Source organism: Spiroplasma endosymbiont of Nomada ruficornis (genome assembly GCF_964030795.1).
Taxonomy (GTDB): domain Bacteria; phylum Bacillota_I; class Bacilli_A; order Mycoplasmatales; family VBWQ01; genus Spiroplasma_E; species Spiroplasma_E ixodetis_A.
The window spans coordinates 57672-173014 of sequence record NZ_OZ034962.1 but is presented as its reverse complement, the minus strand read 5'-3'; the positions used below and the strand labels follow the sequence as shown (position 1 = coordinate 173014).

The 115343-nt window shown below is 23.7% G+C and carries 139 protein-coding genes and 2 pseudogenes (2 of these 141 cut by a window edge); 80 read left to right on the top strand and 61 right to left on the bottom strand.

Going from position 1 to position 115343, the window contains the following annotated elements; genetic code table 4:
* The 3 genes from AAHM79_RS00985 to AAHM79_RS00975 all read left to right on the top strand — a co-directional run.
* On the top strand, positions 1 to 163 hold the final stretch of the coding sequence (locus tag AAHM79_RS00985; protein WP_338978532.1) for a hypothetical protein. It extends 176 nt beyond the left edge of the window; the window shows 163 of its 339 coding nt (coding positions 177-339); its start codon lies off the left edge, out of view; its stop codon occupies positions 161 to 163.
* Between the two features lie 442 nt (positions 164 to 605).
* Entirely contained in the window at positions 606 to 746 is a 141-nt protein-coding gene (locus tag AAHM79_RS00980; RefSeq protein WP_342257870.1) for a hypothetical protein, read from the top strand.
* A gap of 575 nt (positions 747 to 1321) precedes the next feature.
* Positions 1322 to 2272 (top strand): IS30 family transposase, encoded by a 951-nt coding sequence (locus AAHM79_RS00975; protein WP_342257869.1) that lies wholly within the window; start codon positions 1322 to 1324, stop codon positions 2270 to 2272.
* Between the two features lie 27 nt (positions 2273 to 2299).
* Here AAHM79_RS00975 and AAHM79_RS00970 read toward each other — a convergent pair whose 3' ends face one another.
* The 36 genes and pseudogenes from AAHM79_RS00970 to AAHM79_RS00795 all read right to left on the bottom strand — a co-directional run bounded on the left by AAHM79_RS00970 (position 2300) and on the right by AAHM79_RS00795 (position 24520).
* Positions 2300 to 3148, bottom strand: a complete 849-nt coding sequence (locus AAHM79_RS00970; RefSeq protein ID WP_281748540.1) for an energy-coupling factor transporter transmembrane component T family protein — start codon at positions 3146 to 3148, stop codon at positions 2300 to 2302.
* Positions 3149 to 3161: 13 nt separating this feature from the next.
* Entirely contained in the window at positions 3162 to 4040 is an 879-nt protein-coding gene (locus AAHM79_RS00965; RefSeq protein ID WP_281748539.1) for an energy-coupling factor transporter ATPase, read from the bottom strand.
* Entirely contained in the window at positions 4016 to 4858 is an 843-nt protein-coding gene (locus tag AAHM79_RS00960) for an energy-coupling factor transporter ATPase (RefSeq protein WP_252320168.1), read from the bottom strand. The genes AAHM79_RS00965 and AAHM79_RS00960 overlap by 25 nt, the downstream gene beginning before the upstream one ends.
* Before the next feature lie 200 nt (positions 4859 to 5058).
* Complete coding sequence (locus tag AAHM79_RS00955; RefSeq protein ID WP_342257868.1) at positions 5059 to 6483, bottom strand: hypothetical protein; 1425 nt, start codon at positions 6481 to 6483, stop codon at positions 5059 to 5061.
* A gap of 187 nt (positions 6484 to 6670) precedes the next feature.
* Positions 6671 to 7033 (bottom strand): hypothetical protein, encoded by a 363-nt coding sequence (locus tag AAHM79_RS00950; protein WP_342257867.1) that lies wholly within the window; start codon positions 7031 to 7033, stop codon positions 6671 to 6673.
* Entirely contained in the window at positions 7034 to 7984 is a 951-nt protein-coding gene (locus AAHM79_RS00945; RefSeq protein ID WP_342257866.1) for an IS30 family transposase, read from the bottom strand.
* Between the two features lie 168 nt (positions 7985 to 8152).
* The gene (gene rplQ / locus AAHM79_RS00940) at positions 8153 to 8518 is read right to left on the bottom strand and encodes a 50S ribosomal protein L17 (RefSeq protein ID WP_252319218.1); all 366 of its coding nucleotides are present in this window, start codon (positions 8516 to 8518) and stop codon (positions 8153 to 8155) included.
* A gap of 18 nt (positions 8519 to 8536) precedes the next feature.
* On the bottom strand, positions 8537 to 9505 hold the full coding sequence (locus AAHM79_RS00935) for a DNA-directed RNA polymerase subunit alpha (RefSeq protein WP_338958153.1): 969 nt from the start codon (positions 9503 to 9505) through the stop codon (positions 8537 to 8539).
* A gap of 18 nt (positions 9506 to 9523) precedes the next feature.
* Complete coding sequence (rpsK, locus tag AAHM79_RS00930; RefSeq protein WP_342257865.1) at positions 9524 to 9916, bottom strand: 30S ribosomal protein S11; 393 nt, start codon at positions 9914 to 9916, stop codon at positions 9524 to 9526.
* Between the two features lie 17 nt (positions 9917 to 9933).
* Positions 9934 to 10332 carry a 30S ribosomal protein S13 gene (gene rpsM, locus AAHM79_RS00925; RefSeq protein WP_174480910.1) on the bottom strand — a complete coding sequence of 133 codons (399 nt, stop codon included), beginning with the start codon at positions 10330 to 10332 and terminating at the stop codon, positions 9934 to 9936.
* Between the two features lie 24 nt (positions 10333 to 10356).
* Positions 10357 to 10470, bottom strand: coding sequence for a 50S ribosomal protein L36 (gene rpmJ, locus AAHM79_RS00920; protein ID WP_174480911.1), 114 nt, complete (start codon positions 10468 to 10470; stop codon positions 10357 to 10359).
* A 21-nt stretch (positions 10471 to 10491) separates the two neighbouring features.
* A complete protein-coding gene (infA, locus tag AAHM79_RS09600) occupies positions 10492 to 10812 on the bottom strand; it encodes a translation initiation factor IF-1 (RefSeq protein WP_348774424.1) in 321 nt (106 codons plus the stop codon).
* Positions 10812 to 11594 carry a type I methionyl aminopeptidase gene (gene map, locus AAHM79_RS00910; protein WP_338958159.1) on the bottom strand — a complete coding sequence of 261 codons (783 nt, stop codon included), beginning with the start codon at positions 11592 to 11594 and terminating at the stop codon, positions 10812 to 10814. The genes infA and map overlap by 1 nt, the downstream gene beginning before the upstream one ends.
* A complete protein-coding gene (locus AAHM79_RS00905; RefSeq protein WP_342257864.1) occupies positions 11587 to 12252 on the bottom strand; it encodes an adenylate kinase in 666 nt (221 codons plus the stop codon). The genes map and AAHM79_RS00905 overlap by 8 nt, the downstream gene beginning before the upstream one ends.
* 9 nt (positions 12253 to 12261) lie before the next feature.
* Positions 12262 to 13620 (bottom strand): preprotein translocase subunit SecY, encoded by a 1359-nt coding sequence (secY, locus tag AAHM79_RS00900; RefSeq protein ID WP_342257863.1) that lies wholly within the window; start codon positions 13618 to 13620, stop codon positions 12262 to 12264.
* Entirely contained in the window at positions 13621 to 14064 is a 444-nt protein-coding gene (rplO, locus tag AAHM79_RS00895; protein WP_342257862.1) for a 50S ribosomal protein L15, read from the bottom strand. It lies immediately after the preceding gene.
* 9 nt (positions 14065 to 14073) lie between these two features.
* Entirely contained in the window at positions 14074 to 14778 is a 705-nt protein-coding gene (gene rpsE / locus AAHM79_RS00890) for a 30S ribosomal protein S5 (RefSeq protein ID WP_338988156.1), read from the bottom strand.
* 18 nt (positions 14779 to 14796) lie between these two features.
* Entirely contained in the window at positions 14797 to 15147 is a 351-nt protein-coding gene (gene rplR / locus AAHM79_RS00885) for a 50S ribosomal protein L18 (protein WP_174480918.1), read from the bottom strand.
* Between the two features lie 30 nt (positions 15148 to 15177).
* The gene (gene rplF / locus AAHM79_RS00880) at positions 15178 to 15732 is read right to left on the bottom strand and encodes a 50S ribosomal protein L6 (protein ID WP_252319239.1); all 555 of its coding nucleotides are present in this window, start codon (positions 15730 to 15732) and stop codon (positions 15178 to 15180) included.
* Between the two features lie 12 nt (positions 15733 to 15744).
* Entirely contained in the window at positions 15745 to 16149 is a 405-nt protein-coding gene (rpsH, locus tag AAHM79_RS00875) for a 30S ribosomal protein S8 (RefSeq protein WP_174480920.1), read from the bottom strand.
* 13 nt (positions 16150 to 16162) lie between these two features.
* Complete coding sequence (locus tag AAHM79_RS00870; RefSeq protein ID WP_174480921.1) at positions 16163 to 16348, bottom strand: type Z 30S ribosomal protein S14; 186 nt, start codon at positions 16346 to 16348, stop codon at positions 16163 to 16165.
* 1 nt (position 16349) lies between these two features.
* Entirely contained in the window at positions 16350 to 16907 is a 558-nt protein-coding gene (gene rplE / locus AAHM79_RS00865; protein WP_342257861.1) for a 50S ribosomal protein L5, read from the bottom strand.
* A gap of 21 nt (positions 16908 to 16928) precedes the next feature.
* Positions 16929 to 17276, bottom strand: a complete 348-nt coding sequence (gene rplX / locus AAHM79_RS00860; RefSeq protein WP_252319242.1) for a 50S ribosomal protein L24 — start codon at positions 17274 to 17276, stop codon at positions 16929 to 16931.
* A gap of 13 nt (positions 17277 to 17289) precedes the next feature.
* Positions 17290 to 17658: a 50S ribosomal protein L14 gene (gene rplN / locus AAHM79_RS00855; protein WP_342257860.1), complete on the bottom strand. Its 369-nt coding sequence runs from the start codon at positions 17656 to 17658 to the stop codon at positions 17290 to 17292.
* A 21-nt stretch (positions 17659 to 17679) separates the two neighbouring features.
* Positions 17680 to 17958 carry a 30S ribosomal protein S17 gene (rpsQ, locus tag AAHM79_RS00850; RefSeq protein WP_174480925.1) on the bottom strand — a complete coding sequence of 93 codons (279 nt, stop codon included), beginning with the start codon at positions 17956 to 17958 and terminating at the stop codon, positions 17680 to 17682.
* Entirely contained in the window at positions 17958 to 18452 is a 495-nt protein-coding gene (gene rpmC, locus AAHM79_RS00845; protein WP_342257859.1) for a 50S ribosomal protein L29, read from the bottom strand. Before rpmC ends, rpsQ begins: the two co-directional genes overlap by 1 nt.
* On the bottom strand, positions 18433 to 18918 hold the full coding sequence (rplP, locus tag AAHM79_RS00840) for a 50S ribosomal protein L16 (protein WP_342257858.1): 486 nt from the start codon (positions 18916 to 18918) through the stop codon (positions 18433 to 18435). The genes rpmC and rplP overlap by 20 nt, the downstream gene beginning before the upstream one ends.
* Position 18919: 1 nt before the next feature.
* On the bottom strand, positions 18920 to 19663 hold the full coding sequence (gene rpsC, locus AAHM79_RS00835) for a 30S ribosomal protein S3 (protein WP_338958185.1): 744 nt from the start codon (positions 19661 to 19663) through the stop codon (positions 18920 to 18922).
* A gap of 16 nt (positions 19664 to 19679) precedes the next feature.
* Positions 19680 to 20012 carry a 50S ribosomal protein L22 gene (gene rplV, locus AAHM79_RS00830; protein WP_174480929.1) on the bottom strand — a complete coding sequence of 111 codons (333 nt, stop codon included), beginning with the start codon at positions 20010 to 20012 and terminating at the stop codon, positions 19680 to 19682.
* Positions 20013 to 20024: 12 nt separating this feature from the next.
* Positions 20025 to 20297, bottom strand: coding sequence for a 30S ribosomal protein S19 (gene rpsS, locus AAHM79_RS00825; protein ID WP_342257857.1), 273 nt, complete (start codon positions 20295 to 20297; stop codon positions 20025 to 20027).
* A 14-nt stretch (positions 20298 to 20311) separates the two neighbouring features.
* Positions 20312 to 21175, bottom strand: coding sequence for a 50S ribosomal protein L2 (rplB, locus tag AAHM79_RS00820; protein WP_252319248.1), 864 nt, complete (start codon positions 21173 to 21175; stop codon positions 20312 to 20314).
* 24 nt (positions 21176 to 21199) lie between these two features.
* Positions 21200 to 21493 (bottom strand): 50S ribosomal protein L23, encoded by a 294-nt coding sequence (gene rplW, locus AAHM79_RS00815; RefSeq protein WP_252319250.1) that lies wholly within the window; start codon positions 21491 to 21493, stop codon positions 21200 to 21202.
* 1 nt (position 21494) lies between these two features.
* Positions 21495 to 22124, bottom strand: a complete 630-nt coding sequence (rplD, locus tag AAHM79_RS00810; RefSeq protein WP_281748516.1) for a 50S ribosomal protein L4 — start codon at positions 22122 to 22124, stop codon at positions 21495 to 21497.
* A 23-nt stretch (positions 22125 to 22147) separates the two neighbouring features.
* Complete coding sequence (gene rplC / locus AAHM79_RS00805) at positions 22148 to 22840, bottom strand: 50S ribosomal protein L3 (protein WP_174480934.1); 693 nt, start codon at positions 22838 to 22840, stop codon at positions 22148 to 22150.
* A 115-nt stretch (positions 22841 to 22955) separates the two neighbouring features.
* Positions 22956 to 23258, bottom strand: a pseudogene (gene rpsJ / locus AAHM79_RS00800) (30S ribosomal protein S10); the annotation flags it as partial.
* 311 nt (positions 23259 to 23569) lie between these two features.
* Positions 23570 to 24520, bottom strand: coding sequence for an IS30 family transposase (locus tag AAHM79_RS00795; RefSeq protein WP_342257856.1), 951 nt, complete (start codon positions 24518 to 24520; stop codon positions 23570 to 23572).
* 342 nt (positions 24521 to 24862) lie between these two features.
* On the opposite strand from AAHM79_RS00795, the gene AAHM79_RS00790 reads away from it, so the two are divergent.
* The gene (locus tag AAHM79_RS00790) at positions 24863 to 26143 is read left to right on the top strand and encodes a hypothetical protein (RefSeq protein WP_342257855.1); all 1281 of its coding nucleotides are present in this window, start codon (positions 24863 to 24865) and stop codon (positions 26141 to 26143) included.
* 104 nt (positions 26144 to 26247) lie between these two features.
* On the opposite strand, the gene AAHM79_RS00785 is transcribed toward AAHM79_RS00790, so the two are convergent.
* Positions 26248 to 27642: a hypothetical protein gene (locus AAHM79_RS00785; protein WP_342257854.1), complete on the bottom strand. Its 1395-nt coding sequence runs from the start codon at positions 27640 to 27642 to the stop codon at positions 26248 to 26250.
* Between the two features lie 284 nt (positions 27643 to 27926).
* Between AAHM79_RS00785 and AAHM79_RS00780 the strand changes: the two genes are divergently transcribed.
* A complete protein-coding gene (locus AAHM79_RS00780; RefSeq protein WP_342257853.1) occupies positions 27927 to 28877 on the top strand; it encodes an IS30 family transposase in 951 nt (316 codons plus the stop codon).
* A gap of 181 nt (positions 28878 to 29058) precedes the next feature.
* Here AAHM79_RS00780 and AAHM79_RS00775 read toward each other — a convergent pair whose 3' ends face one another.
* Both AAHM79_RS00775 and pepF read right to left on the bottom strand, forming a co-directional pair.
* Positions 29059 to 30048: a GMP reductase gene (locus AAHM79_RS00775; protein WP_342257852.1), complete on the bottom strand. Its 990-nt coding sequence runs from the start codon at positions 30046 to 30048 to the stop codon at positions 29059 to 29061.
* A gap of 129 nt (positions 30049 to 30177) precedes the next feature.
* A complete protein-coding gene (gene pepF, locus AAHM79_RS00770) occupies positions 30178 to 32016 on the bottom strand; it encodes an oligoendopeptidase F (protein WP_342257851.1) in 1839 nt (612 codons plus the stop codon).
* Between the two features lie 145 nt (positions 32017 to 32161).
* Between pepF and AAHM79_RS00765 the strand changes: the two genes are divergently transcribed.
* From AAHM79_RS00765 to AAHM79_RS00755, 3 genes are all read left to right on the top strand, one after another.
* A complete protein-coding gene (locus AAHM79_RS00765; protein WP_342257850.1) occupies positions 32162 to 33556 on the top strand; it encodes a peptidase M17 in 1395 nt (464 codons plus the stop codon).
* Positions 33557 to 33704: 148 nt separating this feature from the next.
* Positions 33705 to 34085 carry a helix-turn-helix domain-containing protein gene (locus AAHM79_RS00760; RefSeq protein WP_342257849.1) on the top strand — a complete coding sequence of 127 codons (381 nt, stop codon included), beginning with the start codon at positions 33705 to 33707 and terminating at the stop codon, positions 34083 to 34085.
* Positions 34069 to 34653, top strand: a complete 585-nt coding sequence (locus tag AAHM79_RS00755; protein WP_342257848.1) for an IS30 family transposase — start codon at positions 34069 to 34071, stop codon at positions 34651 to 34653. Before AAHM79_RS00760 ends, AAHM79_RS00755 begins: the two co-directional genes overlap by 17 nt.
* A gap of 219 nt (positions 34654 to 34872) precedes the next feature.
* Here AAHM79_RS00755 and AAHM79_RS00750 read toward each other — a convergent pair whose 3' ends face one another.
* The 3 genes from AAHM79_RS00750 to AAHM79_RS00740 all read right to left on the bottom strand — a co-directional run bounded on the left by AAHM79_RS00750 (position 34873) and on the right by AAHM79_RS00740 (position 37904).
* Positions 34873 to 35493 (bottom strand): ribonuclease H family protein, encoded by a 621-nt coding sequence (locus AAHM79_RS00750; protein ID WP_342257847.1) that lies wholly within the window; start codon positions 35491 to 35493, stop codon positions 34873 to 34875.
* Between the two features lie 159 nt (positions 35494 to 35652).
* The gene (locus tag AAHM79_RS00745) at positions 35653 to 36621 is read right to left on the bottom strand and encodes a BspA family leucine-rich repeat surface protein (RefSeq protein WP_342257846.1); all 969 of its coding nucleotides are present in this window, start codon (positions 36619 to 36621) and stop codon (positions 35653 to 35655) included.
* Positions 36622 to 36953: 332 nt separating this feature from the next.
* Positions 36954 to 37904 carry an IS30 family transposase gene (locus AAHM79_RS00740; RefSeq protein ID WP_342257845.1) on the bottom strand — a complete coding sequence of 317 codons (951 nt, stop codon included), beginning with the start codon at positions 37902 to 37904 and terminating at the stop codon, positions 36954 to 36956.
* A gap of 234 nt (positions 37905 to 38138) precedes the next feature.
* On the opposite strand from AAHM79_RS00740, the gene AAHM79_RS00735 reads away from it, so the two are divergent.
* The 3 genes from AAHM79_RS00735 to AAHM79_RS00725 all read left to right on the top strand — a co-directional run bounded on the left by AAHM79_RS00735 (position 38139) and on the right by AAHM79_RS00725 (position 40472).
* Complete coding sequence (locus AAHM79_RS00735) at positions 38139 to 38282, top strand: hypothetical protein (protein ID WP_342257844.1); 144 nt, start codon at positions 38139 to 38141, stop codon at positions 38280 to 38282.
* Between the two features lie 637 nt (positions 38283 to 38919).
* Positions 38920 to 39369 carry a hypothetical protein gene (locus AAHM79_RS00730; RefSeq protein ID WP_342257843.1) on the top strand — a complete coding sequence of 150 codons (450 nt, stop codon included), beginning with the start codon at positions 38920 to 38922 and terminating at the stop codon, positions 39367 to 39369.
* A gap of 152 nt (positions 39370 to 39521) precedes the next feature.
* Positions 39522 to 40472, top strand: a complete 951-nt coding sequence (locus tag AAHM79_RS00725; RefSeq protein ID WP_342257842.1) for an IS30 family transposase — start codon at positions 39522 to 39524, stop codon at positions 40470 to 40472.
* Positions 40473 to 40509: 37 nt separating this feature from the next.
* On the opposite strand, the gene secA is transcribed toward AAHM79_RS00725, so the two are convergent.
* Together secA and AAHM79_RS00715 are read right to left on the bottom strand one after the other, a co-directional pair.
* The gene (gene secA, locus AAHM79_RS00720) at positions 40510 to 42894 is read right to left on the bottom strand and encodes a preprotein translocase subunit SecA (protein WP_342257841.1); all 2385 of its coding nucleotides are present in this window, start codon (positions 42892 to 42894) and stop codon (positions 40510 to 40512) included.
* A gap of 440 nt (positions 42895 to 43334) precedes the next feature.
* Positions 43335 to 44285, bottom strand: coding sequence for an IS30 family transposase (locus AAHM79_RS00715; protein ID WP_338979395.1), 951 nt, complete (start codon positions 44283 to 44285; stop codon positions 43335 to 43337).
* Between the two features lie 124 nt (positions 44286 to 44409).
* On the opposite strand from AAHM79_RS00715, the gene AAHM79_RS09595 reads away from it, so the two are divergent.
* The 27 genes from AAHM79_RS09595 (at position 44410) to AAHM79_RS00580 (ending at position 63232) form a co-directional block, all read left to right on the top strand.
* Complete coding sequence (locus AAHM79_RS09595; protein WP_425289547.1) at positions 44410 to 44640, top strand: IS3 family transposase; 231 nt, start codon at positions 44410 to 44412, stop codon at positions 44638 to 44640.
* Between the two features lie 40 nt (positions 44641 to 44680).
* Positions 44681 to 46300, top strand: a complete 1620-nt coding sequence (locus tag AAHM79_RS00705; RefSeq protein WP_342257840.1) for a lipoprotein — start codon at positions 44681 to 44683, stop codon at positions 46298 to 46300.
* Positions 46301 to 46355: 55 nt separating this feature from the next.
* Complete coding sequence (locus AAHM79_RS00700) at positions 46356 to 46838, top strand: hypothetical protein (protein ID WP_342257839.1); 483 nt, start codon at positions 46356 to 46358, stop codon at positions 46836 to 46838.
* Positions 46839 to 46930: 92 nt separating this feature from the next.
* The gene (locus AAHM79_RS00695; protein ID WP_342257838.1) at positions 46931 to 47368 is read left to right on the top strand and encodes a hypothetical protein; all 438 of its coding nucleotides are present in this window, start codon (positions 46931 to 46933) and stop codon (positions 47366 to 47368) included.
* Positions 47369 to 47444: 76 nt separating this feature from the next.
* A complete protein-coding gene (locus AAHM79_RS00690) occupies positions 47445 to 48395 on the top strand; it encodes an IS30 family transposase (protein WP_338979395.1) in 951 nt (316 codons plus the stop codon).
* A gap of 1867 nt (positions 48396 to 50262) precedes the next feature.
* A complete protein-coding gene (locus AAHM79_RS00685) occupies positions 50263 to 50394 on the top strand; it encodes a hypothetical protein (RefSeq protein ID WP_338958910.1) in 132 nt (43 codons plus the stop codon).
* Between the two features lie 12 nt (positions 50395 to 50406).
* Positions 50407 to 50928 carry a hypothetical protein gene (locus tag AAHM79_RS00680; RefSeq protein ID WP_342257837.1) on the top strand — a complete coding sequence of 174 codons (522 nt, stop codon included), beginning with the start codon at positions 50407 to 50409 and terminating at the stop codon, positions 50926 to 50928.
* 134 nt (positions 50929 to 51062) lie between these two features.
* Positions 51063 to 51227 (top strand): hypothetical protein, encoded by a 165-nt coding sequence (locus tag AAHM79_RS00675; protein ID WP_338957566.1) that lies wholly within the window; start codon positions 51063 to 51065, stop codon positions 51225 to 51227.
* A gap of 2 nt (positions 51228 to 51229) precedes the next feature.
* A complete protein-coding gene (locus tag AAHM79_RS00670; RefSeq protein WP_338957565.1) occupies positions 51230 to 51667 on the top strand; it encodes a hypothetical protein in 438 nt (145 codons plus the stop codon).
* On the top strand, positions 51657 to 51950 hold the full coding sequence (locus tag AAHM79_RS00665; protein ID WP_338957564.1) for a hypothetical protein: 294 nt from the start codon (positions 51657 to 51659) through the stop codon (positions 51948 to 51950). The genes AAHM79_RS00670 and AAHM79_RS00665 overlap by 11 nt, the downstream gene beginning before the upstream one ends.
* Before the next feature lie 3 nt (positions 51951 to 51953).
* Positions 51954 to 52115: a hypothetical protein gene (locus AAHM79_RS00660; RefSeq protein WP_338957563.1), complete on the top strand. Its 162-nt coding sequence runs from the start codon at positions 51954 to 51956 to the stop codon at positions 52113 to 52115.
* Between the two features lie 17 nt (positions 52116 to 52132).
* Positions 52133 to 52339 (top strand): hypothetical protein, encoded by a 207-nt coding sequence (locus AAHM79_RS00655; protein WP_342257316.1) that lies wholly within the window; start codon positions 52133 to 52135, stop codon positions 52337 to 52339.
* Positions 52339 to 52626, top strand: coding sequence for a hypothetical protein (locus tag AAHM79_RS00650; RefSeq protein ID WP_338957561.1), 288 nt, complete (start codon positions 52339 to 52341; stop codon positions 52624 to 52626). The genes AAHM79_RS00655 and AAHM79_RS00650 overlap by 1 nt, the downstream gene beginning before the upstream one ends.
* Positions 52565 to 53131 carry a hypothetical protein gene (locus AAHM79_RS00645; protein WP_342257836.1) on the top strand — a complete coding sequence of 189 codons (567 nt, stop codon included), beginning with the start codon at positions 52565 to 52567 and terminating at the stop codon, positions 53129 to 53131. Before AAHM79_RS00650 ends, AAHM79_RS00645 begins: the two co-directional genes overlap by 62 nt.
* Positions 53131 to 53274 carry a hypothetical protein gene (locus AAHM79_RS00640; protein WP_338957559.1) on the top strand — a complete coding sequence of 48 codons (144 nt, stop codon included), beginning with the start codon at positions 53131 to 53133 and terminating at the stop codon, positions 53272 to 53274. Before AAHM79_RS00645 ends, AAHM79_RS00640 begins: the two co-directional genes overlap by 1 nt.
* Entirely contained in the window at positions 53267 to 53542 is a 276-nt protein-coding gene (locus tag AAHM79_RS00635; protein ID WP_342257835.1) for a hypothetical protein, read from the top strand. Before AAHM79_RS00640 ends, AAHM79_RS00635 begins: the two co-directional genes overlap by 8 nt.
* A complete protein-coding gene (locus AAHM79_RS00630; RefSeq protein ID WP_342257221.1) occupies positions 53511 to 53783 on the top strand; it encodes a hypothetical protein in 273 nt (90 codons plus the stop codon). The genes AAHM79_RS00635 and AAHM79_RS00630 overlap by 32 nt, the downstream gene beginning before the upstream one ends.
* Before the next feature lie 115 nt (positions 53784 to 53898).
* Positions 53899 to 54282, top strand: coding sequence for a hypothetical protein (locus AAHM79_RS00625; RefSeq protein ID WP_342257220.1), 384 nt, complete (start codon positions 53899 to 53901; stop codon positions 54280 to 54282).
* Positions 54283 to 54297: 15 nt separating this feature from the next.
* A complete protein-coding gene (locus AAHM79_RS00620; protein ID WP_338957552.1) occupies positions 54298 to 54456 on the top strand; it encodes a hypothetical protein in 159 nt (52 codons plus the stop codon).
* Positions 54457 to 54490: 34 nt separating this feature from the next.
* Positions 54491 to 54682 (top strand): hypothetical protein, encoded by a 192-nt coding sequence (locus AAHM79_RS00615; RefSeq protein ID WP_342257834.1) that lies wholly within the window; start codon positions 54491 to 54493, stop codon positions 54680 to 54682.
* 16 nt (positions 54683 to 54698) lie between these two features.
* Positions 54699 to 55076, top strand: a complete 378-nt coding sequence (locus AAHM79_RS00610; RefSeq protein WP_342257219.1) for a hypothetical protein — start codon at positions 54699 to 54701, stop codon at positions 55074 to 55076.
* Positions 55077 to 55094: 18 nt separating this feature from the next.
* Positions 55095 to 56279, top strand: coding sequence for a hypothetical protein (locus AAHM79_RS00605; protein ID WP_338958609.1), 1185 nt, complete (start codon positions 55095 to 55097; stop codon positions 56277 to 56279).
* Between the two features lie 11 nt (positions 56280 to 56290).
* Complete coding sequence (locus tag AAHM79_RS00600) at positions 56291 to 57988, top strand: hypothetical protein (protein WP_342257833.1); 1698 nt, start codon at positions 56291 to 56293, stop codon at positions 57986 to 57988.
* 3 nt (positions 57989 to 57991) lie between these two features.
* The gene (locus AAHM79_RS00595) at positions 57992 to 59878 is read left to right on the top strand and encodes a hypothetical protein (protein WP_342257832.1); all 1887 of its coding nucleotides are present in this window, start codon (positions 57992 to 57994) and stop codon (positions 59876 to 59878) included.
* A gap of 4 nt (positions 59879 to 59882) precedes the next feature.
* Positions 59883 to 60005 carry a hypothetical protein gene (locus AAHM79_RS00590; RefSeq protein ID WP_338957828.1) on the top strand — a complete coding sequence of 41 codons (123 nt, stop codon included), beginning with the start codon at positions 59883 to 59885 and terminating at the stop codon, positions 60003 to 60005.
* Between the two features lie 13 nt (positions 60006 to 60018).
* A complete protein-coding gene (locus tag AAHM79_RS00585) occupies positions 60019 to 61257 on the top strand; it encodes a hypothetical protein (RefSeq protein WP_338958617.1) in 1239 nt (412 codons plus the stop codon).
* The gene (locus AAHM79_RS00580) at positions 61208 to 63232 is read left to right on the top strand and encodes a hypothetical protein (protein WP_342257831.1); all 2025 of its coding nucleotides are present in this window, start codon (positions 61208 to 61210) and stop codon (positions 63230 to 63232) included. The genes AAHM79_RS00585 and AAHM79_RS00580 overlap by 50 nt, the downstream gene beginning before the upstream one ends.
* On the opposite strand, the gene AAHM79_RS00575 is transcribed toward AAHM79_RS00580, so the two are convergent.
* Complete coding sequence (locus AAHM79_RS00575; protein WP_338959597.1) at positions 63229 to 63507, bottom strand: hypothetical protein; 279 nt, start codon at positions 63505 to 63507, stop codon at positions 63229 to 63231. The two genes, AAHM79_RS00580 and AAHM79_RS00575, sit on opposite strands and share 4 nt — an antisense overlap.
* Positions 63508 to 63657: 150 nt before the next feature.
* The gene (locus AAHM79_RS00570; RefSeq protein WP_342257830.1) at positions 63658 to 65364 is read right to left on the bottom strand and encodes a hypothetical protein; all 1707 of its coding nucleotides are present in this window, start codon (positions 65362 to 65364) and stop codon (positions 63658 to 63660) included.
* Positions 65365 to 65437: 73 nt separating this feature from the next.
* On the opposite strand from AAHM79_RS00570, the gene AAHM79_RS00565 reads away from it, so the two are divergent.
* Together AAHM79_RS00565 and AAHM79_RS00560 are read left to right on the top strand one after the other, a co-directional pair.
* On the top strand, positions 65438 to 66598 hold the full coding sequence (locus AAHM79_RS00565) for an Mbov_0401 family ICE element transposase-like protein (RefSeq protein ID WP_342257203.1): 1161 nt from the start codon (positions 65438 to 65440) through the stop codon (positions 66596 to 66598).
* 120 nt (positions 66599 to 66718) lie between these two features.
* Positions 66719 to 67669 (top strand): IS30 family transposase, encoded by a 951-nt coding sequence (locus AAHM79_RS00560; protein WP_342257204.1) that lies wholly within the window; start codon positions 66719 to 66721, stop codon positions 67667 to 67669.
* Positions 67670 to 67851: 182 nt separating this feature from the next.
* Here the strand turns inward: AAHM79_RS00560 and AAHM79_RS00555 are convergent, their stop codons facing one another.
* From AAHM79_RS00555 to AAHM79_RS00545, 3 genes are read right to left on the bottom strand one after another with little or no spacing between them, the layout of a single operon-like run.
* Positions 67852 to 68358, bottom strand: coding sequence for an OTU domain-containing protein (locus AAHM79_RS00555; protein WP_342257829.1), 507 nt, complete (start codon positions 68356 to 68358; stop codon positions 67852 to 67854).
* A gap of 50 nt (positions 68359 to 68408) precedes the next feature.
* The gene (locus AAHM79_RS00550) at positions 68409 to 68780 is read right to left on the bottom strand and encodes a hypothetical protein (protein ID WP_342257828.1); all 372 of its coding nucleotides are present in this window, start codon (positions 68778 to 68780) and stop codon (positions 68409 to 68411) included.
* Positions 68781 to 68840: 60 nt separating this feature from the next.
* The gene (locus AAHM79_RS00545; RefSeq protein WP_342257827.1) at positions 68841 to 69026 is read right to left on the bottom strand and encodes a hypothetical protein; all 186 of its coding nucleotides are present in this window, start codon (positions 69024 to 69026) and stop codon (positions 68841 to 68843) included.
* 207 nt (positions 69027 to 69233) lie between these two features.
* On the opposite strand from AAHM79_RS00545, the gene AAHM79_RS00540 reads away from it, so the two are divergent.
* Positions 69234 to 69650 (top strand): hypothetical protein, encoded by a 417-nt coding sequence (locus AAHM79_RS00540; RefSeq protein ID WP_342257826.1) that lies wholly within the window; start codon positions 69234 to 69236, stop codon positions 69648 to 69650.
* A gap of 98 nt (positions 69651 to 69748) precedes the next feature.
* Here the strand turns inward: AAHM79_RS00540 and AAHM79_RS00535 are convergent, their stop codons facing one another.
* Positions 69749 to 69943, bottom strand: a complete 195-nt coding sequence (locus AAHM79_RS00535) for a hypothetical protein (protein ID WP_342257825.1) — start codon at positions 69941 to 69943, stop codon at positions 69749 to 69751.
* A 165-nt stretch (positions 69944 to 70108) separates the two neighbouring features.
* On the opposite strand from AAHM79_RS00535, the gene AAHM79_RS00530 reads away from it, so the two are divergent.
* Positions 70109 to 71353, top strand: a complete 1245-nt coding sequence (locus AAHM79_RS00530) for an ISNCY family transposase (protein ID WP_339038837.1) — start codon at positions 70109 to 70111, stop codon at positions 71351 to 71353.
* A gap of 142 nt (positions 71354 to 71495) precedes the next feature.
* On the opposite strand, the gene AAHM79_RS00525 is transcribed toward AAHM79_RS00530, so the two are convergent.
* Both AAHM79_RS00525 and AAHM79_RS00520 read right to left on the bottom strand, forming a co-directional pair.
* Positions 71496 to 71813 (bottom strand): hypothetical protein, encoded by a 318-nt coding sequence (locus tag AAHM79_RS00525; RefSeq protein ID WP_342257824.1) that lies wholly within the window; start codon positions 71811 to 71813, stop codon positions 71496 to 71498.
* Positions 71814 to 72764: an IS30 family transposase gene (locus AAHM79_RS00520; RefSeq protein WP_342257823.1), complete on the bottom strand. Its 951-nt coding sequence runs from the start codon at positions 72762 to 72764 to the stop codon at positions 71814 to 71816. It abuts the gene before it with no gap.
* Positions 72765 to 73225: 461 nt separating this feature from the next.
* Here AAHM79_RS00520 and AAHM79_RS09590 point away from each other — a divergent pair.
* The 5 genes and pseudogenes from AAHM79_RS09590 to AAHM79_RS00485 all read left to right on the top strand — a co-directional run bounded on the left by AAHM79_RS09590 (position 73226) and on the right by AAHM79_RS00485 (position 78758).
* A pseudogene (locus AAHM79_RS09590) lies at positions 73226 to 74399 on the top strand (IS3 family transposase).
* An 89-nt stretch (positions 74400 to 74488) separates the two neighbouring features.
* The gene (locus AAHM79_RS00500; protein WP_342257819.1) at positions 74489 to 75337 is read left to right on the top strand and encodes a lipoprotein; all 849 of its coding nucleotides are present in this window, start codon (positions 74489 to 74491) and stop codon (positions 75335 to 75337) included.
* A gap of 388 nt (positions 75338 to 75725) precedes the next feature.
* Positions 75726 to 76106: a hypothetical protein gene (locus AAHM79_RS00495; RefSeq protein ID WP_342257818.1), complete on the top strand. Its 381-nt coding sequence runs from the start codon at positions 75726 to 75728 to the stop codon at positions 76104 to 76106.
* 55 nt (positions 76107 to 76161) lie between these two features.
* Positions 76162 to 77841 (top strand): hypothetical protein, encoded by a 1680-nt coding sequence (locus AAHM79_RS00490; RefSeq protein ID WP_342257817.1) that lies wholly within the window; start codon positions 76162 to 76164, stop codon positions 77839 to 77841.
* Positions 77842 to 77852: 11 nt separating this feature from the next.
* Positions 77853 to 78758: an ABC transporter ATP-binding protein gene (locus AAHM79_RS00485; protein WP_342257816.1), complete on the top strand. Its 906-nt coding sequence runs from the start codon at positions 77853 to 77855 to the stop codon at positions 78756 to 78758.
* A gap of 133 nt (positions 78759 to 78891) precedes the next feature.
* Here AAHM79_RS00485 and AAHM79_RS00480 read toward each other — a convergent pair whose 3' ends face one another.
* The 5 genes from AAHM79_RS00480 to AAHM79_RS00460 form a co-directional block, all read right to left on the bottom strand.
* On the bottom strand, positions 78892 to 79842 hold the full coding sequence (locus AAHM79_RS00480) for an IS30 family transposase (RefSeq protein WP_342257661.1): 951 nt from the start codon (positions 79840 to 79842) through the stop codon (positions 78892 to 78894).
* Between the two features lie 215 nt (positions 79843 to 80057).
* Positions 80058 to 83339 carry a DEAD/DEAH box helicase gene (locus AAHM79_RS00475; RefSeq protein WP_342257815.1) on the bottom strand — a complete coding sequence of 1094 codons (3282 nt, stop codon included), beginning with the start codon at positions 83337 to 83339 and terminating at the stop codon, positions 80058 to 80060.
* Between the two features lie 129 nt (positions 83340 to 83468).
* On the bottom strand, positions 83469 to 84281 hold the full coding sequence (locus AAHM79_RS00470) for a ParA family protein (RefSeq protein ID WP_342257814.1): 813 nt from the start codon (positions 84279 to 84281) through the stop codon (positions 83469 to 83471).
* 44 nt (positions 84282 to 84325) lie between these two features.
* On the bottom strand, positions 84326 to 84526 hold the full coding sequence (locus AAHM79_RS00465; RefSeq protein WP_342257813.1) for a hypothetical protein: 201 nt from the start codon (positions 84524 to 84526) through the stop codon (positions 84326 to 84328).
* Between the two features lie 129 nt (positions 84527 to 84655).
* Positions 84656 to 85015, bottom strand: a complete 360-nt coding sequence (locus AAHM79_RS00460; protein ID WP_342257812.1) for a hypothetical protein — start codon at positions 85013 to 85015, stop codon at positions 84656 to 84658.
* Positions 85016 to 85095: 80 nt separating this feature from the next.
* Here AAHM79_RS00460 and AAHM79_RS00455 point away from each other — a divergent pair, with 80 nt between their 5' ends.
* The 21 genes from AAHM79_RS00455 to AAHM79_RS00355 all read left to right on the top strand — a co-directional run bounded on the left by AAHM79_RS00455 (position 85096) and on the right by AAHM79_RS00355 (position 99565).
* Positions 85096 to 85980: an IS30 family transposase gene (locus AAHM79_RS00455; RefSeq protein ID WP_342257811.1), complete on the top strand. Its 885-nt coding sequence runs from the start codon at positions 85096 to 85098 to the stop codon at positions 85978 to 85980.
* Between the two features lie 670 nt (positions 85981 to 86650).
* Positions 86651 to 86791, top strand: coding sequence for a hypothetical protein (locus AAHM79_RS00450; protein ID WP_342257810.1), 141 nt, complete (start codon positions 86651 to 86653; stop codon positions 86789 to 86791).
* Between the two features lie 12 nt (positions 86792 to 86803).
* Positions 86804 to 87322: a hypothetical protein gene (locus tag AAHM79_RS00445; RefSeq protein WP_339040131.1), complete on the top strand. Its 519-nt coding sequence runs from the start codon at positions 86804 to 86806 to the stop codon at positions 87320 to 87322.
* Between the two features lie 134 nt (positions 87323 to 87456).
* The gene (locus AAHM79_RS00440) at positions 87457 to 87630 is read left to right on the top strand and encodes a hypothetical protein (RefSeq protein WP_339040130.1); all 174 of its coding nucleotides are present in this window, start codon (positions 87457 to 87459) and stop codon (positions 87628 to 87630) included.
* 2 nt (positions 87631 to 87632) lie between these two features.
* Positions 87633 to 88058 (top strand): hypothetical protein, encoded by a 426-nt coding sequence (locus AAHM79_RS00435; protein ID WP_339040146.1) that lies wholly within the window; start codon positions 87633 to 87635, stop codon positions 88056 to 88058.
* Between the two features lie 2 nt (positions 88059 to 88060).
* The gene (locus tag AAHM79_RS00430) at positions 88061 to 88354 is read left to right on the top strand and encodes a hypothetical protein (protein ID WP_339040127.1); all 294 of its coding nucleotides are present in this window, start codon (positions 88061 to 88063) and stop codon (positions 88352 to 88354) included.
* Between the two features lie 3 nt (positions 88355 to 88357).
* Entirely contained in the window at positions 88358 to 88519 is a 162-nt protein-coding gene (locus tag AAHM79_RS00425; RefSeq protein WP_338959435.1) for a hypothetical protein, read from the top strand.
* Positions 88519 to 88722, top strand: a complete 204-nt coding sequence (locus AAHM79_RS00420; RefSeq protein ID WP_342257809.1) for a hypothetical protein — start codon at positions 88519 to 88521, stop codon at positions 88720 to 88722. The genes AAHM79_RS00425 and AAHM79_RS00420 overlap by 1 nt, the downstream gene beginning before the upstream one ends.
* Entirely contained in the window at positions 88715 to 88852 is a 138-nt protein-coding gene (locus AAHM79_RS00415) for a hypothetical protein (protein ID WP_342257808.1), read from the top strand. The genes AAHM79_RS00420 and AAHM79_RS00415 overlap by 8 nt, the downstream gene beginning before the upstream one ends.
* Positions 88852 to 89097: a hypothetical protein gene (locus tag AAHM79_RS00410; protein WP_338959439.1), complete on the top strand. Its 246-nt coding sequence runs from the start codon at positions 88852 to 88854 to the stop codon at positions 89095 to 89097. Before AAHM79_RS00415 ends, AAHM79_RS00410 begins: the two co-directional genes overlap by 1 nt.
* 3 nt (positions 89098 to 89100) lie before the next feature.
* Positions 89101 to 89928 (top strand): hypothetical protein, encoded by an 828-nt coding sequence (locus AAHM79_RS00405; protein WP_338959441.1) that lies wholly within the window; start codon positions 89101 to 89103, stop codon positions 89926 to 89928.
* 15 nt (positions 89929 to 89943) lie between these two features.
* Positions 89944 to 90102, top strand: coding sequence for a hypothetical protein (locus AAHM79_RS00400; protein ID WP_338959443.1), 159 nt, complete (start codon positions 89944 to 89946; stop codon positions 90100 to 90102).
* Between the two features lie 40 nt (positions 90103 to 90142).
* Positions 90143 to 90331 (top strand): hypothetical protein, encoded by a 189-nt coding sequence (locus tag AAHM79_RS00395; protein ID WP_174481134.1) that lies wholly within the window; start codon positions 90143 to 90145, stop codon positions 90329 to 90331.
* A 1-nt stretch (position 90332) separates the two neighbouring features.
* Entirely contained in the window at positions 90333 to 90518 is a 186-nt protein-coding gene (locus tag AAHM79_RS00390) for a hypothetical protein (RefSeq protein WP_174480219.1), read from the top strand.
* 17 nt (positions 90519 to 90535) lie between these two features.
* Positions 90536 to 90910 (top strand): hypothetical protein, encoded by a 375-nt coding sequence (locus AAHM79_RS00385; protein ID WP_339038774.1) that lies wholly within the window; start codon positions 90536 to 90538, stop codon positions 90908 to 90910.
* 18 nt (positions 90911 to 90928) lie between these two features.
* Entirely contained in the window at positions 90929 to 92113 is a 1185-nt protein-coding gene (locus tag AAHM79_RS00380) for a hypothetical protein (protein WP_342257807.1), read from the top strand.
* Between the two features lie 14 nt (positions 92114 to 92127).
* Entirely contained in the window at positions 92128 to 93846 is a 1719-nt protein-coding gene (locus AAHM79_RS00375) for a hypothetical protein (RefSeq protein ID WP_342257806.1), read from the top strand.
* Between the two features lie 3 nt (positions 93847 to 93849).
* Positions 93850 to 95640, top strand: a complete 1791-nt coding sequence (locus AAHM79_RS00370) for a hypothetical protein (RefSeq protein ID WP_342257805.1) — start codon at positions 93850 to 93852, stop codon at positions 95638 to 95640.
* A gap of 564 nt (positions 95641 to 96204) precedes the next feature.
* Complete coding sequence (locus AAHM79_RS00365) at positions 96205 to 96327, top strand: hypothetical protein (RefSeq protein WP_255495924.1); 123 nt, start codon at positions 96205 to 96207, stop codon at positions 96325 to 96327.
* A gap of 18 nt (positions 96328 to 96345) precedes the next feature.
* The gene (locus AAHM79_RS00360) at positions 96346 to 97593 is read left to right on the top strand and encodes a hypothetical protein (RefSeq protein ID WP_342257804.1); all 1248 of its coding nucleotides are present in this window, start codon (positions 96346 to 96348) and stop codon (positions 97591 to 97593) included.
* Positions 97538 to 99565, top strand: a complete 2028-nt coding sequence (locus tag AAHM79_RS00355; RefSeq protein WP_342257803.1) for a hypothetical protein — start codon at positions 97538 to 97540, stop codon at positions 99563 to 99565. The genes AAHM79_RS00360 and AAHM79_RS00355 overlap by 56 nt, the downstream gene beginning before the upstream one ends.
* Positions 99566 to 99644: 79 nt before the next feature.
* On the opposite strand, the gene AAHM79_RS00350 is transcribed toward AAHM79_RS00355, so the two are convergent.
* Positions 99645 to 99851, bottom strand: a complete 207-nt coding sequence (locus AAHM79_RS00350) for a hypothetical protein (protein ID WP_342257802.1) — start codon at positions 99849 to 99851, stop codon at positions 99645 to 99647.
* Positions 99852 to 100151: 300 nt separating this feature from the next.
* Between AAHM79_RS00350 and AAHM79_RS00345 the strand changes: the two genes are divergently transcribed.
* Positions 100152 to 100352 (top strand): hypothetical protein, encoded by a 201-nt coding sequence (locus tag AAHM79_RS00345; protein WP_342257801.1) that lies wholly within the window; start codon positions 100152 to 100154, stop codon positions 100350 to 100352.
* Between the two features lie 12 nt (positions 100353 to 100364).
* Here AAHM79_RS00345 and AAHM79_RS00340 read toward each other — a convergent pair whose 3' ends face one another.
* Positions 100365 to 101315: an IS30 family transposase gene (locus AAHM79_RS00340; RefSeq protein ID WP_342257800.1), complete on the bottom strand. Its 951-nt coding sequence runs from the start codon at positions 101313 to 101315 to the stop codon at positions 100365 to 100367.
* A gap of 45 nt (positions 101316 to 101360) precedes the next feature.
* Between AAHM79_RS00340 and AAHM79_RS09585 the strand changes: the two genes are divergently transcribed.
* The 11 genes from AAHM79_RS09585 (at position 101361) to AAHM79_RS00285 (ending at position 113549) form a co-directional block, all read left to right on the top strand.
* The gene (locus AAHM79_RS09585) at positions 101361 to 102356 is read left to right on the top strand and encodes an Mbov_0401 family ICE element transposase-like protein (protein ID WP_425289546.1); all 996 of its coding nucleotides are present in this window, start codon (positions 101361 to 101363) and stop codon (positions 102354 to 102356) included.
* A gap of 404 nt (positions 102357 to 102760) precedes the next feature.
* Positions 102761 to 104092, top strand: a complete 1332-nt coding sequence (gene cysS, locus AAHM79_RS00330; protein ID WP_338958584.1) for a cysteine--tRNA ligase — start codon at positions 102761 to 102763, stop codon at positions 104090 to 104092.
* Between the two features lie 12 nt (positions 104093 to 104104).
* Entirely contained in the window at positions 104105 to 104845 is a 741-nt protein-coding gene (rlmB, locus tag AAHM79_RS00325; protein WP_342257798.1) for a 23S rRNA (guanosine(2251)-2'-O)-methyltransferase RlmB, read from the top strand.
* A 132-nt stretch (positions 104846 to 104977) separates the two neighbouring features.
* A complete protein-coding gene (locus AAHM79_RS00320; RefSeq protein WP_342257797.1) occupies positions 104978 to 105928 on the top strand; it encodes an IS30 family transposase in 951 nt (316 codons plus the stop codon).
* Between the two features lie 136 nt (positions 105929 to 106064).
* Positions 106065 to 106376, top strand: a complete 312-nt coding sequence (locus tag AAHM79_RS00315; protein WP_174480240.1) for an HU family DNA-binding protein — start codon at positions 106065 to 106067, stop codon at positions 106374 to 106376.
* Positions 106377 to 106406: 30 nt separating this feature from the next.
* Positions 106407 to 107420, top strand: a complete 1014-nt coding sequence (locus tag AAHM79_RS00310; protein WP_342257796.1) for an alpha/beta hydrolase — start codon at positions 106407 to 106409, stop codon at positions 107418 to 107420.
* Between the two features lie 70 nt (positions 107421 to 107490).
* Complete coding sequence (locus AAHM79_RS00305; RefSeq protein WP_342257795.1) at positions 107491 to 108939, top strand: FAD-dependent oxidoreductase; 1449 nt, start codon at positions 107491 to 107493, stop codon at positions 108937 to 108939.
* A gap of 189 nt (positions 108940 to 109128) precedes the next feature.
* The gene (locus AAHM79_RS00300) at positions 109129 to 110340 is read left to right on the top strand and encodes a cation:dicarboxylate symporter family transporter (RefSeq protein ID WP_342257794.1); all 1212 of its coding nucleotides are present in this window, start codon (positions 109129 to 109131) and stop codon (positions 110338 to 110340) included.
* Positions 110341 to 111107: 767 nt separating this feature from the next.
* Positions 111108 to 111296 (top strand): hypothetical protein, encoded by a 189-nt coding sequence (locus AAHM79_RS00295; RefSeq protein ID WP_342257793.1) that lies wholly within the window; start codon positions 111108 to 111110, stop codon positions 111294 to 111296.
* A gap of 22 nt (positions 111297 to 111318) precedes the next feature.
* On the top strand, positions 111319 to 111876 hold the full coding sequence (locus tag AAHM79_RS00290) for a hypothetical protein (RefSeq protein WP_342257792.1): 558 nt from the start codon (positions 111319 to 111321) through the stop codon (positions 111874 to 111876).
* Positions 111877 to 112598: 722 nt separating this feature from the next.
* On the top strand, positions 112599 to 113549 hold the full coding sequence (locus tag AAHM79_RS00285; RefSeq protein WP_342257791.1) for an IS30 family transposase: 951 nt from the start codon (positions 112599 to 112601) through the stop codon (positions 113547 to 113549).
* Here the strand turns inward: AAHM79_RS00285 and AAHM79_RS00280 are convergent.
* Together AAHM79_RS00280 and AAHM79_RS00275 are read right to left on the bottom strand one after the other, a co-directional pair.
* Positions 113546 to 114049 (bottom strand): hypothetical protein, encoded by a 504-nt coding sequence (locus tag AAHM79_RS00280; protein ID WP_342257790.1) that lies wholly within the window; start codon positions 114047 to 114049, stop codon positions 113546 to 113548. The genes AAHM79_RS00285 and AAHM79_RS00280 overlap by 4 nt on opposite strands.
* 20 nt (positions 114050 to 114069) lie before the next feature.
* On the bottom strand, positions 114070 to 115343 hold the final stretch of the coding sequence (locus AAHM79_RS00275) for a cation-translocating P-type ATPase (protein ID WP_342257789.1). The gene runs 1390 nt beyond the window's last position; only the last 1274 of its 2664 coding nucleotides appear in the window; the start codon falls outside the window, past its right edge; its stop codon occupies positions 114070 to 114072.

Genomic DNA, 115343 nt, shown 5'->3' with positions numbered 1-115343 from the left:
AAGAAAGTTATCAAACGAACTAAGTAAAATTACAGAATTAACAGAATTAACACCATTGTTACAATTAAATGATATCAATATTATTAATTCATATAAATCTATTAATAATCAAGAAAAAAGTAGTAAAGTTTTTATTAAAAATAATAATTGTGTAATATCTTAAATTTCATTTAAAAATAGGAGTAAATTATCATGAACAAAGAAAAGTTATTAAAAGTTGTAAGTAACTTAAAATCTTTCAAAAAGATTTTGAAAAATGAATGTTATCTGTCAAAATAAAAATTGTAGTCAAAAATGAAGTAATATTGTTTTATTAGAATTAAAATCAACAACATTTAGTCTTTTTCTTTGTGAAAATCATGCAATTAATTTAGAACATGAATTATTACCAAAATGATTAAAAACTTGTGAAGAGTTAAGAAAAAATAATAAAATAAAAAAGGAGCAATTTAATATGAAAACATGAATAAAAACAAATTTAAGTAAAATAACATTAGCATTAGCACTAACTGGTGCAACAACTGGAACAATTGGTTTAATCATGGGGGGTGCTTACCCATAATGTAGGTACTAATGTTAAGCATTATTTAACACGAAATGGAGAAATGGTATATTGAACAACTAATATTTGAGTTAATACATATACAAGTGAAAATATTTTTCAATTATATTTTTCTAAAAAACCGAAACATGAAGATGATATAAAATGAGATGGTAACTATCCTGATTGATATTTTGATAATTAAATTTCTACATTTATATAAGAAATATTCTCATTATATTTATCAAATAAATTAATATTTTGTAAGTTTATTTCTTGTTTATCAGTTATTAAAATTAATTCATAATTACCAGCACCAAATATACCACTAATTTCAATCCGATTTAAGTTATTAATCGGATTTTCAATTTGTAATTCAAATTCATCATTATTATCAATTTGTGAAATTGCTTTATAAAATTCTAATTTAGAAAATAATTGAGCTTTATTTGAACCGTATAAATTTAAAGCATTTTCAATTTTATTGTTACTAATAATTGCTCTTGTAAAATACTTTCCATAATCACCATTACCTAATGTTCAATCAGCAGGAATTAATGACGGAATATTATTACTTTCTAATTCATTTGTAATAGATAATCAATTAAACTGGTTATCATCAAGTTTAAATAATTCATTTGCTGAATTATACTTGTAAGTGCAAGTAAATAAAATTGCTGAATTATACTTGTAAGTGCAAGTAAATAAAATTGCAAAAAATTCTCATATAAAAATTTCATAATGCTAAATTTAGTTTAGAAAAAAGTAAGGAGTTTTTATATGAGTTATAAACATCTTGGCATAGATGAAAGGATTTATATTGAGAATCAATTGAAATTTAAATTTAAAATTAGTGAAATAGCTAAAAATCTTAATCGAAGTATTAGTACTATTATTCGAGAAATTAATAGAAATAAAGATAATAATCATTATTTTTCATTAATTGCACAAAATAAAGCTGAAAATCGAAAACAATCACATATTAGTTTTCATAAGTTTAAAAATAAGAATTTAGTAAAATATGTACAACAAAAATTACTATTAGGTTGATCACCTGAACAAATTTATGGCAGAATTAAAAATTTTCATAAAGAGTGAGTTATTAGTTTTAAAACAATTTATACTTGAATTTATTTTGGAATGCTTGATAAAGTTACTAGTAAAAATTGAAGAAGAAAAGGTAAAAAACGAAAATCTAAAGAAAATCGTGGCAAGTTTAATGGTAAATCAATTAAAGAACGAGATATAAATGTTAATGATCGTATAACACTTGGTCATTGAGAAGGAGATACTATAGTATCATCACGAGGTAAAAGCAAATCATGTTTAATAACTTTAGTTGAAAGAGTATCACGATTTACTTTAGCCATGTTAGTTAAAAACAGAACTACTAAAGTTATTAATAAAAATGTCAGTTATTATTTATCAATTCTTCCTAAAAAAATTGTTAAAACTATTACTTTTGATCGTGGCAAAGAATTTTCAAATTGACAACAACTTGAAAAAAATTTAGATGTAAAAATTTATTTTGCCAATCCATATTCACCTTGACAAAGAGGTACTAATGAAAATACTAATGGTTTAATTAGAGAAAAATTTCCTAAAAAATTTATTTTTTCAAAAACTAATAAAAATGAAGTTCATAAATTTATATTGTCTTTAAATCAAAGACCGAGAAAAATATTAAATTGTCTTTCACCAATCGAATATTTGGATAGAAAAATAATTTAGTTGCACTTACCTTTACAATTTAGCATATTATTGTGAATAATAATCATCAATAAATGGAATTCTTCAAAATATTTCTGGATGATAAGTATAAGATATAAGAAATGCTAACAATCCTACACCAATAATAAAGAAAAATATATCTTTAAAATCAATATGGTATTGACGAAAACGTGTTCTTTTACCTTGCGGATCATAACCCCTTGAATCCATAGCGTATGCTAAATCTTCTGCTTTTTGAAATGAAGAAACTAATAAGGGAATAATTAATGATACTAACGATTTAACTTTTTCTTTAAAATGACCATTCTTTAAATCTACACCACGTGATGCTTGCGCTTTTAAAATTCTGCCCGCTTCATCTAATAATGTAGGAATTGAACGAAGAGCAATAGAAATAATCATTGAAATAATATGTACTGGAAATTTAATTAATTTTAGTGGTAACATTAAATCTTCTAATGCTAATGTTAAATCTAATGGTTGAGTTGTGGTTGTTAAAATTGTTGTAATTAAAATCATTAAATAAATTCTAAGAGCAATATAAATACTAACAAATATAGCTTTATACGATACTTTAATACCATGCCAACGTCAAATCATTCCAACATTAGGGCCATCAGTTAAAAAACAGTTAATTATAAATAAAATAAATGCCATAAATAAAATGGGGCGCATTAATTTTAATAACATCATAAAAGGTAATTTTGCACAAAAGAAAATTGTTATGACAGTAAAACCAATAAGAGCGTAACCTTCAAAACCAGTATGAAAAAAAAGTGAAGCAATTAAACAAATTAAAACTAGTAATTTAATTCTTGGATCTACACGATGAATGATTGAATTTAAAGGTAAATAACGACCAAAACTAACTTTCATTATTTATTACTCCTTACTTTTTATTGCTATTTTTTTTGGATAATATTTTTGACAACTGGTCAATTAATTCTGAATCACTTCTAGCAGTAATTTTTGATGTATCAAATCCTGCTGCTTCTAATTTATATAAAAAACTATAAATTTTTGGTGGCTCAATTCCGGTTTCGGTAATTAATTTTTTATCTCTAAAAATAGTAATTGGATCTGCTTTTTTATAAATCTGTGTATTATGTAATACAATAACTTCATCAGCAACCATTAGTACATGATTCATATTATGAGTTACTAAAATAATAGTTTTATTTTCTTTATGATTTAAATCATAAAATAAATTAATTAATTCTTTTTCACCATCGGGATCAAGTCCTGCTGTTGGTTCATCTAAAATTAAAGTATGACCTTGTAATGCCAAAATACCAGCAATAGCAACTCTTCGTTTTTGACCACCAGACAAATCAAATGGACTTCTTGATAAGTATGTTTCGTCTAATCCCACCAAATTAATATATTTTTTTGCTAACTCTCGTGCTTTATCTTTTTTCTCACCAAAATTAACTGGTCCAAACATAATATCTCGTTCAATAGTTTCTTCAAATAACTGATATTCCGGAAATTGAAAAACTAAGCCAATTTGTTTACGTATTTTTTTAATATCACGAATTTTTTTTTGATTAGCCTTAATAATAAAATCATTAATAGCAACTGAACCTGCCATTGGAACTAATAAACCATTAATATGTTGAATCATAGTTGATTTACCACTGCCAGTTTCACCAATAATAGCAACTATTTTTTGTTCAACAATTTCAATAGTAATATCTTTTAATGCTTGATATTGATAAGGGGTTTTTGGAGAATAAGTATAACTTACTTCTTTGAATTTAATTGACATAAGCTAGAAATCAGCTCCTCTTCACTTAATGTTTCATTAATATTAATTCCCTTATTTTTTAAACCTAACGATACTTTTAAAACAAAAGGAATATCTAAATGAATACTTTGTAAAAACTCTCATTCTTTTAATATTTCAGATGGAGTTCCATAACGAACTAATTTACCTTTATTCATAACAATAATTTTATCGGCATTAATAATTTCATCCATATCATGAGTAATAGAAATAATAGTTTTATTGCGTTGTTCTTGTAATTTTAACATAATTTCTTTAACTTCTCGTTTACCTTTTGGATCAAGCATACTAGTTGCCTCATCAAAAATAATAATATCAGGTTCTAAAGCTAAAACTGAAGCAATAGCTACACGTTGTTTTTGACCACCAGATAATCATAGTGGTTCATGATCTAAATATTTTTCCATACCCACTGCCCTAGAAACTCTGTCAATAATTGCTGGCATATCACTGGGCTCAACTAAATGATTTTCCAAGCCAAAAGCAATATCATCACGAACAGTTGAACCTATAAATTGGTTATCAGGATTTTGAAAAACAATACCTAAGTGACGACGTAATTGTTTAATGTTTTTATTAGTAATTGTTTCACCAAATAATTGAATTGTACCTTTTTGTTTGTGTAAAACACCAATAATAATTTTTGAAAGTGTTGACTTACCACTACCATTATGACCAATTATAGTAATATATTCACCATGATTAATATCAAAACTAACATTATCAACAGCGTTATTGTATTCTGGTTTATAACGAAATTCAACATTTTTTAAACTTAATGAAATTTTAGATTTACTCATATTACTTCTAACTCCATTTTAAATATTATGCTAGTAAAATTATAACAGTAATTTTATATATATCAATTTATAATTTATAAAAATTATAAAAAAAGAAAAAAATGAACAATATCTGTTCAAAATTGAAGTTAAATTATTGTTCATTTTCTAATAAAATTTAGTTTATAAATTAAAGTTATATAAATTTCTATTCTATAAAATTAATGTAAAGAAATATCTAGATTTTTAGAATTTTCTTTTAATAAAGATTCAGTTTTTGTTACTTCTTCTGTTGATTTCAATAATTTGTCACTTCAAATTTTAGATGAGCTGGGTACTGCTGATGAAGTTGAAGGTTGCGGATCATTATTTGAAACATTATTTTTTGATAATTTTTCTAGTTCTTTTTTAATATCTTTTAATTCTCGTTTTTTTTCTTCTATTTTTCTTGTTGTTTTACCATGATTATTATAACAACCACAGCTCATAAGTAATCAAAATTTATTTCAAAAATCTTTTAATTTTTCAGCTTCTAATTTCCTAATTTCCGCTTCTAAAGATTTTTCTTTTCTTTGATAATATCCTAATGTAAGTTTTTGTTTACTACCTCTATAAAGTTTAGTAAATGGTTTATATATACGTTTAAACCATGGTTTTGCATTTTGCTGAACAGAAGTAGCGTTTTCTTCTGGTGAAATTACTATTGATTCTTCTAATGAATTATTTTTTATTTGTTTTAAGACATCTTTTTTTGTTGTAATTTCTTTGACAATTTTTATAGAAGATTTTTCAAGCCTACATATTATCAAAAGTAAACTTAAAATTTTAAAATTAATATTTGCATCATCTATAACCACTATATTTAGTTTATGCTGTAATTCATATATTTCACAAATTTTCTTATTTTTTTTGATCTCCAATTCTGCTATTTTAACTTCATTTTCTGTTTTTTTATTTGAATATAATTTATGATTTGCTTTTATTAATTTTTCTTTATTTTCTAAAATAATTTGTTCATGTTTAAATTCTTCAAATTCTAATAATGTTATTTCTTTCTCTTTTCTTTTTAAACTAGCAGATAAATTAGCAATTTTTAATCTTACTTCTAATATTTCATTTTCATTTTCTTTAATCAAAAGATTCACATTATTATCATTAACAACAATCGTTTCTTTTAATTTGACTATTTCTTCCTCCATTTCTTTCTCATTTTTTTTAAGTTCTTCTAATTGATTTATTATTTCTTGTTTATTTTCTTTTAATTTTGTTATATTTTCTTGTATTTGTTGTTGTTGCTTTTCTTCTACTTCAACTTTATTTTCAATTTCTTTTCTTAAATTTTCTAATTTTATTAAATCTTTTTCTTTAAACTTTACCTCTTTTTCTTCATATTTAATATTTTTTTCTTTTTTTTCTTTTAATTTATTTTTAATTTCATTTAAGGTTATCTTAAGTTTTTGAATTTCTTTACTTAAATCTTTTTTTTCATCATTAATATTTAATTTTAGTTTTTCTCATTTTTTTATTTCTTTTTTTTCATTTTTAATTTGCTTATCATTTTCTTCGATTTCTTTTTCAAAGGCTTTAATTACTTTTTTTATTTCTGAACTTTCTTTTTTACGTTTTTCTTGTTCAGTAACTGGCATCAAAATCTTCCTTTCAAAATAAAAAAATCGATTATTTTTTTAAAAAAAATAATGGATTGAAAACTATATTTAGTTTTTCGTATATATTATATATAAACTTTATTAAATATATATTATACTTGCTAGATAACACTTTTAAATTTTTATAAAATATTTAAGATTTATTAAAAAAGTTTATTTTTAAACACTAAAATCTTGTTGTATAAGAAACAGTATCAGTAACTAAACTATCTGAAAAATTATTATTAGACTCTCAAATTATACTGTCTACATCACTTGTATCATCATCATTACTTAATAAGGAAACAGTATCAACCTCATCATAATAACCATTAGTATCAGATATATTATTATCAGATATATTATTATCAGATATATTATTATCAAATATATTATTATCAAATATATTATTATCAGATATATTATTATCAGAAATATTATTATCAATAATAACTTCAACAAAACGTTCAAATTTAATATTTTTACTTAACAGACAATTTTCTATTAAATTTATTATTTGCTGAATGCTAAATTGTAAAGGTAAGTGCAACTAAATTATTTTTCTATCCAAATATTCGATTGGTGAAAGATAATTTAATATTTTTCTCGGTCTTTGATTTAAAGACAATATAAATTTATGAACTTCATTTTTATTAGTTTTTGAAAAAATAAATTTTTTAGGAAATTTTTCTCTAATTAAACCATTAGTATTTTCATTAGTACCTCTTTGTCAAGGTGAATATGGATTGGCAAAATAAATTTTTACATCTAAATTTTTTTCAAGTTGTTGTCAATTTGAAAATTCTTTGCCACGATCAAAAGTAATAGTTTTAACAATGTTTTTAGGAAGAATTGATAAATAATAACTGACATTTTTATTAATAACTTTAGTAGTTCTGTTTTTAACTAATATTGCTAAAGTAAATCGTGATACTCTTTCAACTAAAGTTATTAAACATGATTTGCTTTTACCTCGTGATGATACTATAGTATCTCCTTCTCAATGACCAAGTGTTATACGATCATTAACATTTATATCTCGTTCTTTAATTGATTTACCATTAAACTTGCCACGATTTTCTTTAGATTTTCGTTTTTTACCTTTTCTTCTTAAATTTTTACTAGTAACTTGATCAAGCATTCCAAAATAAATTCAAGTATAAATTGTTTTAAAACTAATAACTCACTCTTTATGAAAATTTTTAATTCTGCCATAAATTTGTTCAGGTGATCAACCTAATAGTAATTTTTGTTGTACATATTTTACTAAATTCTTATTTTTAAACTTATGAAAACTAATATGTGATTGTTTTCGATTTTCAGCTTTATTTTGTGCAATTAATGAAAAATCATGATTATTATATTTATTTCTATTAATTTCTCGAATAATAGTACTAATACTTCGATTAAGATTTTTAGCTATTTCACTAATTTTAAATTTAAATTTCAATTGATTCTCAATATAAATCCTTTCATCTATGCCAAGATGTTTATAACTCATATAAAAACTCCTTACTTTTTTCTAAACTAAATTTAGCATTATGGAATTTTTATATGAGAATTTTTTGCAATTTTATTTACTTGCACTTACAAGTATAATTCAGCTAAAAAAGAGAAAACATAAAAATGCTTTACTCTTTCCAAAATTTTCTTGCTTTAATATTTTTAATTAAACAAAAGTAATTAATACCATTGGTGCATTATCACCAGTTCTATTATCTACTTTAATTAACTTTGTATATCCACCTTTACGGTCTTTATATCTTTCAGCAATATTGCCAAATAATGTTGGAATAACACCATCCTTTGGATGCTCTTTAGTTGTAATTTTACGCAATTTAGCAATTGCCATTCTTCTTGAATGCAAATCACCACGTTTAGCTAACGTTACTAAAGGTTCAATAAATGTTTGTAATCTTTTTGCTCTTTTTTCTAACAAAACTAATTTTCCATGAACAATTAATTCACTTGCTAAATTACGGATTTCAGCATCTACTTTAGCACTATTTCTTCCGATATCGTTAATATATGACATTTTTTCTTATCCTCCTTCTTAGTTTTTAATAGAAAACTCTAAATTATGTTTTGATACACAATCTTCAATTTCTTTAATTGATTTTGAACCTAAATGTTTAATTTGTTTAATTTCATCTAAACTTTTAGTTACAATATCACCCAAAGTTTTATAACCATCACGTTTTAAACAATTGTATGAACGAACAGTTAAATTCAATTCTTCTAAGGCTTTGTTTAAATCATTATTTTCTTGCTCATTAGTAATTGAAATAACTTCAAAGTTTTTAACATTATCATCTAAATTAACAAAAAACTCAATATGACTCATTAAAATTTTAGCTGCCATTGCAATAGCTGATGCTGCTTTAACTGAACCATTAGTTTGTACACGAAGAATTAATTTTTCATATTCAATACCTTTTAATGTTTTAGTTACAGGTTCAATTTTATAATCAACTTTTTCAACAGGTGAAAAGTTTGAATCAATAGCAATAATGCCTGAACTATTAGCAATTTCTTTTTTATTTTCCTCAAATGAAGAATAACCACGAGATTTCTTTACCATTAATTCCATTTCAAAAAGAACATTTCTTGAAGTTGTTCGAGCAATAATTAATTCTGGATTAACTACTCTAACATCAGTTGGACAAATAATATCTCCGGCAGTAATATCTTGTTCACCAGTAATACTAATTTTTAAATTAGCAATTTTTTCGTCCTTTTGAATATCACCATCAAAAGCTAAAACTAAGTCCTTAACATTTAAAATTATTTCAGAAACATTTTCAATTACACCTTTAACTGCAGTAAATTCATGAGATACACCACTTATTCTAATTGCATATACAGAAATACCTGGTACTGAAGATAATAATGTTCTTCTTAAGGCATTAGCTAAAGTTGTTCCATAACCACGTTCTAATTGACTCACAATAAATTCACTGTAATTAATAGCACTATTTTCACTGTTTAAACTAAATTTTGGTTTTAAAAATTGTTGTTCCATGTTTTATTTTCACCTACTTTATTTTCTTGGTTTTTTTGGTGGACGACAACCATTATGAGGGATTGGTGTCACATCATTTAAATCTTTGATTTCAAAACCTACTGCTTGTAAACTACGAATTGATGGTTCTCTTCCTGGTCCTGTTCCATTAACAAAAACACTTAAAATTTTAACTCCGTGTTCCATAGCAGTTTTACCTGCAGCTTCAGCTGCTAACTGTGCTGAGTGAGGAGTTGATTTACGAGTTCCTTTGAAACCTACTGCTCCAGCACTTGATCAAGCAATAACATTACCATTAAGATCAGTAATAGTAACAATAGTATTATTAAAACTTACTTTAATAAATGCTTTTGCTTTAATAAAATTAGGATTAACTTTAATTTTTTTCTTTACTGTTGTTTTTATATTCATTATTTTTTTCCTCCTAATTAACTTGCTTTTTTCTTGTTAGCAACCGTTTTACGTGGTCCCTTGCAAGTTCTTGCATTAGTTTTTGTTGATTGTCCTCTGGCTGGTAATCCTTTACGATGACGAATACCACGATAACATCCAATTTCCATTAATCTCTTAATGTTTAAAGACACTTCACGTCTTAGTTCACCTTCAGTTTTATATTTCTTTTCAATTAATTGACTAATTGAACTTAATTCTTTTTCTGTTAATTCATTAATTTTTTTAGTTTCTTCAATTTTTAGTTCTTTTAATATTTCTGAAGATTTGCTGCGACCAATTCCATAAATTCTTGTTAAACCAATTACTGTATGTTGATTTCCAGGAATATTTACTTGCGCAATTCTTCGACTTGCATTATTAGTATTTGATGTCATATTTATTTTTCCTCCTTAATATTTCTATCCTTGACGTTGCTTATGTTTAGGATTTTCACAAATGATTACATTACGTTTTTTACGTTTGATTGGTTGACATTTGTCACAAATTTTTTTAACTGATGCTTGTACTTTCATCATTTTCCTCCTGTTAAACTATTAGTTTTCTTTGTTTTCATCATCTTTATTTATCGGTAAATGTGTAGTAGCCATTCTGTTACGAAAAGTAATTCGTCCTTCAGTTAAATTATAAGTTGATAATTCAACTTTTACATGATCACCTTTGATAATTTTAATTTTATGTGTTTGCATACGACCAGATGGTCTTACAATAGGAGTAAAGTCATATTCATTCAACTTTACTTTAAATCTAGCATTAGGTAAGACTTCTATTACTATACCTTCACATTCAATAGTACTATCATTAGTTTTTTTTACTTTTTGAACTTTGGGTTTAACTACTTGTTTTGGTTTAGCCATTAATTACATTCCTCATTATTTTTTTGATTTTCATTAAGTATTGTTAGTACTTCACATCCATCATTAGTTACTAGGATAGTGTGTTCAAAGTGAGCAGTCTGCTGTTTATCAGCAGCAACTACTGTTCACTTATCACTTAAAACCAGAATTTTATCAGTTGTTGTTTGAACCATTGGTTCAATACAAATTGTCATTCCTGACTGCAATTTTATTCCAGTGTTGGGCTTACCAACATTAGGAATAGCTGGGTCTTCGTGGAGTTTTTTACCAATACCATGCCCAGTATATGATGTTGGTAAATAAAAGCCTTCGCTTTCTACATAAGTTTGAATGGCGTTACTAATATCACCAATTCTAACTCCTGGTGCAATAATTGCTATTGCTTTATTTAATGATTCTTTAGTCACATTAATAAGTTTTGCTTGTTCTGGTGTTGGTTTCCCACCAACACACATTGTAAAGGCAGCATCTGCATGATAACCATTAACAGCAGCACCAGCATCAATTTTCACAATATCATTCATTTTAAAAGGTTTATCATTAGGAATGCCATGAATTAATTGTTCATTAACTGAAACACAAATTGTGGCAGGAAACCCATGATAATTTAAAAAAGAAGGTACAGCATTATTTTCTTTAATAATTTGTGCTGCCACTTTATCAAGTATTTTACCCGTTATCCCAACTTTTATTATCTTTGCTAACTCTTTATGAATAAGTGCTACAACTTGACTAGCGGCTTTGATATTTTGAATTTCACTTTGACTTTTAATGCTAACCATTATTTTTATTTCCTTTTAATGATGATAAATATGATTTAATTTGTTTTTTAATATCACTATTATCTTGGTTGGCATCCACTGTTCTTAACAGTCCACGTTCTTGATAAGAATCTACCAATGGTGCCGTTGCTACTTTGTAAGTTTTTAAACGATTGATAATTGTCTTTTCATCACTATCATCAATTCGCTTAATTAATTTTACCCCATCATTATCACAAATACCAGTAATCTTTGGTGGTAGGAAATTAAGATTATAAATTGCTTTACATTGAGGACAAGTAACTCTTGAATACAAACGTTTAATAACTGTTTCTTCATTAATATCTAGATACAATACCATTGAAAGCGTTTCATTCAAACTTGTTAATACTTTGTCTAATGATGCTACTTGTGAGATTGTTCTTGGATAACCATCAAGAATAAAATTATGTTTAATATTTTTTAAAGTATTACTAATAATCTCATTTGTAATCTCATCAGGAACATATTGACCCTTATTAACATAAGTTTGAGCTTTTTTACCTACTGGTGATTGTTTTGTGATTTCATCACGAAACAAATCACCAGTTGATAAATGCATTAAATTATATTGTTCTTTCAGAAACTGTGACTGTGTCCCTTTCCCTGATCCTGGTGGACCTAAAATAATTAAATTCATCGTTACCCCCTAAGACCATAAGTGTTCTTTAACATCTTTGTTGTCCTTATAATTTAAGAATGAATGTTGAGTAATTCGTCCCTTAATTTGTTTTGTTGTATCTAATGCTACTCCAACCATAATTATTAATCCAGTTCCACCAACTGCTAATGAAGAAGGTAGATTAGTAAATTTAGAAATCAAAAATGGAGTTACTGCAACAGCAGTTAAGAAAAAGGAACCAATCGTACTTAAACGATTTAACATTCTTTTAATATAAATTTCTGTTTCCTTCCCTGGCTGAACGCCAGGAATATAAGTTCCTGATTTTTGAAAATTCTTAGCCATTTGTTCTGGATTAATTTGCACTTGTGCATATAAGAAAGTAAACATAATCGTCATTATAGCAAAAATACTAATTCCCGGCCACGACTGTAAAGATAAATAATTTCTAGCAAAATTAGCAAAACCACTATTTTGATCAACAATTTGTGCCACTGTCATTGGAGCAGTAATTAGTGCCGAAGAAAAAATAACAGGAATTACTCCGGCTGAGTTAACTTTTAAAGGTAAATAAGAACTTTTATCACCCTTTAAAGTTAAACCACTACCAGTTTGTTGAATTGGTAAGTGTCGCTCTGATTCACTAAAGAATACAACAACAAGAATAATCAGTAGGACGGCTGCAAAATAAAGAGCAAATTTTAAAGCCCCTTGAAAAATAACACCGTTATTAGTATCTGGTCCTACTCAATACTTAAAAGTTGAAGCTAAGTTAAATGGTAAATTAGCAGCAATTCCACCAAAAATAATTAGTGAAATTCCATTACCAATACCACGATTAGTAATCTGATCAGCCATTCATAATGATAACATTGTCCCTGCTAGTAAAATAGCTGGAATTAATACATAATAGAAAACTTCTGGTCCGGCTGCTCCCGATCCCGAACTTCAATCAACACTAATAATATGTTTAGATTGTAAGCCAAAGATAGTGGCAAAACCTTGCATAATAGCAAAGGGAACAGTTAATACTCGATTCATTAACTCTAATTTTTTCTTACCTTTTTCGCCTGATTTAGCCCATCTTGTTAAAGTAGGAACAACATCAGTTGATAATAACTGCACAATAATTGATGCAGTAATGTAAGGCGAGACTCCAAGTGCAAAAACAGAAAATCTGCTAATAGCACCACCACCTAACATTGAAATTAAATTAAAGAATTCAATACCACTACTATTACTGCTACTTAAATCTTCATTCAAAGTTACTCCTGGAACTGTAATAAATGCTCCAACACGAAAGATAAATAAAATAAAAATGGTAAATAAAATTCTAATTATAACTTCTTTATACTTTTTTATTAATTCACGGGTTGTTGTGAACACTTAGATCACCTGCGCTTTTCCTCCGGATTGTTCAATAGCAGTAATTGCTGATTTTGAAAATTTATGAGCTTTAATTGTTTTTGGTGTTGTTAATTTACCTTTACCAAGAACTTTAATACCATCTTTTTTACTTCTAATCAATTTTAATTGAAATAAAAGTTCAGGTGTTATTTCATGCTCTTTAATTAAATCAATTTGTTCTAAGTTAATAATACTATAATTGGTTGTAGTAAAGTTAGTAAACCCTCGTTTTGAAATACGACGGTACAGTGGTGTTTGTCCTCCTTCAAATCCGGGTCTTGTTCCACCACCGGTACGGGCATTTTGTCCTTTTGTCCCTTTACCAGCCGTTTTACCTTTTCCAGATGAAGTTCCTCTACCTAAACGTTTAATGTCTTTACGAGAACCTGGTGTTGGTTTTAAGTTATGTAATGTTGTTTCCATAATCCACCTCTAACCATTACTACGCTTAGTAGTAAGATTTTTATTTTTTATAAAATATTCTGCTGGTTTAACATTGCCAAGACCTGCAATTGTTGCTCTAGCTAAATTAATTTTATTTCTAGATCTAAATGCTTTTGAATAAATATTATGAATACCAGCTAATTCTAAAATATCACGAGCAGATCCACCAGCTTTAATTCCGATTCCTTCTTTAGCTGGTTTTAATAAAATTTCACTTCCACAATATTTACCTTTAACTTCATGAACAATAGAATTATTGTTTTTAGTTATCGTAATTGTTGTTAAATTTTTGTGAGCAGCTTCAATTGCCTTTTTAATTGCATCAGGAACTTCATTGGCTTTAGATATACCAAAACCAACTACTCCTTTACCATTACCAATAGCAACAGCAGCAGAGAAACGCAATCTTCTTCCCCCAGTTGTTACTTTGTTAATTTTTCTGATTCAAATCACTTTTTCAATAAATTCACTTGGAGTTTTTGGTTTACGTTCAAAATTTTTACGTGGTTCACGAACTTTATTTTCTTTTTTATCGTGGCTATTTCTTGGTTGTGATGAATTAGTATGTCTAATTTTATTTTCATTACCAGCAGGATTTTTTACTTCTGCTTTAACAGAAGGTTTTGCTACTGATTTTTGAACTTCAGTATTTTCTTTATCATCAATAATTGTTTTTTTATTTTCTAAACTCATACTTTTAATTCTCCTTTTTTAGAATTCTAATCCAGCACTACGCGCCGCTTCTGCGAATGCTTTCACTTTACCATGATATAAATATCCACCACGATCAAAAACCACTTTTTTAATTTTTTTCTTAATAGCTAAATTAGCAATTGTTTCTCCAAGTTTAGTAGCAGCATCTATATTGCTTTTTGATGCTAAATCTTTAAATGTTAATGTTGATACACCAATAATTGTATTTGAAGCAGTATCGTCAATAATTTGAGCATAAAAACTATTATTAGATTTAAAGATATTTAAGCGTGGTCTTTCACTAGTACCCATAATTTTACTACGAATACGATAATGACGAACTTTACGAGCTTGTTGTTTATTAATCATTTTCTATTCTCCTTAAGTGCCAGTATAAGATTATTTACCTTTACCAGCAGCTTTTCCTTCCTTACGACGAATGTGTTCATTTTTATATTTAATTCCTTTACCTTTATATGGTTCTGGTTTACGGAATTTACGAATTTTGGCTGCAACTTCTCCAATTAATTGTTTATCAATACCACTAATTTGTAATACTGTTGGTTTAGGAGCAACAATGGTAATTCCTTGCGGAATTTCAAACTTAATAGGATGAGAATATCCTAATGTTAAATTTAAGATATTAGCTTGAACAGCAGCACGATATCCAACACCATTTATTTCTAATTCTTTCATGAAACCTGTTGATACACCAACTAACATTCCATTAATTAATGAATTAGTTGTTCCGTGAAGTTGTTTATTTTTTTTGTTATCATCAGGTCTTGTTGTAGTAATTGTTTTTTTCTCTTCATCAACGTTAATTTTAATAACATTTGGTAATAGTTTTTTTAAAGAACCTTTTGCTCCTGTAACAGTTAACAAGTTACTTGCATCTAGCGTTATTGAAGTATTTACTGGAATGGTAAGGATACGGTTACCAATACGTGACATATAGTTTCCTCCTTATCATACATAAGCAAGAACTTCGCCACCAAGACCAAGTTTTTTTGCTTGTTTATTTGTCATAATACCTTTTGATGTAGAAATGATTGCAATTCCATAACCATTTAACACACTTGGTAAGTCTTCACATTTTGCATACATTCTTAATCCTGGTTTAGATATTCTTTTTAAACCAAGAATTGGACTTTTACCAGTATGAACTAATAAAAGTTCTAATTTAGGTTTGCTAGGATTTTCTTTAGTAACACGATATTTTTCAATATAACCATTTTTTTGCAAGATATCAGCTATCTTAACTAGTTGTTTTGAAGAAGGTACACTAACTACTCGATGTTTACTGCTATCCGCAGCGCTAATAGCATTACGAATAACTGTTAAAATATTACTTATTGGATCTGTCATCATAATTATATACCTCCTATCATGATGCTTTTCTAATACCAGGAATTTGTCCTTGGTATACTAAACCGCGAAAACAAATACGGCATAACATAAATTTACGAATAACCGCATGAGGACGGCCACACTTTTGACAGCGTGTATATGCTTGCGTACTAAACTTTGATTTACGGGCTTGTCTTACTTTTAATGAAGTTTTTGCCATCTTATGCCACCTGCTTTCCTTGTTTTTTAAACGGTAATCCTATTTTTTTTAATAACAATAATGCTGTTGCATTATTTGATGTTGTGGTAATAATTGAGATTTCCATACCACGAACTTTATCTACTTCTTCATAATTAATTTCAGGGAAAATAATTTGTTCTTTAATACCAACAGTGTAATTACCATTTTGATCAAATGCTTTAGCTGATAAACCTTGAAAATCACGAATTCTTGGTAAAGAAATTGAGATAAATTTATCAAGGAAATCATACATTTTTTCGCCACGTAATGTAACTTTACAACCAATTGGTATTCCTGCTCTTAATTTAAAGCCGGCAATTGACTTTTTTGCTTTAGTGATAATTGGTTTTTGACCAGTAATTTTTGATAATTCAAATACTGATTTATCAATGGCTTTTGGATTACTACTTGCATCTCCAACGCCAATATTAATAACAACTTTTTCAATTTTGGGTACTTGCATTATTGATGTAAAATTTAATTCTTTTTGCAATTGGGGAATAATAGTTTTATTATATTTTTCTTGTAAACGATTCATTTTTATGCTGTTACTCCTTTATTATCGTAATTCTGTTTCAGATCTTCGTGCAATACGAATTTTTTTGCCATCTTTATCAATTTTGTACCCAATTTTTGTTACTTTTTTATCTTTTTTACCATCAAGGATCATTACATTAGAAATGTGAACACTAGTTTTTACTTCCACAATTCCACCTTCTTGATCATTTTGGGTAGGTTTTTTATTTTTCTTAGCAGTAATACCTTCAATAATAACACGATTTTTTTCACGAAGTACTTGGATAATTGGTCCGGTATGACCTTTATGCTTTCCTGCAATGATTTTAATTTGGTCGCCTCTTTTTAATTTAGTATCAAGACTAATAACTGGTTTCTTTTTGCTTGCCATTTATTTCATCCTCCTAAACAATTTCTTCTGCTAAAGAAGCAATTTTATTATAACCACGCTCTTTAACTTCACGAGCCAAGACACCAAATACTCTAGTACCACGTGGTGTTTTATCTTCTTTAATAATTACTACTGCATTATCATCAAATTTTACACAAGAACCATCATTACGTTTTACACCAAATTTACTACGTACGACAACTGCTTTAACAACTTGTCCTTTTTTCATTGCACTATTAGGTGTTACTGATTTTGCTGAACAAACAACAATATCACCGATTTTAGCAAATTTTTTAGTACTACCACCCAAAACTCTAATAACCATAACTTCTTTAATACCAGTGTTGTCAGCCACATGGGCTCACGATAGATTTTGTAACATCTTTCTTATCCTCCTGGTTAATTAAGCTTTTTTATTTGTTTTAGATTCAATAATCTTTAACAAACGGAAGCGTTTTAGAGCTGAAAGTGGACGAGTTGAAATGATTTCAACCTTGTCACCAATTTTAGCTTGGTTAGTTTCATCATGGGCATGATACTTTTTAGTTGACTTAAAACTTTTATGGTACATTGGATGTCGTTTTGAAGTTTCAACAACAACAGTAATTGTTTTATCATTTTTGTCAGAACTTACAATTCCAACAAAAGTTTTACGTTGTTTGCTTGGAATAATATTTGTCATTATTCTTTGTCCTCCTTAGCTGGTGTCACAGTTTTCTTAACTGTAGGTTTTTTAGATGGTTTTTCTACTTTAGTAGTAGTAACTTTTTTAACTTCTTTGTTTGATGATTTTGCTTTAGTTGTTTTTTCAGTAACTTCTTTTTTAGCAATTTTATCTGATTCTTTAATAACTTCTGATTTAGTTATTGTTTTAACTTTAATATCTTTTTTATCATCAACTTTAGCAACTTTTTTAGTTTTTTTGCTTTCTTTATTTTCTTCTGGTAATACCATTTTATTAATATGTAATGGTTTGATTTTTTCACCATTATTAATTCTGATAGTTAATTCAGTTTTAATACGAGCAATATCCTTACGAAGATTATTTATCATATGCGGAGTTTCTAGTTTACCTAACGAACTTTGAATTCGTAAAGCAAACAATTGCGCACGAAGAATTTCTTCATGTTGTTGTAATTCTAAAGTTGATTTATTTTTAATTACTTGCATTTCCATTTGCTTCACCCAATTCTTTTGTTAAATTTTTAGCAACCTTTACTTCTTCTGTTGGTTTTATTTCTCTAGTAACAATTTTACATTTGATTGGCAACTTGTGCATTGCAAGACGCAATGCTTCACGTGCTGTTGCTTCATTAGGATATGATACTTCAAACATAACTGTTTTTGCTTTTACTACTGAAACTCAATGATCAATTGAACCTTTCCCTGATCCCATACGTACTTCCGCTGGTTTTCTAGTAATTGGTAAATGTGGAAAGATTCTAATTCAAACTTTTCCACCACGTTTCATGTAACGTGTCATTGCTACTCTGGCTGCTTCAATTTGTCTTTCAGTAATGTAAGAACCTTCTTCAGCACGAAGTCCGTAAGTTCCAAAAGCAACTGTTTTACAACCTTTTGCAGTTCCTTCATAACTTAAACGGTGGACGCAAGAGTGTTTATATCTCTTAGGTATAGCCATCTTACTTTACCTCCTTACGTGGTTGTTGTGAGTAATTATTTCGGCGATTGTTATTATTTCTTTGATTATATTTTGAAATAATTTCAGGTTGAGTTGAGTCAGTTCCTGATAAAATTTCACCTTTATATACTCAAACTTTAATACCAATTTGACCAAAAGTTGTTTTTGCCTCAGCAGTAGCATAATCAATATTACTACGTAATGTTGCTAAAGGAACACTACTTTCTGAATAACCTTCAACACGTGCCATATCCGCTTCACCAAGTCTTCCTGAAACACGAGTTTTAATTCCCTTTGCTCCAGCACGAAGTGCTTTACGAATTGCTAATTTTTGTGTTGTACGATGTGACATACGATTGCTTATTTGTTGTGCTAATGTATTAGCAATTGTTTGCGCATCAATATCAGGATTTTTAATTTCAACAACATTAATTCTAATACCTATTTTACGATTTTTAATTGTTTTACGAACTAGTGTTGTTAATACTTCAATGTTTGAACCGCCTTGCCCTAAAACTGAACCAACACGAACACAGTGGATAAATAAGGTAATTTGTGATTTAGTTCTTTCAATTTCAATTTTAGAAACACCAGAAGTTTTTAAATGTGCAAATAGTGCTTTTCTAATTTTGTGGTCTTCTAAAATTCATTTTGCTAAATCTTCGTTACTAGTTGTATATCAACGTGATTGTCAATCTTTATTGATACCATATCTTAATCCATTTGGACTAACTTTGTGACCCATATTACTTATTTACCTCCTAATTATCGCTAACCACGATAGTGATTTTGCTTGTTCTTTTTAAGATTTGATATGCTCTACCATGAGCACGGGGCATAAATCTTTTCATAGTTGGACCTTCATTTACAAATATTTCCTTAATACGTAATTTGTTGGCTTCCATTCCATAGTTATTAGCAGCATTAGCAACTGCTGAATTAATTAATTTTATAATTGGCTGTGCTGCGCGTTTTTTTTCATGAGCTAGAATTACTAGAGCTTTGGCAACAGCATTATCACGAACTAAATCGGCTACTAAACGCACTTTTCTTGGACTAATGCGTAATTTATCTAAATGAGCTTTTGCTTCCATAATTTCTATCTCCTAACGCTTTTTCTTGTCAGAACCGTGACCACCCAACTTACGTGTGGGTGCGAATTCTCCTAATTTATGACCAACCATATCTTCTGTTACATATACAGGTAAATGTGTTTTGCCATTATGTACACCGAATGTATGTCCAACAAATTGTGGGAAAATTGTTGAACGACGAGATCAAGTTTGAATAATTTTTTTTGATTTATTTTTATTTTGAGTTTCCACTTTGTTTAATAAATGACTATCAGCAAAGGGTCCTTTTTTTAAAGATCTTGACATATATTACTTTCCTCCTACTTTGTTGCATTTCTTCTTCGTACAATTAATTTATTTGATGCTTTTTTACTATCACGAGTTTTTAAACCTAATGCTTTTTTACCTCATGGTGTTACTGGAGCTTTTCTTCCGATTGGAGCTTTACCTTCTCCTCCACCATGTGGGTGATCATTTGGATTCATAACACTACCACGAACAGTAGGTCTAATTCCTTTTCAACGATTTCTTCCCGCTTTACCAATGTTTACTAAGTTATGATCATCATTTCCAACTGTACCAATTGTAGCTCGACAATTACTTAATACTTTTCTAACTTCACCTGATGTTAATTTTAATAATGTATACTTAGCTGTTTCATCACGACCAAGAATTTGAACACTACCACCAGCACTTCGTGCCATTTGTCCACCTTTACCTGGTTTTAATTCAACATTATGAACAACTGTTCCTTGTGGAATCTGTGATAATGGTAAACAGTTACCAACAGTAATATCAATTTTAACAGTATCACTGTTTTCACCACTTAATAACTTATCTCCTACTTTGATTCCTTTTGGTGCTAAGATATAACGCTTTTCACCATCAAGATAAGAAATAAGACAAATGTTAGCATTACGATTTGGATCGTATTCAATTGTTTTAACTGTTCCAACTACATTGTCTTTGTTACGTTTAAAATCAATAATACGGTATTTAACCTTATGACCATTACCTTGATGTCTTACTGTAATTTTACCTTGATTATTTCTACCAGCTTGTTTAACTAAATTTACTAATAAAGATTTTTCAGGGCTATTACCAATAGTTAAGTTCTGTTTGTAATCCAGAACGGTCATATTACGTCTTCCTGCAGTAGTGGGATTAATTTTTCTAATTGCCATTGTTTTTTTCTCCTTCCAATCTCATTAGCTTTGTTCTTCAGAACTAAACAAACTTAATTGTTCACCAGGAGCTAATTTAATAAGAGCTTTTTTTACTGCCGATGTTTTTCCAACAAATCTACCAACAGTTTTAGTTTTTGGTTTACTATTAATAATATTAACGTCTGCTACTTTAACTTCAAAAATCTGTTCAAAGGCTTTTTTAACGTGACTTTTATTAGCTTTACGGTTAACAGTAAATGTATAGATACCTTCAGCCATTTGTTTATAAGTTTTCTCAGTTAATACTGGTTTTACTATAACTTCACTTAAATGCATATTAAATTAAAGCCTCCTCAACGATTTTAATTGCCTCAGTAGTAAACAATACTTTTTTAGCATTTAATAAATCGTAAATATTAATACTATTAGCAGCGATTGTTGTTGTTCTAGGTAAATTACGACCTGATTTAATAACTGTTTCTTTATTGCTTATTCCTGAAACAATTAGTGTTTTATTGTTTGCTAATTCTAAAACTTTTAAAGTTTCTAACATAATTTTAGTTGAAGGTTTTTCAAAGTTTAATTCATCAATTACAACTATGTTTTTATTTTGGAATTTGGCAGCCAATGCTGATTTTATTGCCAATCTTCTTACTTTTTTTGGTAATCCAATTAAATAATTACGATCAGTATTTGGTCCAAAAACAATCCCCCCACCTTTTCATTGTGGTGAACGAATTGAGCCTTGACGAGCATTCCCTGTTCCTTTTTGTTTTCATGGTTTTCTACCACCGCCAGCAACTTCAGCACGACTTTTAACAGCGTGTGTTCCTTGACGTTTTGTAGCATTATAACTTAATAAACTATCAAACTGCGCTTGCTTGTGGGGTTCAATTCCTCAAATTTTTTCGTTTAAAGTTAATTCGCTAACTTTTGTTCCAGCGTTGTTAACAACATTAATTTTCATTTTGCTATCCTCCATAATTAACTTTATTGACCATCAGTAACTTCGGTTGTAGTATTTTGATTTCTAACAACTAATGATACTGGGGTTTTGAGAATTGGTTTTTTAACTGCTTGTTTAATAACAAGAAAGCCTTGTTTTGGTCCTGGAACTGAACCTTTTACTAAAAGATAATTATTTTCTTTATCTACTTTAATAACTTCTAAGTTAGCAACACTACGTTTAACATTTCCCATTTGCCCTGGCATTGGTTGTGATTTAAACACACGGTTAGCATTAATAGAACCTGTTGAACCCATTTGACGATGTAAACCTGATCCATGACCCATTGGACCACGTGATTGATTATGACGTTTAATACGTCCTGTAAATCCTTTACCTTTAGAAGTTCCTTGGACATCAACGAATTCACCTGCTGTGAATACGTCAGCAACATTAATAAGATCTTTATGATTAAATCCGTTCATGTTACGAATTTCTTTCACGAAGCGCTTAGGTTGGCTGTCGGCTTTTTTAAAGTGTCCGATTGTTGGTTTGTTTGATAAAGTAACGCGAAGATCGAACGTTGCAAGTTGTAAACTACTATATTTGTCTTTTACATTTGTTTTAACTTGACTTACTACATTTGGTTGTACTTCGATAATTGTTACTGGAACTAGTTGTCCGTTGTTTAAGAAAACTTGTGACATTCCTAGTTTCTTACCTAAGATTCCTTTCATAATTTCCTCCTTGGAATATGTTGTAAATAATTAATATTTATCGATTTTAATAATTTTTTTTATTAATCTTTTTTGATACTTGATTTAAAGTTGATTTTTTTTCATCTTTAGATTCGATTATCAAAGAGATACTAACACTATTAGGGATAGTAAGTCCACTTAGAGCATTTAAAGATTTTGGTGATAATTGAGCACCAATAATTCTTTTGTGAGTTCTCTTTTCAAATTGTTCACGTGAATCTTTATGTTTATGCGGTGAACGAAGAATAGTGAAAATTTCTTTATGAGTTGGTAATGGAATTGGACCTACCACTTCAGCACCTTCTTTTTTTAACACATCTTTAATTTTCTGTGCTATTTGGTCAATAGCTGAGTGATCATAACTTTCTAAACGAATTTTTACTTTGTCTCCTATGATTGCCATTGGCTATATCCTCCTTAGAACGATTTTTAATAAAATAAAGAACAAAACATGTGATATAATGACAACTGATATCAGTGTATCAGCATTTATAAATAACAATCACGCCTTGTAAGTATAACATAGTGTAATGGTAAAAGGGAATAGCAAAATACAAAAAATACAAAAAAAAATAATGGGTTTTTTGTTCATAATCTTTTAACTATTAATTTAGTTGTAAAAAATAAAGATTTTTATTAAAAAAATAATAAAATACCGTTATTTTTTTATTATTTTCTTACTTGGCTAAATTGTAAAGGTAAGTGCAACTAAATTATTTTTCTATCCAAATATTCGATTGGTGAAAGATAATTTAGTATTTTTCTCGGTCTTTGATTTAAAGACAATATAAATTTATGAACTTCATTTTTATTAGTTTTTGAAAAAATAAATTTTTTAGGAAATTTTTCTCTAATTAAACCATTAGTATTTTCATTAGTAACTCTTTGTCAAGGTGAATATGGATTGGCAAAATAAATTTTTACATCTAAATTTTTTTCAAGTTGTTGTCAATTTGAAAATTCTTTGCCACGATCAAAAGTAATAGTTTTAACAATGTTTTTAGGAAGAATTGATAAATAATAACTGACATTTTTATTAATAACTTTAGTAGTTCTGTTTTTAACTAATATTGCTAAAGTAAATCGTGATACTCTTTCAACTAAAGTTATTAAACATGATTTGCTTTTACCTCGTGATGATACTATAGTATCTCCTTCTCAATGACCAAGTGTTATACGATCATTAACATTTATATCTCGTTCTTTAATTGATTTACCATTAAACTTGCCACGATTTTCTTTAGATTTTCGTTTTTTACCTTTTCTTCTTAAATTTTTACTAGTAACTTTATCAAGCATTCCAAAATAAATTCAAGTATAAATTGTTTTAAAACTAATAACTCACTCTTTATGAAAATTTTTAATTCTGCCATAAATTTGTTCAGGTGATCAACCTAATAGTAATTTTTGTTGTACATATTTTACTAAATTCTTATTTTTAAACTTATGAAAACTAATATGTGATTGTTTTCGATTTTCAGCTTTATTTTGTGCAATTAATGAAAAATAATGATTATTATCTTTATTTCTATTAATTTCTCGAATAATAGTACTAATACTTCGATTAAGATTTTTAGCTATTTCACTAATTTTAAATTTAAATTTCAATTGATTCTCAATATAAATCCTTTCATCTATGCCAAGATGTTTATAACTCATATAAAAACTCCTTACTTTTTTCTAAACTAAATTTAGCATTATGAAATTTTTATATGAGAATTTTTTGCAATTTTATTTACTTGCACTTACAAGTATAATTCAGCATATAAATTAAAAAATAATTTATTTTTGTTAGTAAATATTAGATTATTAATAATTTATTTTTAAAAGAATTATAAGTTATTGAATTGTATATAGAAAATAGTATTAATGTATATATCATGTAAATTTATTATATTTATATACAATGTAAAAGAAAAACTAAATATAGTTCTCAATCTATTATTTTTTTAAGAAAGTAATGATTTTTTTATATTAAATAAAAAAGGAAGGAAGAAGTTAGTGATAGAAACAATTAGAAAGGAATCAAAAATTTTTAAAGAAGAAATCAAAAAAATAGATAGTGTAATAAAAACAAAACAAAACAAAATAATAGTTTTAAAGATTGAAAAAAAAAAATTAGAAAAAGAAAGAAAAAAACATTTTGAACAAATTAAAAAAATAGACAAGATTATAAATATTAATGAACTTTATGAAATACAAAAACAAATAGAAAAAAATAGAGAAGAAATATTAAAATTAAAAAATCAATTACCAAATAAACAATTACAAACAACATATATGATAAAAAAATGAAAAGAAAACATAGTGGCATTAGATGAAGAGATATCCAAAGAAATGATACGAGAAGAGAAATTAGATAGTGAAATAAGAGTATTGGAAGTTGAAGGAACAAATATAGAACAGCAAATTGAAAATTTTAATGCTCATGATTTAAATAAAAAATTAATTTTATCAAAGTTAAAATTAAAAACAGCAAGATTAACTGTTAAGTTAGAAAGAAGAACATACAAAACAAAAAGAATATTTTGTAAAATTGCTAGAAATGAACTTGAAATAGCAAATAAATTTTTTTCAATAAAACAAGAAAATTGATGATTATGTCCAAATCTAAAATCAGAAAAAGAGGTTTTAGATGCAAGATTAAAAATAAGATTAAAATTGAAGATGGAAAATATTTGTGATTTAAATCATAGTATGAGTAGAAGAAATTTAGATATTGCAAAAATAGATAAAAAAATTGCAAAATTAAATTTTAGTATAAATAAAAAAAATATTGAAATTAATGGTTGTCTTGCAGCAGTAAGACAAATTTATAATTCACAAAGTATAAAAACACAAATAAAAATATTATTAAAATCTCCTTTTATTTGATTGAATAAACAATTTCAAAAATATAAATATGAATTAACGTTAAATCAATATCAAGCTCAATTAGAAAAATTAGAAAAAGAAATCCAAAAATTAGAAACAGATAAAGGAGGGCGAAATTTTTCTAATAAATTTTGAGTTATTATTAGTTGTGGTCGTTTTAATAATAATAGAAGCAATGAAATTAAACAACAAAAAAAGGCAAAATTATATGAAATTAAACAAAAGATTTCTGGATTAAGAAATCAAGCAACTATGCAATCTCAACCTTCAACATCTAGACATGCTGTATCTTGAAATGAAATGGATCCTAATCGCTGTTTCAATGAAATTGGATATAACGATGATAGGGGTTTACTTCTTCGTTTTAATATATTAAATAATTTTAATAATAAAAAAGTGAATTATTAATTCACTTTTTTATTATTATATAATGTATTTTTTCAGTTAATATTTTTAACTAAAATGTGTTATTTTTTTATATTTCATCAAAAGAGAAGTTAATGACTTTACTTTTACATAACTTGGATAGATGGTTGATTTGAATCTGGATGATCTATCGGTTCGCTTTCATTTATTAAGTTTGCATTAAATGGTTGAAAATTAAATTGTTTTATTAATTTTTTAAAACTATAATTTTGTGCTTGTTGATTAGCAAATCTTTCTATTCCTTTTATACTATTGGTTGCTATTTCTTTTGCAATTGAAATTTTTGTTCAAAATCAATCAAAATAAGAAAAAGAAAAAGAAGTAAGAGTATTTTCGAGAATTACTGTCAATAGTGTTAGTGGAAGTGCTTTTTTAATATTTTCTAAATTTATTTCTTTTTCTTCGCCATAAAGACCAGTTAATATATTTTTAAAAATTGATACAAAAAGAAGCATACTAACAGTACTACCATATTTAATAATTTTTGAAAAGTTTTGATTTTTTAAATTTTGTCATAATTTTTCAATGCAAGGTTGAGCAATTTTATCAAAAATTAATTCTTCAATTAAAATACTAGTAAAAAAGATACTTATTCTTTCTATAAAAGATATGAAGTTGAAATTTTCTTCACTAACATGTAAATATAAAAATTGATCTCAAATACTAATACCACCAATTACTAAAGAAAAAGATAAGTATTTTCATTTATTTTTTAAAGAAATAAGTTTGTAATTTAAATAAGATAAATTCATTACTATAACACCACTAATACCACTCATTAATACATCTCAAAAATTATGATAAAGATTTTCAGGTAACTTTTCTTTATGAAAATAATTTTTAGCTTCAAATAATAATACTGATCCGAAAGCAAAATTTAAAAAAATTGTATTAGGTAAAAACATATATTTTGAACTTAAAAATTTTTTAAAAAAATTAGGTTTTTCTTTATTTATTGGTAAAAAAGTAGTTAAATCCAAGTCATTTAAATTATTATTGTATTCTCTTTCTTCTTCATTATTGTATATTTTATATTTTGTTTCAATTTTTTTATTTTCATTTAAATTTGATAATTCTAAAATAACTGCACCATCATTTAATATAATTTCTTTCATTAAATATAATTGATTATTAATATTTGCTATTTTTTCATTTAAAACATCACCTGTTATAAATTTCGTATTATATTCTCAATTACCATTAATATCTAATCTTTTTTGTGTTTTTCCACCATAACGATCATCAGTATCCCTTCAATCATTGCTAAAATTAACAATAGTATGTACTGAATCACCATCAAATAATAAATTGTTTAAATTATTATTTTCTCTTGCATTTGTTATTTGAACATCATTTAAAGTTATAATACTTTCAGTACTAGATGAATCATTATGATTTATTGATATATGTGAATTATTAATTCCATTATAATTAATATGTTCATTTCTTTTTAATAAAGGTAATTTTTCTGTATTAATCATTTTTTCATCCCTTTCAAAATAAAAAACCATTTACTTTAAAATGAAAGTAAATGGTTTAAAAAACTTATATTAATTTTTATATTTATTATAAAGAAATAAAACGTATTTCACAATATATTTTTATCTAGTATTTTAAATAAAGTTTATTTAATTTATTTTTTATTAAAAATATAATTGAATGCTGAATTATACTTGTAAGTGCAAGTAAATAAAATTGCAAAAAATTCTCATATAAAAATTTCATAATGCTAAATTTAGTTTAGAAAAAAGTAAGGAGTTTTTATATGAGTTATAAACATCTTGACATAGATGAAAGGATTTATATTGAGAATCAATTGAAATTGAAATTTAAAATTAGTGAAATAGCTAAAAATCTTAATCGAAGTATTAGTACTATTATTCGAGAAATTAATAGAAATAAAGATAATAATCATTATTTTTCATTAATTGCACAAAATAAAGCTGAAAATCGAAAACAATCACATATTAGTTTTCATAAGTTTAAAAATAAGAATTTAGTAAAATATGTACAACAAAAATTACTATTAGGTTGATCACCTGAACAAATTTATGGCAGAATTAAAAATTTTCATAAAGAGTGAGTTATTAGTTTTAAAACAATTTATACTTGAATTTATTTTGGAATGCTTGATAAAGTTACTAGTAAAAATTTAAGAAGAAAAGGTAAAAAACGAAAATCTAAAGAAAATCGTGGCAAGTTTAATGGTAAATCAATTAAAGAACGAGATATAAATGTTAATGATCGTATAACACTTGGTCATTGGGAAGGAGATACTATAGTATCATCACGAGGCAAAAGCAAATCATGTTTAATAACTTTAGTTGAAAGAGTATCAAGATTTACTTTAGCAATATTAGTTAAAAACAGAACTACTAAAGTTATTAATAAAAATGTCAGTTATTATTTATCAATTCTTCCTAAAAACATTGTTAAAACTATTACTTTTGATCGTGGCAAAGAATTTTCAAATTGACAACAACTTGAAAAAAATTTAGATGTAAAAATTTATTTTGCCAATCCATATTCACCTTGACAAAGAGGTACTAATGAAAATACTAATGGTTTAATTAGAGAAAAATTTCCTAAAAAATTTATTTTTTCAAAAACTAATAAAAATGAAGTTCATAAATTTATATTGTCTTTAAATCAAAGACCGAGAAAAATACTAAATTATCTTTCACCAATCAAATATTTGGATAGAAAAATAATTTAGTTACACTTACCTTTACAATTTAGCAAATATTAAAAATAATTTAATTATTAGATTCTTTAATATCATTAAACAATTATCACAGTGAATTCAATTATCATCATAGGCAGTTTGATTTGCTTCTATTTTAATAAAAAACAATTCTGGGTACCCAGAATTGTTTTTAAAGAAAAATTAAAAGTTATTAACGATCATCACCATTATTAATAGTACCTTTAACAATAACATAATCACATTTTGTTAATGCAGATAAATCTTTACCACCAGCATAAGAAATAGCAGATTGTAAATCTTCTTCCATTTCTTTATAAGTATCAGCAATTGAACCTGTATATGGAACAAGTATTTTTTTACCTTCAATATTTTTTGCTTCCGCTTTGTTAAAAATACTTGCTGATCCAAAATATTCTTTGTAAGATTGACCATTTATTGTAACAATTTTGCCAGGTGATTCATCATAACCCGCTAAAATACTTCCTGCCATAATCATAGTGGCACCAAAAGCTATTGCTTTAGCAATATCACCATTACATCTAATACCACCATCTGCAATTAATGGTTTAGTGGTGCTATTGGCAACATCTTGTAAAGCATTTAATTGTCAACCACCTGTACCAAATCCAGTTTTTAGTTTAGTAATACAAGCTTTTCCTGGACCAACACCAAATTTAATTGCATCAGCGCCTCATTTTTCTAAATCTTTAACAGCGGTTTTTGTCATAACGTTACCAGCAATAATAAAAGGTTTAGTATTTGTTTTAGCAAAAGTAGTTTTTATAAATTTAATCATTTCTTCCATAGCATTACTATGACCATGAGCAATATCAATAGTAATAAATTCCGGAATTAGATTCAGTTTGAGTAATTGTTCAAGTAACTCTTTATCCTCTTTTTTAACACCAATGCTAATTGAAGCATATAACTTTTGTTCGTGCATACTTTTAATAAATTTAATTTGATCGATATTAAAACGGTGCATTACATAAAAGTAATTATTTTTAGCCAATCAAATACATAATTCTTGGTTAATGACAGCACTCATATTTGCTGGAATAATTGGAATTTTAAAAGTAAAACCATTTAGTTTAACACTGGTATCACATTCTTTTCGTGATTTAACTATTCCTTTATTTGCAATTAGATTTATATCTTCAAAATCAAATTTCACATTCATTTTTTATTTATTCTCCTTAGTCTTTACTAATTGTAATAGTCAAAATATGTACATATTATTTTATAACGTTTTAAATAAAATGCTAAAGGACTAAAACACCATTAGTATTATATATTATTTTTTTGCAATTTAATTATCTTTATTATTAATTAAGTCTGATAATTGATTAATCATTTTCTTTAAATTAGTAATTAATGGGTTATAAACATCAATTTGTGTTAAATCAACACCCGCATCTTTTAAAATATCTAATGGATATTTGCTGCCACCGGCTTTTAAAAAGTTAAGTAAATTTTCTTTTTTGCCGTTTTTAACATCTTCATAAAGTTTATAAGAAACGGTAATTGAAGTAGCATATTTATAAACATAATAAGGTGAGTGGAAAAAATGAAGAATTCGTGGTCATGAGTATCCTTTTGCTTTTTCTTCGTATTTATCTAATGCTTTTTGTCCATATTTATTAGCTGTATTTTCAAATAAATCAGCCAAAATATCGGCGTTTAATGGCACTTCTTTTTCTACTAATTTATGTGCTTCTCATTCAAATTCAGCAAATTGAATTTGACGAAAAAAAGTACCAATTACAGTTTCAATATGAGTTTGTAGTAAGTAAATGCGTTCTTGATTATTTGAGGCTTTATTATATAAATAATCAAAGGCTAGATGTTCATTAACTGTTGAAGCAACTTCAGCTAAAATAATTGGATAGTCAGCATTTGGATATTTTTGATATTTTTCTGAAAATAGGGTGTGAACAGAATGACCTAATTCATGAGCTAGTGTATTAAGTGAATTAATAGTATCATCTCAATTCATTAAAATAATGGGTTCTACGCCATTACCACCCGTTGAATAAGCACCAGTTCGTTTATTTGTGTCTTCATAATAGTCAATTCTACCTGGTAATAATGCTAAGTTTAATTGCTCTAAATATTCATCACCTAAGATACTTAAAATTTCTTTGACTGAATTAATACCTTCTTCAACACTGAATTTTTTGGTTGGTATTGTTGTCATTTTTAAACTAGTATCGGTACTATAAAATTTTTTAAATTTAAAAAATTTACGTTTTAAATTATAAAATTCTTCTACTAAAATAGCGTGTTTCTGTCCTGTTTTTATTAAATTTTCATATAGTATTAATGGTACATCATCACTTAATAGACTATATTCTAAAGTAGTTAAATGTTTTTTATTATCTTTTTCTTTATCGTTGTTACGAATTTTTATTTCTTCAACAGCTACTTCTAAAATGCTTTCATAAACTTGTGCTAATGAATGTTTTTTATTTTTAATATCTTCATAAAATTTTTTTGAAATATCAATTCTTAATTGTTGATCTTTTACTGGATTACTATTTTCTAAAATGTCTAAATATAAAGTTTGTGTTAATTCTTGTTCTTTATTTTGATAATTAAACATTGTTTTTTGTTTATCAGCATAAACCAAACTATCATATAAAACACCAGCAGCACTTCTTGATTTGCTAACTTTGCTTAGTAAAGTTTCATCGTGCTCACTTAAAATAAATTTTTCAAATTTAAAGAAAACTTCCATATCATGTTTATATATCATTAATGAGGGGTCATTATTAATTCAGTTTTTAATAGTTTGTAAACCAATAGTTTTGATTTCTGGTTCAATTCATGCTAACTTTTCCGATAACTTACTTTGTTGAGTCGCAAATAAACTAGATAATTGTTGCAATTCTAAGTTAGTTTGATCTAAATCTCCATAATGTAAATATTGCACAACTTTAGAACCTAACATTGATATTTCTTTGCTAATTGCTAAATATTTTTTAAAGTTATCAATATTATTTAATTTTCCTTTAAAAGTTAAAAGTTGATTGGCAAATTTATCAAACTCAGGTAAAGCTTTTTTTCAAGAGTCATTATTAATAAATAAATGCTTAAAATCTCAGCAGTACTTTTTTTTATCTTTTTCATTTAATTCAGAACGCTTCATAGTTTTTGCTCCATTCTATGGTAATATTACAATACAATAATAATACAATAATATTGTTTAACTTATCTATTTTTGTTGTAATTTTCGAAAATATTAATTCAGATATATTGTAATTATTTTAATATTACCATTTAGGAGTGAAAATATGGATAAAAATATTCTACTTAATGTTAGTAGTAAACTTGAATTAAAATTAAAATTAACAGCGGTATTTGCTGATAAAGTTCCTCATGAATTGATTGCTAAAGAAAAAAATAAATTAACATTAATTTCTGAAGATAAAACTTATTACCTATATTTAGGTGATAGTAAGGGCTTAACTCGTAATGATGTTTATAATTTTTTTGTAAATTTTAGTAGTAATAATAGTCAAGATTTGGATATTGATGTCAAATCTTTTGTTACGAGTAATTTAGATGAAAGTATACTTTTACAAACTATATATGAAGCATTATGATTCGGTACTTTTAAAGAATATACTTTAAAAAGTAAAAACAATGAAGAAAAAAAAGTTAAATATAATGTTGTTTCAACAGCAAAATTCCCTAAATATACTTCACAACAACAAATCGAAATTCAAGGAGAAAGTATTAATTTAGCACGTAATTTCCAAGATATGCCACCTAATTTGTTATATCCCGAAGTTTTTGCAAAAAAAATTCAAGATGCAGCAAAAGGTATTAAAAATTTATCAGTAAAGGTTTTAGGACAAAAAGAAATAACAGAACTAAATATGAATTTATTATTAGCAGTTAATGCTGGAAGTAATTTTGATGCTCGTGTTGTTGTTTTAGAATATAAAGGTGATCCACAGCATGCCGATGATATTTTAGGATTAGTTGGTAAAGGAATTACTTTTGATAGTGGTGGTTATTCACTAAAACCTTCTTCAGCAATGAAAGGTATGAAATTTGATATGTCGGGTGCAGCTAGTGTATGTAATGCTGCCATTGCTGCTGCTAAATTACAATTAAAAATAAACTTTGTAGCTGTTGCTTGTTTAACAGAAAATAAGATTGGTAGTCATGCTACTTTAGTAGAAACAGTCTTTACTTCAATGAATGGTAAAACTGTAGAAATGAATAATACCGATGCCGAAGGAAGGTTGGTATTAGCAGATGGTATGACATATGCTTTACGTAAAGGAAAAGCAAATCGTATTATTGAATTATCAACTTTAACTGGTGCAATGCTAGTTGCATTAGGTAGTTATATGACTGGTGCTTTTGCTACTGATGATAAATTATTTAATGATTTTGATTTATCATCACAACAAACTAATGAAGAAATTTGAAGAATGCCAATTCATCAACAAAATATTTTAAATATGCGTTCATCTAAAATAGCTGATTTAAGTAATCTTTCTAAAGATCCATATGGTGGTTCATCAAATGCTGCTGCATTTTTAAAAGAATTTAGTGAAGATAAACCATTTTTACATTTAGATATTGCGGGAACTGCTTATAAAAATGATCGTGGTATGGGTGTATTAATTAAAACATTAGTTCAATATATGAAAAATTATAGTACAAGTAAATAAAGTTATAAAAAGGAATAATCATAACAATTATTCCTTTTTTATTTGCTGAATTATACTTGTAAGTGCAAGTAAATAAAATTGCAAAAAATTCTCATATAAAAATTTCATAATGCTAAATTTAGTTTAGAAAAAAGTAAGGAGTTTTTATATGAGTTATAAACATCTTGACATAGATGAAAGGATTTATATTGAGAATCAATTGAAATTTAAATTTAAAATTAGTGAAATAGCTAAAAATCTTAATCGAAGTATTAGTACTATTATTCGAGAAATTAATAGAAATAAAGATAATAATCATTATTTTTCATTAATTGCACAAAATAAAGCTGAAAATCGAAAACAATCACATATTAGTTTTCATAAGTTTAAAAATAAGAATTTAGTAAAATATGTACAACAAAAATTACTATTAGGTTGATCACCTGAACAAATTTATGGCAGAATTAAAAATTTTCATAAAGAGTGAGTTATTAGTTTTAAAACAATTTATACTTGAATTTATTTTGGAATGCTTGATACAGTTAAGTAAAAATTTAAGAAGAAAAGGTAAAAAACGAAAATCTAAAGAAAATCGTGGCAAGTTTAATGGTAAATCAATTAAAGAACGAGATATAAATGTTAATGATCGTATAACACTTGGTCATTGAGAAGGAGATACTATAGTATCATCACGAGGTAAAAGCAAATCATGTTTAATAACTTTAGTTGAAAGAGTATCACGATTTACTTTAGCAATATTAGTTAAAAACAGAACTACTAAAGTTATTAATAAAAATGTCAGTTATTATTTATCAATTCTTCCTAAAAACATTGTTAAAACTATTACTTTTGATCGTGGCAAAGAATTTTCAAATTGACAACAACTTGAAAAAAATTTAGATGTAAAAATTTATTTTGCCAATCCATATTCACATTGACAAAGAGGTACTAATGAAAATACTAATGGTTTAATTAGAGAAAAATTTCCTAAAAAATTTATTTTTTCAAAAACTAATAAAAATGAAGTTCATAAATTTATATTGTCTTTAAATCAAAGACCGAGAAAAATACTAAATTATCTTTCACCAATCGAATATTTGGATAGAAAAATAATTTAGTTGCACTTACCTTTACAATTTAGCAAAACCAAAAAGAGCACCAGTAAAACATCCTGAAAGCACTGTTATAGCTGAAGTAATATCAAATTCAAGAATATTTTGTTCTCTTTTTTGATATAGATCAGAAAGAGTAAACAAACTACCTCCAATAATATTTCCTAAACAAGTTGCTAATATTATTTTTTTTATTAATCATATTATTTACCACCTTTTTAACATTTAAATTATTGGTTTAGACATTTTTTTTAAATTAAATGCTTTTCAAGCAAGAGCATCTGCTTCATCATTATATATATTACCACTATGACCTTTAACTCATTTAAAATAAACATTAACATCTTTTGCTATTTTATCATAAAATGCTTTATATGCCTTTGTTTCTACTTTAGTAGTTTTTCATTCACCAGTACATCATTTATTAATTCCAACATAATCATGACAAATTAAAATTGATTTTATATGATTTTCCAAAGCTAACTGCATTGCCTTTTGTGCACCCATTATTTCTCCAGCAACATTTCTTAATTTTGCTCAATTTTCATCATCAAATTTTTCATAAAATATATCTTTTTTGCCATTATTTAAGAAAACAAGTCCATAAGAAAATTGATTAATTTCTTCTTTAAAACTACCATCAGTATATGCTATTACTTCATATTTATAGTGATTTTCAGATTTTATTTGAATTTTATCATCTAAATAATCTTGAGCTTCTTTTTTAGTTGCAAATTTTTTATACTGAGCACCAGCATAACCTCTAATTTGTGTTTCACATTCATTCCAGTTTTCAAATATTCCAATGACTCTACCTTTTTTTACTGCATAAAATTTACTTGCCATAATTATGACTCCTCTATTGTTTATTTTAATTTTACAATAATATTAAATTTTATCTAATTAAAATTACAACTAAAAGCAAAAATATTGCTAATGCTAATTAGCAAGTGACTTTACTAATTAAATAAAATGGCACAAAAAAATATTTATTATTTTAAAATTTTAATTTTTAAATTTGGGTCATTTGTTAGGATCATTTTCAAATCCTGAATTTTTAGCAAATCATCCATGTCATAATACTTCATTTACATTTCATTTTGATAAGTCTTTATTAAATAAAGAAGCTTTATAAAACATATAACACATATCCACCACTTTTGAAGTATCTCACTTCGAAATATCTTGATTAAATGCCACTGCTCCAGCAAACATACAACGCATGCTTGTAACATCATTTACAATTCATTTTGAAATATCTTGATTAAATGATAAACAATTTCGAAACATATTATTCATATTTGTTACATTATTATCATAGAGTAAATTTGTAATATTACCATTAAATAACGAAGCACCATAAAACATTGAACTCATATCTCTCACATTAATTATATTTCAAGATAAATTTTGATTAAATGATAAAGCACCATAAAACATTGCATGCATAGTTGTTACATTAACTACATCTCAGTTTGAAATATCTTGATTAAATTTTTTTGCTCCAGCAAACATTGAACTCATATTTGTTACGTGTGCAATATTTCAACTTGATAGATTTTGATTAAATGATGAAGCATTACTAAACATATAACTCATATCTACTACATTTGATGTATTTCATTTTGAAATATCTTGATTAAATGCTCTTGCATCCATAAACATATTTTTCAAAGATCTAATTTCTGATGGTAAATGATCAGATACTTTTTCTATTGTTACTGGCATTTTAACAACTTGAATTATTCCTTCTCGATTTTGAAAAAATCCAATTTGAATAACCTCTTTGCTATTTATATTTGATAAATCTACTTCACTCGTTTTCACTTGTTTTCCATCTTTGTCAATGTAAATTGTATCTTGCTGAATTTTATTATCTAAAAATTGAATTTTTTGTGAACTTGTATTTAAAATAACATTAGTTAAATTACCCGTAATTGCTAAAATACTTAATGTTGTTAATAATGATTTCATAATTAATCACCCTCCAAGTTTTCTCCAATAACTTCTTAAAATTTAAGAAGATAAATATATTTTAGTATTTTTTAAAAAAATAAATAAATAATAAGTTATAAAAAAACAAAGCATTACAATTATCTTTAAATTTAAATTAAATAAAAAGTTATCAATGTACTTGCAAAATGTTCACCGATAACTAAACTATTTTTAAATTGAAACTATTTTTTATTATTAAATTAATAAATAAAATAAAATACCGGCACTAATGATATTGAAATTAATAATGATAAATATTTTTTCATAAATTAATCCTCCTCAATTTTGCTAAATTGTAAAGGTAAGTGCAACTAAATTATTTTTCTATCCAAATATTCGATTGGTGAAAGATAATTTAGTATTTTTCTCGGTCTTTGATTTAAAGACAATATAAATTTATGAACTTCATTTTTATTAGTTTTTGAAAAAATAAATTTTTTAGGAAATTTTTCTCTAATTAAACCATTAGTATTTTCATTAGTACCTCTTTGTCAAGGTGAATATGGATTGGCAAAATAAATTTTTACATCTAAATTTTTTTCAAGTTGTTGTCAATTTGAAAATTCTTTGCCACGATCAAAAGTAATAGTTTTAACAATGTTTTTAGGAAGAATTGATAAATAATAACTGACATTTTTATTAATAACTTTAGTAGTTCTGTTTTTAACTAATATTGCTAAAGTAAATCGTGATACTCTTTCAACTAAAGTTGTTAAACATGATTTGCTTTTACCTCGTGATGATACTATAGTATCTCCTTCTCAATGACCAAGTGTTATACGATCATTAACATTTATATCTCGTTCTTTAATTGATTTACCATTAAACTTGCCACGATTTTCTTTAGATTTTCGTTTTTTACCTTTTCTTCTTAAATTTTTACTAGTAACTTTATCAAGCATTCCAAAATAAATTCAAGTATAAATTGTTTTAAAACTAATAACTCACTCTTTATGAAAATTTTTAATTCTGCCATAAATTTGTTCAGGTGATCAACCTAATAGTAATTTTTGTTGTACATATTTTACTAAATTCTTATTTTTAAACTTATGAAAACTAATATGTGATTGTTTTCGATTTTCAGCTTTATTTTGTGCAATTAATGAAAAATAATGATTATTATCTTTATTTCTATTAATTTCTCGAATAATAGTACTAATACTTCGATTAAGATTTTTAGCTATTTCACTAATTTTAAATTTAAATTTCAATTGATTCTCAATATAAATCCTTTCATCTATGCCAAGATGTTTATAACTCATATAAAAACTCCTTACTTTTTTCTAAACTAAATTTAGCATTATGAAATTTTTATATGAGAATTTTTTGCAATTTTATTTACTTGCACTTACAAGTATAATTCAGCAATTCAGCATTTAAAATAATATAAATTTTAATATATAAAACACTTAAAATATAAAAAAATAATTAATAAAATGATAAAACAGAAATCATGTAAAATGTATAATATAAATTTAAAGGGGGTTAATTAGATTATGCCAATTATTACAACTAAATGCTATATTTCATCATGTGAGAAAGAATATACATTTGACTCTTTATATCGTGATAAATTTATATATTGCAGTGGTAAATGTTATCAACAAGCATTCAATAATACAGTAACAAAATATACATAAAAATAATAAGTTAGTTTTGGAGAGATATTATGAAAAAAGAAAAATTAATAGAATTGATTAACAATAAAATATTATAAGGTTTTTAAAAATGAAAAAAAAGATATTTAAAGAAACTGTTGATGATAATTATTCAACAAAGAAAAGTATTAACTATTATAATAATTGAATGATTATAATTTTTTCATGATTAACAAGTGTAACTTTACTAATTAGTTGAGTTTTATGAATTATTTTCTTTAAAAGAGAAACTACTGATTTATTAATCCTTATTGATAATTTAATCACTAAGAAATTTTTTAAATTCAATTTAACTTTTCCAACTCTGACAATTGCAGTATTGGTTTTTGGTTTCATAATTTTAGGTGTTGTTGCCTTTCCTTTTATTTTTTTAAAAAATAATGATTTTATTTCCTTAATATTAACTAGAATTATGTTATGAATATCATTATTTTTTATTATTGGATCAATTTGATTTTTTTCCTTTGGCGGATATGTTGCTTTTTATAAATTTGCTTCTACGATAACTATTCGGAAAAAACTATTTTTCATTATTCCATGAGGATTAGAATTTTTTTATTTTATAGTTTTAATAATTTCTTGTATATGCTTTATTAAAAAAAGTAGAAAAAAGAAATATATGTCACTAGAAGCAAAAGCACTATATTCACAAAATGAAATTAATCAAAACATAACTTCTTCAACAAATAATGAAGAAGAAGAAACAATATGAACACCACAACAAATTGAAGAAGTATGAAATAAAGGAGAAATTATTAATAATTTTAATCCACAATTATACCGTCGAGATTATGCGGGTGCCTTAATGTTTTGACATAATTTTATTGCACAACCGAAGCTTAATGATCCAATTGAAAGTTTAAATTGAACTATTGTTTATGAACGCCCCACCAAAGCAGATGGAACTAATTATATTAAAAATTTAGTACCCATGAATAATAGTAATGCTGTTACTAAAGGTAATAATTTCCCCCATTGAACAACTTCAGTCACTTATGACAGTAAAAAAAATAAAAACATATTTAAAAAGAAGTCATGAAAACATAAAGAAAAAAATCAAATAGAATAAAAAAACATATTTAAAAAACTAAGTATTTTAATACTTAGTTTTTTAAATGCTGAATTATACTTGTAAGTGCAAGTAAATAAAATTGCAAAAAATTCTCATATAAAAATTTCATAATGCTAAATTTAGTTTAGAAAAAAGTAAGGAGTTTTTATATGAGTTATAAACATCTTGGCATAGATGAAAGGATTTATATTGAGAATCAATTGAAATTTAAATTTAAAATTAGTGAAATAGCTAAAAATCTTAATCGAAGTATTAGTACTATTATTCGAGAAATTAATAGAAATAAAGATAATAATCATTATTTTTCATTAATTGCACAAAATAAAGCTGAAAATCGAAAACAATCACATATTAGTTTTCATAAGTTTAAAAATAAGAATTTAGTAAAATATGTACAACAAAAATTACTATTAGGTTGATCATCTGAACAAATTTATGGCAGAATTAAAAATTTTCATAAAGAGTGAGTTATTAGTTTTAAAACAATTTATAATTGAATTTATTTTGGAATGCTTGATAAAGTTACTAGTAAAAATTTAAGAAGAAAAGGTAAAAAACGAAAATCTAAAGAAAATCGTGGCAAGTTTAATGGTAAATCAATTAAAGAACGAGATATAAATGTTAATGATCGTATAACACTTGGTCATTGAGAAGGAGATACTATAGTATCATCACGAGGTAAAAGCAAATCATGTTTAATAACTTTAGTTGAAAGAGTATCACGATTTACTTTAGCAATATTAGTTAAAAACAGAACTACTAAAGTTATTAATAAAAATGTCAGTTATTATTTATCAATTCTTCCTAAAAACATTGTTAAAACTATTACTTTTGATCGTGGCAAAGAATTTTCAAATTGACAACAACTTGAAAAAAATTTAGATGTAAAAATTTATTTTGCCAATCCATATTCACCTTGACAAAGAGGTACTAATGAAAATACTAATGGTTTAATTAGAGAAAAAATTCCTAAAAAATTTATTTTTTCAAAAACTAATAAAAATGAAGTTCATAAATTTATATTGTCTTTAAATCAAAGACCGAGAAAAATACTAAATTATCTTTCACCAATCGAATATTTGGATAGAAAAATAATTTAGTTGCACTTACCTTTACAATTTAGCAAATAAAGATTGATTATCCAATTTTAGTTTTAGTTTCAACATTACTTGCTAATACTGTATCCAATACATCTTGACCACCACGGACCTGATGTTGTTCTGGATCAATGCTATGTAACATAATAATAACTTGATGAGCAACATTGATTTTCATACGATTAAATAATTTTGAAGCTTCCTCAATATAAGCTTGTAAGGGATTTAACTGCGCATAACCACGCAAATGGATTCCTGCACGCAGTTTACTTAAAGCATCAATGTGATTAGTTCAATATTGATCAAAAGTTTGTAAAATAACACTATTTTCAATTTGTTTTATAATAACATCATTTAACTTTTCTCTTTTTTCAAGATAAAAATTATAAGATTTTTCAACAATTAAATCAATATTTTCTTCAGTACTTAATCGATTTAACTTTTCTGCTATTAAATCATTAGGCTTAATTAATTTATTTTCAATACCTTTAACTAATTCATCATAATCAATAAACTGTTCTCTACCAACAACTTTATTAAAAATATTTAGTAAATCACGTGCTACTGTTCTGTGCATATTTTTGATTAAATCTAATAAATCATCAGCAAGTAAAATATTATCACGTTGATGATATGTAGCTTCACGATGCTGAGCAATAACATTATCATAATCTAATAAGTTTTTTCGTGCATCAAAATTCATACCTTCAATTTTTTGTTGTGCTCTAGTAATTGATCTAGTTAACATTTTTGATCTAATATAGTCTTCACCTAAACTTGCAAAAGCTTTTTTTAATTTTTCACCACCAAAACGTAACATCAAATCATCTTCAATTGAAACATAAAATCGTGAAAATCCAGGATCACCTTGTCTTCCGGCTCTTCCACGTAATTGATTATCAATTCTTCGTGCTTCGTTTCTTTCGGTACCTAATACAGCAAGGCCACCAAGTTCAATAACACCCTTACCAAGTTTAATATCAGTTCCACGTCCTGCCATATTAGTTGTTAAAGTAATTGATCCTTTTTCACCAGCTCTAGCAATAATATCAGCTTCACGAGCATGATTTTTAGCATTTAAAATCTCATGCTTAATTCCTTCCAAAGTTAACATATTAGCAATTCGTTCTGATACATCAACATTAGCAGTACCAATCAAAATTGGTTGTCCTTTAGTATGTCGTTCTTTAACTTCTGCAATTAAAGATTTAAATTTAGCATTTAATGAAGCAAAAACATGATCGGGTTTATCTTCTCGAATAATTGGTTTATTAGTAGGAATCTTAATTACTCTCATATTATAAATTTTTACAAATTCTTCTTCTTCGGTTTTAGCAGTTCCTGTCATACCACTTAATTTATTATATAAACGGAAAAAGTTTTGATAAGTAATAGTAGCTACTGTTGTTGTTTCTTGTTGAATTGTAACATTTTCTTTAGCCTGTAAAGCTTGATGAAGTCCATCACTATATACTCTACCAGGCATTAATCTACCAGTAAACTGATCAACTAGCACAATTTCACCATCTTTAACAACATATTCTACATCTAATTTGAAAACATGATTAGCACGAAGTGCATTTTGAATATGATGAAATAATTCCGAGTTATCAATATCAAATAAATTTTTTAAATTCAACTGTTTTTGAGCTTTATTAACACCCGTTACTGTTAATGCAATTTGACGTGATTCTCAATCAATTTTATAATCTTCAGGTATTAAAGTTTTTGCAAAAACATCTGATGCTTGATATAAAGGAGTACGATTTTTTGAACCACCAGAAATAATTAAAGGTGTTCTTGATTCATCAATTAAAACAGAGTCCGCCTCATCAATGATAGCATAATTAAGCTGACGTTGAACTTTTTCTGGATAAACCTTAACCATATTATCACGCAAATAATCAAAGCCTAATTCCGAATTAGTTGTATATGTAACATCTTTTAAATACGCTTCACGTTTTTGATTAGTAGAATGATCACGAAGACTAACGCCAATAGTAATTCCCAAAAATTCTAAAATTGGTCGATTTAATTCAGCATCTCTTGCCGCCAAATATTCATTAACAGTAATAACATGAACACCTTTACTACTTAAAGCATTTAGATAAATTGGCATCACAGCAGTTAAAGTTTTTCCTTCACCAGTTCGCATTTCAGCAACATCACCATTATGAAGAACAATACCACCAATTAATTGAACAGGATATGGATGTAATCCACTAATTCTTCGTGCTGCTTCTCTAATTGTCGCAAAAGCTTCAACTAAAATATCATCTAAAGTCTCACCTTCTGCCAATCTGGTTCTGAATTTAACTGTTTTATTTGCTAATTCTTCATCTTTAATTTTTCTCATGGTTTCATCAAGGCTAATTATTGCCTTAACTTGTTTATTAATTTTTCGTAAAATTTTACGATCTCACATAAAGTAAATCACCATTTTTTTCTTTATTATTACTTATACTTATTATTACTTGTAAAGTAATAAAATCTTTATTATTTTAACATAAAAAAACTTAGAAAACTTAGTACCCAAAAAAAAATTGTATTTATATTATATTTTTTTCTTTCTCTTCGAAGTTAGAAAAAATAATTTACTATAATTATTTTAATTACTATAAAAAACTTGATTATTATATGATTTAATATTACTTTTATTAAAAGATTCCTTGTTAATTTCTGATTTTGTAAGTTCAATAAAATTAATTTTAGATTCTAACATTTTATTTAAACTTCATTGATTACTTTTTTTTCTAATTTTCTCTTCTACAAAAATTTGATTTTCTTTAATTATTAATGAACTAGTTTTTAGTTTATTAATAATTGGAATTCTTATTACTTGCTAAATTGTAAAGGTAAGTGCAACTAAATTATTTTTCTATCCAAATATTCGATTGGTGAAAGATAATTTAATATTTTTCTCGGTCTTTGATTTAAAGACAATATAAATTTATGAACTTCATTTTTATTAGTTTTTGAAAAAATAAATTTTTTAGGAAATTTTTCTCTAATTAAACCATTAGTATTTTCATTAGTACCTCTTTGTCAAGGTGAATATGGATTGGCAAAATAAATTTTTACATCTAAATTTTTTTCAAGTTGTTGTCAATTTGAAAATTCTTTGCCACGATCAAAAGTAATAGTTTTAACAATGTTTTTAGGAAGAATTGATAAATAATAACTTACATTTTTATTAATAACTTTAGTAGTTCTGTTTTTAACTAATATTGCTAAAGTAAATCGTGATACTCTTTCAACTAAAGTTATTAAACATGATTTGCTTTTACCTCGTGATGATACTATAGTATCTCCTTCTCAATGACCAAGTGTTATACGATCATTAACATTTATATCTCGTTCTTTAATTGATTTACCATTAAACTTGCCACGATTTTCTTTAGATTTTCGTTTTTTACCTTTTCTTCTTAAATTTTTACTAGTAACTTTATCAAGCATTCCAAAATAAATTCAAGTATAAATTGTTTTAAAACTAATAACTCACTCTTTATGAAAATTTTTAATTCTGCCATAAATTTGTTCAGGTGATCAACCTAATAGTAATTTTTGTTGTACATATTTTACTAAATTCTTATTTTTAAACTTATGAAAACTAATATGTGATTGTTTTCGATTTTCAGCTTTATTTTGTGCAATTAATGAAAAATAATGATTATTATCTTTATTTCTATTAATTTCTCGAATAATAGTACTAATACTTCGATTAAGATTTTTAGCTATTTCACTAATTTTAAATTTAAATTTCAATTGATTCTCAATATAAATCCTTTCATCTATGCCAAGATGTTTATAACTCATATAAAAACTCCTTACTTTTTTCTAAACTAAATTTAGCATTATGAAATTTTTATATGAGAATTTTTTGCAATTTTATTTACTTGCACTTACAAGTATAATTCAGCAATGATAAAATTTTACATCATTAATCCAATTAAAATTAGAATTATTTGATTATATCAACTGATACAACAACATAAGAATCCACAGCATTCTAAACTACTTAACTCCAGTTAAAGCCAAAAACAAATGTCTACCAAAAAATAGTCCTAAAAAGTGTTACCATTCCAATTATCAATTCTTTCTCTTTTTTTCTTTCTTAACTAATTATTTATGCAGTAAGCATATATGAAGATTTATTTTAGAAATATTGTAAAATTTTAATAACAAAATTTAGAATTTAGGGGGTAAAAGATATGAAGAAATTACTTAGTATGTTAGCAGTAATAACTTTAATTGGAACAGCAAGTACAAGTGTTATTGCTTGTGGTGGTGGTCAAGAACCAATAAGTCCAATAATTAATAATGGGAATAGTATACAAGAATTATTAATTAAAACACAAGATAAAATTAAAGAAGGATTTGGAGATTTAACAAATTCAAATGCAAATTTATTTTTTCAAGATGAATTTGTATCAGGTAAAGATTATTTTAATATTTTAAAAAATCTTTCTTCTGAAAAAGAGGTAATTATTGATAATATTAATTTTATTAATGCTTTTACTAAAAGAATACAAAAAATAATTAATATTAATATTACTAATAAATTAATACTTGATAATAATTTAAGATTATTATTTAATGGAATATCAAATGATGATATATTAAAGATTTCTACTAATAGAAGCAATTTTAAAAAAGTTCCTTTTAAATGAAAAAAAGAAGAAGTTAATTTTGGCATTCAAAATTATAGTCCAGATAAATTAAATATAGAATTTTGATATTCTATTAAAATAAATTTAAATTTATTATTATCATATAAAGATGATAATAATAAATTGCAAAATAAAGATCTAAATCAAGAATATATTATATATTTTGCAAACACAGGTGCAAATATATTTTCAGTAATTCAAGCAGCCTCATTAGAAATTAAAAATAAAATAGAAGATTATCTTGTGAATATTGATATAACTAAAGATAATCATAACATAATTGATAAAGCTAAGGAAATTTTACTTAGAATATTAAATAATAACAAGATTGTTATTAATGAAAGTACCTTTTTGGAAAAAAATGATGTAAAAATTAAAAAAAATCTATATAATGAAGCAAATCATTTTTATAATGCATTTAATAAATTAAGGATTGATTCAATAAATTACTTAAAAGAATATTTTAATATAATAGTTGAAGATTTTAAAAAAGATTTAGATAAATGAATTGATTCGAATTTAAGTAGCACAACAAAATCAAAAATTGAAAAAGATAAATCAAATATTAAAAATTTTGGAAAAATTTCATTAAATAATTGAACTATTTCAGGTTTAACCTTAGAAAGAATTAATTTTAATTTTATTACAATTCGTAAAAATCAGACAAGACAAGAATGAGTAAATTTTGTATCTCAAGCATTAGGAAAAATTTTTTCTTTAGATGGTTTTATTAAAATCCCATTTAGTATTATTAACAAAGAAAATGCATTAATTATGTATATGGATAAAACAGACTTTAATTCATATGTTTCTGAAAATAAAAGTTTATTCGATGTTAGTAATTATTTTAGTGAAAAAATTAAAGAAAAAGCAATAACAGAAGGAGTAATTTCTAATAATACAGAATTTAGAATACTATTAAATGGTTGCTGAAAAGAAGATGCAACTTTGAAAAATTCTGAATTTATTCGAAACATAGATGCTTCTACACTAGAAGTAATTAAAAATCCTTTAAATTATTATTCTTACTTAAATATTACTATTGACGATTTTAGTTTTATTTTTGGTAATAAAAAAACTAGAGATAATACAAATAAAAATAATTATATAACATTTGATAAATGAATAATTAAAAAATCAGATAGTAATATTTGAAATTAAAAGTAATATATAACAAATTATAGGTTTAATAATAAATTTAAAAAGAGGATTTTTTATGAAAAATAAAAGTAAATCTTGAATTAAACTTTTTGAATTAATTTTATTTAAAATTAATCATTCTTTCATTACAATTTTTTTATTTTTATTTTCATTATTATTTTCTTTAATAAGTTCTTTAATTTTATTTTCTTTAAATTTATCAAATGATATCATTTTTAATGATTTTCAATATTATTTTATTATTTTTTATAACATTCTTTTATTTATTTTTGTTGTAATGAATGCTATAAAAATATTTGGTATTCCAATTGAAGATAGTTCTTTTTTACTTTTAATTACAAAACCATATTCAAGAAAAAATATTATTCTAACACAATATATTGTTCTTTTTTTTAATAATTTCATTTTTATTTTATTTAATTTGATAGTTTTATTAATAATAGCTGCCACTTTTGGTTTTATATTTAATGAACAATATTTAATTTTTCATGTTATTACTATTTTTAAATTTTTTGTTTTTTGTTTAGTATTTTATTAACTATTGCTGTTGTAGTATTATTAGCATTTATACACTCACAACCTGTTTTTTTAATTTTTAGTATTTTTTGTAGTTTATTTTTATTGGGTGGTTTGCCTTATTCATTTAATAAAATAAAAACTGATAACATTATTTTGAGTTTTAAAAATAATGACTCATATAATGTAAGACAAATTAAAAATTCAATTTTGTTTAAGGAAAATTTAAAAAATAATTTAATTAAATATCATAATTTAACAAAAAGTATTTTTACTTTTTATTCTGGATTAACTTCTTTAGAATTAAGTGACATTAATTCAGAAAATGTTATTAATAAAAGAATTAATTTTTATAGAAGTTTAGGACTTATTTATCAAGATTCTTTAGTCAAAAAATTTGAAGGCAAAGTTACAATATGAAGACCAGTAGATTATATTAATAAAACTATCATATTACAAATAACTTTTAATAGTTATTTTAAAGATTTAGATTTTTTAAAATTAAACTTAAATAGTAATAAAATGCTGAATTATACTTGTAAGTGCAAGTAAATAAAATTGCAAAAAATTCTCATATAAAAATTTCATAATGCTAAATTTAGTTTAGAAAAAAGTAAGGAGTTTTTATATGAGTTATAAACATCTTGGCATAGATGAAAGGATTTATATTGAGAATCAATTGAAATTTAAATTTAAAATTAGTGAAATAGCTAAAAATCTTAATCGAAGTATTAGTACTATTATTCGAGAAATTAATAGAAATAAAGATAATAATCATTATTTTTCATTAATTGCACAAAATAAAGCTGAAAATCGAAAACAATCACATATTAGTTTTCATAAGTTTAAAAATAAGAATTTAGTAAAATATGTACAACAAAAATTACTATTAGGTTGATCACCTGAACAAATTTATGGCAGAATTAAAAATTTTCATAAAGAGTGAGTTATTAGTTTTAAAACAATTTATACTTGAATTTATTTTGGAATGCTTGATAAAGTTACTAGTAAAAATTTAAGAAGAAAAGGTAAAAAACGAAAATCTAAAGAAAATCGTGGCAAGTTTAATGGTAAATCAATTAAAGAACGAGATATAAATGTTAATGATCGTATAACACTTGGTCATTGAGAAGGAGATACTATAGTATCATCACGAGGTAAAAGCAAATCATGTTTAATAACTTTAGTTGAAAGAGTATCACGATTTACTTTAGCAATATTAGTTAAAAACAGAACTACTAAAGTTATTAATAAAAATGTCAGTTATTATTTATCAATTCTTCCTAAAAACATTGTTAAAACTATTACTTTTGATCGTGGCAAAGAATTTTCAAATTGACAACAACTTGAAAAAAATTTAGATGTAAAAATTTATTTTGCCAATCCATATTCACCTTGACAAAGAGGTACTAATGAAAATACTAATGGTTTAATTAGAGAAAAATTTCCTAAAAAATTTATTTTTTCAAAAACTAATAAAAATGAAGTTCATAAATTTATATTGTCTTTAAATCAAAGACCGAGAAAAATACTAAATTATCTTTCACCAATCGAATATTTGGATAGAAAAATAATTTAGTTGCACTTACCTTTACAATTTAGCATTCTCCTTTATTGATAAAATTATCTAAATATTTATTATATATTAAGTGTTTTTTGACTATTATTTTTAATTGATATTTCAAATTTTATTATACTTTTTTCTATCATTTCTAAATGCTTGTCACACATTTTAAAATCACCAGTAATGGTTTCTTTAACATCTTTAATTTTCAAAGTTTTAAAACACTCTTTACAACGTAATAATCACGCTATATCTTTTCCATCAACTTTTTGATAAAACCACCACCTAAATAATATGTCTTTAAAACGAGCATATTTGCTGTTTTTATCGATGTTTAAGAATATGAATGGTTTTTTATATTCATATTCTTAAATCCAACACTTTTTAATTATTCAAACACCATATTATTAGACATTGTTACATGTTGTTTACAAATTTGATTTTTCTTTTTAGTGAAAAATATTTATTAAATTTTTCACCTAAGGTTTTAATATAAAACTTTCATTCTTGATTGTTAGTTTTTATTCATAAAGTTTCATTTATCATTTTTTGTAAATCTCACACTTGAAACACCAACATCGAAGTTTTAGAAATAAAATAAGCATTACAATTACCGTTTAAATTATTTTCTTTTAATCATTTTTGATAAGTTGATAGCAGCTTTTGTTCTTCTTGAGTTAATTGCATAATTTTTATGCATATATACCTCTTACTTTTAAAGTATATAATCATTTTATCCTATTTTCTAAACTATTTTAAACGGGTTCTAACTAAAATTTGATATTGGACTAGTACTTTGTTCAGATAATCTATTTTCCTTATTATTAGGTTCTTTTTGTAATATTTTTTCTATTGAAAAGGAAAAAAATGAATTAGTGTTATTATTAGTTTTTTTAAGTTTTTTATTTTCATGTCAAAGATCATCATTTTCAAGTTCTAAATTATCTCAATTTTTGTTATATTGAGTTATTTCTTTTTCAGAATTTGAATTTTCTTTTTTTAATTCATTGAATTTTCTTTTTAATTCATTAATTTTTTTCTTTTGGTCATCGTAATTTTGATAACTTGGTAAATACGAAAAATTCTGATAATTAAATTCATTTTGATAACTTGGTAAATACGAAAAATTCTGATAATTAAATTCATTTTGATAACTTGGTAAATTATTAATTATATTTAAAGATGTTTGATTATTTATTAAATTTTTATTTTTTTCAAATGAAGATAAATTGGAAATATATTGATAATGTTGATTTTCAAAATTTAATTTTATTTCAATCAGATTTGATATTTTATTATCTGGTTCAAAGATTTCACCATTTCTATTAATTTTAGGGAGCGTACCGAAGATGTCGATAAATAAAAATTTTTAAAAATAACTCCTTTCTTTTTTAAACTATTAAATTAAAAAATAAATGACAAAAGACGAGAATAAAATTCTTGTCTTTTTTTGTAATTGTAAAATTTTAAAATTTTTAATAACCGTCTTTAGCACTATTATCAACACGTGTTAGGGAAATAAAAAAGTGAACTACAACATAGTTGTTAAAAATAGTAGCTAGCATGTGGACTTGCATGGATAAATAAAAAGTGGAGTGATACCTAATAAAATATACTAACCAGAAATGGTAATTCTTGGGGTGGGAGCGAATTGGAAACTAGTATATATAGACCCGGAGTGGGGACCAACTATTATTCTTTATTTAACCAACCTTGCCACTACCAAGTGAGCAAGTGTTGGTTTTATTTTTTATTTTTTTTTGAAAAATTTTTGGGCGAGAAAATAAATTTCAAACTTGTAAAAAAAATTGAGCGGGACCGGTTCAATTAAAATATTAATTTGCTAAACGCAAATTAAATAAATATTGAATCGAATGCCTCAATGTTTTTTAAAATTTCACAATTTATTTTTGAGCCCAGAATTGCTGGAATGAATAAAACAAATAGTAGTATTATTAATAATCTAAGAATAAAAATATATGTTCTTTATGCTAGAAGCAACAGAACATATTAGGAAAGGATTATTATGCAAATAGAATTTAAAAAAGAACAAATTGTTAAAGATAAACCACAATCTATTCTTATTGATTATGTTGAATATAAATTATCTCTTCCAAAATGAATGATTAAAAATAATTCTTTTATTGTTGATAACAGTTGCACATATTGAGTTTTTAATTTAGAAAATATTAAAAAAGAATTAAGTGGTAATGAATTAATAAAGTTATTAGAACCATATATTAAAGACCAAAAAATAACTGTTAATAAACCAACTGCTCCAAAAGAATATTATCTTATTAATGATATAAAACTTGAACAATTAACATTTTATGAACAGCATAATAGTTGATTTATGGGTGAAATAACAGATAACAAAACTAAAATTACTAATCCTTGTTTTAAATATAACATTACGTGAGAAGAAAACCGAAAAGGTTTTAAAATAAATAATCCATATAAACATGATGATTTACCAATTAATTATATAGTTACTTCTTATAAGGAAATTTCAACTCATAATGAAAAAGTATTTTTGTTGAACATGTAAACAAAATAAATTAGATTATTTATTCTTTAATACTAATGATATAAAAACAAGAAAATATTTTTTAAGAGATAAAAATAGTAAAGCAATTTGTTATGACTGTATTTTAAATATTAGGTTAAGTAGGAGGTATAAATATGAATAAAGAAAAAATACTTGAATATCTTAAAGATGAATGAGAATGAAATAAAGAAATGAGAGACGATGAAAAAGTAACTAAACTTTGAAAAAGTTGTTTTAATGGAAGATTAAATCTTATATCTCAATTAAATCAAAAAATTAAAAATGGTGAATTTGATTAATAATGCAATATGACTTAATTATTGGGATTGACCCCGCTGGTATTGGTAATAATGGAATTGTTATATATTCAAATGAAACAAATAGGATTATTTATACAGAAACATTCAACACAACACATGTTTTTGAAAGTAAAAATCGTTATAAAAGAATATTATCAATAATCAAAGAACAATTTTTTGAAAACAAAATATTAGTTATTGTAGAAAATTTCTTTTTAAGTTCAAAACAATTATTAACTAATCCATTAGCAACTCCTAAAATTATTGGTTCATTAATGGTATTAGTACAAGATGTTTTCAACTGAGATTATCTAGAAAACCAACCAAAAAATAAAAATAAAATAACAAATTATAAAGGAAATATAAAATTAACAAAACATGAACAAGATGCATATAAACACATTCAATACTATTTAAGGAATTATAAAAATGAAAGATAAAGCCAATTATGTCAAATTAACAGTAAAACTAAGTAACACTATTGAAGCAAAATATTACGAAAAAGGTAATAAAGAATTATATTATAGTGTTCGTGGTCAATGAAATGGTTTAAACTATGTTACTTTAATTTTTAATAATCCAAAATTTTATAACCGATGTATTTTATTAAACAAAAACGATGAAATTATTGTCACTGGTCAAATTTTTAATACTTTAAACATTCCTAAAAATCGTGTATTTTGTTCAATTAATGTTAAATGATTTAAAAAATGAAAAGAGTAAAAAATGATATGATGAGAAATTTTATTAATAGCACCAATATTAATAACAAGTATAACACTAATAATATTTTTAATATTTATTATTAAAGAATTAAAAAATGAATATAAAGTATTAAAAATATTAAGTGAAATTGCTAATCAAATTGAAAATAAGGAGAATAAATAATGAAATGTTTTCTTTGCATGCATGGAGAAATATATTCTCCAAAAACCTTGTATAAAATAAAAAAATTGAAAAAAATAATTTACCAAGATAGAGATATTGATAGTGAAGATTTTAAGAAAAGATATGAATATCTTTTAAAAAAATTAGGTGATGGTGATAATCAAATTATTTGAATAAATTTCTTAATAAAGCAAGAAAGAAATAATAGAAAGGAGAATAAATAATGAATAAAGAAGTATGTTGTGAAGATTGTTGTGTATGTGATAAAAAACATGATTTATTTACTTGCGAAAAAAACTGCTGAGAAAATGTATGTGAACATTGTTATCAAGGTGATAAAGAACATAGAAATAAAGTTGATGAAATTAATAAATCAAGACATAAAAATTGTATTAATAAAGAAAGATTTATGCAATATCTTAAAAACACATATCGCTTAAACGGATATTATGAAGAAGTTTATAAACCAATTAAAACCAGAATTAAAGACCGGTGATTTGATAATGACTAATTATTTACTTTCAATTGACCCAAGTATTAAAAATACTGGATTTACTTTATGAAAAAAAGTTTATTTACATGATAAATATGATTTTTGAAATTGAAAACCAATATTTGTTAAAAGTTATAATTTAAAAGAATATGATGGACAAAGAAAATTTTATTGAGATATAAAAGTTAATGATAATGAATTGGATTTAATTATTGAACGTGGTACTTTTAATTCAAAAAATGGTATTGGTTATGAAACTCAAGAACATTTACGTGGTTTTATTGCAGGACAATTTAATAAATTATTAACAAAAGATATGTTAATAAGTCCAAGTGAATGAAAGAAATGATATGAACGTTATGACCCACCTATTTTTTGATTAAGACCTTGAGATAAAGAACTAAGTATATATGTTGCTGAAGAAATTATTAAAGAAAATAATTGAAATATAAAAATATCAAATCATGATGAAGCAGATAGTTTATTAATTGGTTGATATTATTTAAATAAGGAGAATAAATAATGAATAAAGAAAAATTACTTAAATATATGAAAGATATAATTAAATGAACTAAAAAAATTAATTATACAAACTCTGATTTGGACAAAAATATTTTAAATTTATTAATTGAAAAAATAGAAAAAGGTGAATTTGATAATGACTAAATTAACAGATTTATTTGGTCAAGATAAAATAGAAATATTTTCACCAAATCCCAAAGATTTAACAGATAGTAATGATATAAAAGCAATTATTTTATGACAATATCCTAATGTTATTGCTGAATATTTAGTTGTTTCTCAACCACATGCAAATACTGCTATTTTAGTTGGTGATAACGTTCACTATACAGGTTGAGTTGAAGTGTTTATTAAACCCAAAAATGAAGGAGTAAATGAAAATGCCAAATGACACGAATGTACAATCAAATAACTATACTTTATTAAAAATAATAAGAATTGGAATAAGTCCATTATCAGCAATGATTGGTACAAGTGCTTATTATGGTCAAATTATTGGTAATCCAGTATTAGGAAGTATTAATGCTTTATTATTTAGTAAAAAGTTAGGAATTGATATATGAAACTTAAATCAAATGCCAAGTACTAAAAAGAAAATATTAAATTCAAGTAAAAAAAATATTATTAGGTTTAGGAACTATTGGTTTAATTAATTATGCAAAATTTACAAAAATCAATCCTAATCCTGAACCACCACCTTGATTAACAACTACTACCACAGAAACACCACCATGACCATTATTATTAACTAATGATAATAAACAACAAATGGATTGAGATACATATATTAGTTTAAGTACTTATGGTATATCAAATCTAATTGGTGGGTTAAGTGAACTAATACCTAATAGATTTGAAGTAATAAGAAAAATATGTAATATGGCAACTAGTGGATGTCTAATTTCAAGTGGTGTAGCTATGGGTATAAATAATGATTTTAATAATGCTTATGCAGTACCAACAATAGTTGCTGGTGCAAGTGAAATTATACATAATTTATTACCTATGGAAACTACAAATTATAATCAAGAAATGCAAGAAACATCATTTACAAATGAAACAAGAAGATTAATTAATAGTGATGCTATTAGTAATAATAGTGGAAGTAGTGATGTTTTATATGAAAGACCAACTACATATGATAGTTTATAAAGGAGATGATAACTAATGAATAAAGAAAAATTGATTGAATATTATAACAATGAAATTCAGACATATAAAGAAAGAATGGAACAATTAAATAAAGAAATATCTTTATTGGTAACTATTATAAGTAATTCAAAATCAATGATTGAAAGAATTAATAATGGTCAATTTGACGAATAATTAAAAATAAATAATTGAAAGGAAATAATTGAAAATGAAAGAATTTTTACATGAATTAATTATTATTGGAACAAGTGTAGGAACATTAATTTGTAGAGAATTAATTGTTTGATTTAAAAGATTTATTACAACTCCAAAACATATTAGAAGAAATAATAAAGGGATGAAACATCAAAAAAAATTAGCAAAACTTAATGAAAAAATTAATGGAAAAGAAAATAAATAATAAAGGTGTGATTTAAATGTTAGAAAATGAAACTAATGTTGAACAAAATACTGAACCTTTAATTGAAAATAATAATTTACAACAAGAGCAAGAAATTAAGATTGTTGAATTAGAAAATAAGTTAAATAAACTTAATCAAGAAATTAAAGAAAAAGAAATAATTAATATATTTAAAAAATATCAAGTTAAAAAAGAATTTTATGAATTTTTAAAATTTAAAACAAGTAATATAGAAAATTCAAAAATTGAAGAAACTATTAAAAAAATGATTAAAGAACAACCACTATTTAAAGAACCAATTAATACAGGTGGTAAACAAGAAACAATATTAACAAATCAAGAAACTTCAATAAAAAGTAGTTTATTAGATTATAAAAAGAAAAATAATTTATAAAAGAAAGGAAAATTTAAAATGCCAAATCCAGTGCCATTTAAACAAAATTTAGATAATACTACAAAATTAGTAGAAACACCTGAATTTATAGAATTTTATAAACAATCAAATAGTCCATGAGCAAGTTTTTTTCCAATTGAAATGGTTAATTCTACAAAAATTGAATTTATAGTTAAAAAACCAAAAGACCCAACATTCAAAATACTTCATTGAAATGATAAAAGTAAAGGATTAGAAGTTGGTTATGTTGATACTGATAAAATTATTAAAGAAATTACAAAAGAAGCTAGTACAGGAGAAATGATTGGTGAAGTTGATTTATTTGCAGATAATGGGCAAAATTTACTAGAAAGTATGCAATATGAAGTTGCTAATGATTTAGCAGATTATTTAGCAAATAATGATACAAATACAATTGCTAAATCTGCCAAAAAAGTAATCATTACTGATACAACACCAGTAGGATATTTAAAATCAATGTTATCAGCATGAAATACTTTATTTCAATTAAGAAATAGTAATAATTGTAAATTTTTTATAACAAATAGTCTTTATGATACTTTAGTTTATTTAGCAGATAATAAAGGTTTAATTACTGATAATCAACTAGCACAACAATTAAGATTAAATGGAACAAATTTATATATTAAAGGTGTATTATGTCAAATTGTTATGGATGATTATATGACATTTAAAAATACTGAAAATAAAAATCAAATTATGAATTTTGTTTTAGCAACACCAAAAGCAATGAAAAGATATATGTTACAACAAACTAGTATATATGTTGAAGATATTAAAGATGGTAAAGTTCCAAAAAGATATTTAGTTGGTGGACAAGTAACAGGAGAATCTATTCCTTATATGTCAAACTCAGAAACAGAATCAAGATGAATGTTATGTGGTATTGTTAATAAAAAATATTTAAGTGAAGAAATTACAACATTAACAACTAATATTACTGCTGATACTACTAAAAAGAATAAATTATTAGATACAACAATTAAAAATACAACTGAACTAAATAATTTAAATCCAAATTTAACAACTCCAATTATTAATTATTTTAGTGATGCCCAAGGTCAAGTTGATGTAAGTAATCAAAACCAAAAAGCAGGAGATTTATATGTAGTAATCACTACTAATGACACTGATAAAAATTATCAAGGTTCAACAAATCCTATAAAAATAACTCTTAAATAAGGATAATTATTATGCCAATTGGTACAACTAGTACAGCAATACTTTTAAACATAAATAAACCAAAACATACTAGAACAAGTCAACAACAAGAAAATAAAAGTTGATGATGAGAAATTTTAGAAATGATTGGTGTACAAGTAATAGCAGTAGCACTTGCTCCTTTTACTGGTGGATTAAGTGAAAGTTTAGCACTTGGTTTAGGTGCAAGTGATTTACTTGCTAGTATTAGTGCTGTTGGTGTAGAGTTTTTAACTGATTTTACTATTAATCAAGTTTATGATTATTTAAAAGGAAATGTTACACCATTAAATACTTTTTTTAATATATTACCTGCATTTGCTGGACTTAATAGAATTAGTCGTGGTTATCGTACAACTAAATTTATTAGTTTAGCAGAAAAAACTAAAACATTAGAACAAATTGGCATTAAAAAAGCAAAAAATTTACAAGAAATCATTAGTCAAGTAAGTGGAAAAGAAATTTTAACAGATAAAATTATTGGAAATAAACGTTATTTATTTAATTATAACCATGCTCCAAATCGCGAAACAATAATACAAAATTTAGGTTTTGTTGCTGAAAGACAATATAAAAATAATTTTGCAAAATTAGAAGTACAAGAATTAAAAAATTATTTATTATTACAAAATGAATTAATAAAGTTAAGTCCACAGTTAACTCCTAAATTTAAAATTAAAGATATTGATAAAGCAAACAATTTTTTACAAAAATATAATACTGATTTAAAAGAAGTATTAAAAATGAACCAACATGACTGATTAAATTTAGTTCATACAATACATGCAGAAAATAGATATGGAAAATCTTTAATTTTAGATTTACAAAAAATTCGTGCTAATGCAATTAAATTTAATTTTAAAAATAGTTCAATTCATAAATTAGTATTAAAAGCAAATCAAACTTTTAAATATTTTGATATTAAATTTTATTTTAAAAAAGGTTTAAATAAATTTTGAAAAGATACTTCATATTTTGAAAAAATAAGAATAAATATTTATAAATTACAAGAGAAATTCGAAAAATTAGAAAAACAAGCATTTGAAAAAATTAATAAATTAAAAGAAAAAACAATTGATGTATTTACAAGTGCTGAAAAGAAAGCAATTAAACATGCACAATTAATTCCATTAAATTCACCAGTATTTATGGCTTGTAAAATTCAACCTTTATCATTAGATAAATGTGGAATTACTATTTATCATCGTAATCCTAAATATAAACCAATTGTAGTTATTGATAGTATTATCAAAGCAGAAACTTTTGTTATTCAAATACATCCATTTCATTGATATAGATGATATAGCGGTTGATATATTGGATATGGAGTTAGTCAAAATAAATGATTAAAAAGTATTGCTTTTGCTCTACCAGTTGTACAACAAATGATTAAAGATAGTTTTAAAATTTATAGGCAAATATTAAGGACAATTAGAACTTATCATAAAGTAGTTAATGTTATTAATAATCCTATTGATAATGTCAATAAATCATTTAAAAGGGTGGGTTTAAAATTATCAGTTAATACTGTATTTGGTACTGGATTGTTAAGACATTTAGAAAAATTTGCATATAATCAAGTTGTAAAAAAAGGAAATAAAAAATTACAAAAAGAAATTATACATATATCACATAGAAAAACTAAATCAAAAACCAAACGTTATAAAAAAGCATTTTTTAAGGAATGATAAAATATGATTAATAAACTTTGAACTGGTGTCAGTTTAGAAAATTATAATAACTGATATCCATTAACTGGAACAATTACAGAAACACCACGACAATATATAAATACATGACCAAATGTTGATGATTGATTTAAAACATTTGCTATTCGTGCTCAAAATGATATTAATGCTTATCTTGATTTTATTTTATCTAAATTTCCTTTTGATAGTTTTAAAGATGAATTAATTAAAGAAACTTTAAGAGATATGGTTTATGTTATGGTTGAACATTGAGTATTTAATCGTACACCAATTGAATTTAATGTTGATGCTACTATTCAATTTAATAATGGTAATCAATTTAGTGCAAGTAGTACTCCTACGATTAATATTTGAGATTTAGCACCTAGTAGAATGAAAATATGAGCAAGATTAACAGAATTAAAACAAATATTTTCAAATTATAATAATGATGAAATAGATGTTGAAAAAATTGACTTAAAAGCATTTTATACTAGAAACCAAGTTAATGAATTAATTCAAGAACAAAAAGAATTTACATTATCAAAGCAAATAAAATTATATGATGATACCATTAATGGTAATAAAAATGAAACATATAGGGGACCAGTTACAAATTTAATAAATAAAGGTTATGTTGCAACAGAATATGACTCAAAAACTGAAACTATGATTTTAGATTGACCTAATGAAATTGGAACATTACCACCTGATGTTTTACAAAACAATCCACAAATTGGTGATTATACACATGCACCAACTTGTGATTTTTCTGCTAAACAACAAAAACGAATTACTAAAAATGAAAATGAAATTACCAAATTAAATAGTGAATTAATTAAAACAAACGAAAATATTAATGATGTTAAAAATAATTGATTTAATATTGAAACTAGTCCCTTATGAAAAAAAGTTGAAAATAATAATATAGAAATATTTAAATGATATTTTATTAAAATCAGTTATCAATATTCAACAGAAAATAACTTTATGAAATTTTATAAAGTAATTAAAATTTATTTAAATAATGTTTTTAACGAATTTGAATTGTTAAATGTTGATTCCATGACTTATGGAGAACAAATACAAAATAAAAATATTTTAAATATTGGAACTATTTACTATAACAATAAAAAGAAACAATTTAGTGGTGGTGGTAATTCTTATCCTGAACTTGGAAAAATTAATTTAATTGGTGATATAGAAGAAATATATCAATATCAAGGAATAGATACACCAACTGAATTTATAGCAGAAGAAAATACTGAACATGATTATTATACAAAACTAGAAACAAATCAATTATTAGATAAAAAACAAGATAAGTTAATTGCTGGTGAAAATATTAAAATTGATGAAAATAATAAAATTAGTGCTACTTGCGGGAAAACTGATTTAACTGATTATTATAAAAAAGAAGAAGTAGATAAAAAATTAGACAATAAAATGGATAAAGACCAATTCAAATATGCTTTTTCTATAAATACTATTGGTACTGAAATTCCTAATTTAGAAACTACTGATAAAACTGTTGCTGGTGCTATTAATGAAATTATCAAAAAACAACCACAACCAATTCCTCCAAGTAGTTCAATTTGAAAAGAAGTAGGAATAAGAGAAAAAAATAAATGAGATAATTGACAAATTACTTATGATTTTATAGTTAATAAAAGATATAAAGTTTATTATTCTTGAAATATATATAATAATGTTTTTGCAATTAAAGAATTTATTATAACTAATACAAAAATAGCAGGTGTACCAATAGAAGTTTTTAACAATAATACTAATGTCTTAGTTTTATCAGTACAACACTCAAAATTTATTACTATTTATTCTTTAAAAGGTAGCGATAAAGGTAATACATGAAAAGTAGAAGAATTACAGGAATAAAATTATGATTTGAAAAATTATAAAAATTATTTTAAGTTTAATTGGAGTTTTATTATCTTCTGCTGTTGCTGGTTTAATTATATTTATTATAGTAAAAATTGTCTTAAAAATTAATCAAATATTTTAGAAAGGAGAAAAAAATGAAACCTTTTTGACCAAGAAAAGATAAAACAAATATTAATAATAATGAAGAAAAATCTAAATTAATTTTTTTAGAAAATAAAAGTACACACACTTCTATTTTAAGTTATTTTGGTTTTAATGATTTTAATCATGAGACTTATTTTACTGATTTTGTTGCTGAAAATAATGCTAATTTATATAATGCTCCATTGGATATTAATAATGAAACTATTAAACAATATTTAATTAAACAAGAATTTTATAGAAAGAATTGAAATTCTATTTTTAAATTAAGCAAATTAGGAATTAGTGGTTATTTAATTTATATTGCTAATGATGATTTATATTTTCAAGTAGTAGATATACAGCAAAGAATTTATGATATTACTGGTAAATTAATTCAATGTACTATTTTTTATGATAGTTATCAACAAAATGCACAAACAGTAAGATTATTTGAAGTTTATAAATTAAATAATGAACAAGTAACTATTAATCGTGCAATTTATAGTATTAGTGATAATAAAAAACAATTTCCTTTACCTTTTAAAGAATATAGTAATAATCCTAATTTAGAACAAGAACAAACATTAAATATTAATTATATTCCAATAGCAATTATGAGAAATAAAGCAAATGAGTTAGCAGATTGTAATAAAGTAATGGATAAAATTAAAGCATTAGATGTTATTTATGAACAAATTGTTTTAGATACTATTTTAAATTCACCAAAGTTTATTTTTGACCAAACTTATGGTAATGCTAAATCTACAATGGATGAAGCCGTAAGAACATTAGTTACTAACAACTATATTTGAAAAACTACTGGTGATAATAATGAAAAAAGTGAAAATATTAATATGACAAGTAGTAATTTTAAAGGTAAAAATTTAACTGATATATATGATTGAAATATTAATGAAATATTTAAACGTTGTGGTATTCATATACCAAGTCAAAAGAAATCAGCACAACAATCGGTTCCCGAAAGTACAGCGGTAAATATTTCAACTATTAATTATATTGAACAAAAATTATGACAATTTAATATTGATATTCTTAAATTTATTCAAATATTAGTACGTTTAGATAAAGATTTATTAAATAGTAAAACATTTAATATTAATGATGAACAAGAAATTAATAACTTAACAGTTAAATTAAAATTATTTAATCCAGAAAATAACCAATTAATAGGAGAAAACAATGGAAAACAACAACAAACCACAAACGAAGTTTCCACAGAAACAAACTAAACTTAATCAAGCAGAAATAGAAAATGATTATTTAATTGATAATATTCCTTATGATTTTACTAATATGATGAGTGCTACTAGTGACCCTGATATTAATAGAGCATACGATGAATTTAAAAAAAGAAAAATTTATATTTATGAAATTGAACGTTTATTTAAAAATAATGAAAATAATAGTTTAAGATTTTCAGCAAATAATATTAAAATAGGTTTTATTGATATTGATAAAGTATTAAAAACTACTGCTGTTGAAACATCTGATTTTACTATGCAATTAAATCAAAGAGCAAGTACTAATATTAATGACAATACAATTGAATATAGTATGACTGATATTAAAAATTTAATATTTCAAGAAATAAATTTATTAAATCAATTTAAGTTATATGCAGTTAGTATAAATGAACCATTAACTGAAAATAATATTGATAATTTATATATTATTAATAATTATTCAGAACCTTATCAAAATCCAAAAACTAGAAGTACTAAAAGTATTACTATTATTAAAATTAAAGACTTTAAAACAAGAGATGGTTATCCAATTATTATTAAATTACAAAAACCACTAGATAAAGACACCAAAGTTATTGGTTTAAAAATTAAAGCACCTAGAAGCATGATTTTTGGCAATATAAAGGTACTTGGTGAAGTCGACAATATGGAGGTATACCCAAAGTTATTTGTCAAAGATAAGATAGCATTTCCGCTATTATCAATGCCTATTGAAACTCAACCAAAAGTTAGAATATTACAACAATGATTTAGTGAACAAATATTACCTTGAAATTTAGCAAAACAATTTATAGGACAAGAAAAATCAGTTTTAGATTTAATTGCTATTGGTGGTGGTAGAGAAACAAGAAAAGAAATTATTAATAATGCAAGAGTAACTAATGATAAAATTGGTTATGATGTTTCTAAAAATTCAAAAGTATGACCATTATCTGATGAACTAGAATTAAAAGATAAAAAATTAGAGTCATGATTTTTAGTAAGTGACTATAATTTATTTATTTCTACAACAAATAAATTTCATGATGTTGAACTAGAAATAAAAGATAGACCACCAATTGATAGTTTACAAAAAGTATTATTAGATATGTTAACTTATACATATACTTATAATAGAAACTTTGATGGTGCATCATTAAGTAATGTTTTAAAAGAAATGAATGATTTAGATAAAATTCGTGCTAAGTTTGAAGGACAAAAACCAAATGAAGTTATTACTAATTTATTTAAACAATGAGAATTAGATTATCCTAACTATACAAATTTACCAAAAGTTAAAATATTAAAACAAATAGTTATAATGCTATCAAAAAATATTTATTCAACCATGTCTATTAATAACGGTTTAAATGATGACTATAAATTATTATTACCTTATTATTTTGAATTAAAATCAAATCCTATACATTCTACACCTGATAAGATTTGAGAATTTAAAGATATAAAAGTAGTATTAAAATCTGCATATTTTGATTTTACAGATATCAATAACATTAAACTAAAAAACAATGACATTAGTCAAAATGAATTATTGAAATTAGATGATAATCAATTTAACTGACTATCCATAACTAATGAATTAGAAAGCAATAATATACCATCATTAATTCCGGCAGATTGAACATTAGGTAATGGTGAATATGGAAAATATTTTACAAGATTAATTATTAATAAAAATAAAACCGAAAATGCTTTAAATTTATATGGTTCAAATAAATCACAATTATTTTCTAAATTAGAATTTTATAAAGAAGTTTTACAAATTGACAATAATAGTGAATTTGAATTACAAATTGAAAATCCAATTAATAACTTAAATCGAATTGAAGTTAGCGGACTATTTGGTGCTGGTAATTATGATTTAATTTTAGTAACAAATAAACAAGAAATAAATTTAAATAATATTAATTTATTTGATAAATATAATGAAAATATTTCTTATATAAATTTAGAAATTTAATTATCAAAATATCCATCTGGATAAATACCATCTCATTTTACTGCATCATCAGTTAATTTATTTGATGCTCAGTAAAGAGTAATTTTATGTTTATTACTTACTGGTCTTGCTCAAATAGTTGCCCCCCAGTGTGCTTCATGGTCGTAATCATAAAAATATGTTAATTGATTATTTTTATTATATGAAACTATTCCTAAGATTAAACCGGTAACACCAGTTATTACAGCAAATGATAATGATATTTTTTGAAAATTTGTTTTTATTCATGTTTTCATAATAAATATCTCCTTTTTTCCTTGATTTTACTTTTAAATTGTACTATTTTTGATTATTTTTACAAGTATGCTTTTAAAAGCAAAATAACGCCTAAATTAAAGGTGTTTATTTTTTGATACCTATAATATTAATTGTATTGCGCTTATTTATTATATTGCAAATGTGAAGATACTTTTTTTTACAGTAGCATTATTTTTACCCCTAATTACATTTTTATATGGATATAATGCATAAAATAATGCATCATAAGGGTCTTGATACATATTTTTGTCAGGAATGTTAGTTTTGGTTTGGTCATAACGTAATTCTTCTAAACATTGAGTTGTTTTTGGTAAATCATCTTTATTTGCATAAAAGTTTCCATAACTCATAATATTTCTCATTCAAACTACTCTATTAGTTAATCCGGCTTCTTGATTTAAATTTGAAGCATGTTTAATAGCGGTTTGTGTTATTAAAATAGTATTGTGTTCATCAATTAATTTTTGATTTAATCAATCCATTGCTGTTCTTGCTTTATCATCATAAAAATAAATTGCTTGTTCAAAATTTTCAAAATTATCCATTAATCCTAAAATTTCATTAACATAAGCATTAATTTTTTCATTTTCATTTATAAAATCATTTGGAGTAACTACTAATTCACAAATAATATAAGCATCATAATAACCAGTATTATTATATTCTTTAAAACCAACTACCATAAATACAGTATGGTCTTTTGGTCCCGTAGCTCAATCAATACCAACACTATAAAAATCAAATTTATACATTTCTTTTTCTTGATTATAAAATTGTTTTAAATCATATGATTGTCAATATTTTACTGTTTTTTGAAATGGGAAAATTGTTGCATCGCTATCTAAAAATTCAAAACCATAATAAACAGTATTATATTCATCTGGATTACTTTTTTCCATTTCTAATAATGTTCTTTGTTGAATGTCAGGTAATTTATTTCAAAATGGTTGAATAGTAAATCTTAAAACAAATAAACCTAAACCACTAAACATATCTTTATTTTCATAATAAACTTTACCAACTTTTTTAAGATTTTTCATGACTTCATCATTTAATGGTAAAAATGGTGTACAGTATTTTAAATAAAATGGATGATATTTATCATAAGGATTACATGTAAAAGTAATGAAAAAACTTTTATAAAAATAACGAGTAATCTTTTGTCCAAAGGTACAACTATATATATTTTTATCAATAAATGTTCAACTTCACTCTTTAATAGGTTTATTTGATACTTTAATACGATTACTTCTAAACATAGAGTTTTGTAAACGTTCATATCGATATGTTAATTGTTTTTCAGTTAATGTTTCTTTTTCTTCTGCCATAATAATTTCATCTGTTCTTGAACCTAAAAAACTTGACCCACCTGCTTCTTTTCCAAAAATCTTATTACCATTAGCATAACCAATAAAGTCAATTTGTTGATTACTTGGAAAGATAATACATCCCCCATCCTTAGTAATTTTTCATTTAATGCCATGTGGATTATTAGGTAATAAATTAATATTATATGTATCTAATAAAACTTGACAAACATTCATTAAAGCACCAATTGTAGTTTCACTATGAGTATTTTCATATCTTCTTACTTCTTGAACACTACTATCTCTAAAATTACAACATATAAATAAATCAAATGCTAAACAGTTTCAAGTTTTTCTTGTTCCACGTGCTGTTGGAACAAAACGATAAAAACAATTAGTAGTAAAATATTCTGCTCATTCATCACCAACAAATTCTTTAAAAATATCTCAACTAAAACCATAATTATTATCACTAAAATTAAGATTATATTTTTTATTTAATTGTCCATAACTACTAATAAAAGCCATATTTACTCCTTATTTTTTAAAAAAAATTAAACTTAAATTATTAACAAACAAAAATTAGAAAGGAACATTAAAAATGTTTATATTACCATTCGCAAATCATTTTGATTGAGACAAACATGATTTTAATCAAGATGAATTAAGTTTAAAACAAACAGAAGAATTATTTGCAAAAATAGATGATTATTTATGAAGTATATGTGATAAATCTGAATATAAATCATATAGATTTATACAACGAAAATTAAAAGCAAAAAAAGGTTTATTAACTTATAAGCGACGTATTTGTACACATTATAACACAAAAACACAAAAAATGGAGTACGTATCATTATTAGATAATTATCTTGGTGTTAAAAAATATAGTAAACTTGCACCTAACGTTATTAAACAAATTTTAAAATATTTTGCTGATGGTAAAAAGTATCGTGATGTTTGTGATACTTTTATTGAAGATTTAATAAGTAATAGTACAGTTTGTAGAACATATCAAAAATTTGAATTACCAAAAGCAAATATTCCCAAAATACCATTACAACCAAATCAAAATTTATATGTAAATATTGATGATGGTCATCGAAAATTTAAGTTTAATGAAAAACACAATACTAAAAATTGTAAAAAATGTTCGATGAGATTAATAGTAATGTGTACTGGTAAAAAGAAAAATGGAAAATTAATTAATAAAAGAGCTGTATGTAAAATAAGAGTTTCAAAAACAGAAATTGGTGCTGAAAAAACCGCAAAATTAATAGAAAAATATGGTAATTTATTTTTTGAAAACTTTGACCAAGCAAATTTAATAGTTTGTGGAGATAGTGCAAAATGAATTAGAAAAACTGCTACAATTTTAAATGCTAAATTTATTTTAGATAAATTTCATGCTTTTCATGTTTTATTTCTTGGTATAATGGCAGGAAGAAGAAAAAATCAAATTGCTAAATTAAACTATCAAAATGCAATAAATTTATTTGCCAAAGGTCAATATTATGAATTAATTGATTTTTTACAATCATTAACTTTACAATATAAAAAATTAAAAGTTGGTTATTTTATTAATGCAAAAGATGGTGTATTAAACCAAGCATTAGTTGAAAATATTGGTTGCTTTACTGAAACTAATATTAAACAAATTTTAAAGCATATGATTGGTGATAGAACTTATAACATTGATATGTATACAAAAATGGTTAATTTTAAATGTTATCAAATAAATACAATTATCCAGTTATTATAAATTAAAACTTAAATTTGCTGAATTATACTTGTAAGTGCAAGTAAATAAAATTGCAAAAAATTCTCATATAAAAATTTCATAATGCTAAATTTAGTTTAGAAAAAAGTAAGGAGTTTTTATATGAGTTATAAACATCTTGGCATAGATGAAAGGATTTATATTGAGAATCAATTGAAATTTAAATTTAAAATTAGTGAAATAGCTAAAAATCTTAATCGAAGTATTAGTACTATTATTCGAGAAATTAATAGAAATAAAGATAATAATCATGATTTTTCATTAATTGCACAAAATAAAGCTGAAAATCGAAAACAATCACATATTAGTTTTCATAAGTTTAAAAATAAGAATTTAGTAAAATATGTACAACAAAAATTACTATTAGGTTGATCATCTGAACAAATTTATGGCAGAATTAAAAATTTTCATAAAGAGTGAGTTATTAGTTTTAAAACAATTTATACTTGAATTTATTTTGGAATGCTTGATAAAGTTACTAGTAAAAATTTAAGAAGAAAAGGTAAAAAACGAAAATCTAAAGAAAATCGTGGAAAGTTTAATGGTAAATCAATTAAAGAACGAGATATAAATGTTAATGATCGTATAACACTTGGTCATTGAGAAGGAGATACTATAGTATCATCACGAGGTAAAAGCAAATCATGTTTAATAACTTTAGTTGAAAGAGTATCACGATTTACTTTAGCAATATTAGTTAAAAACAGAACTACTAAAGTTATTAATAAAAATGTCAGTTATTATTTATCAATTCTTCCTAAAAACATTGTTAAAACTATTACTTTTGATCGTGGCAAAGAATTTTCAAATTGACAACAACTTGAAAAAAATTTAGATGTAAAAATTGATTTTGCCAATCCATATTCACCTTGACAAAGAGGTACTAATGAAAATACTAATGGTTTAATTAGAGAAAAATTTCCTAAAAAATTTATTTTTTCAAAAACTAATAAAAATGAAGTTCATAAATTTATATTATCTTTAAATCAAAGACCGAGAAAAATACTAAATTATCTTTCACCAATCGAATATTTGGATAGAAAAATAATTTAGTTGCACTTACCTTTACAATTTAGCAAATAAATAAAAATAAAATAAAACTTATTAAAGAAAACTTTAATAAGAATTTTTGAGTTATAAAAGTAAGTATTATTGTTGACTAATATTTTTGAAGTGTTAAGATTAACTTACAATTGCATATTGAAGTCTAAATTATTCTCGTCTAAACTTATAATTTAAAGACAAATTTGAATATTATTGACAACATCGGTATGCTCCCTAATTTTACAATTTAAAAGATTGGTCATTGCTTCGATTTCAATTGATCCGCCTCAAGTACCATTTTTTCTCATTTTTTCTAAAATTATTTTTATTTGATTTTCTTCATTAATTTCTTTTTTACCTTCTTTATTAAAAAATTTATTAGCAATTTCACTATCTAACAAAGCGGATCTAAAATTAGCTTTATTACTTGGACGTTTTGTATTTAAATTTGTTTCAATATAATCACAAATACGATCACGAAAAATTTTAACTAATTTTTCATTTTCTTTATCAGAAAAATTAAAATCATCAAAATTAAAAATTCGTTCTCAACCTATTTCAATACCAAAAAGTGATGTATATTTATTTTTAAATTCTTCTGCATTAATTTTAACTTGTTCTAAATATGAAACCATTACTGCTCAAAATAAACAGTTTCCATCTTGTGGTACATTTATTAAAATATTAATATTTGCCATTTTAGTTAACAACTCTTTCTTTTTTAAATTAATTAATATTATTTTTAAGTTTACATTAAACTGAATGTTTTTACTTTTGATTTTACTTTTTCTTTAAATTCTTTATTAATTTCAGTTAGATTTAAAAGTGAATCAGTTGCTGATAAACAATTAGTAGTGCTTTTTATACCTGCTGTTATTTGTCCTATAACTGGAATACAAGAAGTTGTTGTTGCAATTACAGTAGTAATGTCAGAAATAATTTTTTTCTTTTTGGGTTTTTCTTGGATTTTTTTAACTTGATTTTTCAAATTTTCTATATTGATTTTAATCATTAATTTTTCTAAAAATTCTTCTTGGATTTTTTTATGATTTTCAGATTTTTCAGATTTTTTTATAATAGACTTCTCTTTTTCTATGCTAAATTGTAAAGGTAAGTGCAACTAAATTATTTTTCTATCCAAATATTCGATTGGTGAAAGATAATTTAGTTACACTTACCTTTACAATTTAGCAATATCAGTTTCATTCTTATGATAAGTTAAAGTTAAAAAACTTAAAATTTTTGCATTATAAAAATTATGTAATGCTTTTTGAACTAATTTACATTTAGTACGAACATTATTATTTCTTAACTTAGTATCATTACCAATATTTTTTACACCTAATTTATTTCTTTCATTTCTCAAAATATCAATAGGTAAAACAACATTTTTAACATAACAAGCATAAAAAATTTTTTTAACATAAAAAATTATATGAAATATTCATTTATAATCATTCCTGTAAGAATTCTTAATTATTAAAAATTAATGATTTATAAATAAATATAAATCTTTATATATCTTATCATAAAAAATAAAAAAAAGTATCAATCTTTACATTTGCGGTGAAAAATGATACTTAACCAAGATAAGTATATTTCTAAAGTAAATTCTTTTGAAGTTGATTATAAATTTTTAGTTTCCGATTATATAACAGCATGTATAGATGAACAAGGAGTAAATTTCATATTAAATTATTACAATAATTATAGTGATGAATCATCATGAATATCTGCTGAAAAATATTTATTACCATATTTAAAATCTTTAAAACCAATAAATAATACTAGTTGAGGTGATTCTATTACTGAAAAAGATTATAAAGATTGAGCATGAAGGTTTTGATTGAATGATAGTAGACTGGCTAAAAAAAATAATTCAAAATCTATTTTAGAAAATTATGTTAATAAAAAACCAGATTTTAAGTCTATTGATATAAGATCACAAAGAAGTGGTACAGGTGATGCAGATCTTACTTGAGAAATTTAAAAAAATTCTTAATTTAATTTTTATACCATTTCTGCTTAATTAATAAAAAGATGATTACCAAAAATAATCATTGGAATGGTAACACTTTTTATTAATACTTACAATATATTACACTTTTTACTTTTGTTATCACTTATTTCTGATTTCATGCTTTTATTTTTTATATTTAACTTTTCATATTCTTCATTAACTTTTTGAAAATTTGGCTCATTTACTATTTTATTTTGTTCATTTTTATCATTGCTAAAACCAGCCTGACTGGCATTAACAACAACTTGTCCGGCAGCATACATAGTATTCCCTCCTAAATAACATTAATATAATGTTTAGTAATATTTTAAATCTTTAAAAATAAAGTACAAGTAAAAATACATTATGTCATTATTTAGTGATAATTTCCTATTAGTTATCGAGCAAAAATTTCCCAAAAGTAAAGTTAAATATACTTGGTGATAAATATGGAAAGAAGCATGACTATGAAAGAAAAATATAAGTTTAATATTATAAATGACATTATTATTAATAAATTATCTAAACATCAAGCTAAGAATAAACTTAACCTAACTATTAGAAGAATTAACCAATTAATTCAAATTTTCAATAGAGAAGGTAAAGTTGGTTTTATTCATAAATCCCGAAATAAAATTTCTAATAAAACAACAAATTTTGAAATCAAAATTAAGATTATAAATTTATATAAAACCAAATATTATAATTTTAATTTTCAACATTTCCATGAGAAATTAAACAATGAAGAAAAAATTAAAATTTCATATAGTACACTTTATACTATATTAATTAAAGAAAAAATTACTTCACCAAAAAGACATAAAAATAAGAAAAATAACTTGCATCCTACAAGAAACCGAAGAACAAATTTTGGTGAATTAATTCAAATGGATGCAAGTAATCATCATTGATTTGGTAAGGATAAACCAAAAGCTTTTTTACATGCTGCAATTGATGATGCTACAGGCAATATTGTCGGACTATGATTTGATCATCAAGAAACATTAGATGGTTATTATAATGTTTTTTATCAAATTTTAACTAAATATGGCATACCAAAAACATTTTATACTGATAATAGAACAGTTTTTGGATATAAAAAACAAATCGATGCTGGCAAAATAAACACGGAAAATGATACTTATACTCAATTCCAAAAGTCTTGTAATGATTTAGGTGTTGAAATTATTAGAACTTCCATTCCACAAGCTAAGGGTAGAATCGAACGCTTATTTGGAACACTTCAAAGTCGCTTAATTAGTGAACTTAGACTTAATAAAATTAAAAATTTAGAAGAAGCTAATCAATTTCTTAAAATATATATAAGTATTTTTAATAAGCAATTTGCCTTACCTATTGATAATAATAAATCTGCTATGATTAAAGCTCCAAACCAAGAAGAAATAAATATTTATCTTTCAAGATTTTCTAAAAGAAAAACGGATAGTGGTTCAACTATAACATATTATGGTAAAAAGTATTTTCCTTATAAAAATAGCAAAGTTCAATACATACAACCTAGAACTGATGTAATTGTACTTAAATCGTTTATTAATGAGTTATATCTTAGTTATAATCATCAAATATATGAATTAAAAGAAATAGCACCAAAACCAATTATCAAAGAAGAGTTGATAAAAACTAAAAAGGTTTATATACCAAATAAAAACCATCCTTGAAGATATGGATACTAATAATACCAAATTAAAATTAGATAAAATTCTTTTTATAAAAGATTATTTTTGTGAATACTTAAACTATATAAAATTTTAAATCGTTTGTCGAGCAGCAAATTTGATGCCTTAAAATTGATTTTAAAGATATAAAAAAATAAAATTATACACCACCAATAGCACAAGCACCAGAAGCCATTGTTGTAATACCACCAACAACATTACCAATTATGGGAATAGTATTTAAAGCACCATTAACAATAGTTAATGTGTTTTCACAATTTAAATTTGATTTATTTTCTAGATTTAGAAGTCTGTTGTCAAGTTCATTAACTTGTTTTTTTAAAGTTTCAAAATCTGCTTTGATTCCTTGAATATTTTTGTTTAATTCATCTAACTTTAATTCATGTTCAATTAAAGTTGAAATATAACTTCAATCTCTTATATAACCTTTTATGCTAAATTGTAAAGGTAAGTGCAACTAAATTATTTTTCTATCCAAATATTCGATTGGTGAAAGATAATTTAGTATTTTTCTCGGTCTTTGATTTAAAGACAATATAAATTTATGAACTTCATTTTTATTAGTTTTTGAAAAAATAAATTTTTTAGGAAATTTTTCTCTAATTAAACCATTAGTATTTTCATTAGTACCTCTTTGTCAAGGTGAATATGGATTGGCAAAATAAATTTTTACATCTAAATTTTTTTCAAGTTGTTGTCAATTTGAAAATTCTTTGCCACGATCAAAAGTAATAGTTTTAACAATGTTTTTAGGAAGAATTGATAAATAATAACTGACATTTTTATTAATAACTTTAGTAGTTCTGTTTTTAACTAATATTGCTAAAGTAAATCGTGATACTCTTTCAACTAAAGTTATTAAAAATGATTTGCTTTTACCTCGTGATGATACTATAGTATCTCCTTCTCAATGACCAAGTGTTATACGATCATTAACATTTATATCTCGTTCTTTAATTGATTTACCATTAAACTTGCCACGATTTTCTTTAGATTTTCGTTTTTTACCTTTTCTTCTTAAATTTTTACTAGTAACTTTATCAAACATTCCAAAATAAATTCAAGTATAAATTGTTTTAAAACTAATAACTCACTCTTTATGAAAATTTTTAATTCTGCCATAAATTTGTTCAGGTGATCAACCTAATAGTAATTTTTGTTGTACATATTTTACTAAATTCTTATTTTTAAACTTATGAAAACTAATATGTGATTGTTTTCGATTTTCAGCTTTATTTTGTGCAATTAATGAAAAATAATGATTATTATCTTTATTTCTATTAATTTCTCGAATAATAGTACTAATACTTCGATTAAGATTTTTAGCTATTTCACTAATTTTAAATTTAAATTTCAATTGATTCTCAATATAAATCCTTTCATCTATGCCAAGATGTTTATAACTCATATAAAAACTCCTTACTTTTTTCTAAACTAAATTTAGCATTATGAAATTTTTATATGAGAATTTTTTGCAATTTTATTTACTTGCACTTACAAGTATAATTCAGCTTATTTAAAAGTGGAGCAGTTAATACTCACAATTTAAATCAATAACTTGAACTAAAATATTTCATAATTTTGTTCTCCTTTGAAAGTAAATATAAAAATATTTACTTTCAAAACAAAGCAACTTTTATTTGTTAAATTTTACTTCTTTTTTATTTTTTTTTGATAAATATTTTTGGGAAATTTTCACTCGATATTGACAGTAAAAATACATTTATTTAGTTTTTTCATTCAAAAGCAAGTTAATTACATCTATAAACTCAATTAGTTCATAATAAAGTTTATAGATGGGCTCCAATTTATTGGACACTAATTACGTAGACAAGTTAACAAATTAATTAAAAGAAAGGAACTATAATTATGACCAATATTAACTCATATTCAAATGAATTTAAAACACAAATAGTAGCTTTATATCAAAGTGGTAAATCATTATCTTGTCTTGCTAAAGAATATAATGTTACAAGAGCAGCTACTTATAATTGAATTAAGCAATTTACTAATTCAGGCAACTTTAAAGCTAAAAATAATCATTCTATTGAAGAAAATGAATTAATTAAATTAAGAAAATAATTAAAACAGTTACAAATGGAAAATGATATTTTAAAGCAAGCAGCACTAATAATAGGCAAAAAATAGAAATTATTGCCAATAATAAATTTAAATATAAAATTCGCACAATGTGTCATTTTTTAAAAATTTCTAAATCAAAATATTATTTTAATTTAAAGAAAAAAGAAAATAAAATTCAAAATAATATTTATTATGAAACTGTTATTAGTGCTTTTAAAATAAATGTGTTTATGGAACAAGAAGATTAAAAGTCATACTAAAAAACCAAAAAATTTATTTATCAAGACGAAAAATTAAAGAAATTATGAATAAACATAATTTAATATCAAAATATACCAAATTAAATTATAAAAACCATAATAAAGTAAATGATGAAAAAATCACCAATCTTGTTAATAGAAACTTTAATAATAAAATTAAAAATGAAGTTATTGTTGATGATTTAACTTATGTTCAAGTTATGGTAAATGAAACTATATTTGCTTATTAATTGACCTATACAACCGCGAAATTATTGGACATAGTGTGTAGATACTAAAAAAATGCAGCATTAGTACATCAAGCATTTATGCAATCAAATCGCTGTTTAAAAGATATTCAAATATTTCATAGTGATTGTGGTAATGAATTTAATAATAAAATTATTGATAAATTTTTATTAGCATTCAATATTAACCATTCTTTAAGCAAAAAAGGTTGTCCTTATGACAATGCTGTTGCTGAAGCAATTTTTAAAACTTTTAAGACTGAATTTATTAATGATAAAAATTTTACATCATTAATCCAATTAAAATTCGAATTATTTGATTATATCAACTGATACAACAACATAAGAATCCACAGCATTCTAAACTACTTAACTCCAGTTAAAGCCAAAAACAAATGTCTACCAAAAAATAGTCCTAAAAAGTGTTACCATTCCAATTATCAATTCTTTCTCTTTTTTTTCTTTCTTAACTAATTATTTATGCAGTAAGCATATATGAAGATTTATTTTAGAAATATTGTAAAATTTTAATAACAAAATTTAGAATTTAGGGGGTAAAAGATATGAAGAAATTACTTAGTATGTTAGCAGTAATAACTTTAATTGGAACAGCAAGTACAAGTGTTATTGCTTGTGGTGGTGGTCAAGAACCAATAAGTCCAATAATTAATAATGGGAATAGTATACAAGAATTATTAATTAAAACACAAGATAAAATTAAAGAAGGATTTGGAGATTTAACAAATTCAAATGCAAATTTATTTTTTCAAGATGAATTTGTATCAGGTAAAGATTATTTTAATATTTTAAAAAATCTTTCTTCTGAAAAAGAGGTAATTATTGATAATATTAATCTTATTAATGCTTTTACTAAAAGAATACGAAAAATAATTAATATTAATATTACTAATAAATTAATACTTGATAATAATTTAAGATTATTATTTAATGGAATATCAAATGATGATATATTAAAGATTTCTACTAATAGAAGCAATTTTAAAAAAGTTCCTTTTAAATGAAAAAAAGAAGAAGTTAATTTTGGCATTCAAAATTATAGTCCAGATAAATTAAATATAGAATTTTGATATTCTATTAAAATAAATTTAAATTTATTATTATCATATAAAGATGATAATAATAAATTGCAAAATAAAGATTTAAATCAAGAATATATTATATATTTTGCAAACACAGGTGCAAATATATTTTCAGTAATTCAAGCAGCCTCATTAGAAATTAAAAATAAAATAGAAGATTATCTTGTGAATATTGATATAACTAAAGATAATCATAACATAATTGATAAAGCTAAGGAAATTTTACTTAGAATATTAAATAATAACAAGATTGTTATTAATGAAAGTACCTTTTTGGAAAAAAATGATGTAAAAATTAAAAAATATATATAATGAAGCAAATCATTTTTATAATGCATTTAATAAATCAAGGATTGATTCAATAGATTACTTAAAAGAATATTTTAATATAATAGTTGAAGATTTTAAAAAAGATTTAGATAAATGAATTGATTCGAATTTAAGTAGCACAACAAAATCAAAAATTGAAAAAGATAAATCAAATATTAAAAATTTTGGAAAAATTTAATTAAATAATTGAACTATTTCAGGTTTAACCTTAGAAAGAATTAATTTTAATTTTATTACAATTCGTAAAAATCAGACAAGACAAGAATGAGTAAATTTTGTATCTCAAGCATTAGGAAAAATTTTTTCTTTAGATGGTTTTATTAAAATCCCATTTAGTATTATTAACGAAGAAAATGCATTAATTATGTATATGGATAAAACAGACTTTAATTCATATGTTTCTGAAAATAAAAGTTTATTCGATGTTAATAATTATTTTAGTGAAAAAATGAAAGAAAAAGCAATAACAGAAGGAGTAATTTCTAATAATACAGAATTTAGAATACTATTAAATGGTTGCTGAAAAGAAGATGCAACTTTGAAAAATTCTGAATTTATTCGAAACATAGATGCTTCTACACTAGAAGTAATTAAAAATCCTTTAAATTATTATTCTTACTTAAATATTACTATTGACGATTTTAGTTTTATTTTTGGTAATAAAAAAGCTAGAGATAATACAAATAAAAATAGTTATATAACATTTAATAAATTAATAATTAAAAAATCAGATAGTAATATTTGAAATTAAAAGTAATATATAACAAATTATAGGTTTAATAATAAATTTAAAAAGAGGATTTTTTATGAAAAATAAAAGTAAATCTTGAATTAAACTTTTTGAATTAATTTTATTTAAAATTAATCATTCTTTCATTACAATTTTTTTATTTTTATTTTCATTATTATTTTCTTTAATAAGTTCTTTAATTTTATTTTCTTTAAATTTATCAAATGATATCATTTTTAATGATTTTCAATATTATTTTATTATTTTTTATAACATTCTTTTATTTATTTTTGTTGTAATGAATGCTATAAAAATATTTGGTATTCCAATTGAAGATAGTTCTTTTTTACTTTTAATTACAAAACCATATTCAAGAAAAAATATTATTCTAACACAATATATTGTTCTTTTTTTTAATAATTTCATTTTTATTTTATTTAATTTGATAGTTTTATTAATAATAGCTGCCACTTTTGGTTTTATATTTAATGAACAATATTTAATTTTTCATGTTATTACTATTTTTAAATTTTTTGTTTTTTGTTTTTTGTTTAGTATTTTATTAACTATTGCTGTTGTAGTATTATTAGCATTTATACACTCACAACCTGTTTTTTTAATTTTTAGTATTTTTTGTAGTTTATTTTTATTGGGTGGTTTGCCTTATTCATTTAATAAAATAAAAACTGATAACATTATTTTGAGTTTTAAAAATAATGACTCATATAATGTAAGACAAATTAAAAATTCAATTTTGTTTAAGGAAAATTTAAAAAATAATTTAATTAAATATCATAATTTAACAAAAAGTATTTTTACTTTTTATTCTGGATTAACTTCTTTAGAATTAAGTGACATTAATTCAGAAAATGTTATTAATAAAAGAATTAATTTTTATAGAAGTTTAGGACTTATTGATCAAGATTCTGTAGTCAAAAAATTTGAAGGCAAAGTTACAATATGAAGACCAGTAGATTATATTAATAAAACTATCATATTACAAATAACTTTTAATAGTTATTTTAAAGATTTAGATTTTTTAAAATTAAACTTAAATAGTAATAAAATTTTTCAAGATTTATTGGATTTAATAAATGATTATAATCTTGAATGTAATAACATTAATACATTTATGTTAACACAAAAAACTAAAGCAACAACTTTATTAATTTCTGACAATGATATTCATAAAAGTTTTATTGCTATTAAAGGAGAAACTGATAGTAAAAAAGCAATTAATGATTATGAAATTAAAGATATATTTTTATCAACTTATAAATATCAATTTGATTTTCGAAATCAATTTAACAAAATTTTCTATAACCCAGTATATTATGTTATTAGAACAGTTGAAGATTACATTTATGAACAAGTTCGCATTTATAGTAATATCATTAACAATGATATTACTATAAATAATAACTATAAAAAATACATTAATTCTGTTAATACATATCAAATTTTAAATTATATAAATATTATTGAACATTGAAATCAAATATGAACTTATTTTATGGGTTATTATGGTGATTTTTGATTTGAAATTTACCCTTTTTCTAATATTGATTTTGACACACAAAAAAATACTTTATTTAGTTATCATGATTTTAAACTAAATTTTATTAAAAATAAAATAAATATTGATAAAATTGAATATTTTCAAAATATTTCAATAATTACTTATGTTTATATTATTATTTCAGTTATTTTATTTTATGTATCTTATGTAATATTTTTAAAGAAAAAAATTAGTTAGGAGTGTAAGAAGTGAATAACAATATTATTATTAATGTGGAAGATTATAGTATTAAATTAAAAAAATTTAATATTAGCAATATTAGTTTTAAAGTTATTAAAGGAACTATTCATGCTTTAGTTGGCCAATCTGGTAGTGGTAAATCTGTTTTATTAAAATCAATTATTGGTGCAATATCTGATAATAATTATAATGGTATTATTACTATTAATAATTATAAAGCTGGAAGTGCAAAATCAAAATCCAGTTTAGGATTTTCTTTAAATTTAGAAAATTTTCCTCAAGATTTAACAGCTTATATTTTTTTAAAAATGTTAGGACGAGCAACAATTATTAGTGATGAAATTTTAAATCAAAATATAAAAAAGTATTTAATAATGTTTAATTTATGAGAACATCGTAATAAAAAATTAAACTCTTTTTCTTCAGGAATGAAAAATCGTATTATGATAATTCATGCATTAGTTAATGATCCAGATCTAATAATTTTAGATGAACCAGGAGCTAATTTAGATTCAGAATCACGTAAACAATTTAATAATATTTTAAAAGATTTAAAATCAAAAGGAAAAACTATTCTTTTAACTACACATATGATTAATGAAGTTAAAGATATCATTGACAATTTTACTATTATGGAATTAGGAAAATTACTTTATGACGGTTCAATAAGAACTTTTAATATTAATAAAGTTTGAATTTTAATTACTAGTAATATTTTGATTACTATAAAACTGTTAAAAAAATATAATTATAGATTTAAGTTTTATGAGCAAAATAATGAACTTTTGGTTATATTAGAAAATAAAGAAGTTATTGATAATCTTAATTTTATATTATTTAATAATAAAATTTTTATTCAAACTCTTTGTAAAAAAGAAATAGATTTATCATATATAAAACTATTTTTTACTTAATAAGTAGTGATTTTTTTTAATTCATAACCTTAATTGTTTAATTTGAAGACTTTGCTCTTTTGATTTTTCCATAAAGTTCTCCTTTTAAACAAATGAAATCTACGTTGATGCTAAATTGTAAAGGTAAGTGCAACTAAATTATTTTTCTATCCAAATATTCGATTGGTGAAAGATAATTTAGTATTTTTCTCGGTCTTTGATTTAAAGACAATATAAATTTATGAACTTCATTTTTATTAGTTTTTGAAAAAATAAATTTTTTAGGAAATTTTTCTCTAATTAAACCATTAGTATTTTCATTAGTACCTCTTTGTCAAGGTGAATATGGATTGGCAAAATAAATTTTTACATCTAAATTTTTTTCAAGTTGTTGTCAATTTGAAAATTCTTTGCCACGATCAAAAGTAATAGTTTTAACAATGTTTTTAGGAAGAATTGATAAATAATAACTGACATTTTTATTAATAACTTTAGTAGTTCTGTTTTTAACTAATATTGCTAAAGTAAATCGTGATACTCTTTCAACTAAAGTTATTAAACATGATTTGCTTTTACCTCGTGATGATACTATAGTATCTCCTTCTCAATGACCAAGTGTTATACGATCATTAACATTTATATCTCGTTCTTTAATTGATTTACCATTAAACTTGCCACGATTTTCTTTAGATTTTCGTTTTTTACCTTTTCTTCTTAAATTTTTACTAGTAACTTTATCAAGCATTCCAAAATAAATTCAAGTATAAATTGTTTTAAAACTAATAACTCACTCTTTATGAAAATTTTTAATTCTGCCATAAATTTGTTCAGATGATCAACCTAATAGTAATTTTTGTTGTACATATTTTACTAAATTCTTATTTTTAAACTTATGAAAACTAATATGTGATTGTTTTCGATTTTCAGCTTTATTTTGTGCAATTAATGAAAAATAATGATTATTATCTTTATTTCTATTAATTTCTCGAATAATAGTACTAATACTTCGATTAAGATTTTTAGCTATTTCACTAATTTTAAATTTAAATTTCAATTGATTCTCAATATAAATCCTTTCATCTATGCCAAGATGTTTATAACTCATATAAAAACTCCTTACTTTTTTCTAAACTAAATTTAGCATTATGAAATTTTTATATGAGAATTTTTTGCAATTTTATTTACTTGCACTTACAAGTATAATTCAGCAATTAATTTGTTAGTACAGTTAACGCTGTGCAAGAGAGTATAGCTCTCGAATTCCCAACCCTAGCTGTTGGGCTTTTTTATATAATTTTAAATGTTTCATATTTCTTAAATTTAAATAGGTGTTAATAAATTCATTAATTCCGTTTCTGTTAAATTAGTAATTAATTGTGTATCATTATTACCATCAAATACTGAATTAATAATGTCTAATTTTTGATTTTGAATAGTAATGATTTTTTCTTCAATTGTTCCTTTAGTAATTAATTTTATTACTTGAACAACCTTTTTCTGTCCAATACGATGAGCACGGTCTGTTGCTTGATTTTCAATGGAAGGATTTCATCAAGGATCAAAATGAATAACAACATCTGCTGATGTTAAATTTAAACCAACTCCCCCAGCTTTTAAAGAAATTAAAAAAACACTAATATTACTATTATTATTAAATTCTTCAACCAATAATACTCGTGATTTAGAATCCGTTTTACCATCTAAATATAAATAATTAATTTTTAATTTTTTTAAAATTGGTATTATTTTTTTTAAGATTTTAGTAAATTGAGAAAAAATTAAAATTTTATGTTTAAAAGAAATAAGTTCTTCTAAAATATCATGTAAAATATTAAGTTTAGCACTTTCTTGTTCATAATTGTTATCAATAATGCTTGGATCACAGCAAATTTGTCGCAAGCGCATTAATGCAGTAAGAAATTGAATTTTGTTTTTATAAAAATTTTTATTATTAATAGAATCTTCTAATTCCTTACGTGCTGCCATAGCATAAGCCGCATAGATCTTTTTTTGACGAGAAGTCATTTCAATAATAACTTTATTTTCTATTTTGTTAGGTAATTCAGTAATAACTTCATTTTTTAAACGACGTAAAATAAATGGTTTTGTTTTTTTAATTAATTGTTTTAATAATACTTTATCTTGTTTACGAGTGATAGGTATTTCATATTGTTTTTGAAATTTATGGTGTGAAAGTAATAACCCTGGTAGTACAAAATCAAAAATTGATCATAATTCGGTTAAATTATTTTCAATTGGGGTTCCAGTTAAAGCGAATTTAATTGTAGAATTAATACCTTTTGTTACTTTAGCATTTAATGAAGCAGGATTTTTAATATGTTGAGCTTCATCAATAAAACAATGTGAAAATGATAAACTATCATATTCAATAAAATCACGACGTAATAACGGATATGAAGTAATTAATATTTGGTAATTTTTATAATTTTTCAAAATTTCTTTACGTATTTGTTTAGTTCCATCAACGATAATTTTTTTTAATTGTGGAGCAAACTTTTTAAATTCATTTTTTCAATTATAAATAATCGAAGCAGGAGCGATAATAAGGATTGGCTCCATATGTGAATTTAACTCATATTCTTTAACAATATAACTAATGGTTTGTAAAGTCTTTCCAAGACCCATTTCATCAGCTAAAATACCACCAAAACCAAATAATGCTAATGTTTTTAATCATTTATGTCCTTTAATTTGATAATCACGAAGAACAGCATTTAATGAAGACGAAACAGTAATATCATTATCATTAAAATTTGTAATTTTTGTAATTAACTCAGTAAAGTATAAACTCTTATTAAGAGATACATCTTTAAAATTAGAAAGTTCTTCATTCAAAAAAGGAGCATGATATTTAGGAATTAAAAATTTACCAGTTGCAAAATTTTCTAATGGTATATCAAATTTATCTGATAATTTAACGAAGTTTATTAATGTTTTATTTTTTAAATCAACAATATTGCCATTTTCAAAACGGTGATATTTTTTTTCATTTTTTATTGAAATAAAAATTGATTTAAGTTCATCTTGTGCAATATTTTCTAAACTAAAATTAAATTCTAAAAGTTGTTGATTTTCATTAATACTAATATTTGAATTATTGATTTTTGTTTTTATTAATCGCACATTTTGAAAATTTTCAGTATAGTAAATAATTGATTGCTGTTCTATTACAGGTAAAAGGTTAGATACCAATTTAATAATTGATTCTAAATCATTTAATACCAATTTATCACCATTTTTTTCAAAAGGTAGTGTAGAAAAAAGATATAAATAATTTTTCTCTTTTATGTAATCCCGAAGAACAATTTTATTTGGATTACTACTATTATCATTAATATCAAAAATAATATCATCATATTTGAAAACAGATTTTAAAATAACATATTCTCCATCAAAATCAAAATAACTTTCAATAATTAGTTTAGTATTAATAATATTATTAGTGATTATTGGATCAATAACAATATTATTATTACGTTTTAATAACGGTGAAATTATGTATTGTATAACATCTTGTTTATCATTTTCATCAAATGATATTTGATTTTGAGAATTCATAGTTTGTAAAATTTTACAATTATTTTTTTGATTATTTGCTAAAAATAAAACTTTTTTATTTTCTAAAATACTTTGTAGTTTTGAGGTTAAAAATAAAGGTTTTTCTTTTTGATTACTAATAATTATCTGGTTATTAACTAAATTAATATTTAATTTTGATTCATAGTTTTCTTCAGTAATTAAAATGTCATTATATATTGTTCCTAAATATATTAAGTCTATTGTTTCGCCTTTTATTTTTTTTAAAAGGCGTTCCAATTGAACTGATAATAACCTAAATTTACTATTATTATCCTCAAAATTATAAAAATTAATAATGTTACCATTAGGTAATTTCATATTAAATATTTCAAATTCATCATACAAAAAATTAACAATTTTTTGTAAATTAATAGATAATTTTTGTTCTTGTTTATTTAATGAAAAGCCATATTTTTTTAAAAATGTTTTTTGTTCAAAAATAGTAGGGTTAGTATCAGTAATCAATTTAATAAATTCAAAAATATTTTTAACTTCAAATAATTGATTAATACCAACTTTAAGTTGTAATTTTGCTAATGACATATTTTCAATAGTAATTCTAATATTACATTTTACTATAGGAATCATTGGATTTTCGTTTTGTTTTTCTTGGTTTTGAAAAAAAGAAATTAAATTTTTGTGTTCATTTTCTAAACCTGATCAAATTAAAAATTGATTTGATGATTTATGATAACAATAAATTAACGAAGCAATGATATGTTTACAAGTTGCATTATTAATTTGAAAATACATGCAATCACAATATTTGTTAGTAAAAATAATATCACCATCATAAAAGTCAAAATATAAATTTACTTCGTATTCTTCCTGACTTTGTGAAGATAATACTTTACATTCAATTATTAATGATTGATTTTTTGCAATATTATTTATCTTTTTGTTTATTATTTTAATACTGTTATTTTTATACATAATTAAGCCACGATTAAAAATAGAGTTTGAAACTTGTTCTTTAATAAATTCAAGATTAAATTTTGACATTATGTTTTCCTTTAAATTAATATTTTTTAAATTATCTTTTAACATTTTATTTTTTTAAAAATTTGTAAAATCATGTATAAATTTTGATAACACTTTCCACTACAATACATAATATTGTAGTTTTAATTGCTACTTAACTAACTTATTGAAATGAAGATACATTATTATTTTATATAATTTCTTTAATAAGTTCTTCATATGCTTGTTTTTGACGTCAATAGTATTGACTATCCAAATACTACTTAAATCATTTTCAGTTTTAATAAATGTATCAGAATGCTTAATATTGGTAGTTACTAAATAATTGCTATATTTTTTTTCTTTTAGTCAATCTAATATATTAGATGTATTTTCATTATCCTTTATATTATTAAAAACTAATTTAATTACAGGCATATCTCTTTTATCAATATTAGTAATATAATTCAAAGTATTTTGTAAATCAACTATACCTTTATAACTACCTATACCACTATTTATTGGAATTAATATTAAATCACTAATTAATAAATAATTTAAACTTAATTCATCTACTGTTGGTGGATAATCAATTAACACATAATCATAATTATCAAAAATATTTTTATTAATTTTATATATTAAGTCTCCAATTAAATATTTTTCTTTTTCTTCATATAAATCTTTTATTAAAAAAATTGATTTTCTAACATTTTCACTAGAAGCAATAATATCTATATTTTTATACTTAGATTTTTGAATAATTTTATCAATACTTATATCTTCAACAGAAGCAATTATTTTCGCCATTGTTTTCTTAATGTCTGTATTATCTTGTTGTAATTCTAATGTTATAGTACCTTGACTATCTAAATCAATAACCAAAACTTTTTTATTTTCTAAAGCCAATTTATAAGCAATGTTTTTACAAAGGGTAGTTTTACCAACCCCACCTTTTTTGTTACAAAAACTAATCATTTTCATTTTTTTGTTTCCTTTCCCATAACGTTCTCTAAGAATTTCATTCATTAGAGTTGTATATAGTCACTTTTTTCTTTTGCTTCTTTTCTAAAAGCTTCAACAAGTTCTTTTTCACAATACATATTAGGTATCATATCTGTTGTAATTCTTTTATCTTTCACTTTTGAATTTTCTTTTGAAAAAGCTGCAGTATTTTCTACACGTTCCAATATTTTATTTTTTATACCATTTTTGGTTTCAATTGGCATTCTTTTCACTCCTTTATATATTGATTGTATATTATTTTATATATTTTATTAGTAAAATATATTTTACAATAATAAATATAACTTTATTTTATATTTGTAAAATATGTAAAATTAATAAAATATGATATTTTAATTATTATCAATATTATCTAAAATACTTTGTACTTGTTCATCACTTAAAATTGATTTTTCAATTACTTGATTTACAAAATGTTTTTTAAAATTATTTGCCATTAATTTTGGTTTATTAGCATACTTTTTATATTCTTTTTTAGTTGGTACTTTTTCAAGTTCAGGATTTTGAGCATTAAATTTTTCTAAATCCAAATGTGTATTTAAAATTATTTTGTTATATTTTCTACCTACTTTAATTAATTCATAAGTAAAAATAATATCAGTATTTTCTAAGTCTTTTTTGCTGAATTGCTGAATTATACTTGTAAGTGCAAGTAAATAAAATTGCAAAAAATTCTCATATAAAAATTTCATAATGCTAAATTTAGTTTAGAAAAAAGTAAGGAGTTTTTATATGAGTTATAAACATCTTGGCATAGATGAAAGGATTTATATTGAGAATCAATATAGCTAAAAATCTTAATCGAAGTATTAGTACTATTACTCGAGAAATTAATAGAAATAAAGATAATAATCATGATTTTTCATTAATTGCACAAAATAAAGCTGAAAATCGAAAACAATCACATATTAGTTTTCATAAGTTTAAAAATAAGAATTTAGTAAAATATGTACAACAAAAATTACTATTAGGTTGATCACCTGAACAAATTTATGGCAGAATTAAAAATTTTCATAAAGAGTGAGTTATTAGTTTTAAAACAATTTATACTTGAATTTATTTTGGAATGCTTGATAAAGTTACTAGTAAAAATTTAAGAAGAAAAGGTAAAAAACGAAAATCTAAAGAAAATCGTGGCAAGTTTAATGGTAAATCAATTAAAGAACGAGATATAAATGTTAATGATCGTATAACACTTGGTCATTGAGAAGGAGATACTATAGTATCATCACGAGGTAAAAGCAAATCATGTTTAACAACTTTAGTTGAAAGAGTATCACGATTTACTTTAGCAATATTAGTTAAAAACAGAACTACTAAAGTTATTAATAAAAATGTCAGTTATTATTTATCAATTCTTCCTAAAAACATTGTTAAAACTATTACTTTTGATCGTGGCAAAGAATCTTCAAATTGACAACAACTTGAAAAAAATTTAGATGTAAAAATTTATTTTGACAATCCATATTCACCTTGACAAAGAGGTACTAATGAAAATACTAATGGTTTAATGAGAGAAAAATTTCCTAAAAAATTTATTTTTTCAAAAACTAATAAAAATGAAGTTCATAAATTTATATTGTCTTTAAATCAAAGACCGAGAAAAATACTAAATTATCTTTCACCAATCGAATATTTGGATAGAAAAATAATTTAGTTGCACTTACCTTTACAATTTAGCAAGTTACTAATATGATAATAAATTATTTCGTAACTTATTTCCAAAAATGAATTATTTGAAAAATAATGAAAATTAGACAAAATTACTCTCTTTTCTTAAAACATTAAATTTATATTTTATATTCGACGTATTTAAAAAAAATAAAATATACATTTTGTAAGTTAAATTAAAATTATCAACAAGGAAAAAGACAAGAAATAATCTTGTCTTTTTTTGTAATTGTAAAATTTTAAAATTTTTAATAACAATCTTTAGCACTATTATCAACACGTGTTGGGGAACTAAAAAAGTGAACTACAACACAGTTGTTAAAAATAGTAGCTAGCATGTGGACTTGCATGGATAAATAAAAAGTGGAGTGATACCTAATAAAATATACTAACCATTAATGGTAATTCTTGGGGTGGGAGCGAATTGGAAACTAGTATATATAGACCTGTTGTAGGGACCCATTGTATTAATTCTATTCTTTATTTAACCAACCTTGCCACTCCCCAGTGAGCAAGTGTTGGTTTTATTTTTTATTTTTTTTGAAAAATTTTTTTGGGCGAGAAAATAAATTTAAAACTTGTAAAAAAAATTGAGCGGTGCCGGTTCAATTAAAATATTAATTTGTTTAACGCAAATTAAATAAATATTGAATCGAATGCCTCGATTTCTTTTTAAAATTTCACAATTTATTTTTGAGCCCAGTTTTCATGGAATTAATAAAACGAATAGTAGTATTATTAATAATCTAAAAATCAAAATATATGTTCTTTATGCTAGAAGCAACAGAACATATTAGGAAAGGATTATTATGCAAATAGAATTTAAAAAAGAACAAATTGTTAAAGATAAACCACAATCTATTCTTATTGATTATGGTGAATATAAATTACAATGTCCAAAATGAATGGTTAAAAATAATAGTTTTATTGCTGATGATAAATATACATATTGAGTTTTTAATTTAGAAAATATTAAAAGAGAATTAAGTGGTAATGAATTAATAAAATTATTAGAACCATATATTAAAGACCAAAAAATAACTGTTAATAAACCAACTGCTCCAAAAGAATATTATCTTAATGATATAAAACTTGAACCATTAAAATTTTATGAACAGCATAATAGTTGATTTATCGGTGAAATAACAGATAACAAAACTAAAATTACTAATCCTTGTTTTAAATATAACATTACGTGAGAAGAAAACAGAAAAGGTTTTAAAATAAATAATCCATATAAACATGATGATTTACCAATTAATTATTTAGTTACTTCTTATAAGGAAATTTCAACTCATAATGAAAAAGTATTTTTGTTGAACATGTAAACAACATAAATTAGATTATTTATTCTTTAATACTAATGATATAAAAACAAGAAAATATTTTTTAAGAGATAAAAATAGTAAAGCAATTTGTTATGACTGTATTTTAAATATTAGGTTAAGTAGGAGGTATAAATATGAATAAAGAAAAACCATTTTCTTATAAAGACCAAGAAATTATTAATGAATATAAAGAAAAATTAATTACATATTTAGAAAATAAAATTAAAAATGATGGATATAGAAGTGCAAATAATGATTCAATATATTATTCATTAATTCAAAAAATAAATAATGGTGAGTTTGATTAATAATGCAATATGACTTAATTATTGGAATTGACCCCGCTGGAATTGGTAATAATGGAATTGTTATATATTCACATGAAACTAATAATATTACTTTTAATGAAACATTCAAAACTAAAACAGTTTTAGAAAGTAAAAATATATATAAAGAATATTTTAAATTAATTAAAAAACAATTTATTAATCAAAAAATATTAGTTATTGTAGAAAATTTCTTTTTAAGCTCAAAACAATTATTAACTAATCCATTAGCAACACCTAAGATTATTGGTGCATTAATGGTATTAGTACAAGATGTTATGAATTGAGATTATTTAGAAAGTGAACCAAAAAATAAAACTAAAATAGAAAATTATAAAGGAAATATAAAATTAACAAAACATGAACAAGATGCATATAAGCATATTCAATATTATTTAAGGAAATTATAAACATGAAAGATAAAGCAAATTATGTCAAATTAACAGTAAAACTGAGTAACACTATTGAAGCAAAATATTACGAAAAAGGTAATAAAGAATTATATTATAGTGTTCGTGGACAATGAAATGGTTTAAACTATGTTACTTTAATTTTTAACAACCCAAAATTTTATAGACGATGTATTTTATTAAACAAAAATGATGAAATTTTAGTAACTGGTGAAATCTTTAATAATTGAAATATGAATATAAATCGTGCATTTTGTTCAATTAATGTTAAATGATTTAAAAAATGAAAAGAGTAAAAAATGATATTATGAAAAATTTTATTAATAGTACCAATATTAATAACAATTATAACATTAATAATATTTTTAATATTTATTATTAAAGAATTAAAAAATGAATATAAAGTATTGAAAATATTAAGTGAAATTTCTAATCAAATTGAAAATAAGGATAATAAATAATGAATAATCATGAAAATTGTATTAATAAAGAAAAAATAATTAAGATTATTGAAGACCGTATAATATGACTTAAAAATGAAAGAACTAATGTTAAATCTTTTAAACAAATAGAATTTTATATATGAGAAGAAATATGTTTAAAAGATTTTTTAATTAAAATAAAAAACAAAAATATTGAAATTGGTGAATTTGATAATGAATAAAGAAAAATTAATTAAATATATGAAAGATATAATTAAATGAACTAAAAAAATTAATTATACAAACTCTCATTTTGACAAAAATATTTTAAATTTATTAATTGAAAAAATAGAAAAAGGTGAATTTGACTAATGATTATCTTACCTACTTTGTTTGAAAATAAAGATGAAATTGAAATATTATCACCATTTCCAAAAGAAATTCATACAAGTAATGATATTAGAGCAATTATTTTAAGACAATACCCAAATGTTAAATCAAAACACATAATTGTTTCTGACCCCGAAAGTAATGTTGCATTAATAGTTGGTGATAATGATGTTTATCAAGGTTGAATTAAAGTAACAGTTAAAAAATTAGAAATTAAAGGAGAATAGAAAATGCCAAGTATAGAAAATCAATCAAATTATACTTTAACTAAATTAATTAGAACTGGAATAAGTCCAATTTGTGCAATGATTGGTACAAGTGCTTATTATGGTCAAGTAATAGATAATCCATTATTAGGTTCAATTAATAGTTTATTATTTGGTAAAAAATTAGGTTTAGATATTTGAAATTTAAATCAAAGACCAAATACAAAAACTAAATTAATTAATAGTAGTAAAAAAATACTATTAGGTTTAGGAATAATTGGTTTAGCAAATTATAGTAAATGAACTGAAAATAATATTAATCCTATTATTCCAACAACACCAACTCCAATAACTACTACAACTACAACTGAGGGTCCTCCATGATTATTATTAAATAAGCAAGAAAATCAGTCATTAATGGATTGAGATACTTATATTTCATTAAATGCTTATGGTATATCAAATCTTATTAATGGATTAACGGAGTTAGTACCTAATAAATTTGAAACAATAAGAAAGATTTGTAATATGGCTACTGGTGGATGTTTAATATCAAGTGGTGTTGCTATGGGTATTAATAATGATTTTAATAATGCTTATGCAGTACCTACCATAATTGCTGGTGCAAGTGAAATTATCCATAATTTAATACCTATGGAAACTACAAATCATAATGAAGAAATGCAAGAAACATCATTTAATGATGAAACTGCAAGATTAATTAATGACAATAGATTTACTATTAATAGTGAAACTGCAAGTCAATATTATGGTAGTGATAATATGAGCGAAGTACCATTAAATAATGATAATGCTTCATTAAATTGAGATTACAATCACATGAGTTTATAAGGGAGGTGAAAAGCAATGAATAAAGAAAAAATTATTGAATATTATAATAATGAAATTCAGACATATAAAGAAAGATTGGAACAATTAAATAAAGAAATATCTGTATTAGTAAAAATTATAAGTAATTCACAGTCAATGATTGAAAGAATTAATGGTGGTCAATTTGATGAATAATTAAAAATTAAAAATAAATAGTTGAAAGGAAAATATTGAAATGAAAGAATTTTTACATGAATTAATAATTATTGGAACAAGTGTTGGAACATTAATTTGCAGAGAAATTATTGTTTTATTAAAAAGATTTATCACAACTCCAAAACATGTTAGAGCAAATAACAAAATTATAAAACATCAAAAAAAATTAGCAAAATTAAATGAAAAAATTAATAAAGGAGAAAAATAATATGACAAAAATTGAATTTAATGAAAAATATAGAAAACAAGATATCAGTATTGATAGAGATTTTGATTTACATATTGATAATTGTTTTAAATTTTCTGATATCAATACATTAGAAAATGCTGTTAATGATTATAAAAAACTAATAAGTGAAATGCCACAATTAGTTAAAGATTGATTACTGGGATAAGATTAGGAGAATGTTAAATGTTAGAAAATGAAGATAATGTTCAACAAACAACTGAACCTTTAACTGAAAATAATGCTCAACAAGAAATAGAAAATAAAGTTAATGAAGCAGAAAATAAGTTAAATAAACTTAATCAAGAAATTAAAGAAAAAGAAATGATTAATATATTTAAAAAATATCAAGTTAAAACTGAATTTTATGATTATTTAAAATTTAAAACTAATAATTTAGAAAATTCAAAAATTGAAGAAACTATTAAAAAAATGATTAAAGAACAACCAGTATTTAAAGAAACAATTAATACAGGTGGCAATAAACAAATAATTATTAATAATAAACCAAATGATAAAGAAAATTTTTTAATTAATTATAAAAAGAAAAATTATTTATAAACGAAAGGAAGAAATAAAATGTCAGTACCATTTAATCAAAATTTAGACAATACAGAGAGATTAGTAGAAGCACCAGAATTTATAGAGTTTTTTAAAATTTCAAATAGTCCATGGGCAAACTTTTTCCCTACTGAAATTGTTGACTCAGTAAATATTGAGTTTATTGTTAAAAAACCAAAAAAACCAGAAGTTAAAATTATTGCTTGAGATGATAAAAGTAAAAGATATGAATTACCATATGTTGATAAAGATAAAATTAGTAAAAAAATAACTAAAAAATATCTTGCAGGAGAAATTATTGCAGATGTAGATTTAAAAGCAAATAATGGTCAAAATTTATTAGATAGTATGCAATATGAAGTTGCAAATGATTTAGCAGATAAATTGGCAATTGATGATACACAAGCAATTGCAAAATTTGCTACTAAAATCGATATTGAAGATACAACACCAGTAGGCTATTTAAAATCAATGTTATCTGCTTGAAATACTTTGTTTCAATTTAGAAATATTGCAAATAGTAAATTTTTTATTACTAATGGTCTTTATGATAGTTTAGTTTATTTAGCAGATAATAAAGGTTTAATTACCGATAATCAGTTGGCACAACAATTACGTTTAAATGGAAATAATTTATATGTAAAAGGTGTATTATGTGAAATCGTTCTTGATGACTATATGATTTTTACTAATGATAAAAATGAACAACAATTAATGACCTTTATTTTAGCAACACCAAGAGCAATGAAAAGATACATGATAGAAAATACAGTTATTTATGTAGATTTTATTAAAGATGATAAAGCAGGAAGAGCATATAAAGTTGCTGGTGAAGTTGTTGGAGAAGCAATACCATATATTTCTAATAATGAAACAACATCAAGATGAATGTTATGTGGAGTTATTAAAACAGAAAAAACTGATTTAAAAACTAAAATTACAAGTTTAACAATTGATATGACTGCAAATGTTAATAACAATAATAGTGAATTAAATACACAAATAAAAAGTACTAATGAACTTAAATCATTAAATCCAAATTTAACAAATCCAACTATTAAATATTTTAGTGATGCACAAGGAAAAACTAATGTAAGTAATCAAAAACAAAAAGCCGGTGACTTATATATAACTATTACTGCAAATGTTAATGACTTAAATTATAAAGGAACAACAAATCAAATTAAAATAACTCTTAAATAAAGGAAATTAATACCATGCCAATCGGTACAACTAATACAGCAATACTTTTAAACATAAATAAACCCAAACATACTAGAATAAGTAAACAACAAGAAAATAAAAGTTTTTGATGAGAAATTTTAGAAATGATTGGTGTACAAGTAATAGCAGTAGCACTTGCTCCTTTTACTGGTGGATTAAGTGAAAGCGTAGCCCTTGGATTAGGTGCAAGTGATTTAGTTGCTAGTATTAGTGCTGTTGGTGTAGAATTTTTAACTGATTTTACTATTAATCAAGTTTATGATTATTTAAAAGGAAATGTAACAAAATTAAATACTTTCTTTAATATACTACCTGCATTTGCTGGACTGAATAAAATTAGTCGTGGTTATCGTACAACTAAATTTATTAAATTAGCACAAGAAACTAAAACATTAGAACAAGTTGGTATTAAAGAAGTAAAAAACTTACAAGAAATTATTAGTCAAGTAGGTGGAAAAGAAATTTTAACAGATAAAATTATTGGTAATAAACGTTATTTAATGAATTATAGTTTTACTCCTAATCGTGAAACAGTATTACGAGATTTAGGTTATGTTGCTGAAAGACAATATAAAAATAATTTTCAAAAATTAGAAGCACAGGAGTGAAAAGATTACTTATTATTACAAAATACATTAATAAAATTAAGTCCACAATTAACTCCTAAATTTAAAATCAAAGATATTGAAAAAGCAAATAATTTTTTAAAAAAATATAATACTGATTTAAAAAAAGTATTATCTATGAACCAACATGATTGATTAAATTTAGTTCATACAATACACACAGAAAATAGATATGGAAAAACTTTAATTTTGGATTTACAAAAAATTCGTGCTAATGCTATTAAATTTGATTTTAAAAATAATGTTATTCATCAACTTGTTTTAAAAGCAAATCAAAGTTTTAAATATTTTGATATTAGATTTTATTTAAAAAAAGGTTTAAATAAATTTTGAAAAGATACACCATATTTTGAAAAAATAAGAGAAAGTATATATAAATTACAAGAAAAATTTGAAAAGTTAGAAAAACAAGCATTTGAAAAAATTAATAAATTAAAACAAAAAGCAACTGATTTATTTACTAGTGCAGAAAAAAGAGCAATTAAACATGCACAATTAATTCCATTAAATTCACCAGTATTTATGGGTTGTCAAATTCAACCTTTATCATTAGATAAATGTGCAATTACTATTTATCATCGCAATCCTAAATATAAACCAATTACAGTTGTTGATAGTATTCTTAAAGCAAAAACTTTTGTTACTCAAATACATCCATTTCATTGATATCGTTGATATAGTGGTTGATACATGGGTTATGGTATTAATCGTAATAAATGATTAAAAGCAATAGCATTTGCTCCACCAGTGGTGCAACAAATAATTAGAGATAGTTTTAAAGTATATAGAGAAATATTTAGAATAATAAGAACTTATCATAAAGTAGTAAATGTCATTAATAATCCTATTGAAAATATTAACAAATCATTTGAAAATGTTGGTTTAAAATTTTCAGTAAATACTTTATTTGGTACTGGATTATTACATCATTTAGAAAGGTTTGCATATAGTCAAGTTGTAGCAAAAAGTAAGAAAAAATTAAAAAAAGGCAAAAATAAAATACAAAAAGAAATTGAACATATAACACATAAAAAAACAAAAAAACATACTCATCATTATAAACAAGCATTTTTTAAGGAATGATAAATTATGATTAATAAACTTGGAACTGATGTCAGTCTTGAAAATTATAATAACTGATATCCATTAACTGGAAAAATTACAAAAACACCACAGCAATATATACAAACATGACCTAATGTTAATGATTGATTTAAAACTTTTGCTATTCGTGCTCAAAATGATATTAATGCTTATCTTGATTTTATTTTATCTAAATTTCCTTTTGATAGTTTTAAAGATGAGTTAATTAAAGAAACATTAAGAGATATGGTTTATGTAATGGTTGAACATTGAGTATTTAATCGTACACCAATTGAATTTAATGTTGATGCTACTATTCAATTTAATAATGGTAGTCAATTTAGTGCAAATAGTACTCCTACAATTAATGTTTGAGATTTAGCACCTAGTAGAATGAAAATATGAGCAAGATTAACAGAATTAAAACAAATATTTTCAAGTTATAATGATGATGAAATAGATGTTGAAAAAATTGACTTAAAAGCATTTTATACTAGAAATCAAGTTGATGAATTAATTGAACAACAAAAAGAATTTACATTATCAAAACAAATTAAATTATATGATGATTTAGTTGATGATAATGAAAATGAAATATACAGATGTCCTGTTAGTAAATTTGTTAATAAAGGTTATGTTGCAACAGATTATGATAAAGAAACTGAAACAATGATTTTAGATTGACCTGATGAAATTGGAACATTACCACCCGAAGCATTACAAAATAATCCACAAATTGGTGATTATACACATGCACCAACTTGTGATTTTTCTGCTAAACAACAAAAACGAATTACTACAAATGAAAATGAAATTACCAAATTAAATAATGAATTAATTAAAGCAAATGAAAATATTAATGATGTTAAAAATAATTGATTTAATATTGAAACTAGTCCCTTATGAAAAAAAGTTGAAAATAATAATATAGAAACATTTAAATGATATTTTATTAAAATCAGTTATCAATATTCAACAGAAAATAACTTTATGAAATTTTATAAAGTAATTAAAATTTATTTAAATAATATTTTTCATGAATTTGAATTGTTAAATGTTGATTCCATGACTTATAAAGAACAAATACAAAATAAAAATATTTTAAATATTGGAACTATTTACTATAACAATAGAAATAAAACATTTAGTGGTGGCGGTAATTCTTATCCTGAACGTGGAAAAATTAATTTAATTGGTGATATACAAGAAATATATCAATATATAGGAAAAGGTGCACCAACTGAATTTATAGCAGAAGAAAATACTGAACGTGATTATTATACAAAACTAGAAACTAATAATTTATTAGATAAAAAACAAGATAAATTAATTGCTGGTACTAATATAACTATTGATGAAAATAATAAAATTAGTGCTACTGGTGGTAAAGTAGATTTATCTGATTATTATAAAAAAGAAGAAGTAGATAAAAAATTAGAAGATACAAAAGCACAATTTCCGATTGCATTTCAAATAAATGCTCTAAGTCAAGAAATTCCTAATTTAAAAACTACTGATAAAACTATTGCTGGGGCTATTAATGAAAATAAAACTAATATTGATAAAAAGAAAGATAAAGAAAATTGAGTTGTAATAGGAAATAGAGTTGATAATAGAACATGAAGTAATTTTGATATTAATCTTGGTAAAACATATCGTGTATTTATAACATGAGAAAGACTTGCACCATTACAAAATGGTTATCCATTAATGTTATTGTTTAAATCAGCACAAGCAGTTGGAACTGTACGTGAACTCTTATTATTGGTAAAATTGATAATAAAGAAGCTTCTTTAATTCTTAATGCTGATTATACTAAGGTTAATAAATGAAGTTTATTTATTAAATGTGAAATTGATGGTGGTGCTATATTTAATTTTGAGGAATTAAAAGAAAATACTTATCAAATTACTAGTGATACATTAGATATTACTTCACCAAGTTTAATTAATATAGATAAACCAATTAAAATTAATTCAAAAAGTTTAGAAACAAATGAAATAGAAGAAAATAATTGAGATATTGAATTAAAAAATAATCCAACACCAAGTCCAAATATTCCACAATGAAAAGAAGTTGGAACAAAAGAAGATAATAAAACTATTAAGCATAATTTTATTAAAAATAAAAGATATCGTATTTATTATAATTTTACTCCTACAAATGATAATACAAAATCTTCTTGAATATGTACAGAATTTATATATGTTAATACAACACAATATTTAAATTGTATGATTACACAAGATTATATTTATATTTGATTACAATTAAATATATATAGTATATTTTTAACTACTGCACCATATCCACATTTATATGGAAAAATTTTAAAATTAGAAGAATTACAGGAATAATATTATGTTTTTTAAAATTATAAAAATTATTTTAGGTTTAATAGGAGTAATTCTATCATCTGCAACTGCTGGTTTAATTATATTTATTATTGTAAAAATCATATTAAAAATTAATCAAATATTTTAAAGAAAGGTGGTGAATATTATGTTAAGTTTATTTAAAAGAAAAGATAAAAGCAATATTAATGATAATCAAAGTGAAAAATTAAAATTTTTAACTAATAAAAATAAAAGTACACATGATTCTATTTTAAATTATTTTGGTTTTAATGATTTTAACCATGAAACTTATTTTACTGATTTTGTAGCAGAAAATAATGCTAATTTATATAATGATCCATTAGAAATTAATAATGAAACCATTAAACAATATTTAATTCAACAAGAATTTTATAGAAAAAATTGAAATTCTATTTTTAAATTAAGTAAATTAGGAATTAGTGGTTATTTAATTTATATTGCAAATGATAATTTATATTTTCAAGTAGTTGACATACAACAAAGAGTTTATGATATTACTGGTAAATTAATTCAATGTACTATTTTTTATGATAATTATGAACAAAATGCACAAACTGTAAGATTATTTGAAGTTTATACATTAAACAATGAACAAGTAACAATTAATCGTGCAATTTATAGTATTAATGATACTAAAAAACAAAATAAATTAGATTTTAAATCATACATTAATAATCCCAATTTAGTACAAGAACAAATACTAAATATTAATTATATACCAATAGCAATTATGAGAAATAAAGCAAATGAACAAGCAGATTGTGAAAAAGTAATGGATAAAATTAAAGCACTAGATGTTATTTATGAACAAATTGTTTTAGATACTATTTTAAACTCACCTAAATTTATATTTAGTCAAACTTATGGTAATGTTCAATCAGCATTAGAAGAAGCAGTAAGAACTTTGGTTACTAAAAACTACATATTTAAAAGTGGTGGATATAATAATGAACAAAACGAAAATATCAATATGACAAATAGTAATTTTAAAGGTAAAAATTTAACTGATATATATGATTGAAATGTTAATGAAATATTTAAACGTTGTGGTATTCATATACCAAGTCAAAAGAAATCAGCACAACAATCAGTTCCAGAAAGTACAGCAGTTAATATTTCAACCATTAATTATATTGAACAAAAATTATGACAATTTAATATTGATATTCTTAAATTTATTCAAATATTAGTACGTATGGATAAAGATTTATTAAATAGTAAAACATTTAACATTAATGATGAACAAAAAATTAATAATTTAACAGTTAAATTAAAATTATTTAACCCCGAAAATAACCAATTAATAGGAGATAACAATGGAAAACAACAACAAACCACAAACGAAGTTTCCTCAGAAACAGAAACAAACTAAACTTAATCAAGCAGAAATAGAAAATGATTATTTAATTGATAATATCCCTTATGACTTTACTAATATGATGCGTGCTACTAGTGACCCAGACATTAATAGAGCATATGATGAATTTAAAAAAAGAACAATTTATATTTATGAAATTGAACGTTTATTTAAAAACAATGAAAATAATAGTTTAAGATTTTCAGCAAACACTATTAAAATAGGTTTTATTGATATTGATAAAGTATTAAAAACTATTGCAGTTAAAACATCTGATTTTACTATGCAATTAAATCAAAGAGCAAGTACTAACATTAATGATAATACAATTGAATATAGTATGACTGATATTAAAAATTTAATTTTTCAAGAAATAAATTTATTAAATCAATTTAAATTATATGCAGTATCTATTAATGAACCATTAACTGAAAATAACATTGATAATTTATATATTATTAATAATTATTCACAACCTTATCAAAATCCAAAAACTAGAAGCACTAAAAGTATAACTATTATTAAAATTAAAGATTTTAAAACAAGAGATGGTTATCCAATCATTATTAAATTACAAAAACCACTAGATAAAGACACCAAAGTTATTGGTTTAAAAATTAAAGCACCTAGAAGCATGATTTTTGGCAATATAAAGGTACTTGGTGAAGTCGACAATATGGAGGTATACCCAAAGTTATTTGTCAAAGATAAGATAGCATTTCCGCTATTATCAATGCCTATTGAAACTCAACCAAAAGTTAGAATATTACAACAATGATTTAGTGAACAAATATTACCTTGAAATTTAGCAAAACAATTTATAGGACAAGAAAAATCAGTTTTAGATTTAATTGCTATTGGTGGTGGTAGAGAAACAAGAAAAGAAATTATTAATAATGCAAGAGTAACTAATGATAAAATTGGTTATGATGTTTCTAAAAATTCAAAAGTATGACCATTATCTGATGAACTAGAATTAAAAGATAAAAAATTAGAGTCATGATTTTTAGCAGGTAACTATAATTTATTTATTTCTACAACAAATAAATTTCATGATGTTGAATTAGAAATAAATGATAAAGCACCAATTGATAGTTTACAAAAAGTATTATTAGATATGTTAACTTATACATATACTTATAATAGAAACTTTGATGGTGCATTATTGGACTCAACTAAATCTCCAAATGATTTAGATATAATGCGAGCAAAATTTGAAGGTCAAAAACCAGAAGATGTTATAACTAATTTATTTAAACAATGAAAATTAGATTATCCAAATTATATAAGTTTAGAACAAATAAAAATATTTAAACAAATAGTGATTATGTTATCTAGTAATATTTATTCAACAATGTCTATAAATAAAGGAATGAATGATGATTATAAACTTTTATTACCTTACTACTTCGAATTAAAATCAAATCCTATACATTCTACACCTGAAAAAGTTTGAGAATTTAAAGATGCAAAAGTATTATTAAAATCTGAATATTTTGATTTTACAGATGTGAATAACATTAAATTAAAAAACAATGACATTAGTCAAAATGAATTATTCAAATTAGATGATAACCAATTTAATTGATTATCCATAACTAATGAACTAGAAAGCAATAATATTCCTTCATTAATTCCTGCTGATTGAACATTAGGTAATGGAGAATATGGTAAATATTTTACAAGATTAATTATTGATAAAGTTAAAATTGAAAATGCTTTAAATTTATATGGTTCAAATAAATCACAATTATTTTCAAAACTAGAATTTTATAAAGAAATATTACAAATTGACAATGACAGTAAATTTGAATTGCAAATCAAAAATACGATTAATAATTTAAATCGGATTGAAATTAGTGGAATGTTTGGTGCTGGTAATTATGATTTAATTTTAGTAACAGATAAACAAGAAATAAATTTAAAAAATATTAATTTATTTGATAAATATAATGAAAATATTTCTTATATAAATTTAGAAGTTTAATTATCAAAATATCCATCAGGATAGATTCCGTTTCATTTTATATCTTTATCTTTATTAGGTTTAATTGCAAAATATAAATCTATTTTATAATGGTCTCCTCTTTGACTTCCTCAAATAGAAGCCCCCCCCAGTGCGCATTATAATGATGGTCTAAAAAATAAGTTAAATCATTAGTTTTATTATGTGCTATTGAACTAATTATTAAACCAGTTACTCCACTTACAGCACCAGTTAGTGCTAATGCTAATGTTATTTTACTTAAATTTGTTTTTATTCATGTTTTCATCTTAAATTACTCCTTTTTTCCTTGATTTTACTTCTAAATTGTACTATTTTATATTATTTTTACAAGTATGCTTTTAAATGCAAAATAATGCCTAAATTAAAGGTGTTTATTTTGTGATACCTATACTATTAATTATATTGAAATTGTTTGTTATATTTTAAATATGAAAGTGGTTTTTTAAATAATTTTTATTTTATTTAAAATTACACTTATATATTTATATAATAATTAAGTAAATTAATTTTTTAAATATATTTACAATAAATTTAGATTTTTTTAAAATAGTTAGGAGAAGTAAATGTGAATTTTAATTATAAATTAAATTTTAGAGAACAAAGTGCAAAAATTGATAAATTAGTTTTAGAACATATAACAAAAAAATGAGAAAAATGAGATTGAAGAATAAAAAATACAAGAGATAAAAAGAAATATAAAATTGTTGATTATCAATATCGAACAAGAAAAATAATGTATGGATTAGTAACTTATGCTAAATTGTAAAGGTAAGTGCAACTAAATTATTTTTCTATCCAAATATTCGATTGGTGAAAGATAATTTAATATTTTTCTCGGTCTTTGATTTAAAGACAATATAAATTTATGAACTTCATTTTTATTAGTTTTTGAAAAAATAAATTTTTTAGGAAATTTTTCTCTAATTAAACCATTAGTATTTTCATTAGTACCTCTTTGTCAAGGTGAATATGGATTGGCAAAATAAATTTTTACATCTAAATTTTTTTCAAGTTGTTGTCAATTTGAAAATTCTTTGCCACGATCAAAAGTAATAGTTTTAACAATGTTTTTAGGAAGAATTGATAAATAATAACTGACATTTTTATTAATAACTTTAGTAGTTCTGTTTTTAACTAATATTGCTAAAGTAAATCGTGATACTCTTTCAACTAAAGTTATTAAACATGATTTGCTTTTACCTCGTGATGATACTATAGTATCTCCTTCTCAATGACCAAGTGTTATACGATCATTAACATTTATATCTCGTTCTTTAATTGATTTACCATTAAACTTGCCACGATTTTCTTTAGATTTTCGTTTTTTACCTTTTCTTCTTAAATTTTTACTAGTAACTTTATCAAGCATTCCAAAATAAATTCAAGTATAAATTGTTTTAAAACTAATAACTCACTCTTTATGAAAATTTTTAATTCTGCCATAAATTTGTTCAGGTGATCAACCTAATAGTAATTTTTGTTGTACATATTTTACTAAATTCTTATTTTTAAACTTATGAAAACTAATATGTGATTGTTTTCGATTTTCAGCTTTATTTTGTGCAATTAATGAAAAATAATGATTATTATCTTTATTTCTATTAATTTCTCTAATAATAGTACTACTACTTCGATTAAGATTTTTAGCTATTTCACTAATTTTAAATTTAAATTTCAATTGATTCTCAATATAAATCCTTTCATCTATGCCAAGATGTTTATAACTCATATAAAAACTCCTTACTTTTTTCTAAACTAAATTTAGCATTATGAAATTTTTATATGAGAATTTTTTGCAATTTTATTTACTTGCACTTACAAGTATAATTCAGCTTATAAAAGAAGAATTTATGAATATTTTGATGAAAAATTACAAAAATGAGTTCGTGTTTGTTTAGTTGATGAATGACTAGAATTACCTAAATATAAAAGAATTGGTGAAGATGTTGAACAAACTATTATTGAATATTTTGCTGATGGAAAAAGATATCATGATATTTGTGCTATTTGTAAAAAAGCAGGTATTAGTGTTAGTACTGTTCATAGAGTTTTTAAAAATTTAGAAGTAATTGAAGCAAATCCAGTAAAAGTAAAATTAGAAAAAAATCAACCTATTTTTGTAGCAATTGATGATGGACATCGAAAGTTTTGAGATTTTAAACGTAAAGGTATAAAACACTCTATGAGATTAATAACAACATATACAGATAATATTAATCATAAAGTACAAAATAAAAGAGTAAAAGCAATGATTAGACCAACAAGAACAGCAATTGGAGTTAAAAAAACTGCTGAATTTGTTAAAGAACATTGTCAAAAATTTTATGAAAATGTTGAACAAGCAAAAATAATTATTTGTGGAGATAGTGCTGGATGAATTAAAGATGTAGCAGATTATCTTGGTGCTGAGTTTGTTTTAGATAAATTCCATTTAATTAGAACATTATATCTTGGTATAATGGCGGGAAATAAAGGAAAATATTGAAGTGAATATAATAATTGTAAAGATTTCATTAATAATGGTCAATATGAACAATTAATTGATTATTTATATAAAGAATTAGATAATCATAAAAAGTTAAAAAAACAATATTTTAAAAATAATAAAAAAGGTATTGTTAATCAAGGTGCAAAATGAAATATTGGTTGTTTTACTGAAACAAATATTTGACATGTTTTAAAAGAAATGATTGTTAATAGAACATATAGTATTTTTATTTATATAAAAATGGTTATTTTTAAATGTAATCAAATAAATTTAAAAACATAATTTTACTTATTTTAAAATAAAAAATTAAAAATTCTTATTAAATTAAAAGTTAATAAGAATTTTTGTTATATATTTATGTTAATTAAATTATTAAAATGTTTTTATAATTTATAAAATTTAGTATTTTAATTGTAATATTTTTAAATTAGTAGTAAGATAAATTTACAATTTCATAAAAATCCAAATTATTTCTTGTCTAAAATATAATAAGACTACAACGATTTAATTTATTCCGGATTTTTGACAATCTCCCAATTTCAAATAATTAATACTTTTTTAATTATTAATTATTTTCTTTGTTAAAGAGAGTTTTAAATTTAAAAAATTATTTTGTTACAGATTGATATTCTTTACAGTATAATAGAGTATATGAAAACTCAACTTTATTAAGAAGGGTTAATTAAATGATTAAAATTTATGATAGTTTTTCACAAAGATTGCAGCTGCTTGCCCCTAATAAAAAGCAAGTTAATATGTATTTATGTGGTCCTACTGTTTATAACTATATTCATGTTGGCAATATTCGTGGTGTGCTTGTTTTTGATGTTTTACATCGTTTGTTAATTCATCAAAATTATAAAATAAATTATGTTCATAATATTACTGATATTGATGATAAAATTATTAAGAAAGCTGCGGATTTAAAAATAACAGAACAACAAGTTACTGAAAAATATACGTTAGCATATTATGAAGACTTAGAAAAATTAAATATTATTTTTCCTACAAAATTACCAAAAGTAAGTGAATATATTTCAAAGATTATTGAATTTATTAATAAATTAATTATTAAAGATTATGCATATGTTACGGCTGGTGATGTTTATTTTAAAGTTAATAAGTTAAAAGATTATGGAAGTTTGGCACATAAAAATATTGAAGATTTAATTCCAAATTTTAGAATTAAAAATTTAGTTACTAAAGAAAATAATCTAGATTTTGCTTTGTGAAAATCAACAACAATAGGTATTAGTTGAAATAGTCCGTGAGGAAAAGGAAGACCTGGTTGACATACTGAGTGTGCTTGTTTTGTTGAGGATTTATTTAATGGTCAAACTATTGATTTACATGGTGGTGGTGTTGATTTAAAATTTCCTCATCATGAAAATGAACGAGCTCAATTTGTTGCAGCTAATAATAAAAAAATGTCAAATATTTGATGACATAATGGTCATGTTAATATTGCTAATGAAAAAATGTCAAAATCTTTAAATAATTTTATTTTGGTTAAAGAATTTTGTCAGCAACATCACCCGAATGTATTGCGATATTTAATATTAAATCGTGATCATCAACAACCAATTGATTTCAATAAGGAAACAATTGAAAATGGATTAGTGTCAACAAAAAAATATGAAAATGTTTTAAAACAATGAACATATCAAATATTTATTAACAATATAATATGTAATAATAATCATCATTCAATTTATTATCAACAAATTATTAAAAATTTATCAAATAATATTGATACAACTAATACTATTACTTTAATTGAAAATATGATTAAAAAATTAAATGAAGCACTTATTAAAAAAAATTTTAATGAAGAATTTCAAGAAATTTTTTATACTTTTACCTTTGCTTTAAAAATATTAGGATTTGATTTTAAAGTTGGTAATTATTCTGAAAAGATTAAAAATAAAATTAAAATATGAGAACAACTAAAAAAGGAAAAACAATACCAAGAAGCTGATAAAATTCGTCAAGAATTAAAAGATTTGAATATTATTTAAAGGAGCAAAATTATGGCATTACAATATATTTATGGTTATCACCCTATTATTGCTGCATTATCAACATCATCATTAATAAAAATTAAAAAAGTTTTTTTAGTTCAAGATAAGTACCAAGAATTGAAAAAAGATTTAAAAAGTGTAAATATTCCTTATGAAATTATTAGTTTACAAGCAATGAATAATCTATTAGGTACTACTAAACATCAAAATATTGCTGCTAATGTTAAAGACTATCAATATTTTTCTTTTGATGAATTAATTAATATTGGTTCAACATCTAGATTTTTAAGAATTTTAATTTTAGATCGTATTTCTGATCCACATAATTTTGGTTCAATGTTAAGAATTGCAGCGGGTAATGACTTTGATGGTGTAATTGTTTTAAATCGTAATCAATCTGAAATAAAAGGTGCAGTTGCAAAGGCTGCAGCCGGTGCTCTAAGTATTATTCCAATTTGTCAAGTTAATAACTTAACTTCCGCAATTAATAATTTACAAGAAAAATATAAATTTTGAATTTTGGCTGCTGCTAAAACAGCAAAAGCAATTGATTATTTTACTATTGATTGTAGTAGCAACTTAGCATTAATTATTGGTAATGAAGGTGAAGGGATAAGACCAAAGTTATTAAAACATACAGATTATATTGTTCAAATACCAATAAGTCCAAAAATAGAATCATTTAATGCTAGCGTTGCTTGTGGTATTATTGCAAACTATATTTACGTTGAAACGTTAAAATTATCGTAAATTTTAAGAACCTATATTTTTTGATAATGCTGAGTTATACTTGTAAGTGCAAGTAAATAAAATTGCAAAAAATTCTCATATAAAAATTTCATAATGCTAAATTTAGTTTAGAAAAAAGTAAGGAGTTTTTATATGAGTTATAAACATCTTGGCATAGATGAAAGAATTTATATTGAGAATCAATTGAAATTTAAATTTAAAATTAGTGAAATAGCTAAAAATCTTAATCGAAGTATTAGTACTATTATTCGAGAAATTAATAGAAATAAAGATAATAATCATTATTTTTCATTAATTGCACAAAATAAAGCTGAAAATCGAAAACAATCACATATTAGTTTTCATAAGTTTAAAAATAAGAATTTAGTAAAATATGTGCAACAAAAATTACTATTAGGTTGATCACCTGAACAAATTTATGGCAGAATTAAAAATTTTCATAAAGAGTGAGTTATTAGTTTTAAAACAATTTATACTTGAATTTATTTTGGAATGCTTGATAAAGTTACTAGTAAAAATTTAAGAAGAAAAGGTAAAAAACGAAAATCTAAAGAAAATCGTGGCAAGTTTAATGGTAAATCAATTAAAGAACGAGATATAAATGTTAATGATCGTATAACACTTGGTCATTGAGAAGGAGATACTATAGTATCATCACGAGGTAAAAGCAAATCATGTTTAATAACTTTAGTTGAAAGAGTATCACGATTTACTTTAGCAATATTAGTTAAAAACAGAAATACTAAAGTTATTAATAAAAATGTCAGTTATTATTTATCAATTCTTCCTAAAAACATTGTTAAAACTATTACTTTTGATCGTGGCAAAGAATTTTCAAATTGACAACAACTTGAAAAAAATTTAGATGTAAAAATTTATTTTGCCAATCCATATTCACCTTGACAAAGAGGTACTAATGAAAATACTAATGGTTTAATTAGAGAAAAATTTCCTAAAAAATTTATTTTTTCAAAAACTAATAAAAATGAAGTTCATAAATTTATATTGTCTTTAAATCAAAGACCGAGAAAAATACTAAATTATCTTTCACCAATCGAATATTTGGATAGAAAAATAATTTAGTTGCACTTACCTTTACAATTTAGCATATAAAATTATTAACAAGCAAAGTACGAAAAATTTATAGATTACATTTTATAAATAAAATAATATAAAATAATATTAGAAGGATATGGGCAAACAGATAGGGTTGATTTTTATGAACGCAAAAGAATTAATTGCAAGAGTATCAGATAAAACTAAATTTAACATTCAAGATATTGAAATAGTTTTTAATTGTGTAATTGAAGAAATTAAAAATATTAACCAACTAGGTAAAGTAATTACTATTCCTAATTTTGGTACTTTTAAAATCAAAAAAGTAAAACCCTGTTTACGACGAAATAGTAAAAATAATGGACAACACGTAGTTAGCAAATACAAATATATTAAATTTATACCTTATAAAAAATATAAAAAATATATTCGTTGTAAACCAAAACCAACAATACTAAATAATGTCGACTATTAAAATGTATGACCTAAAATGTGAGGAAAACCAATGAAACAAAGTAGTATTAATAGAATAAAATTAAGACAAAAAGTTAATATAAATTCAATTGAAATGTTTAAAGCATGCTTGCAATATAATTCACAATTTCAACCGAAAGTTAAAATTGAATTAGCAAAATGGCCAATGTATTTTGAATATTGAGAATACCTAGAAAAACATGAAAATATAATTCCTTTTTCAATTAAAACATCAATTGACAATTTAACATTATACGGTAATCTTTTAAAAAGTCCCCTTAAAAATGAAAATAATAATAAAACAATAATTCTATTACACGGAATAACTAATACAAGATTTTGAATATTTAAACAAGCTTTCATTTTTTTACGTGCTGGCTACAATGTTATTTGATATGATGCTCGTAACCATGGTGAAAGTGATGCATCACCAACAACTTTTGGTTTAAAAGAATCACAAGATTTACAAGACATTATTGAATACTGTTGTAAAACATATAAACCAGAAACTACTGCTTTAGGATTATATGGTTTTTCATTAGGTGGCGCAACAGTAGTAATGTGAAGCAATTTATATGCAAAACATAAAATTAATCAAAAAGTAAAATTCATTATTTCTGATTGTACATTTAGTCGCTTAGATCGTACCTATAGTGAAAAACTATACAACTATGCTTTCTTACCTACTAATTTAATGCTGAAATTAAGTCGTAAAAAAGCACAAAAAGCATTTGGTGTTGATGGTTTACAAGAAATACAACCAATTAAATATTTAAAACGAATACCTGATATGCCAATGTTATTTCTTCATGGTCAAAATGATCACTTTATTAACTACACTAATGCTAACGAATTATTTCAAGAAAAAATTCGCTATGAAATACCAAAAAAAAGTTCATTATACACTATCCTTGATGCTAACCACGGTCAAAGTTTTTTAATTGGTGATTTAGACCACAAAGTTGTTAATGAATATAATTTAGTAACTGATAAGGGCATTAGTGACACTACTTTAGAATTTGTTCAAAAATGAATCAATACTTAAGATAAACACTATTAATTGATTTTTTTATTAAATATATATTATAATTAATGAGAGTGGAGCGATGATAAAAATGAAAATTAAAGTTATTATTATTGGTGCTGGTGCGACTGGGATGGGAGTTGCGAATAAATTATTACGTAGTGAAAAAAATAGTGATAAAAACTTTGATATCCATGTTTATCAAGAAAAAAACTATATTTCACTTGGTGCTTGTGGTATTCCTTATTATATTGCTAATGAATTTAAAGATAAAAAACTTTTAAATGACCGTACAAAAAAAGATTTTTCAGAAAAAACTAATAATAAAAATAAAAATAAAATTCATTTAAATCAAAATGTTATTAAAGTCGATACAGCAAAACAAGAAATTCATGTCAAAAAAACAATAGACGATAAAACTAAAGCAAAAGTTGTATCTTATCATGCCTTAGTTATTGCAACAGGAGCCAAACCAAAAATTCCGCCACCTTTTAGTCATGGTATTTTACCACATAATGTTTATAATGTTTTTACTAAAGAAGATGCCATAAATCTAAAAAAAGCAATGAAAAATGCTAAAAAAATAGTTATTATTGGTGGTGGATTTATTGGCATGGAAATGGCAGAAGCGTGCTTAAAACAAAAAAAAGATGTCACAATCGTTGAAATGAAAGATCGATTAATGGCAGACGTTGTTGATAAAGAATTTAGTCAATTAATTTATGATGAACTAACCAAAAAAAATATTAATCATAAAACTAAATCAAAAAACAATGCCACTATTTTACTAAACTATCAAGTTGAAGAACTAATGATGACTCATAATAATGTTAATGATTTGCGTTTAAGAAGTGTAAATGATAAAAAAAACGGAAAAACAATACCTTGTGATTTAGTAATACTAGCAGTTGGTTTTGAACCAAATACGAATTTTTTACAAAATAGCAATATTGAATTAAACAAAAATAAAGCAATTATTATTAACGAATTCTGTCAAATTCCTTCTAAAGAAAATCTTACAAAAAAGTTTTCAAATATGTATAGTGGTGGTGATTGTGCACAAATATATAGTCAATTTGATAAATCATCAATATATGTTCCCTTGGCAACTAATGCTAATAAAATGGCACGTATTATTGCTGATAATATTAAAAACCCAGAACATAAATATCCAGGAACTTTAGGGTCAAGTATTTTACGTGTTGGTAATTTAGAAATAACAAAAACTGGTAGTTTTGATACGATTGATAAAAATAAAATTGGTAGTGTTTATATTAAAGATTATGATCTACCAAGATACTTAAAACAATCTCGTCCTTTATACTTAAAACTATTTTATGATAAAACAAATTTCCAATTACTGGCAGCACAAATGGCAGGTTATAATCATGCCACATTAAGAATTAATGCTCTTGCTACTGCCATTTGAAATAAAATGGACATCCGTGATTTACAAGATTTAGATTTAGTTTATTCACCTCCTTTTGCTCGTACTAGTGATATTATTCATATAGCAAGCAGAAAAGTAACATCGTCATAACCTATAAAAAATAAAAAGAATGAGGTAGCAACTATGACAACTCTTAGTAATGACAATATTAACTTATTAAGAGACTTTGTTGGTATTTCACACTGACAAAGTCTAATCGGGATAATTGTCTTTTTTAGTATTATCCTAGCACTTTCTATTTTTATGCTGAATTATACTTGTAAGTGCAAGTAAATAAAATTGCAAAAAATTCTCATATACTGAATTGAATTATTAAAAACTATTTTTATTATTGGTATTACTATGTTAACTATTCCATTAGTATTTTTAGCTATCGCTAGAATTACTAGTAAAAAAAATAGTAACTCAAAAACAATAACTAAAGTTTCAGGAGTTGGTATTACTATTTTATTAATAAATGTGGCTATTGCTTTTACTATTGCCTTTGGACTAGGAATTGCTTTCAAAATTGGGCAAGGTTTTAATTTAACTGATGGTTGTAATTACGATAAAACTACTGCCAAAACAATTCCCGAAATTATCATTAGTTACGTTCCTAGCAGCTTAATTGGTGTTTTTACTCAAACATTAATTATTACAATTATTGTACTTGGTGCTTTAATTGGATTTGCAATTAAAAAACTAACTAAGCATAATGAAGAACGAATGGACAAAGCAAGAAACACTTTAGAAACAATGTGAAAAATTATTATTTCAATATTAATGATGTTTATTAAAATTATGCCATTTGCTGTTATGAGTATGCTAGCAACAGCAATTATTAATCAACCAATTGGTGCACTTGCTAATATTGGCATTATTATTGGGGTTGCTTATTTAGCACTACTTATTACTTTCTTATGACATTTATTATCATTATATTTATTTGGTATTAATCCTTATCGTTGATTAGTAAAAGCACAGAAACCAATTATTGCTGGTTTTACAACTCAGTCTTCTAATGCCGCTTTACCAATTGCTATGAATACCTTAAAAGAAGATTTAAAAGTGAAAGAAGAGGGTAGTGATACAGTAATGCCACTTTCAACAACAATAGGTTTAAGTGGCTGTGCTGGAGTACAAGCTGGAATTATTTTATCTTTCTTATGATTTAGTGTTATCCTTCCTGGTAATTTTCCCAACTGAACAATCGCTATTTTATTTATTAATGGTTTCATTGTAACACTAGTTGCTTCATTAGGAATTGCGGGAGTGCCAGGAACTGCTGCTGTTGTAACGGCTGGTGTTTTAGGTGGTCTTGGTTTTGGTAGCTATTATTCTGCTGTTTATGGTATTATTGGTGCCTTAGATGGTTTATTTGATATGGGCAGAACTGCAGTTAATATTTCTGGTGGTTTACAAGCTACTGTTATTGCTTCTCGCAATCAAGAATTAATTGAAGATGAAAAACTTTTATTAAAAAATACCCTTTTAAGAGTTTACACATTTTAACAAAGAAAGTTGGAGCCAAATTGTTAATTAGATCTGAAAAAAATGATAAGATTCAAGCATTAAAAAAGATACTAAAGTTAAAATTGAAGCATTAAAAAAAGTAAAAAATAGTGAGAATGATATTAAATTTTTAAAAGAGCAGTTAAAAAAAGATATTAAAGCAATTAAGAATGGCAAAGATGTATAATTTCCAACTATTATTACATTAAATATTTTTAGTAATCTATTTCATAAAGATATCACAAAACTAAATATATAATAGAAATTAAATGAGGAAAATAACTAATTTTTTGAGATGGACTAATAAAGATTAATTGATGTGCTAATATATTTCTACCTTCAATAATACCTTTTATTAAAGGACTTTTATCAAATCCTAATGTATAATCATTATCCTTTGATTAAAATCATTTTTTTCTTTATACATATCTTCTAATTGACTTAGTAAGATATTCATTTTTTTGAATTTTCTTTAAACTATCTGTAACATTTGCAATTGCCTGCTGTTTATTTGATGTTACTGGTTTAGTTTTCTCTGCAAAATAATTTTGCATATAAATATCTGAAATATTTGTTTGTTTAGTTATATCAATAATTATTGAACCTTGATAACTTTTATCATTAAAACTACTAATTATTTTTACATTTTATTTTAGAAATTTTTTGTCATTCTTATTTATTGCCGTGAATAATATTATATAATTGTATTGAAGTTCTATTTTATATAATTTATATGAAAGTAAATGAATTTAAAGGAGAAAAATAAAATGAAAAATTTATTAAAATTATTATCAATTTTAGCAATATCAACACTAATACCATTAACTGTAGTTGCTTGTGATACACCAGACTCAAAAAAAGATACAAAAATTGATATTTCAACAAAAATTCCTAATGATATAGATTTAGGGATATTAAAATTTAAAAAAAAATATAAAATCTGAATTTTTAAATAAATTACAAGAAAAATTAGTAACAATGTTAGGTTTAAAAACTATTACAAGTAATGAATATGATGTTTATATAAAAATTTTTGAAAAATATTTTTACTTTAAAGATTTATACTTTATTGATATTTTCAAACAAAATGATTTTTTAACTTTAAATTTAAATATTAAAATTGTTGCTAAAAATGGAACCAAATTTAAAGGAGAAAAAAATAATATTACAATTAGTTACTGCTTATTACAATCATGAACTGATTTAAACCAAATTACTAATATTGATAGTCCAAGTCAAATTGAGGCCATTGACCCGAATGCTGTTACAAAAGAAGAATTAGAAAATGCATTAGATTCAATCATCAATAATTCTGTACAAAAAATATGTTATGACGATATTGTCATCAAAGAACTTGATTATGTATATGATATAATAGATGAAGATTGCATTAATAGAATTACTACTATTGATTTATCAACTACTAGTAAAATAGTCAAAGTTAAAATTACTGCTCAATGAAATTCAATTGATTTTGTTGGAACGACTAATTTAATATCTGTCACTTTGCCAAAAGCTATTAAAATTATTAACTAATGTAAATTTTAAATCAAATATGAAAGAAGTCTATTGAAAATAAACAAAATTTGATAACATATAGTTGCTATCCAATATATAATTTTAACCCACTACTTTTATGCTAAAGTAAGTGGGTTAATTGTTTAAAAAGGGTAATTAAAATAGAAGTAATTGAACAACATATTTAGTTTAATTTCAAAAATAAGAAATGCAATAAAAAGAAAAAATAAAAAATCAAATGATAAAACAACTAATTTAATAAGTAATATTTTTGAAATAATGAGATTTTAAATGAAAAAAAGAAAACAAAAAAACTTAAAGTAACCAAGAAGAAATCAGTAAATTAAGAAGCAATATTAAGCAAAAATCAGGAGAAGATTAAAGACTTAATTATTTTAAATGAGAAATATAAAAAAATAAAGATGAAAATAATGAAAAAGTTGTTAGTAAATTTAAAATTTTAGAAAACCAAAGGCAAAGAAAAAGAAATTTTTTTATTAATTCAATTTTTACTAATAAAATCAAATCTATTTCATATTTCTCTATTTTCAAAGAGAAATTTTTCAACATATTTATATACTTTATCTTTAATTTTATTTTTTCAAAAATAAAATCTCCATTCTATTAAAGTAATTTGCTGAATTATACTTGTAAGTGCAAGTAAATAAAATTGCAAAAAATTCTCATATAAAAATTTCATAATGCTAAATTTAGTTTAGAAAAAAGTAAGGAGTTTTTATATGAGTTATAAACATCTTGGCATAGATGAAAGGATTTATATTGAGAATCAATTGAAATTTAAATTTAAAATTAGTGAAATAGCTAAAAATCTTAATCGAAGTATTAGTACTATTATTCGAGAAATTAATAGAAATAAAGATAATAATCATTATTTTTCATTAATTGCACAAAATAAAGCTGAAAATCGAAAACAATCACATATTAGTTTTCATAAGTTTAAAAATAAGAATTTAGTAAAATATGTACAACAAAAATTACTATTAGGTTGATCACCTGAACAAATTTATGGCAGAATTAAAAATTTTCATAAAGAGTGAGTTATTAGTTTTAAAACAATTTATACTTGAATTTATTTTGGAATGCTTGATAAAGTTACTAGTAAAAATTTAAGAAGAAAAGGTAAAAAACGAAAATCTAAAGAAAATCGTGGCAAGTTTAATGGTAAATCAATTAAAGAACGAGATATAAATGTTAATGATCGTATAACACTTGGTCATTGAGAAGGAGATACTATAGTATCATCACGAGGTAAAAGCAAATCATGTTTAATAACTTTAGTTGAAAGAGTATCACGATTTACTTTAGCAATATTAGTTAAAAACAGAACTACTAAAGTTATTAATAAAAATGTCAGTTATTATTTATCAATTCTTCCTAAAAACATTGTTAAAACTATTACTTTTGATCGTGGCAAAGAATCTTCAAATTGACAACAACTTGAAAAAAATTTAGATGTAAAAATTTATTTTGACAATCCATATTCACCTTGACAAAGAGGTACTAATGAAAATACTAATGGTTTAATGAGAGAAAAATTTCCTAAAAAATTTATTTTTTCAAAAACTAATAAAAATGAAGTTCATAAATTTATATTGTCTTTAAATCAAAGACCGAGAAAAATATTAAATTATCTTTCACCAATCGAATATTTGGATAGAAAAATAATTTAGTTGCACTTACCTTTACAATTTAGCATATTTAATTTCTTAGGTTTAAAAGAACCATTGTTATTAATTTTCATAAACATTTCTTTATATCACAAAGAAAGTTGTTCATAAAAATATTTATTTATTTTATCTTTGTTTTTAATTGTCATCATCATAATTTCATATCAATTTAAATTACATTTATATGGCTGAAAAACTTTTAAATCTCATTGTATGCAACATTCAATAATTAAAAAATCAGGAGTTGCAACAAATTCAAAATCATTGTATTTAGTATAACATTTAAATAATGAATTAACATAATGATTTCGTTTTTGCATTTCTAATTCTCATTTACATAAAAGTAAATTAAAGTAGTTGCGTTCCAAATCTAAAAATGGTTGCATTGCCATATTTGTAATTTTTTTATTTAAACAATGATCATACATTAGTAATTCCTTACGCAATGCAGTTAAACTCATATCTGGTGTATAACTAAATAATTCATACGGAATAATTCTCATTATTAATTTTCCATTCTATATTATTTAACTTTTACTTTATTTTGTTCTTTTTTAATTAATTTATTAACTAAAAGTCTAATTCCTTTATACACTTCTAATAATCACATTGGTATTGTTGATAAAGCAATACAAAGTAATCAATCAACTGCACGAAAACCAGCACCAATACCAAAAGCATTGCTAACAACAGGTGTAAAAATAATAAAAGTATTAATAGCAAAAGCACTAATCGCCGCAACTCAAATATATTTATTTTTTCAAGTAATCTTATTAAAAATAATTGTATTAGCACCTGAAACAAAAGAAAATGCATAAAAAAAAGGAGCATTAGTCATTATAACAAAACCAAAACCAAAACCTTCGCTATTATTTTCATGTAAAATTTGAGGTAAAAAATGAAAAGCTAATAGTAACAAGGTACTTAATATTATACTAACAATACCAATAAATCCTCAACTACCAGTAAGAATTCTATCATTCCGTTTTGTTGGTTTTCTAAGCATTAAATCAGGGTTATTAGGTCCCATTGACATTGGAATTGCAATAACAGATTCAACAATTAAATTAATTCATAAAATTTGAATTGGTTGCAATAATTCATTTCATCCAAAAATAGCACCAATAACAATTGAAAATACTTGGGCCATATTAGTAATTAAAATAAAAATAACAATTCTTTTAATTTTACTGTAAATATTACGCCCTTCTTCAATAGCATCAACAATAGTAGCAAAATTATCATCAGTTAATACTATTTGTGAAGATTCTTTAGCAACATCGGTTCCCGTAATACCCATCGCTACTCCAATATCTGCTGCTTTTAAACTAGGAGCATCATTAACACCATCACCAGTCATCGAAACAACCTTATTATGACTCTTTAATGCTTTAACAATCTTAACTTTATGTTCAGGAGAAACACGAGCAAAAACTCGATATTGATTAATATTAGCATTAAATGATTCTTCTGGAATATCATCAATTGTATTACCACTAAGTGCTTGTGTTTTATTTTCAATCACACCTAATTCTTGACCAATAGCAACAGCAGTATTTAAATGATCACCAGTAATCATAATTGTATCAATACCTGCTTTTTTAGTTTTAACTAAAGAATCTTTAACTTCGTTTCTTGGCGGATCAATCATTCCAACTAATCCTAAAAAAGTTAAATTACTTTCAATTTCATTAATATTACTATAATCTTTCGTATTATTAACAGTTTTATAACTTGCTCCTAAAACACGTAATGCTGAATTTGACATTTCTTCCATACTTGTAATTATTTCTTTTT